The 109224-nt window shown below is 66.1% G+C and carries 116 protein-coding genes, 2 tRNA genes and 1 other RNA gene (1 of these 119 cut by a window edge); 65 read left to right on the top strand and 54 right to left on the bottom strand.

The window, feature by feature from the left end:
- Complete coding sequence (locus tag C449_RS14470) at window positions 1-408, bottom strand: hypothetical protein (RefSeq protein WP_006078782.1); 408 nt, start codon at window positions 406-408, stop codon at window positions 1-3.
- A 124-nt stretch (window positions 409-532) separates the two neighbouring features.
- On the opposite strand from C449_RS14470, the gene C449_RS14475 reads away from it, so the two are divergent.
- Window positions 533-1489, top strand: a complete 957-nt coding sequence (locus tag C449_RS14475; RefSeq protein ID WP_006078783.1) for an oxidoreductase — start codon at window positions 533-535, stop codon at window positions 1487-1489.
- A gap of 51 nt (window positions 1490-1540) precedes the next feature.
- Here the strand turns inward: C449_RS14475 and C449_RS14480 are convergent, their stop codons facing one another.
- Window positions 1541-2716 carry a hypothetical protein gene (locus C449_RS14480; RefSeq protein ID WP_006078784.1) on the bottom strand — a complete coding sequence of 392 codons (1176 nt, stop codon included), beginning with the start codon at window positions 2714-2716 and terminating at the stop codon, window positions 1541-1543.
- A gap of 53 nt (window positions 2717-2769) precedes the next feature.
- The gene (locus C449_RS14485) at window positions 2770-4062 is read right to left on the bottom strand and encodes an MBL fold metallo-hydrolase (RefSeq protein WP_006078785.1); all 1293 of its coding nucleotides are present in this window, start codon (window positions 4060-4062) and stop codon (window positions 2770-2772) included.
- A gap of 176 nt (window positions 4063-4238) precedes the next feature.
- Between C449_RS14485 and coxB the strand changes: the two genes are divergently transcribed.
- From coxB to C449_RS18400, 6 genes are all read left to right on the top strand, one after another.
- Window positions 4239-5051: a cytochrome c oxidase subunit II gene (coxB, locus tag C449_RS14490; RefSeq protein WP_006078786.1), complete on the top strand. Its 813-nt coding sequence runs from the start codon at window positions 4239-4241 to the stop codon at window positions 5049-5051.
- Window positions 5048-7576 carry a cbb3-type cytochrome c oxidase subunit I gene (locus C449_RS14495; RefSeq protein ID WP_006078787.1) on the top strand — a complete coding sequence of 843 codons (2529 nt, stop codon included), beginning with the start codon at window positions 5048-5050 and terminating at the stop codon, window positions 7574-7576. Before coxB ends, C449_RS14495 begins: the two co-directional genes overlap by 4 nt.
- 11 nt (window positions 7577-7587) lie before the next feature.
- Complete coding sequence (locus C449_RS14500; RefSeq protein WP_006078788.1) at window positions 7588-7857, top strand: cytochrome C oxidase subunit IV family protein; 270 nt, start codon at window positions 7588-7590, stop codon at window positions 7855-7857.
- Between the two features lie 2 nt (window positions 7858-7859).
- Window positions 7860-8225: a DUF7577 domain-containing protein gene (locus C449_RS14505; protein ID WP_006078789.1), complete on the top strand. Its 366-nt coding sequence runs from the start codon at window positions 7860-7862 to the stop codon at window positions 8223-8225.
- Window positions 8225-8434 carry a hypothetical protein gene (locus C449_RS14510; RefSeq protein WP_006078790.1) on the top strand — a complete coding sequence of 70 codons (210 nt, stop codon included), beginning with the start codon at window positions 8225-8227 and terminating at the stop codon, window positions 8432-8434. The genes C449_RS14505 and C449_RS14510 overlap by 1 nt, the downstream gene beginning before the upstream one ends.
- Window positions 8435-8498: 64 nt before the next feature.
- Entirely contained in the window at window positions 8499-8675 is a 177-nt protein-coding gene (locus tag C449_RS18400; RefSeq protein ID WP_169316472.1) for a hypothetical protein, read from the top strand.
- 34 nt (window positions 8676-8709) lie between these two features.
- Here C449_RS18400 and C449_RS14515 read toward each other — a convergent pair whose 3' ends face one another.
- The 4 genes from C449_RS14515 to C449_RS18475 all read right to left on the bottom strand — a co-directional run bounded on the left by C449_RS14515 (window position 8710) and on the right by C449_RS18475 (window position 12177).
- On the bottom strand, window positions 8710-9051 hold the full coding sequence (locus C449_RS14515) for a DUF7410 domain-containing protein (protein ID WP_006078791.1): 342 nt from the start codon (window positions 9049-9051) through the stop codon (window positions 8710-8712).
- A complete protein-coding gene (locus C449_RS14520) occupies window positions 9048-10439 on the bottom strand; it encodes a hypothetical protein (RefSeq protein WP_006078792.1) in 1392 nt (463 codons plus the stop codon). The genes C449_RS14515 and C449_RS14520 overlap by 4 nt, the downstream gene beginning before the upstream one ends.
- Window positions 10440-10482: 43 nt before the next feature.
- Window positions 10483-10932 (bottom strand): hypothetical protein, encoded by a 450-nt coding sequence (locus C449_RS14525; protein WP_006078793.1) that lies wholly within the window; start codon window positions 10930-10932, stop codon window positions 10483-10485.
- Window positions 10933-11103: 171 nt separating this feature from the next.
- Window positions 11104-12177, bottom strand: coding sequence for a DUF7537 family lipoprotein (locus C449_RS18475; RefSeq protein WP_006078794.1), 1074 nt, complete (start codon window positions 12175-12177; stop codon window positions 11104-11106).
- A 186-nt stretch (window positions 12178-12363) separates the two neighbouring features.
- Between C449_RS18475 and C449_RS14535 the strand changes: the two genes are divergently transcribed.
- The 4 genes from C449_RS14535 to C449_RS14550 all read left to right on the top strand — a co-directional run bounded on the left by C449_RS14535 (window position 12364) and on the right by C449_RS14550 (window position 14840).
- A complete protein-coding gene (locus C449_RS14535; protein WP_006078795.1) occupies window positions 12364-12774 on the top strand; it encodes a 30S ribosomal protein S6e in 411 nt (136 codons plus the stop codon).
- Between the two features lie 2 nt (window positions 12775-12776).
- Entirely contained in the window at window positions 12777-13217 is a 441-nt protein-coding gene (locus C449_RS14540) for a DUF7112 family protein (RefSeq protein ID WP_006078796.1), read from the top strand.
- Window positions 13218-13285: 68 nt separating this feature from the next.
- Window positions 13286-13753 carry a DUF5807 family protein gene (locus C449_RS14545; RefSeq protein WP_006078797.1) on the top strand — a complete coding sequence of 156 codons (468 nt, stop codon included), beginning with the start codon at window positions 13286-13288 and terminating at the stop codon, window positions 13751-13753.
- Window positions 13754-13775: 22 nt separating this feature from the next.
- Window positions 13776-14840, top strand: coding sequence for a phosphotransferase family protein (locus C449_RS14550; RefSeq protein ID WP_006078798.1), 1065 nt, complete (start codon window positions 13776-13778; stop codon window positions 14838-14840).
- 128 nt (window positions 14841-14968) lie between these two features.
- Here C449_RS14550 and C449_RS17610 read toward each other — a convergent pair whose 3' ends face one another.
- The 4 genes from C449_RS17610 to C449_RS14565 all read right to left on the bottom strand — a co-directional run bounded on the left by C449_RS17610 (window position 14969) and on the right by C449_RS14565 (window position 18710).
- A complete protein-coding gene (locus tag C449_RS17610; RefSeq protein WP_161606461.1) occupies window positions 14969-16624 on the bottom strand; it encodes a DUF2254 family protein in 1656 nt (551 codons plus the stop codon).
- Between the two features lie 39 nt (window positions 16625-16663).
- Window positions 16664-17749: a DHH family phosphoesterase gene (locus C449_RS14555; RefSeq protein WP_006078799.1), complete on the bottom strand. Its 1086-nt coding sequence runs from the start codon at window positions 17747-17749 to the stop codon at window positions 16664-16666.
- 61 nt (window positions 17750-17810) lie between these two features.
- Window positions 17811-18239, bottom strand: coding sequence for a universal stress protein (locus C449_RS14560; RefSeq protein ID WP_006078800.1), 429 nt, complete (start codon window positions 18237-18239; stop codon window positions 17811-17813).
- A 24-nt stretch (window positions 18240-18263) separates the two neighbouring features.
- Entirely contained in the window at window positions 18264-18710 is a 447-nt protein-coding gene (locus tag C449_RS14565) for a universal stress protein (protein ID WP_006078801.1), read from the bottom strand.
- Window positions 18711-18867: 157 nt separating this feature from the next.
- On the opposite strand from C449_RS14565, the gene C449_RS14570 reads away from it, so the two are divergent.
- A complete protein-coding gene (locus C449_RS14570; protein WP_193790598.1) occupies window positions 18868-19383 on the top strand; it encodes a universal stress protein in 516 nt (171 codons plus the stop codon).
- A 61-nt stretch (window positions 19384-19444) separates the two neighbouring features.
- Here C449_RS14570 and C449_RS18140 read toward each other — a convergent pair whose 3' ends face one another.
- The 3 genes from C449_RS18140 to C449_RS14580 form a co-directional block, all read right to left on the bottom strand.
- Window positions 19445-19582, bottom strand: a complete 138-nt coding sequence (locus C449_RS18140) for a hypothetical protein (protein ID WP_161606462.1) — start codon at window positions 19580-19582, stop codon at window positions 19445-19447.
- A 70-nt stretch (window positions 19583-19652) separates the two neighbouring features.
- Window positions 19653-20171 (bottom strand): GNAT family N-acetyltransferase, encoded by a 519-nt coding sequence (locus tag C449_RS14575; RefSeq protein ID WP_006078803.1) that lies wholly within the window; start codon window positions 20169-20171, stop codon window positions 19653-19655.
- A complete protein-coding gene (locus C449_RS14580) occupies window positions 20168-20530 on the bottom strand; it encodes a universal stress protein (RefSeq protein WP_006078804.1) in 363 nt (120 codons plus the stop codon). The genes C449_RS14575 and C449_RS14580 overlap by 4 nt, the downstream gene beginning before the upstream one ends.
- Before the next feature lie 109 nt (window positions 20531-20639).
- Here C449_RS14580 and C449_RS14585 point away from each other — a divergent pair, with 109 nt between their 5' ends.
- Window positions 20640-21509, top strand: a complete 870-nt coding sequence (locus C449_RS14585) for a DUF5806 family protein (protein WP_006078805.1) — start codon at window positions 20640-20642, stop codon at window positions 21507-21509.
- A gap of 4 nt (window positions 21510-21513) precedes the next feature.
- On the opposite strand, the gene C449_RS14590 is transcribed toward C449_RS14585, so the two are convergent.
- On the bottom strand, window positions 21514-21975 hold the full coding sequence (locus C449_RS14590; RefSeq protein WP_006078806.1) for a DUF7529 family protein: 462 nt from the start codon (window positions 21973-21975) through the stop codon (window positions 21514-21516).
- An 82-nt stretch (window positions 21976-22057) separates the two neighbouring features.
- On the opposite strand from C449_RS14590, the gene C449_RS18885 reads away from it, so the two are divergent.
- The 5 genes from C449_RS18885 (at window position 22058) to C449_RS14615 (ending at window position 28911) form a co-directional block, all read left to right on the top strand.
- Entirely contained in the window at window positions 22058-24541 is a 2484-nt protein-coding gene (locus tag C449_RS18885) for a dipeptide ABC transporter ATP-binding protein (protein WP_006078807.1), read from the top strand.
- Window positions 24542-24601: 60 nt separating this feature from the next.
- On the top strand, window positions 24602-26398 hold the full coding sequence (locus C449_RS14600) for an ABC transporter substrate-binding protein (RefSeq protein WP_006078808.1): 1797 nt from the start codon (window positions 24602-24604) through the stop codon (window positions 26396-26398).
- A 118-nt stretch (window positions 26399-26516) separates the two neighbouring features.
- Window positions 26517-27569: an ABC transporter permease gene (locus C449_RS14605; RefSeq protein WP_006078809.1), complete on the top strand. Its 1053-nt coding sequence runs from the start codon at window positions 26517-26519 to the stop codon at window positions 27567-27569.
- A 22-nt stretch (window positions 27570-27591) separates the two neighbouring features.
- Window positions 27592-28563: an ABC transporter permease gene (locus C449_RS14610; RefSeq protein ID WP_006078810.1), complete on the top strand. Its 972-nt coding sequence runs from the start codon at window positions 27592-27594 to the stop codon at window positions 28561-28563.
- Window positions 28564-28566: 3 nt separating this feature from the next.
- Window positions 28567-28911, top strand: a complete 345-nt coding sequence (locus C449_RS14615) for a DUF7268 family protein (protein ID WP_006078811.1) — start codon at window positions 28567-28569, stop codon at window positions 28909-28911.
- Here the strand turns inward: C449_RS14615 and C449_RS14620 are convergent.
- Both C449_RS14620 and C449_RS14625 read right to left on the bottom strand, forming a co-directional pair.
- The gene (locus C449_RS14620) at window positions 28900-30189 is read right to left on the bottom strand and encodes a dihydroorotase (RefSeq protein ID WP_006078812.1); all 1290 of its coding nucleotides are present in this window, start codon (window positions 30187-30189) and stop codon (window positions 28900-28902) included. The genes C449_RS14615 and C449_RS14620 overlap by 12 nt on opposite strands.
- Before the next feature lie 24 nt (window positions 30190-30213).
- A complete protein-coding gene (locus tag C449_RS14625; protein ID WP_006078813.1) occupies window positions 30214-30924 on the bottom strand; it encodes a lipoyl protein ligase domain-containing protein in 711 nt (236 codons plus the stop codon).
- A 52-nt stretch (window positions 30925-30976) separates the two neighbouring features.
- Here C449_RS14625 and C449_RS14630 point away from each other — a divergent pair, with 52 nt between their 5' ends.
- The 3 genes from C449_RS14630 (at window position 30977) to C449_RS18480 (ending at window position 34075) form a co-directional block, all read left to right on the top strand.
- Window positions 30977-31861 (top strand): hypothetical protein, encoded by an 885-nt coding sequence (locus C449_RS14630; protein WP_006078814.1) that lies wholly within the window; start codon window positions 30977-30979, stop codon window positions 31859-31861.
- 270 nt (window positions 31862-32131) lie between these two features.
- Window positions 32132-33268: an NAD(P)/FAD-dependent oxidoreductase gene (locus C449_RS14635; RefSeq protein WP_049914293.1), complete on the top strand. Its 1137-nt coding sequence runs from the start codon at window positions 32132-32134 to the stop codon at window positions 33266-33268.
- 153 nt (window positions 33269-33421) lie between these two features.
- Window positions 33422-34075: a hypothetical protein gene (locus C449_RS18480; protein WP_193790599.1), complete on the top strand. Its 654-nt coding sequence runs from the start codon at window positions 33422-33424 to the stop codon at window positions 34073-34075.
- A 41-nt stretch (window positions 34076-34116) separates the two neighbouring features.
- Here the strand turns inward: C449_RS18480 and C449_RS14645 are convergent, their stop codons facing one another.
- From C449_RS14645 to C449_RS14655, 3 genes are read right to left on the bottom strand one after another with little or no spacing between them, the layout of a single operon-like run.
- Complete coding sequence (locus tag C449_RS14645) at window positions 34117-35199, bottom strand: sugar ABC transporter permease (protein WP_006078817.1); 1083 nt, start codon at window positions 35197-35199, stop codon at window positions 34117-34119.
- The gene (locus tag C449_RS14650; RefSeq protein ID WP_006078818.1) at window positions 35196-36161 is read right to left on the bottom strand and encodes a carbohydrate ABC transporter permease; all 966 of its coding nucleotides are present in this window, start codon (window positions 36159-36161) and stop codon (window positions 35196-35198) included. Before C449_RS14650 ends, C449_RS14645 begins: the two co-directional genes overlap by 4 nt.
- 7 nt (window positions 36162-36168) lie before the next feature.
- Complete coding sequence (locus tag C449_RS14655; protein WP_006078819.1) at window positions 36169-37494, bottom strand: extracellular solute-binding protein; 1326 nt, start codon at window positions 37492-37494, stop codon at window positions 36169-36171.
- A 248-nt stretch (window positions 37495-37742) separates the two neighbouring features.
- Between C449_RS14655 and C449_RS14660 the strand changes: the two genes are divergently transcribed.
- On the top strand, window positions 37743-38879 hold the full coding sequence (locus C449_RS14660; protein ID WP_006078820.1) for an ABC transporter ATP-binding protein: 1137 nt from the start codon (window positions 37743-37745) through the stop codon (window positions 38877-38879).
- Window positions 38880-38905: 26 nt separating this feature from the next.
- Here the strand turns inward: C449_RS14660 and C449_RS14665 are convergent, their stop codons facing one another.
- Entirely contained in the window at window positions 38906-40936 is a 2031-nt protein-coding gene (locus C449_RS14665) for a glycoside hydrolase family 15 protein (protein ID WP_006078821.1), read from the bottom strand.
- Between the two features lie 105 nt (window positions 40937-41041).
- Between C449_RS14665 and C449_RS14670 the strand changes: the two genes are divergently transcribed.
- Window positions 41042-43180 carry an alpha-amylase family glycosyl hydrolase gene (locus C449_RS14670; protein WP_006078822.1) on the top strand — a complete coding sequence of 713 codons (2139 nt, stop codon included), beginning with the start codon at window positions 41042-41044 and terminating at the stop codon, window positions 43178-43180.
- A gap of 74 nt (window positions 43181-43254) precedes the next feature.
- Complete coding sequence (locus C449_RS14675) at window positions 43255-44304, top strand: TrmB family transcriptional regulator (RefSeq protein WP_006078823.1); 1050 nt, start codon at window positions 43255-43257, stop codon at window positions 44302-44304.
- A 28-nt stretch (window positions 44305-44332) separates the two neighbouring features.
- Here C449_RS14675 and C449_RS14680 read toward each other — a convergent pair.
- A tRNA-Arg gene (locus C449_RS14680) sits at window positions 44333-44407 on the bottom strand.
- Between the two features lie 88 nt (window positions 44408-44495).
- Between C449_RS14680 and C449_RS14685 the strand changes: the two genes are divergently transcribed.
- Together C449_RS14685 and C449_RS14690 are read left to right on the top strand one after the other, a co-directional pair.
- Complete coding sequence (locus C449_RS14685; protein ID WP_006078824.1) at window positions 44496-45335, top strand: geranylgeranylglycerol-phosphate geranylgeranyltransferase; 840 nt, start codon at window positions 44496-44498, stop codon at window positions 45333-45335.
- Window positions 45336-45392: 57 nt separating this feature from the next.
- Window positions 45393-45800, top strand: coding sequence for a CoA-binding protein (locus tag C449_RS14690; protein ID WP_006078825.1), 408 nt, complete (start codon window positions 45393-45395; stop codon window positions 45798-45800).
- Window positions 45801-45833: 33 nt separating this feature from the next.
- Here the strand turns inward: C449_RS14690 and C449_RS14695 are convergent, their stop codons facing one another.
- Window positions 45834-46175: a DUF5798 family protein gene (locus C449_RS14695; protein WP_006078826.1), complete on the bottom strand. Its 342-nt coding sequence runs from the start codon at window positions 46173-46175 to the stop codon at window positions 45834-45836.
- 102 nt (window positions 46176-46277) lie between these two features.
- On the opposite strand from C449_RS14695, the gene C449_RS18745 reads away from it, so the two are divergent.
- The 3 genes from C449_RS18745 (at window position 46278) to C449_RS14705 (ending at window position 49244) form a co-directional block, all read left to right on the top strand.
- Window positions 46278-46700 (top strand): DUF7548 family protein, encoded by a 423-nt coding sequence (locus C449_RS18745; RefSeq protein WP_006078827.1) that lies wholly within the window; start codon window positions 46278-46280, stop codon window positions 46698-46700.
- 90 nt (window positions 46701-46790) lie between these two features.
- Window positions 46791-47104: signal recognition particle sRNA (gene ffs / locus C449_RS17615), an RNA gene on the top strand.
- Window positions 47105-47498: 394 nt separating this feature from the next.
- Window positions 47499-49244, top strand: a complete 1746-nt coding sequence (locus C449_RS14705; protein ID WP_006078828.1) for a Rieske (2Fe-2S) protein — start codon at window positions 47499-47501, stop codon at window positions 49242-49244.
- A gap of 642 nt (window positions 49245-49886) precedes the next feature.
- Here C449_RS14705 and C449_RS14715 read toward each other — a convergent pair.
- The 3 genes from C449_RS14715 to dnaK form a co-directional block, all read right to left on the bottom strand.
- Window positions 49887-50474: a VIT1/CCC1 transporter family protein gene (locus C449_RS14715; protein ID WP_006078830.1), complete on the bottom strand. Its 588-nt coding sequence runs from the start codon at window positions 50472-50474 to the stop codon at window positions 49887-49889.
- A complete protein-coding gene (locus C449_RS14720; RefSeq protein WP_006078831.1) occupies window positions 50474-50761 on the bottom strand; it encodes a DUF211 domain-containing protein in 288 nt (95 codons plus the stop codon). Before C449_RS14720 ends, C449_RS14715 begins: the two co-directional genes overlap by 1 nt.
- Before the next feature lie 73 nt (window positions 50762-50834).
- Window positions 50835-52757 (bottom strand): molecular chaperone DnaK, encoded by a 1923-nt coding sequence (gene dnaK / locus C449_RS14725; RefSeq protein WP_006078832.1) that lies wholly within the window; start codon window positions 52755-52757, stop codon window positions 50835-50837.
- Window positions 52758-52985: 228 nt separating this feature from the next.
- Between dnaK and C449_RS14730 the strand changes: the two genes are divergently transcribed.
- Window positions 52986-53687, top strand: coding sequence for a YqjF family protein (locus C449_RS14730; protein WP_006078833.1), 702 nt, complete (start codon window positions 52986-52988; stop codon window positions 53685-53687).
- A 35-nt stretch (window positions 53688-53722) separates the two neighbouring features.
- On the opposite strand, the gene C449_RS14735 is transcribed toward C449_RS14730, so the two are convergent.
- Window positions 53723-54367, bottom strand: coding sequence for a nucleotide exchange factor GrpE (locus C449_RS14735; RefSeq protein WP_006078834.1), 645 nt, complete (start codon window positions 54365-54367; stop codon window positions 53723-53725).
- A gap of 78 nt (window positions 54368-54445) precedes the next feature.
- On the opposite strand from C449_RS14735, the gene C449_RS14740 reads away from it, so the two are divergent.
- Together C449_RS14740 and C449_RS14745 are read left to right on the top strand one after the other, a co-directional pair.
- Window positions 54446-55780 (top strand): DEAD/DEAH box helicase family protein, encoded by a 1335-nt coding sequence (locus C449_RS14740; RefSeq protein WP_006078835.1) that lies wholly within the window; start codon window positions 54446-54448, stop codon window positions 55778-55780.
- A gap of 345 nt (window positions 55781-56125) precedes the next feature.
- Window positions 56126-57715: a DUF790 family protein gene (locus C449_RS14745; RefSeq protein ID WP_006078836.1), complete on the top strand. Its 1590-nt coding sequence runs from the start codon at window positions 56126-56128 to the stop codon at window positions 57713-57715.
- An 81-nt stretch (window positions 57716-57796) separates the two neighbouring features.
- On the opposite strand, the gene C449_RS14750 is transcribed toward C449_RS14745, so the two are convergent.
- Window positions 57797-58591 carry a DUF7847 domain-containing protein gene (locus C449_RS14750; RefSeq protein WP_006078837.1) on the bottom strand — a complete coding sequence of 265 codons (795 nt, stop codon included), beginning with the start codon at window positions 58589-58591 and terminating at the stop codon, window positions 57797-57799.
- Window positions 58592-58711: 120 nt separating this feature from the next.
- On the opposite strand from C449_RS14750, the gene sugE reads away from it, so the two are divergent.
- The gene (sugE, locus tag C449_RS14755; RefSeq protein ID WP_006078838.1) at window positions 58712-59032 is read left to right on the top strand and encodes a quaternary ammonium compound efflux SMR transporter SugE; all 321 of its coding nucleotides are present in this window, start codon (window positions 58712-58714) and stop codon (window positions 59030-59032) included.
- A 39-nt stretch (window positions 59033-59071) separates the two neighbouring features.
- Here the strand turns inward: sugE and C449_RS14760 are convergent, their stop codons facing one another.
- Together C449_RS14760 and C449_RS14765 are read right to left on the bottom strand one after the other, a co-directional pair.
- Window positions 59072-59596: a DUF7122 family protein gene (locus tag C449_RS14760; RefSeq protein ID WP_006078839.1), complete on the bottom strand. Its 525-nt coding sequence runs from the start codon at window positions 59594-59596 to the stop codon at window positions 59072-59074.
- Entirely contained in the window at window positions 59593-60501 is a 909-nt protein-coding gene (locus C449_RS14765; protein ID WP_006078840.1) for an RsmB/NOP family class I SAM-dependent RNA methyltransferase, read from the bottom strand. The genes C449_RS14760 and C449_RS14765 overlap by 4 nt, the downstream gene beginning before the upstream one ends.
- A 172-nt stretch (window positions 60502-60673) precedes the next feature.
- On the opposite strand from C449_RS14765, the gene C449_RS14770 reads away from it, so the two are divergent.
- Window positions 60674-61411 (top strand): proteasome assembly chaperone family protein, encoded by a 738-nt coding sequence (locus tag C449_RS14770; protein WP_006078841.1) that lies wholly within the window; start codon window positions 60674-60676, stop codon window positions 61409-61411.
- Between the two features lie 240 nt (window positions 61412-61651).
- Here C449_RS14770 and C449_RS14775 read toward each other — a convergent pair whose 3' ends face one another.
- Genes C449_RS14775 through C449_RS14785 form a run of 3 tightly spaced genes read right to left on the bottom strand, consistent with a single transcriptional unit; the run spans window position 61652 to window position 63444 of the window.
- Window positions 61652-62326, bottom strand: coding sequence for a YkgJ family cysteine cluster protein (locus tag C449_RS14775; protein ID WP_193790600.1), 675 nt, complete (start codon window positions 62324-62326; stop codon window positions 61652-61654).
- A 32-nt stretch (window positions 62327-62358) separates the two neighbouring features.
- Entirely contained in the window at window positions 62359-63129 is a 771-nt protein-coding gene (locus C449_RS14780) for an MBL fold metallo-hydrolase (protein ID WP_006078843.1), read from the bottom strand.
- Window positions 63130-63171: 42 nt separating this feature from the next.
- Window positions 63172-63444, bottom strand: coding sequence for a MarR family transcriptional regulator (locus C449_RS14785; RefSeq protein ID WP_006078844.1), 273 nt, complete (start codon window positions 63442-63444; stop codon window positions 63172-63174).
- 135 nt (window positions 63445-63579) lie between these two features.
- Between C449_RS14785 and C449_RS14790 the strand changes: the two genes are divergently transcribed.
- From C449_RS14790 to C449_RS14815, 6 genes are all read left to right on the top strand, one after another.
- Entirely contained in the window at window positions 63580-63990 is a 411-nt protein-coding gene (locus tag C449_RS14790; RefSeq protein WP_006078845.1) for a PPOX class F420-dependent oxidoreductase, read from the top strand.
- Window positions 63991-64072: 82 nt separating this feature from the next.
- On the top strand, window positions 64073-64783 hold the full coding sequence (locus tag C449_RS14795) for a class I SAM-dependent methyltransferase (RefSeq protein WP_006078846.1): 711 nt from the start codon (window positions 64073-64075) through the stop codon (window positions 64781-64783).
- Window positions 64784-64871: 88 nt separating this feature from the next.
- Window positions 64872-65732 carry a hypothetical protein gene (locus C449_RS14800; RefSeq protein WP_006078847.1) on the top strand — a complete coding sequence of 287 codons (861 nt, stop codon included), beginning with the start codon at window positions 64872-64874 and terminating at the stop codon, window positions 65730-65732.
- Window positions 65733-65837: 105 nt separating this feature from the next.
- Window positions 65838-66836: a glycosyltransferase family 2 protein gene (locus C449_RS14805; RefSeq protein ID WP_006078848.1), complete on the top strand. Its 999-nt coding sequence runs from the start codon at window positions 65838-65840 to the stop codon at window positions 66834-66836.
- A 164-nt stretch (window positions 66837-67000) separates the two neighbouring features.
- Entirely contained in the window at window positions 67001-68584 is a 1584-nt protein-coding gene (gene thsA, locus C449_RS14810; protein WP_049914296.1) for a thermosome subunit alpha, read from the top strand.
- Between the two features lie 42 nt (window positions 68585-68626).
- Complete coding sequence (locus C449_RS14815; protein WP_006078850.1) at window positions 68627-69229, top strand: methyltransferase domain-containing protein; 603 nt, start codon at window positions 68627-68629, stop codon at window positions 69227-69229.
- 125 nt (window positions 69230-69354) lie between these two features.
- Here C449_RS14815 and C449_RS14820 read toward each other — a convergent pair whose 3' ends face one another.
- The 3 genes from C449_RS14820 to C449_RS14830 are packed head-to-tail and all read right to left on the bottom strand — an operon-like array spanning window position 69355 to window position 71332.
- On the bottom strand, window positions 69355-69963 hold the full coding sequence (locus C449_RS14820; protein WP_006078851.1) for a trimeric intracellular cation channel family protein: 609 nt from the start codon (window positions 69961-69963) through the stop codon (window positions 69355-69357).
- Complete coding sequence (locus C449_RS14825; RefSeq protein ID WP_006078852.1) at window positions 69963-70760, bottom strand: SAM hydrolase/SAM-dependent halogenase family protein; 798 nt, start codon at window positions 70758-70760, stop codon at window positions 69963-69965. Before C449_RS14825 ends, C449_RS14820 begins: the two co-directional genes overlap by 1 nt.
- Window positions 70761-70783: 23 nt before the next feature.
- Window positions 70784-71332 carry a nicotinamide-nucleotide adenylyltransferase gene (locus C449_RS14830; RefSeq protein ID WP_049914298.1) on the bottom strand — a complete coding sequence of 183 codons (549 nt, stop codon included), beginning with the start codon at window positions 71330-71332 and terminating at the stop codon, window positions 70784-70786.
- A 268-nt stretch (window positions 71333-71600) separates the two neighbouring features.
- Between C449_RS14830 and lonB the strand changes: the two genes are divergently transcribed.
- Together lonB and C449_RS14840 are read left to right on the top strand one after the other, a co-directional pair.
- Window positions 71601-73649, top strand: coding sequence for an ATP-dependent protease LonB (gene lonB, locus C449_RS14835; protein ID WP_006078854.1), 2049 nt, complete (start codon window positions 71601-71603; stop codon window positions 73647-73649).
- Window position 73650: 1 nt separating this feature from the next.
- Entirely contained in the window at window positions 73651-74532 is an 882-nt protein-coding gene (locus tag C449_RS14840; protein WP_006078855.1) for a CPBP family intramembrane glutamic endopeptidase, read from the top strand.
- An 11-nt stretch (window positions 74533-74543) separates the two neighbouring features.
- Here C449_RS14840 and C449_RS14845 read toward each other — a convergent pair whose 3' ends face one another.
- Window positions 74544-75005 (bottom strand): MGMT family protein, encoded by a 462-nt coding sequence (locus C449_RS14845; protein ID WP_006078856.1) that lies wholly within the window; start codon window positions 75003-75005, stop codon window positions 74544-74546.
- Between the two features lie 95 nt (window positions 75006-75100).
- On the opposite strand from C449_RS14845, the gene trpC reads away from it, so the two are divergent.
- From trpC to C449_RS14865, 4 genes are all read left to right on the top strand, one after another.
- Window positions 75101-75865, top strand: coding sequence for an indole-3-glycerol phosphate synthase (gene trpC, locus C449_RS14850; RefSeq protein WP_006078857.1), 765 nt, complete (start codon window positions 75101-75103; stop codon window positions 75863-75865).
- Window positions 75866-75960: 95 nt separating this feature from the next.
- Window positions 75961-77199 carry a tryptophan synthase subunit beta gene (gene trpB / locus C449_RS14855; protein WP_241430133.1) on the top strand — a complete coding sequence of 413 codons (1239 nt, stop codon included), beginning with the start codon at window positions 75961-75963 and terminating at the stop codon, window positions 77197-77199.
- Window positions 77199-78038, top strand: coding sequence for a tryptophan synthase subunit alpha (gene trpA / locus C449_RS14860; RefSeq protein ID WP_006078859.1), 840 nt, complete (start codon window positions 77199-77201; stop codon window positions 78036-78038). Before trpB ends, trpA begins: the two co-directional genes overlap by 1 nt.
- A 23-nt stretch (window positions 78039-78061) precedes the next feature.
- Window positions 78062-78856, top strand: coding sequence for a 2-amino-3,7-dideoxy-D-threo-hept-6-ulosonate synthase (locus C449_RS14865; protein ID WP_006078860.1), 795 nt, complete (start codon window positions 78062-78064; stop codon window positions 78854-78856).
- Between the two features lie 19 nt (window positions 78857-78875).
- Here C449_RS14865 and C449_RS14870 read toward each other — a convergent pair whose 3' ends face one another.
- Window positions 78876-79553: an HAD family hydrolase gene (locus C449_RS14870; protein WP_049914299.1), complete on the bottom strand. Its 678-nt coding sequence runs from the start codon at window positions 79551-79553 to the stop codon at window positions 78876-78878.
- 106 nt (window positions 79554-79659) lie between these two features.
- Here C449_RS14870 and C449_RS14875 point away from each other — a divergent pair, with 106 nt between their 5' ends.
- The 3 genes from C449_RS14875 to C449_RS14885 all read left to right on the top strand — a co-directional run bounded on the left by C449_RS14875 (window position 79660) and on the right by C449_RS14885 (window position 83373).
- Window positions 79660-80895, top strand: coding sequence for a 3-dehydroquinate synthase II (locus C449_RS14875; protein ID WP_006078862.1), 1236 nt, complete (start codon window positions 79660-79662; stop codon window positions 80893-80895).
- 30 nt (window positions 80896-80925) lie between these two features.
- Complete coding sequence (locus tag C449_RS14880) at window positions 80926-82206, top strand: RDD family protein (RefSeq protein ID WP_006078863.1); 1281 nt, start codon at window positions 80926-80928, stop codon at window positions 82204-82206.
- A gap of 99 nt (window positions 82207-82305) precedes the next feature.
- Window positions 82306-83373 (top strand): S8 family peptidase, encoded by a 1068-nt coding sequence (locus C449_RS14885; protein WP_006078864.1) that lies wholly within the window; start codon window positions 82306-82308, stop codon window positions 83371-83373.
- Window positions 83374-83394: 21 nt separating this feature from the next.
- Here the strand turns inward: C449_RS14885 and rimI are convergent, their stop codons facing one another.
- Window positions 83395-83865: a ribosomal protein S18-alanine N-acetyltransferase gene (gene rimI, locus C449_RS14890; protein ID WP_006078865.1), complete on the bottom strand. Its 471-nt coding sequence runs from the start codon at window positions 83863-83865 to the stop codon at window positions 83395-83397.
- 185 nt (window positions 83866-84050) lie between these two features.
- Here rimI and C449_RS14895 point away from each other — a divergent pair, with 185 nt between their 5' ends.
- The gene (locus tag C449_RS14895) at window positions 84051-84416 is read left to right on the top strand and encodes a cell division protein SepF (protein WP_006078867.1); all 366 of its coding nucleotides are present in this window, start codon (window positions 84051-84053) and stop codon (window positions 84414-84416) included.
- Between the two features lie 40 nt (window positions 84417-84456).
- On the opposite strand, the gene C449_RS14900 is transcribed toward C449_RS14895, so the two are convergent.
- Together C449_RS14900 and C449_RS14905 are read right to left on the bottom strand one after the other, a co-directional pair.
- Complete coding sequence (locus C449_RS14900; RefSeq protein ID WP_006078869.1) at window positions 84457-84849, bottom strand: DUF5611 family protein; 393 nt, start codon at window positions 84847-84849, stop codon at window positions 84457-84459.
- Window positions 84850-84875: 26 nt separating this feature from the next.
- Entirely contained in the window at window positions 84876-85820 is a 945-nt protein-coding gene (locus C449_RS14905) for a DUF7093 family protein (RefSeq protein ID WP_006078870.1), read from the bottom strand.
- A gap of 153 nt (window positions 85821-85973) precedes the next feature.
- On the opposite strand from C449_RS14905, the gene C449_RS14910 reads away from it, so the two are divergent.
- The 3 genes from C449_RS14910 (at window position 85974) to C449_RS14920 (ending at window position 88333) form a co-directional block, all read left to right on the top strand.
- Window positions 85974-86270 carry a DUF6432 family protein gene (locus C449_RS14910; RefSeq protein ID WP_006078871.1) on the top strand — a complete coding sequence of 99 codons (297 nt, stop codon included), beginning with the start codon at window positions 85974-85976 and terminating at the stop codon, window positions 86268-86270.
- Between the two features lie 36 nt (window positions 86271-86306).
- A complete protein-coding gene (ygfZ, locus tag C449_RS14915) occupies window positions 86307-87446 on the top strand; it encodes a CAF17-like 4Fe-4S cluster assembly/insertion protein YgfZ (protein WP_006078872.1) in 1140 nt (379 codons plus the stop codon).
- A gap of 74 nt (window positions 87447-87520) precedes the next feature.
- Window positions 87521-88333 (top strand): TrmB family transcriptional regulator, encoded by an 813-nt coding sequence (locus C449_RS14920; protein WP_006078873.1) that lies wholly within the window; start codon window positions 87521-87523, stop codon window positions 88331-88333.
- A 17-nt stretch (window positions 88334-88350) separates the two neighbouring features.
- Here the strand turns inward: C449_RS14920 and mptA are convergent, their stop codons facing one another.
- The 3 genes from mptA to C449_RS14935 form a co-directional block, all read right to left on the bottom strand.
- Window positions 88351-89298 carry a GTP cyclohydrolase MptA gene (gene mptA, locus C449_RS14925; RefSeq protein WP_006078874.1) on the bottom strand — a complete coding sequence of 316 codons (948 nt, stop codon included), beginning with the start codon at window positions 89296-89298 and terminating at the stop codon, window positions 88351-88353.
- Window positions 89299-89414: 116 nt separating this feature from the next.
- Window positions 89415-90263: an NAD(+)/NADH kinase gene (locus C449_RS14930; RefSeq protein WP_394295355.1), complete on the bottom strand. Its 849-nt coding sequence runs from the start codon at window positions 90261-90263 to the stop codon at window positions 89415-89417.
- 322 nt (window positions 90264-90585) lie between these two features.
- The gene (locus C449_RS14935) at window positions 90586-91008 is read right to left on the bottom strand and encodes a universal stress protein (RefSeq protein ID WP_006078876.1); all 423 of its coding nucleotides are present in this window, start codon (window positions 91006-91008) and stop codon (window positions 90586-90588) included.
- A 120-nt stretch (window positions 91009-91128) separates the two neighbouring features.
- On the opposite strand from C449_RS14935, the gene C449_RS14940 reads away from it, so the two are divergent.
- From C449_RS14940 to gfo6, 4 genes are all read left to right on the top strand, one after another.
- Window positions 91129-91485 (top strand): DUF7113 family protein, encoded by a 357-nt coding sequence (locus C449_RS14940; RefSeq protein ID WP_006078877.1) that lies wholly within the window; start codon window positions 91129-91131, stop codon window positions 91483-91485.
- Window positions 91486-91583: 98 nt separating this feature from the next.
- Entirely contained in the window at window positions 91584-91709 is a 126-nt protein-coding gene (locus C449_RS14945) for a hypothetical protein (RefSeq protein WP_049914302.1), read from the top strand.
- Between the two features lie 85 nt (window positions 91710-91794).
- Window positions 91795-93423: a 2,3-bisphosphoglycerate-independent phosphoglycerate mutase gene (gene gpmI / locus C449_RS14950; RefSeq protein WP_006078878.1), complete on the top strand. Its 1629-nt coding sequence runs from the start codon at window positions 91795-91797 to the stop codon at window positions 93421-93423.
- Window positions 93424-93447: 24 nt separating this feature from the next.
- Window positions 93448-94515, top strand: a complete 1068-nt coding sequence (gene gfo6 / locus C449_RS14955) for a D-xylose 1-dehydrogenase Gfo6 (RefSeq protein ID WP_006078879.1) — start codon at window positions 93448-93450, stop codon at window positions 94513-94515.
- Between the two features lie 37 nt (window positions 94516-94552).
- On the opposite strand, the gene nadC is transcribed toward gfo6, so the two are convergent.
- The 4 genes from nadC to C449_RS14975 all read right to left on the bottom strand — a co-directional run bounded on the left by nadC (window position 94553) and on the right by C449_RS14975 (window position 99756).
- Window positions 94553-95362 (bottom strand): carboxylating nicotinate-nucleotide diphosphorylase, encoded by an 810-nt coding sequence (nadC, locus tag C449_RS14960; RefSeq protein WP_006078880.1) that lies wholly within the window; start codon window positions 95360-95362, stop codon window positions 94553-94555.
- Window positions 95346-96920: an L-aspartate oxidase gene (locus C449_RS14965; RefSeq protein WP_006078881.1), complete on the bottom strand. Its 1575-nt coding sequence runs from the start codon at window positions 96918-96920 to the stop codon at window positions 95346-95348. Before C449_RS14965 ends, nadC begins: the two co-directional genes overlap by 17 nt.
- A gap of 2 nt (window positions 96921-96922) precedes the next feature.
- A complete protein-coding gene (gene nadA, locus C449_RS14970) occupies window positions 96923-98056 on the bottom strand; it encodes a quinolinate synthase NadA (RefSeq protein WP_006078882.1) in 1134 nt (377 codons plus the stop codon).
- 131 nt (window positions 98057-98187) lie between these two features.
- The gene (locus C449_RS14975; protein WP_006078883.1) at window positions 98188-99756 is read right to left on the bottom strand and encodes an amidohydrolase; all 1569 of its coding nucleotides are present in this window, start codon (window positions 99754-99756) and stop codon (window positions 98188-98190) included.
- A gap of 112 nt (window positions 99757-99868) precedes the next feature.
- Between C449_RS14975 and hmgA the strand changes: the two genes are divergently transcribed.
- Together hmgA and C449_RS14985 are read left to right on the top strand one after the other, a co-directional pair.
- Window positions 99869-101083: a hydroxymethylglutaryl-CoA reductase (NADPH) gene (gene hmgA / locus C449_RS14980; RefSeq protein ID WP_006078884.1), complete on the top strand. Its 1215-nt coding sequence runs from the start codon at window positions 99869-99871 to the stop codon at window positions 101081-101083.
- A 66-nt stretch (window positions 101084-101149) separates the two neighbouring features.
- Window positions 101150-101524, top strand: coding sequence for a hypothetical protein (locus C449_RS14985; protein WP_006078885.1), 375 nt, complete (start codon window positions 101150-101152; stop codon window positions 101522-101524).
- Window positions 101525-101564: 40 nt separating this feature from the next.
- Here C449_RS14985 and C449_RS14990 read toward each other — a convergent pair whose 3' ends face one another.
- Together C449_RS14990 and C449_RS14995 are read right to left on the bottom strand one after the other, a co-directional pair.
- Window positions 101565-101915 (bottom strand): hypothetical protein, encoded by a 351-nt coding sequence (locus C449_RS14990; RefSeq protein ID WP_006078886.1) that lies wholly within the window; start codon window positions 101913-101915, stop codon window positions 101565-101567.
- Window positions 101912-102433: a DUF5817 domain-containing protein gene (locus C449_RS14995; RefSeq protein WP_006078887.1), complete on the bottom strand. Its 522-nt coding sequence runs from the start codon at window positions 102431-102433 to the stop codon at window positions 101912-101914. Before C449_RS14995 ends, C449_RS14990 begins: the two co-directional genes overlap by 4 nt.
- Before the next feature lie 61 nt (window positions 102434-102494).
- Between C449_RS14995 and C449_RS15000 the strand changes: the two genes are divergently transcribed.
- The gene (locus tag C449_RS15000) at window positions 102495-102833 is read left to right on the top strand and encodes a cupin domain-containing protein (RefSeq protein ID WP_006078888.1); all 339 of its coding nucleotides are present in this window, start codon (window positions 102495-102497) and stop codon (window positions 102831-102833) included.
- A gap of 92 nt (window positions 102834-102925) precedes the next feature.
- Here C449_RS15000 and C449_RS15005 read toward each other — a convergent pair whose 3' ends face one another.
- Window positions 102926-103276, bottom strand: a complete 351-nt coding sequence (locus tag C449_RS15005; RefSeq protein WP_006078889.1) for a DUF5789 family protein — start codon at window positions 103274-103276, stop codon at window positions 102926-102928.
- Between the two features lie 477 nt (window positions 103277-103753).
- Window positions 103754-103827 (bottom strand) — tRNA-Tyr (locus C449_RS15010).
- 126 nt (window positions 103828-103953) lie between these two features.
- Here C449_RS15010 and C449_RS15015 point away from each other — a divergent pair.
- The 3 genes from C449_RS15015 (at window position 103954) to ftsZ (ending at window position 106002) form a co-directional block, all read left to right on the top strand.
- Complete coding sequence (locus C449_RS15015; protein ID WP_006078890.1) at window positions 103954-104469, top strand: double zinc ribbon domain-containing protein; 516 nt, start codon at window positions 103954-103956, stop codon at window positions 104467-104469.
- Between the two features lie 205 nt (window positions 104470-104674).
- Window positions 104675-104848, top strand: a complete 174-nt coding sequence (locus C449_RS15020) for a ribbon-helix-helix domain-containing protein (protein WP_006078891.1) — start codon at window positions 104675-104677, stop codon at window positions 104846-104848.
- A 2-nt stretch (window positions 104849-104850) separates the two neighbouring features.
- A complete protein-coding gene (ftsZ, locus tag C449_RS15025) occupies window positions 104851-106002 on the top strand; it encodes a cell division protein FtsZ (RefSeq protein WP_006078892.1) in 1152 nt (383 codons plus the stop codon).
- Window positions 106003-106164: 162 nt separating this feature from the next.
- On the opposite strand, the gene ncsA is transcribed toward ftsZ, so the two are convergent.
- Window positions 106165-107127, bottom strand: a complete 963-nt coding sequence (gene ncsA, locus C449_RS15030) for a tRNA 2-thiolation protein NcsA (protein ID WP_006078893.1) — start codon at window positions 107125-107127, stop codon at window positions 106165-106167.
- A gap of 315 nt (window positions 107128-107442) precedes the next feature.
- Here ncsA and C449_RS15035 point away from each other — a divergent pair, with 315 nt between their 5' ends.
- Window positions 107443-108096, top strand: coding sequence for a DUF7095 family protein (locus tag C449_RS15035; RefSeq protein WP_006078894.1), 654 nt, complete (start codon window positions 107443-107445; stop codon window positions 108094-108096).
- Between the two features lie 77 nt (window positions 108097-108173).
- Complete coding sequence (locus tag C449_RS15040; protein WP_006078895.1) at window positions 108174-108500, top strand: hypothetical protein; 327 nt, start codon at window positions 108174-108176, stop codon at window positions 108498-108500.
- Between the two features lie 25 nt (window positions 108501-108525).
- Here the strand turns inward: C449_RS15040 and C449_RS15045 are convergent, their stop codons facing one another.
- Window positions 108526-109224: the 3' portion of a deoxyribonuclease IV gene (locus C449_RS15045; protein ID WP_006078896.1), read on the bottom strand. Its footprint extends 126 nt past the window's final position; the window shows 699 of its 825 coding nt (coding positions 127-825); the start codon falls outside the window, past its right edge; it ends in the stop codon at window positions 108526-108528.

Consider the following 109224-nt stretch of genomic DNA (forward strand, 5'->3'; position numbering starts at 1 on the left):
CTACCGATCCGCTCGTCGGTCACTCTCGCTGCGCTCGCGCCATTCGCGCTGTTGCCGGCGTTCAGTGACGTGCCGTCGGCCGTCGGCCAGCACGTCCCGCACGCCCGTCTCGAACTCGGCCGCGGGTGTGAGGAACTCGTCCGCGAACGCCTCGACGACCTCGTAGGTCCACCGTCCGTCGACCGCGCCCGCCGGAAGGAGATCGTCGCGGAGGACGTCTGCCCACTCGTCGTGCCCGGACGTGCGAAGTTTCTCGCGTGCGTCGTCCAACCGGTCCATCCCGCGACCGACCTGGTGGTGGAACGCGACGAGATGGCCGTACCCTCGATGGAGGTGTTCGATGCCGAGCTGGAGGTCGTGGAGCGCGGCCCGTTCGGTCCCGTCGAGGTCGGTGGGCTCGTCGTCCATACAACGACGTTGTCGACCACAAGTAAAACTCCTCGGCGTGACGACGTTTCCGACGATTGCACCCGGGTTGGGGTGGGGTCGCCGCAACGCTAACTGCTTTCCGTATCCTCTCCCCACGACCCGCATGGCATTCGACGGCGGCTGGACCGCGGAACGAATGGGGAATCTCGACGGCAAAACGGTGATCGTCACCGGCGCGAACAGCGGCCTCGGTTACGAGGCGGCGCGGGAGTTCGCGACCCACGGCGCGAACGTCGTCCTCGCGTGTCGCAGCGTCGAGCGTGGTGTCGAGGCGGGCGAACGAATCAGGGAGGACGCACCCGAAACCTCGCTTACGGTCATCGAGCTCGATCTCGCGGACCTCGCGTCGGTCGGTCGGTTCGCCGCCGACTTCACCGATACTCACGACGAACTCCACGTGCTCTGCAACAACGCTGGCGTGATGGCGATCCCGAGGAGCGAGACCGTCGACGGGTTCGAGACTCAGTTCGGCGTCAATCATTTGGGGCACTTCGCGCTCACTGGAACCCTCCTCGAACATCTCCACGAGACCGACGGTGAGACCCGTGTCGTGACCCAAAGCAGCGGCCTCCACGAGAACGGCGAGATCGATTTCGACGATCTCCAGGGCGAGGATTCCTACGACGAGTGGGCGGCCTACGGCCAGAGCAAGCTCGCGAACGTCCTCTTCGCCTACGAACTTCACCGTCGACTCCGGAACGCCGGCGTCGACGACGTGACCAGCGTGGCGTGTCACCCCGGCTACGCGGCGACGGACCTCCAGCGCCGCGGCCCCGAGCAGGCAGGCGAGACCCTCCGGCTGTGGGGAATGAAAGCCGCGAACGCCGTGATCGCCCAGGACGCCGCGACGGGCGCGCTGCCCATGCTCTACGCCGCCACCGACCCCGATCTGAGCGGCGGCGAGTACGTCGGCCCCGGCGGCTTCCGAAACATGCGCGGCCACCCCGAAGAACAGCGCTCCAGCGAACGCTCGTACGACGAGGCGACCGCGGCGCGACTCTGGGGTGTTTCGGAGGAACTGACCGGCGTCACCTACGACTTCGACGTCGCGGCGAACTGATCCGGCGTCACCAAGAGAAGCGTTTCAATCCGCGAGCAACCGAACCGGTCCTCATTCGTCGCCGAGTTCGGCGGCGGAGCCGTCGTCCGCGTCGATACCGTCCTCGTCGTCTCCATCGACGAGTCGCCCCTCGACGGTTGCCGCGCCGTCGCCCTCGTTGTCACCGAGTCGGCCGGTGTATTCGTTCCAGAGGTCGTCGTCCAGAAGTTCCCGAATGAGGTGATCGTCAGCGGTCGCGTCGTCGTCCGCCGCCAGCCCGTACAGGAGCCCGAGCCCGCCGCCCAGCGCCGCGCCGGACCGTCCTCCCTCGAAGTCGTCGGATGCGGCCGCCCGGCCCGCACCCATCTCCGCACCACGGAGTACCGACTCGGCGTCCGCCTCGGTGACCCACTGAGCGTACTCCGTGGGTGTGAGTTCCTCGGCGAGGTACGCCGACGCGCCCACCATCGCGCCGACCGACTTGCCGTCGATGTTCCGCGCGCCCGCTCCCGTCGAGGCCCCGGCGTTGGCTCGCCGTGCCATCATCGTCGGGTCCATGTCGTCGAACACGGTGTCCTCGTGGCTGCTGGCGTACGCACCCACCACGCCGCCGCCGAGCACCGCGCCCGAGAGGAGGGCCGCCGTGGAGTAACTCGCCGCGATGGCGGGGTTGGCGACCGTGACGCCGGTGGCCAGTCCCCAGAGTGCGGCCTGTTTCGGATCGGCGTCGCGGACGGTTCGCTTGAGTTCGAGCGCGCCAGCGCCCGCACGGTCGCGTGCGGCACGGACGGCGTCCCGAGTTCGATCTCGTGTCCGGTCCGTATCGACCGACGGGAGCGGGACGTCGCGGTCGAGCGAGGGCACCGATGTCGACCGCGCGTCAGCGGCGAGTTCGCGCGACCGTTCGACACCGGGGAGCACCGGCGGGTCGGCGTTCGTGTCGCCCACTGACGTCCCGTCATCTCCGGTCGCGCGGTCGCGTACGTCGTCGAGCGTCGAGCGGACGCGGCCGAACACGCTGTCGTCGTTCTCGTCGCTCTCGGAGGCTGGAGCGGCCTCCGTCCCGTCGGCCTGGTTCGCCACATCGCGTTCCGTGCGGAGGTCGGCGAGTCGGTCGACGAGCTCGTCGGCATCGCGCGCGCTGGCCACCGCGGCGTCGGCCTCGTCGCGCAGGTGGTCGGGAAGATCGGCGAGCCGTTCCGCGAGCGCCACCTCGGTCTCCTCGTCCGTCGCGTTCGGGTCGTCCATGCCCGCATGGAGGCGACGCTCACGGAAAAGCGTTCGAGCAGCGTGTGCAGCGTCTACACCTCGATGGTGTCGCCGAGATCGGGGGCGACGGCGTCGATCCCCCCGTTGCGTAGCTCCGCGGCGAACGCCTCGCACCGATCGCCGTGGTTGACGAGCACTCGGTTATCGCGGTACGAATCGAGGTAGCCGAACAGCCCTTCTCGGTCGGCGTGTGCCGAGAAATCGTACTGCTCGACCTGCGCGCTCACCGGCATCCGGCGACCGTCGATCTCCGCACTTCCGGTGTCGAGAAGATCGCGGCCCGGCGTCCCCTCGACCTGGTAGCCGGTGAGCGTGATCTTGTTCACCGGGTGGCCAGAGATCGCGGGGATGTACGTCATCGCGGGGCCGCCCGACAGCATTCCGCTGGTGGTGACGATCGCGGTCGATTGCTCGGCGATCCGCTCTCGCTGGCCATCCCGTCCTGTGACGAATCTGGCGTGGCTCGTGGCTCGCTGGAGCGCGTCGGCGTCGCGGACGAAATCGGGGTACTGGCGGAGCATCTTCGTCACCCCCTTGCCCATCCCGTCGACGTAACACGGGATGTCGTACTCTTCGCAGACGAGCAACAGCTCTTGAGTGCGGCCGATCGCGAACGCTGGAATCACCACCGTCCCGCCCTCCCACAGCGTCGTCCGGACGCTTTCGACGAAGCGCTCCTCGACTGCGGCGCGGTCCTCGTGTGCGACGTCCGAGTACGTACTCTCACAGATCACAACGTCCGCCTCCGGACGTGCGGTGGTCGGTGGAACGAGTCGCTGTCCGCCGACGGACCCTTTGCGCTCGTTCGCGTGGTCTTCAGCACTGCCGTCGTTTCGGGGAGTTCCGGTGTGGAAATCCCCCGTGTAGAGCAGCCGTGTCTCGCCGTCATCCACGAGGACGTGCGCGCTGCCGGGGATGTGGCCCGCGTCGAAGAACGTTATCTCGTGGTCGGCGGCAGTGAACGTCTCGCGGTAGCCGTGGTTCTCGGCGACTTCACTGACGCGTTTGAGATCGGTCTCGGTGAACGGACACCGATAGGAGCCGCCGTGGAGTTTGAGCGTGTCCCGCGCGAGGGTCCGAGCGAGCTCGCCGGTCGGCGGCGTCCAGTGGATCGAGGGGCGGGAATCACCCGAAAGTAGTCCGGGCACGGCCCCGGCGTGGTCGAGGTGGCCGTGCGAGACCACCACCGCCTCGGGATCGACCGATCCGACGGGAAAGCCCGGCGGCGTGCCCGATCGCATCCCGTAATCGAGCAAGAGGGATTCGTTGACGAGGACGGCGCTCCGGCCGACCTCGCGAGCGCCACCGAGAAAACGGAGATTCATTGGGAGCACTATCCGTCGAACGGGTTTCGGCCCGTCGGTTCACGGCCGGCCGCCACGTATCGCGATCGACGAGAACGACCCTACCGATCGCCGTCGCTCGCCCTCGATCGCTCCGCTCTCCTCGACACGGATGGTCCATGATACCGACCCCCAATGAATAAGTACTCCCGACGATGATGATCGATGACGGAGTTTCGATGCACCCGATGGTCCCGTTCACGGCGCTCGCGGTACCGCTCCAGAGCGGCATCGTCCCGGACGGCGGTCGAGACGAGATATTCCGGTCGATCTTCGTCGTGTTTCTCGTCCTCGGGACGATCGTCGGGGTCGTCGTCATCGGGTACATGCTCTACAATGGCTACAAGTTCCGTGACCGCGGGGAGCGGGACGGCGACGACGGGATCGACCGTCCCGAACTGGGCGAACTCCCCGAGGGCGGCGGTGGTGGGCGGAAGCTCGCGCTGTCGCTCCTGTTGAGCGCCGCCATCGTGATCTCGCTCATCACGTGGACGTACTTCGCACTCGTGGACGTCGAAACCCGAGCGACTGAGACCGACGACAGCCTCAACGTGCAGGTCGAGGGATACCAGTTCGGCTGGGAGTTCATCTATCCGAACGGCAACTCTTCCGAGACGCTCCGGGTGCCCGCGAACACGACGGTACAGCTCACCGTCACCTCGCGGGACGTCTTCCACAACTTCGGGATTCCAGCGTTCAAGATGAAAACCGACGCTATCCCGGGTCAGACCACCGATACGTGGTTCCAACCCAACGAGACCGGGACGTATCAGGCCCAGTGTTTCGAGCTCTGTGGCGCGGGCCACTCCGCGATGAACGCGAACGTGACCGTCATGGACCCTGCGGCGTACCAGCAGTGGTACGAAAACATCACGCCGAGCAACGCCACGACGGGTAACGCGACAGCAACCAACGCGTCTGCAACGGCGAGCAACGCGACGGCAGCGACCAACGGGACCACAGCAGCATGACCGATCGATCAGAACCGACGCCGGACGGGGGGTACGCGGGGGCGGGCCAAGAGCTCCCGGCGACGACCGACGAGCACGCTACGACGGAATCGCACGGACTGCCGCCGTACGGATCGGTCAAGCGGTGGTTCGTCACCACGAACCACAAGGACGTCGGGATCCTCTACACCGTGACTGCGCTGTTCTTCCTCGTGTTCGGGGGCGTTCTCGCACTCCTGATGCGAGTCCAGCTCTTTTCGCCTGGATCGGGAGTCCTCAGTCCGATGGGGTACAACCAGACCGTCTCGACGCACGGTCTCATCATGGTCTTCTGGTTCCTCTCGCCGTTTGCGTTCGGCTTCGCGAACTACGTCGTTCCGCTCCAAATCGGCGCGAAGGACCTCGCCTTCCCTCGATTGAACGCGCTCAGCTACTGGCTGTACCTCTTTTCGGGACTGTTGCTCGGGGTCTCGTTCTTCCAGGGTGGAACGTTCGCCGGCGGTTGGACGATGTACGCGCCACTGAACATTCCGACCTATACGCCGAGTATCGGGGCGAGCACGGCGATCCTCGCCCTTCTCCTGTTCGTGGTGAGCGTCACCGTCTCCTCGGTGAACTTCCTGACCACGATGCACCGGATGCGCGCCGAGGGGCTGACCCTCCGGCGGCTCCCGCTCTTCACCTGGACCATCCTCCTCACCGTGTGGATGATGCTGTTCGCCTTCGCGGCGCTGCTCGCGGCGCTCGTGATCCTCTCGTCGGACCGGCTTCTCGGGACAACGTACTTCGCCGTCACCAGCCCCGGCGGGTCGATCCTCTGGACCCACTTGTTCTGGTTCTTCGGCCATCCCGAGGTCTACATCGTGTTCTTCCCCGCGCTCGGCGTGATGGCCGAAACGTTCCAGACGTTCACGGGCCGGCGGATCGTCGGCCGGAAGTGGTTCATCGCCGCGATGGTGCTGGTGGCGCTCCAGAGCTTCGTGGTCTGGATGCATCACATGTTCCTGACCTCGATCAACCTCCAGATCAAGACGCTGTTCATGGCCACCACCATCGGCATCTCCCTCCCGTTCGACCTGATGGTGTTCTCGCTGATCTACACCACCATCAAAGGAAAGGTGCGCTTCGCCACTCCCTTCCTGTTCACGTTCGGCTCGCTCATCCTGTTCATCGTCGGCGGGATCACGGGCGTGTTCCTCGGCGCGGTCGTGCTGGACTATCAGTTCCGCGGGACCTACTGGGTGGTCGCCCATTTCCACTACGTGATGGTCGGCGGCGTCACGGCACTCATCGGCGGGCTCTACTACTGGTTCCCGAAGATGACGGGGAAGATGTACGACGAGTTCCTCGGGAAGGTCCACTTCTGGCTGTACTTCATCGGGTTCAACCTGCTCTACTTCCCGATGTTCGTCGCGTGGGAGACCCCGCGTCGGGTGTTCGAGTACCCCGAGGAACTCACGATCTGGCACCAGCTCGCCACGGTCGGTGGGTTCATTCTTGGAGCTTCGTTCCTCGTGATGTTCTACAATCTCACGAAGAGCCTCGTGGATGGCGAGGCCGCCGACGGCAACCCGTGGGCGTACTCCACCACCGCCGAGTGGGCGATCCCGTCGCCGCCGCCGCTCGAGAACTTCCCCGGCGTCCCGAGCTACCGCAGCGGCTCGCTCGACTTCCTCGGCGGTTCACCGGAGGTCGCGGACGGCGGCGAGGTCACCGACGGCGGCACGCTCACGACGCCCGACGCACAGGCACACGAGGCACACGCGGGCGAACCTGAGAGCCACGCGAGCATCTGGCCGTTCGCGATCGGCGTCGGGGCGTTTTTCGTGTTCCTTGGGCTCTCGGGCTTCCAGGAGGGGACCCTCGCACCCGGCTTCGCCGGGGGGACCTATCTCACGTTCGCACTCGTCGGGACCGCGATCACCGGCGTCTCGCTCGTGGCGCTCGGACGCGAACGGTTCCACGCACCGACGGGACCGTTCGGGGAGAGCTGGCCATTTGAGGCGGTCGAGAACACCAAGCTCGGCGTCTGGATCTTCCTCGCCTCCGACATCGTGCTGTTCGGTGCGTTCATCGGCTCGTACGTGTTCGTTCGGATCTCCGCGGGCTGGACCGGGTGGGAGCTCGTGCCGGGTGATTCGATCCCCGGTCTGATGAACACCTACCTGCTCCTCACGAGCAGCTTCACCGTGATCCTCGCGCTGGTCGCCGCCGAAAAGCGGAGTCGATGGGGCGTGGTGACGTGCATCACTACGACGATCCTGCTCGGGATCGGCTTCCTCGTGAACAAGGGGCTCGAATGGAACCACCTCTTCCACGAGGGGATCGCGATCTCCTCGAACGTCCGCACGTCGACGTTCTTCCTCACCACGGGGCTCCACGCCGCCCACGTCATCATCGGGCTGTTGATCGCGGTCTACATGCTCGTGCGGGCGTGGCGGGGGGCGTACTTGGATGACGAGCGCCCCCTCGAGTACTTCGGGCTGTACTGGCACTTCGTGGACATCGTGTGGCTGTTCCTGTTCCCGCTGTTTTACATCCTGTGAGGTGATCACGCATGCCATCAACCAAACTCTACGCCGGGATCTACGTGGTGCTGTTCGCGTTCGCGACCGCCCAGGTCGCGTTCGAGTTCGTGGGGCTGCTCGAAAGCGCGTACTGGCTCGCGTTCGGGGCGATCATCGTGCTCTCGCTGATCAAGGCGCTGTTCGTCGCGGGCTACTACCAACATCTCCGGTACGAGCCGCGATCGATCACGTTCGTCGTGCTCTCGGGGCTCATCACGGCGCTCGTGCTGACGATCGCCGCCTCGTACTCGATCACCTGACCATGAACGTGGCCGTCTGGGGACTCGCGATGCTCGTGGTGCTTCCGCTGTTGCAGCTCCCGCTCATCGTCTATCTCTCGCGGCGCGTCGAGGCCGACGAGGAGTCCCCGCCCCCGGCAGGCTGGGGTGACGGTGTGTATCCACCCGATCCGAACGTCTCGCAGCAAGTCGATGGGGAGTCGTCCGGTGCTTCGACGCCGGACCGATCGCCACCGTCGACGCCGCCCCTGCCGTCCGCATCGCCTGCGCCGTCCACGTTGCCCGAGTCGCCTCCATCGTCCGTCCCGTCGACGATCCGCTGTCGTCGCTGTGACGCCGCAAACGATCCCGAATTCACGTACTGCCACGACTGCGTGGCGAGGCTGTAATGGAGCGATCCGATCTCGGGTACGCGGTGCTGTTCTCGGTCCCGGTCGGCGTTGGCGTGTCGATGGGCGTGCTCAGGATGGCGGGCGGCGGACTCACGAACCCGATCGTCGCGGGTGCGGGCGCGGTGGCGGCACTCGTCCTCTTCGTGTTCGTCGTCGCGATGCTCGCCACCGGATCGCCGGACGAGGAGCGATCATCGGCACGATGAGTCACCGGCCACAAGCCGCCCGTGGAGCCGGTTGGTTTATGATAGCACGGGCCGTCCATCGATCATGCGACGCGAGCCGCTCCTCTTCGGGCTGACCGTTCTCGGGGTCGTCGTGGGGCTGGCCATCCTGCTGACCGCGGAAGCAGTCGGGGCCGGCGAGACGATGATCGTCTTCGGTGGTGTGATCGCACTCGCCGCCGTCGGCGGGCTGACCGGTCTCATCGGGGCGCTCGACGGCTGAAAACCGGAGACGCTCTCTCGCCCCTATCGGCGGATCAGCCCTGTAACCCGAGAACGATCATGTACGCGAGTACGTATCCAGCGTACAGCAGACTGAGTGCGCCGACGACCTTGAGGTGGAACACGAACAGATCGTCGGCCTCCTCGTCCACGGCGGCCTCGTAGGTCGCCTGCTCGCCGTCGGTCCACTCTCCGCGGTGGCTGTCGCCGAGGTGGAGCGTACACGCCCGTTCGGTGCGGAACGGTCGTGAACAGTACGGACACTGCGCCGCGGGTGTCTCCGCGTCCGGGATCGCGGTGTCGGGGGTGGACGTGCTGTCGGGGATCGACGAACTGTCGGGCGTCGGTGAACTGTCGTGAGCGAGTGATTCGGTCATAGATAGGGTGGTGGTGTGTACGGCTGGCCGACGATCCACATGCTGAGAACGGTGTAAAACACCATCACGAGGACGAACGGGTACTGGCTCCGGATCGGCGCGAGCCGTCCGGGGAAGATCGCGAACGAGCGCGCGTGAGCCACCCAGACCGCGAGCATGTGGCCTGCGAGCACGAACACGAGCTGGAGCGTGCCGAACCACGCGGGCAACACCAGAGTCTGGATGGCCGCCGGCGGCGCGAGGGGTTGGGTGGCGACCGCGATCAAGGCGGGTGAGAGGCTGAGGAAGTACCCCAAGAAATGTGAGAGGTGGTAGCCGGCGGCGATCGGCACCAGCGCCGGCGCGAACCAGTCTCGGAGGTAGCGAGCGGTGACGTAGGTGTCCGCCGTCCGGCGCGACCACCGTGCGGCGACCCGATAGACGTAGAGGAAACAGCCAAAGCCAGCGATCGCGGTCCCGAGATACACCGCAAAGGGCGGTACTCCCCACCCGACGACCGCACGGACAGCCGTCGCCCACGCCGGCGTCGCGACGAGGCCGTCGTAGGTAGTGACCCAGAGCAGCGCGACTACGAACGCGGTTTCGTCCGCCCCAGTCGGCCGGCCGTCCGAAAGCGCTCCGCCAGGGAGCACGGCATCGATTCCGTTACTGGTTCGCTGGAGCGGCGCGACCCGGCCGTACCACTGGAAGACACGCGCGATCGGGTCGACGACACCGAACCACGTCTCGCTCCCGTAGACCACCGCACCGGCGACCGTCACGATCGAGTAGATCACGATCACGATCACGAGCGTTCGCGGCTGTTGGGCGAGCGGGCTGACGACTTCGAGCCAGACCAGCCCCACCAGTCCGACGACGCTCGGCCACGCGCCGAGACGATCGGGGTAGCTCCTGATCGGCTGGTTTCCCCGGAGTCGAGAGCCGAGCGCGGCGAGCGTCCGCCACGGGTTCACCGCGGGCCACGTATTTCCAACGAGATAGGTGGTCATCGAATAGCCCGCCCACCAGCCGGCCCAGACCGCCACGATGGCGAGGTTTGCCGCTGCCACTCGCGGGCCGATCCACCCGACCGCCACGATCGCGGCGAGAACGCCGACGCCCAGCCACCGACAACTGCCGACGGCGACGGTCCGGATCGTCGCTCGGGTCGGGAGCTCGGCACGCCAGTCGGTGACGTCACGGATGAACGCGTGGTCGGTCACGAGGCTCGTGAGCAGAAACGAGGCCCCGATGACCCCGCCGCCGGTCGTCACGACCAGCCACGACGGAACGGCGACGGGTTTGAACGTCCCGCTCAGCCCGCCTGCGTGGGCCGCCGCCTCGCCGGCGAGAGTCAGTGTGGCGACGACTGCGACGACGCTCCGAACGACGGCTCGTGACCGTCTCATCCGGTCTCATCGGTTGTGGTGGATGGTTCGTTCCGCATGGCAGTCAGGCCATAACGAGTCGTACGACGATCGCGACGATCAGGAGCATGCCGAGCACCCACAGTCCTGTGCCGGTCGCCTGCGCGCTCTTGATCCCCCGATATCGCGCGGAGTGATAGACGCCCCAGAAGAGATACCCGCCCATCACCGCCGCCGCCACGACCATGAGCGCCACGCCCGCGACCTGGCTGACCGCTGATGGGATCGCTCCGGTGACGAACGCGAGCGCACCGCCGCCGATCCCGAGGACTAATACGAGGAAAGCGACAGTCCAGCCCAGCGGGCTTTGGGCCGCTTCGGTGAGCGTCGTGGCTGCGCCTGTTCCCCCCGTTCCGACGTCTCCTGGGCTCGCGACGGCACTCCGCCACTCCCGACTACGTGCGAGTGCAACGACGAGCGCGACGACGACGAGGCCAGTCAGTACGGTGCTGGCGACGTAGGTGAGTGGTGCCATGTGAGACCGGTACGATACCATGGTCTTCGTTGGCACTCCACTTCATTCTTCGGTCCAACCACGAGTAACTGAACCAGGGTCGACGAACTCGTGGTGTCAGCTGTCGACAGTTGAGCGACTGTTCGGCTTCAGAACCGTTCGAAAATCAGCGCCGCAACGTAACCGGGCCGCTCAGCCCTCGTCGTTTTTCAGTTGTTCGACCCAGCCGGGCTGTTCGACCGAAGTCGAGCCGACGTTCGAGAACTCCAGAGTATCCACCACGGTCACCGGTTCACCCGCGCTGAACGCGTCCGTCGTGCGTTCGGTCTGGAGCCGGTGGACGACGCCGGTCCCGGGATCGATCACGAGCGTCGAACTGAATTCGGTAATCTCCTCGCCCCGGTACAGGGCACCTGTTTCGACACTGTCCGAGCCGTTGGCGACGTACACCGCGAGCTGCTGGCCCTCGCTCGTGACGGTGCCGCTGCGTTCGTAGTCGACCGCACGGACGGTTTCGAGGACGGTGCGGCCGGCGGTGAGACTCTCGGCCAGCGGCCGGCCGAGCTCGTCGGTTTCGTACTCGGGTTCGTCGAACCCGTCCAGGACGTTCTTCTTGTATGCTGTTGCGCCCTCGGCGTAGGTGTACCGGGTGGCCTCCTCGGTCGGCTGCGAGACCTGGTAGGCGGTGTTCGCGTCGAGGTCAACGCGGGCCCCACTGGTGTCGGCTCCCGAATCCTCGCCGGTTCCGCGAATCGTCGAGCTGCTGTTGACGGTGAACGTTCCCGCCGCTTCGAGCCCGCTCTGGTGGGCGCTCGCGATCGAACCAGCCTCCAGCGGCGGTTCGGCTCCGATCGACGGCTCCGGCGTCGCGGTAGGGGTCGGCGTCGGTGTTGCCGTTGGGGTCGCCGTCGGGGTTGGTGTCGGTGTTGCCGTTGGGGTTGGTGTGGGCGTTGGGGTCGCTGTCGGCGTGGGTGTCGCCGTTTGCGTTGCCGTCGGCGTGGATGTTGCCGTTGGAGTCGGTGTCGCCGTTTGCGTTGCCGTCGGCGTGGACGTTGCCGTTTGCGTCGCGGTGGCTGTCGGCGTGGATGTTGCCGTCGGCGTCGCCGAACTGGTTGGGGTTGCGGTGGCGGTTCCGTTGTCGATGGTCGTTCCGTTCGTGACTGCGGAGGTCTCGGTCGAATCCGCCCCGTTGCCCGCCAGCGAGCTACAGCCGGCGAGCAACACGAGTACGGCGACCGCGACCACGAGTACCGTCCGTCGCGTCATTGCTTACTCGCCCCACCCCACGCATAAATATTATTCTGCCGGTTCGCGAAGAGGTTCGGATCGATCGAAGACCGCCGTTCACACGGCTCCTGGTCGCATGCCGCGGCCGATCGGGGGACTCGAACGCGTTTCTCCGGTGTGCGGCTTTCAATACGCTTTTGAGGGGCGACCGGCTTCGCTTCGTACATGGCAGACTTCACCGTTGTCGTGGCCGACCCCGAGGAGGGGGCGGCCCACCAGCGTGCGGTCGAGGGACAGGACGCAAACCGCTTCATCGGCCGCTCGATCGGCGAGGAGGTCGATGGCTCGGCGGTGGGTCTCGACGGCTACACCGTCGAGATCACTGGCGGCTCCGACACCGCCGGCCGACCGATGCGCGAGGACGTCGCGGGATCGGCGCTCACGTCGATTCTCGTCGACGGCGGCACCGGGTACAAGCCGACACGCGAGGGCGAACGCAAGCGTGTCACCGTCCGCGGGCGCGAAGTCGGCGAGGAGACCCGCCAGATCAACGCGAGCATCGCCGACCGCGGCGACCAGTCGGTCGCGGAGCTGCTCGACGACGCCGACGCGGACGACGCGGACGACGACGAGTAGCCGTGCCAGAGCGGATCCCGCACGACCATCCCTCGGTCGAAACGGTGCGGGCGACGCTCGCCCGCCGTGGCCGGAGCTCCCGGCCACGGCTCGCGCTCCCCGACGACGCCGACCGCTTCCCGCTCGATACGATCCGTCTCGTTCTCGATGGAGAGACCTACCACGCACGGGTCGAGTCCGGACTCGACGGCGATCGCGAGATCACCGGCGCGTACGACAACGCCCGGCTCGCACGCGAACGCGACGGCACCGACCGCCTCGACGAGTGGCGGCGGTCTTCGGGTCTCGATCTCGGTCGGAGCGTTGCGGTCGACATCGTGGAGTCCGGATTCCTGTACGGCGTCCGCGAACCCGGCGAGCGTGCGGTCTACGAGGCGACCGAACCGCCTGACGAGGGCCTCGCTGCCATCGCGCAGGATCTCGACGGCGATCCCGACGGCTGACTCGCTGCGCCCCGTTCGACGCGTCCCGATACCCGCCCGCTTTTGCCGCCAGCCCCGATATCGCCCGCATGGACTCCGCACGCACGCAGTTTCTCGCCGGCGATCGTCCCGACGACGTGTTGCTGTTCATCGCGGAATCGGCGGTCTCTGACCTCGGCACGCTGGCCCAACATGGCGAGCAGGTCGAACGCGGTGTCGTCCTGATCCTGGAGGCAGAGCGCGGCCGGAGCGCGTTCGAGGGCGCGACCGGCGTCGACCCGATGACGCTCGCGAGTTCGGCGATGAACTCCGAGGGCGACCTCGATCTCGACGCGTTCGAGGGCGAGTGTCCCGAAGCGGACGCGAACGGTGAGGACAGCGCGGACGAAGCGGACGACGCCGCAACTGAGGAACACGCCCCCAGATTCGTCTTCGGGTTTGCCGAGGAGCGAAACGAGGAGGCTGGCGGGATCTACGCCGAGGGTGACGTGATCCACGCGTACGCGGTCTGTGAGTGTGGAACGGCGTACTCCGACCGGTGGGTGGCGGGCGAGTGATGGCTGGCGTCGATCCCTTGCCGTGAGCGACGAGTCGTCGGCCACCGACGCCGCCATCCACGGGATGGTCGCTTCCCTCCGCCCGGAGTGGACGGTCGATTCGATCCGTCGCAGCGAGCACGGCACCGATCTCGTGGCGTTTCTCGACGTTTCGAAACCCAGTGGACGGTCCGACGCGGTTCTGAAGGCGACGACCGCTGATTTCGTTACACCCGAGATCGCTCGGTCGGAACCACGACTGCTCGATCTCGTCGGCCGCGAGACCACGATTCCCGTCCCGCAGGTGTTCGGGTTTGCCGACTCCCATCCCGAGTATCCGGCTCCGTTCTACGTGATGGAGCGCGTGTCCGGCAGGAACTACGAGGGACGTCCCGCTGATCTCGACGCCGCCGCCCGCGAACGGGTGGTCGCCGAGACCGGCCGGAACCTCGCTCAACTCCACGATCTCGGGACGTTGCCGCGAGTCGGACGGGTCGGCGTCCGCGACGGTGAACTCGCCGTGCTCGACGGCGAACACGGTCGTGTCGAGGACTTCCGTGCGTGGCTCCGCGCCGACATCGAGGAGGGGCTCGACGCGCTCGCGGACGGAACGTACTACCCCGATCTCGCTGTGGAGCCGGAGCGGTTCGTCGATCTCGTGCCCGCGCTCCGCGAGGAACTCGGCGCACGTCTCGCGTCGCTCACGGAACCCGCGCTACCGCGGTACTGCCACTGGGATTACCGGTACGGGAACCTCCTCGTCGATCCGGGCACAGGCGCGACGCGGGCCGTCCTCGACTGGGCGAACCTGCTCGCTGCGGAGCCGGCGTACAACCTCGCAAAGACCGAATCCCATCTACTCGACCCCGGAGCCGCTGACTCCACCGAGCGCGCCGCGACGCTCCGCGAACTGTTCCGCGACGCGTACGCGGCCGAACGCGACGACTGGGCGTTCACGGCCGCGATCGAGGAACGCATCGAGACGTACCGGCTCAAATGTCGCGTGGACGCGATGGCGTGTCTCCCGCTGTGGCTTCAGGACGCCACGCCGGCGGAGCGCGACGAGCGCGAGCGCCAGCACCGTGCGTTCGTCGCGAGGTATCTGTAGTTGCTTCCCATCTCCTCGACTTTCTAGAATATCGGTGTAACATTTCAAAAAGTCTGGAGCAGCACACTCGAATCGGTGAGTTACGTGGACCGATCGCAACACTTGCACCTGTTCTGCTGGCTGGAGGTTTACACAAACCCGCCCGCCCCACCCATGCCACTCTGAAGTTCGAGCCATTCTGAAAATGTGGTGTCGAGGTCCGGAATTGGTTGTGATTTAAAACCTGTGAGGGGCATCTCTGTGGGTTTAGTCATTCCAGGCACATAGTCAATTTGTGTCTTTGGTCTAATACTGCCGTTCTGTATGGAATCAACCACTCCGCTTATCTGATCTCTAATCCCCATCTGAATCGATACTCGATTGAAGCCAGAAAGGACCTCATCGTCCGTTTCCGACTGGAGATACTCGATATACAATATCGTCCCTAACCATAGTTGGAATAATAATTCAAGATTACTATTTCTGAGATCATTTAGACAATTTCTCCATCCTGTAGCGACGTGCGACCAATTGACTACACTCCTTCCCGTCCTGATTTCACTTCGAATTGCTGCTGACGTGATTTCACACATCGCAAAATAACAACCTCGGAGTGTGTTTTCACGTGGATACAACTCATTAAAATCAGCATCTTCTCCACGCTGCCAATCGATATCCTCGTCGTCCGTCCGAGCGGAAGCCTCAGCAGTTGCACTACTGTGGATACTGGGAATACTAAGTATTTGTACCGACGTATATCCTGTATCACGGGCGTGTTGGGCCGACCGATCCATGATTGATTGCGCTGCTCGCCAACCTAGAAGACGGATTCCATGATCTGCTGCTTCCCATTGCGTAGCCTCAGCGGTTTCTGCAAGTAGTTCACGATTGGTGTCAATAATTCTCTTTCTCACACGGTCTTCGAGTTCACTGTATCCGAGACTTTCAACAGGTCTGGACAGACCCTGTGATGAACATTTGACAACGTATTCGTGTTCTCTATTGATTCCGGCTTCTCCGATAGTGTCTAGACATTCGATCACTTCTCTCGCCTGCGTCTTTTGGCTATTTTCCGTTGCACGCTCCACGAGTGTCGGCAATCGGTCCGTGCAAAGATCTTCGATGGACTTCCCGAGCGCTGATTCAGGACCCAGAGACTCCGGATGAGTATATTCCAGTAAATTCCTGATTTTTTCTGAAACCATATTCAACCCTTGACTCACAGTTGGGTTGTCTCGGTCTTCAACAGCGGAATCGATGACTGAGATGAGAAGGTGGTATGGGTCTCTCTTGGTGGAATCCTCTTGAAATAGATGTGCTTGTTGAGTCGTCCACTCTGGTGAAAGTTGATCCTTGATACGACGCAGAATCCCTTCCGGCGTGGATTGGTACAAAATCCGGTCAACAAAGGAATAGAGAACCACCAAGGAGCCTACTGCGAGAGCTCCCGCACCACAGAGATACATTTCGTACACGAAAATATTCTCTCCACTAAAGAGATAGAGACCAAGAATATCTATCCCAATTGAGGTGCCGAATAGAGCAGTTGTGAATCTGTAAGAATCATCCTCACGAAATAGGTTTACAAGTCGTGGGGAAAAGCCAGAGGCAGAGAGTTGAACACCTAGTATGGTTATTGAAAAGACAATTGCGAATATTGCTGCCTGAGCTGAGGCTAAGATTGTGAGGATCTCAATCCCGTTTGCACCAATGCTTTGACCGAAGCGTGCCGCTAGCGCCGTTGAGACGATGAACAACGGCAACACAACGACTACTGTCCGCTGTGGTAGCGAAGCGTCGTCCACTATTTCAAACAGCACCTATCCCCGTTATTAATTTACGGTCTACTGACTCGTCTCTACTCCTTTGTCGGCCAACCGCTCGAACGCCCCGAGAATCACCTGTTTCGTCACTGCGCCGCGGGTCGTCCAGTGGTGGGCGTAATCCAACATGTCGTCGTAGATGTCGGGTTTGCAGCCAGCGGCCTTCGGGTGACCGCCGCCGTTGACCTGCCCCGCGACCTCGTGACACCGCTCGAAGGTCTCGGTGCCGCGGATGCTCGCCGACCCCGAGGGTTTGACCACCACGGCGGCGTCGGTACCCGCCTCCCGCAGCGCTTCGGCGACTTCGTTCTGTGAACACCGGCCGTAGGTCACGCCGACGGTCCACGGCCCGATCTCGTGGGTTTCGGCCCGCTCGACCGCGCGCTCGATCAGCGCCTCCTTCTCGACGCGTTGTTCGGCGAGGTATTCCTCGACCTCGGGGGGGAGGTCCGGGCCGTGCTCGCGGACGATTCCCACGTACTCCTCGGGATCGCTCCAGTACGCGAAGTCCGCGAGATCGTCGCTTCGCGGGTCCTCCCGGAGCCAGAGGTCGTGGTCGCGGGTCACGGTGGCGAGCTCCGCGTAGAGGGGATCGAACTCGTGATCGAGCGCAGCCAGCGTCACGTCGGCCGAGCACTCTTCCTCCGAATCGCCGACGACGAGCTCTGCACCCGCTGTACGGACCCGCTCTGTGGTCTCGTCGGCCCACTGGTGGTGGTCGAACCACTGCACGCTCGCGGCCCGTTCGATCAGGCGCTCGAACTGGCCGGCGATGTAGCGGTATTCGTCGGGACAGAGGTCACAGACGAACACCCGCGCGCCGGGTTCGAGGTGATCGGCCACCCGATCGAGTGTGTCGCTCAGGTCGTGGGGACTCGTCGGCACCAGCGCCCCAGTCCCGAACGCCTCGCGGACGAACGCGACGCAGGCTAGCCCGTCGGCGTCGGGATCGGCGAGCACGACGGTATCGGCCCCCGCGAGCGCCTCGCGCACCTCGCGATCGGCCCGCTCGGCGTCGAACGAGTCGGGATAGAAAAAGCCCTCGCCAGGAAGGATGGATTTCCGAGCGAGGTCGAGGCGGTCGTCGTCGATGAGTCGGTCGTTCATGCCCGTCCCACGCTACCGTGGCCGAAGAACCCCTCGGTCCGCCGGGCGACGGATGTACNCACTATATGGCGTCGAGCTGGCGCACGGTGAGGACGGGGACCGGACAGCTCCGAACGACAGCCTCGGCGACGCTCCCGAGGACGAACCGGTGTTCGCCGTGGCGGCCGCGCGTCCCCGTCGCCACGAGATCGGCGTCGTGCTCGCGGGCGTACGTGCCGATCTCGTTCGCGGGCCGTCCCTCCCGAACCGCGGTCGTCACCGTCCGCCCGCTCGCTTCGCGGATGTCTTCGAGTGCAGTTTCGCCGTCGGCTTCGAGCGCCGTCCGGAGGCGATCGCGGACGTCGTCGGGTGCGGCGGAGACGTCGCTCTCCTCGACGACGTACAGTGCGTGGACTTCGGCCTCGAACCGGCGTGCGAGGTCGAGCGCGACGCTGACCGCCCGCGAGGCGCTCGCCGAGCCGTCGGTCGCGATGACCACGGTGTCGATCATAGGTCGGGTATCCGTCGGCGGGGCTTAAACGGTGGTGACCGTCACCGCACCGTCGAACTCTAGGATCACCGACTGGGTGAGGTCGCCGAACAGCGCTTTTCCCGTCGGCGAGCGCTTCCGGCCGCTGATGAACAGGTGATCGCAGTCGCGCTCGGCAGCGACATCCAGGATAGTCCCCTGTTTGTCACCGAGCGCGCCGACGGCCTCGTACTCGATGTCGAGCCCCTCGAAGACCTCACGGCCGATGTCGGCGGCGAACTGGCGGGCCCCGTCGCGCGCTTGATCGACGCTGTACTCCGTGTCGTAGTTCGGAATGCTCGCGAGCGTGTTTGCTCGGTCGCTGAACTCCTCCTCGGTGGTGACGTGCAGCAGGAGCAGCTCGGCTCCGACGCCGGCGGCGAGTTCGCCGGCCTCTCGAACGAGCTGTTTGGTCTCCTCGGTGCCTTCGACGACGGCGAGCGCGCGCTCCATGCCCCGACCTCGCGTGGCGGGCCGTCCTAAATCCTCCGGTAATTCTTGCGGTCACGCATCCCAGCGGGATCGTGCCCGACGGCCTCCGATGAGCGACGATACCGTCCGATGCGAATCCGAGCCGAGCGCTTTTCAGGTGGGCCTGCGACGCCCGTATATGGACGCTACAGCCGACCACGACGATCGGGACTCGTCGGACGAATCGGTCGACGACGCCCGACCGCACACGAGCGACCCGTTCGACGTGACGACCGTGCTCGTTCCGGTCGACGGCAGCGACGAGGCGATGCACGCCGTCGAGTACGCGGTCTCAGTCGCCGAGCGCTACGGCGCACGGGTCCACGCCCTCTACGTCCTCGATCCGGAGACGGTCCGCCGGAGTGCCCCTGGTGAGCCTGACGACGACGCGATCGCCGCCGCTAGCGAGGGGTTCATGGACGCCGCTCGCGACGTCGCCGCCGACCGCGTCGAACTCACGCACTCCTCTGCGTACGGCTTCTCGCCCACGATGAAATCCCGTCATCCCGGGAGCGTGGTGCTCGACGCCGCCGCCGACGCCGAGGTGGACTTCGTCGTGGTCCCGCGCGAACCCGGCGGCGAGGCCAACGAACTCCTCGGGCGTGCGGCCGAGTACGTCCTCCAGTACGCCACCGAACCCGTCCTCTCGGTCTGAACTGTCGCCACGTCCGTCCTCCGGCGTCCCTCCTTCCTCCCTGCGTTCCGCTATCCGTAGCTCACATCGCTCGGTGGGCAGTCGTCCGCTCGTCCTCGTTGGGATGGGCGACCCGGATATGTCGACGGAGTGCAGCCTTGTCGTCGGAGTCGAGTTCGACGACGGTCTCACAGAACGGGCACTGTTGGTACGGCCCCATGACGACGATACCAGCCGACGGCTATTGAACCCTCGGGATGCTCATCCATACCATACTATCGGTGTCGCGGCTACAGCCTGATCGCCATCTCGATCTCGAAGCTCTCGCTATCGCAGGTTTCGAACCCGACCTTCCGGTAGAGCGCGATCGCGGCCTGGTTCCACCGCTCGACGGTGAGCCAGACACGTTCTGCACCCTCGCGACCGGCGTGGCCGAGCAGCGCCTCCAACAGTCGCGACCCGATCCCCGCCGCTTGGTGGGTGTCGAGTACGAAGATCGCGAGTTCGTGGCACGCGTCGCCGTCGGCCACGAGTGTCGCGTGGCCCACACAGGTGTCACCGTGGTACGCGACCACGTCGTACCCCGACCCGAGGATGGTGTCGAGCCACTCCTCGATCGCCTCCTCGTTCGCCGGCGGGATACCCTGGGCGCGGTCGGCGGGGTCGAACGCGACGTACATCTCCGCGAGCGCGTCGAACTCCTTGTCGTCGTACACCGATACCTCGATCTCGCGGCCGTGGGCGTCGGTGAACGTCTCCGGTGGCCGCTCGAACGGTCCAGCGGGTTCGTCGGGGTACGGTCGACTCATCGGGCGAGCGTCACCGACGTTTCGGCGTTCAACAGAACGAACTCGGTGGTGGAGTCGAGTCGGATCTTCCCCGTCGGCGATCGTTCGCCGCCGTCGACGACGAGGCGATCGAACCCGCCGTCGTCGGCCAGATCGACCAGTCCACCGCCGGCGTGGCCCTCGATCCGGCGGATCGGGGCCTCGATCCCCTCTCCGTCGAGCACCTCGCGCACCCGGCGTTCGATGGTCTCCGGCCGTTCGATCTCGCTCGCGACGATCGCCGCCGTGAGGTCGTCGCCGGTCTCTTTCACCCGCGCGACGGTGCGCTCGAACGCCGCGAACGCGCGCTCGGTCCCGTCGATCCCCACCAGGACGTTCATACCCGGGCCTGGCGGCCTCGGGGCAAAACCGTTGCGCCCGATCACATCCGCGTCGTGTCGCCACGCGCCCGTCGACACGCTTTTTCGCGCCCCGTTCGGACGCTCGACGATGACCGACGACTCTACGTCTCCCGACCGTCCCGAGCGCCCCGACGATGGCGAGCGCACGGACGAGACGCCAGCCGACGACGCTCACGGGTCCGTCACCGATGCAGCCGATAGAACGCCCGCTGACGGATCACCGGCCGACGAATCATCAGTCGACGAGTCGGCGACGACCGAATCGGAATCCGACGAATCGAGAACCGACGAACCAAGAACCGACGAGCCGGCTGACGACGCAACCACGGCTGGTGAGGACACGGAAGCGATCGACTCATCCGTTCCAGCCGATGTTCGGAAGTACGATCGCTTCACCAAAATGGACGGTGCGCGCTACGACCGCGCCAACGAGTTCCTCCGCGATCGGACGTACATCACCGCGCGCGAGTGGGCAATCGCGCGGCTGTGTGCCGATTTTCGTACGGAAACCGGCGTCGAGATGACCAAGATCGGCGAGCATCTCCCCGAGCTGGTCCCCTTCATGACCGATACTTACACTCCACAAGCGGTGAACCAGGCCCGGGCCGCCTTCGAGGAGAAGGTCCGGATGGCCGGTGCGACTTTTCTCTACGGCGCGATGAGCGATTTCTTCACCGCCGAGCAGTTGGACGACGTGATGTACGAGGCGACCGAGGTGGCGAAGTTCCTCTTGGAGGTCGAGGGCGTCGATCTCGCGGTCGAGGACGAGCTGGCGGCCGAAGAGCGGATTTCGAGCACGATGCGCGAGGTCCGTACCCAGAGCGCGGCGCTGCGCCACGACGACCTCACTTGTCCGCACTGTGGAGAGTCGTTCGAACCTGGCGACGCGGCCGACGAGGCGACCGCGGACGACGCCGCAACGGACGAGACCGAGGCCGACCCGAGCCCGTCGGGGTGACGGTTCAGTCCGCGAAGAAGAGGTCGGGGTCCTCGTAGGCGAAGGTTACGGCCTCGTCGTTTGCGAGCGGGCGGATGTGGGTGTACATCCGGCCCTCTTCGTGTGCCTGTCGCGCCATCTCGTCGGCTTTGCTTCGCTCGTAGTAGACCGGACAGCATATCGCCTGCTCGCTCGCCGGATCCTCGAGCACCGCGAGCGCGAACACGATGTCGGACTCGCTGGCGCGGTACACCTCGTAGGAATCGAACGTTCCCTCCTCGGCGACGTCGGCGAGGCGCTCGTACTCGTCGCCGGGCACGAGCACGTCGAGGCCGTAGCGCTCGCCGTCCAACACTGTCACGTCTCCGGGGTGGAGTTCGAGCACGTCCCAGCCCGCCTCGCGGTACTCCGCTGCCGTGGCTTCCATATCGCCCATGACCGCCTCCCAGGGTTCGACGACCCGATCGAACGGGTTGCTCTCGGACATACCCCGTGTCGGGACGGTGAGCACCAAAAGGATTCCTTTCGGTTGCGGCAAATGTATATACCACGGTTCCAAACGGCTCGACGTGACCGATCTACTCTCGATTGCGGGCCTGCGGACCGAGTTCGCCACCGAGCGGGGGACGGTGAAGGCGGTCGACGGGCTCGATCTCACCATCGAACCCGGCGAGACCGTGGGCCTCGTCGGCGAGTCGGGCTCTGGAAAGTCGGTGACGGCGCTGTCGGCGATGGGCCTCGTCGACGATCCCGGTCGTGTGGCCGACGGCACGGTCGAGTTTCACGACCGCGACCTCGCGCGATCGTTCGCCGACGACTACTCGGGGGAGTTCGCGGATCCCGAGGCGGGAACCGTCGACCTGACACGGGCACCGGAAGACGCCATGCGCACCGTACGAGGCGGCGAGATGAGCATGATCTTCCAGGACCCGATGACCTCGCTCAACCCCGCCGTCCCCGTGGGCGAGCAGGTCGCCGAGAGCCTCCGACTCCACCAGTACGGCGGCCGAAAGAAGGACTCGTGGTTCAACGCCGTCCGCGAAACCCTCCCCAAGACGGGCTCGGACATCGACGATGCCATTCTGGAGGACACGATCGAGATGCTCGCGGAGGTCGGTATCCCCGAGCCTGCCGCGCGGGTCGACGAGTACCCCCACGAGTTCTCGGGCGGGATGCGCCAGCGGGTGTTGATCGCCATCGCGCTCGCCTGTCGGCCCCAGCTCCTGATCGCGGACGAGCCGACGACGGCGCTCGACGTCACGATCCAGGCCCAGATCCTCGATCTCATCAACGACCTCCAGGACGAGTACGGGATGTCCGTCCTCTTCATCACCCACGACCTCGGCGTGATCGCCGAGACCGCCGACCGGGTCGCGGTGATGTACGCCGGCGAGATCGTCGAGGAAGGTCCTGTCGAGGAGATCTTCGCCAACCCCTCGCATCCGTACACCTACACGCTACTCGAATCCATCCCCCGCGAGGACACCGACCGGCTGACCCCGATCGAAGGGAACGTCCCCGACCTCGTCGATCTTCCCGATGGATGTCACTTCGCGCCACGGTGTCCGTGGGCCAAGCCCGAGTGTCGTGAGGGAGAGATTCCGTATCTCCAACACGGCCCCGAAGCGGTCGACCACCGCTCGAAATGTGTTCTGGAGAACTTCGATACGAGCGAGTACGGAGACGAAGCGGGTGCGGTGGCCACGAGCGAGTCCGCCCCCACCCAAGGAACGACCGAGGAGCCGCTGCTCGATGTCGACGGTCTCCAGAAACACTTCTCGCAGGCCGACGACCTGCTCGACTCGTGGCTCGCGCGCGAGCAGAAACCGGTCCGTGCGGTGGACGGCGTGGATTTCGAGGTGTACGAGGGAGAGACCCTCGGCCTGGTCGGCGAGTCGGGCTGTGGCAAGTCCACGACCGGCCGGACGCTCCTCCGACTGCTCGAACCCACCGACGGCCGGGTGGTGTTCGCGGGCGAGGAGCTCGGCGGCCTCGACAAGGACGGGCTTCGGGAGAAGCGCCGGGACATGCAGATGATCTTCCAGGACCCGATGAGCAGTCTCGATCCCCGGATGTCGGTGGGTGCGACCATCGCCGAGCCGCTGAAGATCCACGATCTCCCCGAGGCCGATCCCGACGACGACCGCTCGGGGAGAGAGCGACGCCGCGATCGGGTCGAGGAACTCATCGAAGCGGTCGGCCTCGAAATCGGCCAGTACGACCGCTATCCCCACGAACTCTCTGGCGGCCAGCGCCAGCGCGTCGGGATCGCCCGTGCGCTCGCGGTCGACCCCGAGTTCATCGTCTGCGACGAACCCGTCTCGGCGCTCGATGTCTCGGTCCAGGCGCAGATTCTGAACCTCCTCGAAGACCTCCAGGAGGAGTTCGGGCTCACGTTCCTCTTCATCGCCCACGACCTCTCTGTCGTCAGACACATCTGCGATCGGATCGCGGTGATGTACCTCGGCGAGATCGTCGAAGTCGCCGGGACCGAGGAGCTGTTCGCCGACCCCAAACACCCCTACACGCAGGCGCTGCTGTCGGCGATTCCCGAGCCCGACCCGTCGAGTGCGAGCGACCGTGTCACGCTCGAAGGCGACGTTCCGAGTCCGATCGACCCACCCTCCGGCTGTCGCTTCCGGACGCGGTGTCCGTCGGTGATCCCGCCCGACGATATCGACGTCTCTCAGGAAGCCTATCGCGAGGTGATGGACTACCGCGAGCGCGTCGAAAACCACGCGATCTCGGTCGAGTCGATCCGTGCGGAGGCTGACACTCGGGCGGCCGAGGCGGTGGCGACCGATGGCGGCCTCTCCGACGCGAAGCGCACGCTCTGGACACACTTCTTCGAACACGACGACGCGCTCGACACCGAATCGCGCGCGGTGATCGAAACCTCCTTCGAACACGTCGCCGACGACGAGTTCGACGAGGCCGCCCGGGTGCTCCGCGAGCGCTTCGAGAGCGTGTGCGAGCGCCAACACCCCACGCTCCAGAACGAAGCACATCCAGCGGCGTGTCACCTCTACGAGCAACCTGACCGCCAGACGTAGCCCGCGCCGAACGCAATTTTTTCCGGTAGCCTTATTATCTTCCTCTCGTCACTCATGCCCATGTCATCCGATGACGAGAGAAACAGACGATCTTTCCTGAAGGCCGCCGGCGGCGCGGCGGCGGCAACGGCGATCGCGGGCTGTCTCGGTGGTGGCGACGGTGGCAACGGTAGTGGTGGCAACGGCTCCGGCGGGGATACCGGCGGTGGCGGCAACGCGTCGGGCGGCGGTGCCAACGACTCCGCCGGCGGGAACGCGACCGGTGGCGGGAACGAAACCGGTGGAGACGGCAACCAGAGTGCCGGTGGTGGCGGCAGCGGCGGGACGCTCGTCTACGCTCGCGGGAGCCACTCCTCGACGCTCGACTTCCAGAACTCGACCAGCGGCGAGGTCGCGAAGGTCACCGAGCAGATGTACGACTCGCTGATCGGGTTCGTGCCCGGCGAGGCCACCCTCACTGAGGAGCTGGCGACCGACTACAGTCTCGAAGAGCAGGAGGCCACGCTGACGCTTCGGGAGGGCGTGACCTTCCACAACGGCGAGGAGTTCACCGCCGAGGACTTCGTCGCCACGTTCCGGCGCTTCACCGACACCGAGTACCAGTACTACGCGGGCGACGACTACGTGTCGGCGTACGGCCCGTTCACGTTCGGGGACTGGATCGACGAGATCTCGACCGACGGCGACTACAGCATGACGATCTCGCTGACCCAGAAGTACGCCCCCTTCCTCCGAAATCTCGCGATCTTCGCGGCGGCGATCCACTCGAAGGCCGCGATCGAGGACGACAGCATCGACCTCAGTCAACAGGCCGTCGGAACGGGTGCGTTCCAGCTCGAGAACCTGAACGACGGTCAGGGCGTCGTTCGGCTGTCGGCGTACGACGACTACTGGGGCGAAGGCCCGCAGGTGTCGGCAGTGGTCTTCGAGACCATCGGGCAGAACTCCACGCGCGCCCAGTCGCTCACCAGCGGCGAGGTCGACATCGCCGACGGGCTCGGTGCGCAGGCCTCACAGCAGGTCCAGAGCGCTCAGAACGCCGAACTCCGCTCGGTCGAGGGGATCAACACCGGCTACATGGCGTTCAACATGAACCGCGAGGTGTTCCAGAGCAAGCAGGTGCGTCAGGCGATCAGCTACGCCATCGACACCCAGGCGATCGTCGAGAACATCTACGCCGGCTTCGCCTCCCAGGCTGCCCAACCCATCCCGCCGAACGTGCTCGGTCACAACGAGGAGCTCGAACCGTACTCTCGCGACCTCGAACAGGCCCAGTCGCTGCTGGAGGAGGCGGGCTACGGCGACGGTTTCTCCTTCGAACTCGCGACGTTCCAGAACCCGCGGGGGTACAACCCCTCGCCGCTGCCGACCGCTCAAACCGTCAAGTCGAACCTCTCGGAGATCGGGATCGAGGTCACGATCAACCAGCAGTCGTTCGATCCGTTCCTCACGTACACTGCCGAGGGGCGACACGACGCCTGCTTCCTCGGGTGGTACACCGACAACGCCGACCCGGACAACTTCGCGTACGTCCTGCTCCACCCACAGGTCGAGGACAGCAAGCTCACCGAGGGTCAGGACTGGGTCAGCTTCGACACCGAGGGATACAACACTTCGAACCGTTCCGGGTGGGCGAACCGCGAGTACATGGATCTCGTCGAGCAGGGCCAGTCGACGTACGACGAGGCGGCTCGCACCGAAGCGTACACTCAGGCGATGCAGATCGCCCACGACGAGGCACCGTGGGTGTACCTCGACCACGCGAAGGAGCTCCGTGGTGTCGGCAACCGGGTGTCGAACTACACGGTCGCGGCGATCGGCGGCCCCTACCTCAATCTCGTCACACTCGGACAGTAGGCCGCCGCGTCACCCACCGGTCTGCCAGCGCTATGAGCGGTGCTGACCGTCTGAGGATGCCGAAATCGGGGGAATACGAGCGAGCAACTTTTACCTTTGCCGGACAGGGTTCGGCGTAATGGTATCGACGCGGTTCATCGCGAAACGGTTGTTGCTCCTCATCCCGGTGCTGTTCGGGGTCGCAACGCTGGTCTTCGCGATCCTTCAGCTCTCGCCGGGCAACCCGGCGCGCGCGATCGCCGGCCAGCGTGCGTCCGAGGAGTTCGTCAGACAGATCGAGCGCGAACTCGGGCTCAACGATCCGATCTGGGTGCAGTACGGCCGCTTTCTCACCGATGCGGCCCAGTTCGACCTCGGGGACTCGTACACCATCCAGCGCGACACGCCGGTGCGGACGATCCTCGTGAACAAGCTGCCGATCACGCTCGAACTCGCGCTCTACGGCCAGCTCATCGGCATCCTGCTCGGGATCCCCTTCGGGATCATCAGCGCAGTCAAACAGGACACCATCACCGACCACCTCACCCGCGTGGGTGCTCTCTCGGGCATCTCCATTCCGATCTTCTGGAGCGGGCCGCTCGTGATCCTGCTGTTCGCCCAGATCCTCGGGTGGCTCCCGACGAGCGGCCGGATCGACGCCCAGCGGTTCGCGATCGAGCCGATCACCGGGCTCATCACGGTCGACACGTTCATCCAGGGGATCCAGGCCACCATCGCCAGTGGGTTCGCGGTGAGCAACTTCGGGGCCTTCTTCTCGGCGGTCAGTCACATGATCCTGCCCGCAGCGACCATCGGCATCTACTCGATGGCGCTGATCTCGCGGATGATGCGGTCGTCGATGCTCGAAGTCATCAGGCAGGACTACATCCGGACCGCCCGCGCGAAGGGCCAGGGCGCGAAGATCACGCTGATGAAACACGGGCTCCGGAACGCGCTGATTCCGGTGATCACCGTCATCGGCATCCAGTTCGGCTCGCTCCTCGGCGGAGCGGTCCTCACGGAGACCGTCTTCGGCATCGGGGGGATCGGCACGCTCCTAGTGGAAGCGATCAACGTCGGCGACTATCCGGTGGTTCAGGGGACGGTGTTGGTGTTCGCGTTCCTGTTCACGCTCGTGAATCTGGGCGTCGACATCACCTACTCCGCGCTTGATCCGAGGATCCAACAATGAGACAGACATGGAGGGCACGGCGATGAGTACCGAAACGGAGATGGGAAGCGGTCGCACGCGCGGGGTCTTCGATCGACTCCGGGCGTCGCCGTTCCTCTCGGATCTCCTGTCGAACCGGCTCGCGCTCGCCGGTCTCGTCATCGTGTTCGGGATGACGGCGGTTGCGCTCTACGCGCGGCTGTTCCTCGATCTGGAGGCGATCTCGCTCACCCAGTTCGGCCAGAACCCGCCGCGACAGGCTCCTGGGTGGTGGGCGAACCTGTTCGGCAGCGGGGCGACGGCCACGACGGTCGGCTTCCTCGAATACCCGTTCGGCACCGACGGCCAGGCGCGGGACATCTTCCCGCGGGTGCTCTACGGCGCGTGGTACGCCATGCTCTACGGCACGATCACCGTCGCGATCTCGACGGTCGCGGGCGTCGGACTCGGGATCGTCGCCGCGTACTTCGGCGACGTCACCGACAACGTCGTGATGCGGACGATGGACGTGCTGCTCGCGTTCCCGTCGCTCCTGCTCGCGCTCGCGCTGGTCGCCATCTTCCCCGACGACCTGGGACTCTGGCGTGCGGTTGCCGCGCTCACGCTGGTCTACACGCCACGGTTCGCCCGCGTCATTCGCGGCGCGGCGCTCGCGGTGCTCGAAGACGAGTACGTCGACGCGACGGTGGCGCTCGGTGCGACCGATCCCAGGGTCATCGTTCGCCACATCCTGCCGAACTGCCTCGCACCGATCACCGTCCAGAGCACCCTGAACTTCGGGCTCGCGATCATCGACCTCGCCGCGCTGTCCTTCCTTGGGTTCGGTGCGCCGACCGGCACCCCTTCGTGGGGGCTGATGCTTTCCAATGGCGTGGAGCAGGGCCTCCTGACCGGCCAGTGGTGGTGGTCGTTCTTCCCGGGCCTGTTCCTCGCGATCACCGTCCTGGGATTCAATCTCCTCGGTGACGGGATGCGCGACGCCCTGGACCCGCGGATGCGTGAGGCCATCGACTGACCCGTGGCACTCGGTGCGTGGCTCCGCCCGCGGGTCCGACTACTCGCCACGGCGGGCGCGGTCGGATTCGTCGTGGGCGCGCTCGCCCTGTTCGCTCTTGCTACCGTTCGCACTCCGGAGTTCGCCAGCACCCAAATCTTCGCAGTCGGTGCGCTGGTGCTCGGTTTCGCGGTGCTCGGCTGGTCGGGTTCGGTGCTCGCCGGCAACGCCGTCGAAACCCTCCAGAGCCATCTCGATACTGACACCGGCTGGACCGAGCGCGACTCCCGGCGCGCGATGGCTCGTCTCACCGGGTTCGGTGCGGGCGTGATGGTCGGCGTGAGCGTCGCGACGGCGCTACTGCCCTGACCGGACGTTCTCGCCGACCGCCGCGCCGAATCGCTCCTCGTCGCCCTCGTCTCGACGATACACCGTCTCGCCACGCACCATCGTCCATTCCGGGAACACGCCTTCGAACCCATCGAACGGCGTCCACCCGCAGTCCGTCCGCAGTTCGGTTCCCCGGATCTCGCGGGTCGCGTCGGGATCGACGAGGACGAGATCGGCGTCCTTTCCGGCTTCGACTCGGCCCTTCCGCGGGAGGTCGAACACCGCGGCGGGGTTCGCAGCCGTGAGGTCGCGCACTCGTTCGTAGTCGAGCCGGCCCGCGCGCGCCTCCGCAAGTAGCAGCGGCAGCGCGGTCTCGACGCCCGGAACGCCGCTCGGGGCGTCCCAGATCCCGGCGTCTTTCTCCTCGCGAGTGTGGGGCGCGTGATCGGTCGCGATCAGGTCGACCGTCCCATCGGCGACACGCTCGTACACCCCTTTCCGCCGCTCCTCGCTCCGCAGCGGCGGATTCATCCGGCCGAAGGTGCCGAGCTCGTCCAGATCGTCGCGCGAGTGCAGGAGATGGTGCGGGGTCACTTCACAGGTCATCCCCGCCTCGCTCGCGACATCGATGCCCTCCGGCGTGCTCGTGTGGGCGATGTGGAGCTGTGCGCCAGCGTCTTGGCCGACTTCACACGCACGCTCGACCGCCACACGCTCGGCCTCCGGGATTCGGAACGCGCTCCACGCATCGGCGTCGTTACGATCCCTGGCTGACGTGTCGAACCGCGTCGCGTCCTCGGCGTGGACGGTGACAGCCACACCGCGCTCGGTCGCGGCCGTTACGGCGTCGGCGAAGAGGTCGGCGTCGATCCCCATCTCGCCCGTTGAATCCGCGAGGAAGACCTCACCGAGCGCGAACAGAGGTCGATCCAGCAGTTCGCTGGACCGCCAGTCGGATGTGACGCCGCCGTTGATGCCGAAATCCACGATCGAAGCGGCGGCCAGTTCTGACTTCTCGTCGAACGTTTCTCCGTCGACCGTTGGCGGCTGGGTATTCGGCTGGTCCACGACGGTGGTGACGCCGCCGGCTGCCGCCGCCCGGCTCCCGTTCGCCCACGTCTCCTTGTGGGGAAAGCCCGGTTCGCGGAAGTGGACGTGGGCGTCGATCATCCCCGGCAGCAGGAGCTTGCCGGCGGCGTCGAGTTCGGTTTCGTCGGCATCGGCCGATAGTCGACGCTCGACGGCGGCGATCCGCTCGTCCTCGACCCGGACGTCGCGTCGGCGGCCGTCGGCGAGCGTCGCGTTCGCGATGAGCATAGCTGCGCTCGACTGCCCGCGGGCCTAAGCCTCCCGGTCGTCGGCCGGCGTGGTCGTCTCGGTTGCCGCCGATTCGTCGTCGCTATCTCGGCAGCCCGCGACGAGTGCCTGCTCGATCGTGCGGGCGACGATCTTGGGGTCGGCGTCGCCGCCGGCACCCGAGACACTCCCGACCGAGTCTGGATCGAACGCCACGCCGAGGGCGTCGTAGATCGGTTCGAGCACCCCCGCTATCGCCGCGGTGTCGCGGGTCACGACGATCCCCGCGACGAGCGCCGCGTCGCTCCGCACGCGCTGGGCGAGACCCGCGATCTTGCCGTCGGCTTGGAGCGAGTGCGATCCCGGACAGAACGAGTCAGGTGGCTCGCCGTCGTGTGCCTCGACGCCGAGTCGGTCGAACGCGATCTTGAGGTCGGTCGTCGCGCGCGCGTAGCGCCGCTGGATCTCTCGCCCGTCGGCGGGTTCGGCCCGCGCGAACGCCACCGTCGAACCGGTGTACGCGACCGCGCGTCCACCGACCTCGCGCTCGACGGGTGGAAAGTCGTGGTCGGCGGCGATCTCGTGCGCCTGATCGTACCCCTCGGCACGGGCGTCGCGCCGACCGAACGCGACGTGGCGGTGGGGTGTCCACGCGCGTACCGCCGGCTCGCCGGTCGTTGCAGTGTGTGTGACCAGCTTGCGGGTGCGCTCGCGGTCGGTCTCGATGTCGGCCGCTCGCCCCTCGAAGACGCGCATGGTACAGGGAAGGGACGACGGGGCTAAACGCCCGCGCTTCGTCACCTCGTCAATGGCCGTCTCGCTCGGTGCCGACGTCCTCTCGCAGTACCGACGCTTTTCGCTGTACAACTCTCCCTACGTTGCCCACGAACAGGGGCGTGCGATCGATCTCTACCCCGATGCGGGGCTCGGCCCAGCGACCGACGGCGAGCCGTCGATCGCACCGTCGCCGGTCGCGGGCGAGGTTCTCGAAACCCGAACCGTGCGCGCCCCACCAAAATCCCACGCCGAGGCCGACGATCACCTCCTTCTCGTCGATACCGGCGAGCACGTCGCTCGTGTCCTTCACGTCGAGCCGACCGTCTCGCCGGGCGAGTCGATCACCGTCGGTGATCCGCTCGGCCGGCTCGTTCGGGCAGGATTCTTCGCGCCGTGGGTCGACAACCACGTTCACCTCGAATTCCGTCCCCCCGACGCGAACCCGTATCGTGCGAGCGGATCGCTTCCGCTCGCGGTCGACGTCCCGATCGCGGGTCTCGACTGGGACGGAGTCGGCACAGTCGTCGAATCGGGCGACACCTACGCCGTGCTCGATTCTCCTTCTCACCCTGATCCCGGCGAGGGCTTCGTCGGGATCGCGGCCGACGACGGGGCGGTCGTCGACGGTGGTCTGGTCCACTACACGGGTGGCGGCGCGCTCGCCACCGACGACCGCAAACGCGACGGGCCGGTGTCCCTGCTCGGGCGTGCGGTGGGCCACGCGTCCGGTCGCGACGTGGCGTGGAAACCACTCGACGTGCTCGCCAACGGTGAGCGCATCACTGGCCTCTCGCTGTTTTGTGGCCGCGAGGCCGAGTTCGGTGCGAAACTCGTCTGTCCCGACACCGAGTTCGACCGTGGCGAGCACGTCACGGTCGAACTCCGCCCGAGCGACAATCCGATTCGACTTGGCTGATTCGCACATCGCACGGGACGGAATCACGGTTGGCGCACGGCTGCGCGCCGTTCATCGGCGCGCAACTCGCGTGCGAGGGATGACTGAACGAGCAGAGCGAACGGAGTGAGCGGAGCGAGTGAGAGAGTCGGCTGGGGAGGCGTGTGGCCTGCGGTTCTCATTTGCTCCGTGTGAGTAGTGTTGCTGTCCATGCTCCCACAGTCATTCACCATCCAGAATCGACTTCGGTGTTCTCAATGCATTTAACCGACGCGCTCCTATCAGATGCCGATGCGAATCGCCGTCCTCGGAGCCGGCTACGCCGGTCTCACGCTCGCCCGACAGCTCGAAAAGCGCCTCCCCGAGTCGGTCGAGATCGTCGTCGTCAACGACCGCCCCGATCACCTCGTCCAGCACGAACTCCACCGCGTCGTCCGTCGGCCCGGACTCGCCGACGGGATCACGGTCGATCTCGCCGACGTGCTCGATCGTGCGACCCTCCGTGTCGCGCGGGTCACGAACGTCGACCACGAGGCAAGTGTCGCCGAACTCGATGACGGAACCCTCTCGTACGACGTCGGTGCGGTCTGTCTCGGAGCGGAGACGGCGTTTCACGACCTCCCCGGCGTCGAAGAACACGCCACGCCGCTGAAACGCCTGCCAGACGCCGCCCGCATCCGCGAGGAATTCCTGAATCTCGCCGCCGGCGATCGGGTCGTGGTCGGCGGGGCCGGCCTTTCGGGCGTCCAGATCGCGGGCGAACTCGCTGCGCTCGCGCGTGAAGAGGGGATCGACCGCGAGGTCGTGCTGCTCGAACGCCTCGACAGCGTCGCGCCGAACTTCCCGGCGAACTTCCAAGAAGCGGTCCGCGAGGAACTCGAAGCCCGTGATGTCGTCGTCAGAACGAGCGCGGCGGTCGAGCGTGCGACCGACGACGCCATCGAACTCGACACCGACGAACTGCCCTACGGCCAGCTTGTCTGGACCGGCGGCATTCGCGGCCCGGATGCGCTCTCCGGCGAGCGCCCGATCGTGCCCGACACGCTCCGGCTCGGCGGCGACACGTTCGTGCTCGGCGACGCCGCACGAGTCACCGACGCCGACGGCGCGGCGGTGCCGGCGAGCGCCGCGGCCGCCGTCCGCGAGGCACGAAGCGTCGCCGACAGCATCACCGAAATCGCGTTCCACCGGCAGGACGGCGGCGGAAACGACGCGCTGTTCGAGCCACGGCCAGAGCGATTCAGATTCGACGCGCCCGGATGGCTGGTCAGCGTCGGCGACGGTGCAGTGGCCCAGGTCGGGCCGACGGTGTTCCGGGGACCGGCCGCGAAGGCGCTCAAAACGAGCGTCGGGGCGGGCTATCTCTCCTCGGTCGGCGCGATCGAGAACGCAGCCGGACTCGTACGAGAGGAACTCGCTGGCGACTGAGGCCGTCCGGCGTCGGCTCCGTCCACGTCGTGCCTTTCGGTCATCGCCGGCGGACCGATTCGAGACCGTTCTGCCGACCGTTTCGTGCCCGAAACGATGGTCGAACGGAAAACGACCGAGGAAGTTATACCCCGGACGCGACCTGACTGGGGTATGACCGGACGATTCGCCCCCGTTTTGCTGGCAGTCCTCCTCCTACTCGCGGGGTGTTCACAGCTCGCGTCGGCACCGAACGAGCAGCCCGAGAACACGACGGTCGCCGGAACGGACATCCAGAGTGCAACGCCGACCCCGACGACCGTATCGACGGCCTCGTCGACCGCAAACGCCACACCGAACGCGACCACCACGGCGAACACCACCACTGCGGGGCCGATCCAGGGACAGGCTCCGACGAGCACCACGCCGATAGCGACGGCAACCACGACTGCCACTCCGACGGCAGCCCCGACCACCGCGACACCATCGCCGACCGCGACACCATCGCCGACCACGACGCCATCGCTCGAACCTCGCTTCGTCGTCATCATCGGTGGGAGTCCCGACGACAAGGTCACCTACAACTTCTCGGTCACGGGGACGATCGAGCGCCGCGGACAGAGCTACGGCGCACCGATCGACGACGACGGCGTGACCCGTGATCCCGACATCGACATCATCTCACCGAACGGTTCGAGCGTTGCTGGGCGGCTCGGCGGCGGCGGTGACGCCTACCGGATCACTGGCGAGATCACCGAGTTCGAGGCTGCCGACGAGGGAGACATCGAGGTGTACGTCGACGGCGAGCGGATCGAGACTGACGACTGAGACCACAGTCGAGATCGCCTCTACCCGATCCGATCGTGCGCTCACCCCTCCATCCCGCTGAACGAGAGGCCACCCTCGATGTATCGCTGGGCGAACAGATACACCAACATGATCGGCGTCGCGAAGGTGAGCGCGAACGCCGAGAAGCGCGCCCACGGGATCGAGTACTCGCTGATGAGCGAGTACAGCCCGACGGGCAGGGTGTAGTTCTCGGTGCCGAGCAGCGTCTGTGCGACCACGAACTCCGTCCAGCCGGTGAGGAACGTGAAGATGAACACCGTGGCGAGTCCCGCAGTCGACAGCGGGAGAATGACCTCGGTGACGACGCGCCACGGCGGCGCACCGTCGACGACGGCCGCCTCTTCGTACGAGACGGGGATACCGTCCATGTACGTCTTCAGCAGCCACGTGTTGAACGGGACCGCGGTCGCTGCGTAGTAGACCGCGAGCGCGAGTTTGCTGTCGTTGATCCCGAACTGTACGTACACGGCGTACAGTCCGATCAGCAGCGCGACGCCGAGTCCACCGCCGACCTGTGTCATCAGGACGTACACGAACAGCACCTTCCGCCGCAGAACGAACTCCCGGCGTGAGAGCGCGTACGCCGCCGGCACCACCAGACACATCGCGATGATCACGGTCGGAACCGCAACCGTGAGGCTGTTCCAGAGGAACCGCTTGAACTCCGAGGGGTTCTCGACGCCGTACTGCGAGACGTCGAGCATGACGATCTCCGGCGTGTCGAGAACGATGGCGAGATCGGACAACGGGACGTTCAGCGAGACCGTGTACGCCGGCACGACGAGATCGCCGATAACCCAGAGAAACGGCTGCACCGTCGGATTCTCCGGGAGAAGCTGTAGCCCGCCCGACGAGTAAATCGAGCCGCCGGTGCTAGAGAGTGCAGCCGTCAGGATCCAGTAGACCGGAAACAGGAGCGCGAGCACTACCACGAGAGCCCCGAGAGTTGCCCCGACCGTCTTCAGCGGCTCGGTGGGCGAAAGCTCGCCACGTCTGACGCTGTTTGCCGTGTAAACTCCCTCTCGGACGGCTCTGACGGGTTTGAGAGCGAGTGTCCGGATGTCCCCTCGCAACCGTCGGACGACGTTGCTGACGAGGCTCATTGCTCCGCCACCCCGTCAGCGAGCCGGCCGCGTTTGACGTTCAGCCACATGAACGCGCCGATGAACGCCACCGCGATGAGACTGACAGCCGCACCGTACCCGTACTCCGCGAACGAGAGCGCCTCCCGGTAGCCGTAGACCACGATGAGTTCGTTCGCCCGACCGGGACCGCCCTGATTGAACACGAACGGGATGAGAAACTGCTGAAACGACGCCGCGGCGGTCAGGATCGAAGCGAACAGCACGGGCCGCTTGATCGACGGCAGCGTGACGTGCAGGAGGCGCGAGACGAATCCCGCGCCGTCGACTTTCGCCGCTTCGTGTAGCTCCTCGGGCACGTCCTGTAACGCGCTGACGGTGATGATAACCATGAACGGGTACGCGAGCCACATCTCCGTGACGTTGTACGCGAAAAAGGCAGCCCACCGTTCGGAGAGCCACGCGATCGTCCCGAACCCGAGGGTGGAGAGGACCTGGTTCGCGAGCCCGAACTCGGCCGAACTGAAGATACCGCGCCACACGGTGACGGTGAAGATAGCCGGCAACCCCATCGGGAGGATGATGAACGACCGCATCACCCGTTTGCCGCGCACGCGGTCGCTGGTCACGACCAAGGCGATACCGAGGCTCAACCCGATCTTCAGCGCGACGCTCGTGGCGACGAACAGCCACGTCACCCCGAAGGAGTTCCAGAACGTCGGATCGGTGAGGACGCCCACGTAGTTTTCGAGGCCGACGAACGTCGCCTCCCCGAAGGTGAGGACCGAAGCGGTCCCCTCGCCGGCGAACAGGCTCGCCGGATCGGCGTTCGTCAGGGAAATTCCCACGAGATACGCCACCGGAAACAGCATGAACGCCGCGAAGACGAAGAGTCCGGGGAGGACGAACAGCAGGGAGACGTCCCGCTTGTCGAGAAACGGGATCGTCTCGATCCGACGCGCGACGCGCGAGACCGTACTCATCCAGCGACTACTCCCAGTTGTTCCGGATAGTCTTCGCGGCGGCGTCGAGGGCGGCCTGTGGTGCGGCGTCCCCGTTGAACGCCTTGATGAGGGCGGTCTCCATCGCCGGCCAGACCTTGTTCATCTTCGGACGGGTCGGCATTGGCGTGCCTCCCTTGACGGCCTCGGAGAAGGGCTTCACTTCGCTCGGGAGGTCGTCGCTGCCGACGAGGCTCGATAGTACTGGAATGGTTCCCTGCTCTTTGGCGAGCTGCAGCATCTGGTCCTCGTTCGTGACGTACCATTCGACGAAGTTCCGCGCGGCCTCGGTGGCGGGGTCGTCGTTCTCCATGCCCTTCGCGAAGTACCACATCGTGATGCCGGTGTAGGGGTTCGGCTCGCCGCCGTCGGGTTTCGGCAGCGTCGTGACTTCGTAGTTCACGCCTTTCTCGTTGAGCGTCGCGAGATACCACGGGCCATTGATGGCGAACGCTGCGTTGCCCGCGGCGAAGGCGGCCGCCTGTGGCTCGTACTTCGGATCGTTCGGCATGTACGGTTTGAGCTTGTCGAGTGCGAATTCGAGACCACGGACGGTCTCCTGCTTGTTGACCCCGAGCATCGGGTCTTTCTCCGGGTCGAAGTAGTAGCCGCCGAACGCCTGGAGCCACGCGCTGGTGAAGTACGGGTCGAACGGGTAGCTTAGCCCGTACTGGTCGTTCCCCGGATCGTGGTGCTCCTTCATCGTCGAAACCATCTCCGCCATCGTCTTCGGCGCTTCGTCGACGACGTCGGTGTTGTAGATCAGCGTCACCGTCTCCGCCGCGTGCGGGAGCCCGACGACGTTGCCCTCGAACTGCACCGCTCCTGCGGCCGCGCTCGTGAACGTGTCGAGGTTCACCTCCAACTGATCGCTCCCGTCGACGATGAACCCGCGCTGGAAGTAGTCACCGACCCAGTCGTGCGCCCACTCGAAGGTCTTCGGTCCCTGTCCCGCGGGGATCGCGCTCGTCGTCTTCTTCTCCATGTCGGAGATGTCCGCCCCTTCGATCGTGTGCTCCGACTGGGCGTTGAACGCCTTGATCGCTTCCTTGCGCGCCGGCTGCTCCGGTTTCGGGAGCGAGTACCACGCTTTTGCCGACCCCGCCGGTCCAGTCGATCCGCTTTCGTTGCCTGCCGTCCCGTCAGCGGAGCCGTTGGCGTCGTTCCCGGACGAAGCGTTCCCGCCCGATTGGGCGTCGCCGTTTCCGGAACCCCCACCGGAGCCCTGTTCTTGGGCGCTGATACAGCCCGCGATCGCCAGCAGGGCGCTCGTTCCGCCGATGTGTTTCAGCAGCGTTCTGCGATCCGTTGACATGGTGAACGTTGGATGAAAGAGTCGTTCATAACTTAACCTCTTCGAAACCATACGAACGATTGTCACGATAACTCTGGAGAGAACTCCCGTGTTCATGCGTCACTACGACCGACGAAGTCGGGACCGAGTCGCACGAGGCAAACCGAGAAACGCCCGGCAACGTCCACGTAGACTTGCTACGAAATATCACCTCACAAATTCTCGATTTGGGGGAAGAACTATGAACGCTCGCCCGTAGTCCTCAGCGGATGGCAACTGTCACGCTCGACACTCTCAGAAAGGAGTTCGACAGCGGACGGCTCGTGGCGGTCGACGACGTCTCTCTGGAGGTAGCGGACGGCGAGTTCGTCACGGTCGTCGGGCCGTCGGGCTGTGGGAAATCCACGACGCTCCGCATGATCGCTGGGTTGGAAGGGCCAACGTCGGGACGGGTGCTGATCGGTGGCGAGGACGTCACCGACGTCAACGCGCGCCACCGCGACGTCGCGATGGTGTTCCAGAACTACGCGCTGTATCCCCACAAAACCGTCCGACAGAACATGGCGTTCGGGCTCCGGATGAGCACCGATCTCGGGAGCGACGAGCGCAACGCCAAAGTCGACGAGACGGCGGCGATGATGGGTATCGAAGAGCTGCTCGACGACAGGCCCAACGAACTCTCCGGCGGACAGAAACAGCGCGTCGCGCTCGGTCGCGCCATCGTGCGCGAGCCGGACGTGTTCCTGTTCGACGAGCCGCTTTCCAATCTCGACGCGAAGCTCCGGACGAGCATGCGGACCGAGATCCAACGCCTCCAGGACGAGCTGGGAACGACGGCGATCTACGTCACTCACGACCAGGAAGAGGCGATGACGATGGGCGACCGACTCGCCATCATGAACGACGGCGTCCTCCAGCAGACCGGCACGCCGACGGATGTATACACAACCCCGAACAGCGAGTTCGTCGGCGGGTTCGTTGGCTCGCCCTCGATGAACGTCCTCGATGTCACCGTCGAGACCGCTGCCGACGGCGTCAGGCTCGTGAACGGGGATCGTTTCGAGTATGAACTAGCTGGCGAGCGTGGCGAGCGCGTCGCCGCAGCCGACGTGACGACCGCACGACTCGGGATTCGCCCCGAAAACGTTCGTGTCACCGGTGGTCGAGAGGGAACCGAGACGGGCGTCGAAGTCGTCGAACCGGTCGGAAGCGACAACTACCTCTATCTCGATCTCGGGCCGGAGTTCATCGCTCGGGTCGACTCCGATGTCGAACCCGAGACGGGCGACGTCATTCGTGTGACCTTCGATCCCAAAGACGTCCATCTCTTCGACGCGACGAACGGCGATTCACTGCTGGGGACGGACGCCGACGAGTCGACGGTCGCGGCGACGGCGTCGTCCTGACGACGTGGGTTTTCTGACGACGTGGGTCAGTCGTTCGCGACGACCGCGTGTGGTTCGAGCATGGCGTGCTCGTCGAGCAGAGCGATCGTCCCCAGCCGCAGCGCGTGCGACCACCCCAGCGGCGTCGCGCTGTCGGGCGTACCGTCGTCGAACACCTGCTCCGGCAGCGAGCCGTCGTCGCGGGCGAGCGGGCCGTCGGGCAGGACGAGTCCGAGCAGGTCACGTGCCGTAGCGGCCAGCTCCTCGGTGCGTTCGTCGTCGCGCTCGGCGAGTATCGCGGCGAGCGACCCGGCAGCGTACGCCCCCCACGCCGTCGAGACCGTCCAGATCTTCTCGTGTGTCTGTTCGCGCCGTCGCCAGTCGTCGCCGGCGTACCGAACGAGCCCGGCGACCGTGCTACCGTCGGGATCGTGTCGAAGTTCGTCGACGACTGTCGTGACGTGTGATACGAGCCGATCGAGACGCCCGTCGTCGATGTCGCCGACACGGGCGTACTCGCGGTGGGCGCTGACGAGTGCGAACGTCGCCGAATCACACCGTTCGTCGAGGTCGCCGGCGTCGTCGTGATCCGGCCCATATTCACGGAGTGCGAAGATCCCACGTTCTGCGACCCAGAGATCGTCCAGGCCGGTGTAGACCGTCGCAGCCTGTTCGGCTGCTCGGTCGGCCAGTGTGTTGTCGGCCGCGGCGACCGCCGAATACGCTTCGAGAACGGTGGCTGCGGTGTGAGTGAACCGTCCGGTCATGTCCTCCCACGCGTTCTCGCCGGCGACCGGTCGGCCGTCGGCGGCGAGGTCGTCGTCGAGCGCGTCGAGTGCACGGCACAGCACGTCGTGGTGGACGTCTCCATCACCGTGCGCCGCCAGATAGGCCACGACGCTCGCCGTCTGATCGGCTTGATAGTTCTCGCGCTTGTCCGTCTCCAGCCGACCGTTGGCCCAGCCCGGCGCGAGCGTACCATCGAACGCCCAGACGCGGTGGGGCCACGTCCCGTCGTCACGCTGTGTCGCGGTGTAGGCCGCCGCGCTGCGAGCGTGCCAGTCGTCGAGCCCGAGGTCGAGCTGTCGATCGGCGTCGAGGAGGAACGACGCAGTTTCGGCGTCGTCGCGGAACCACGAGTAGCCGTACCCTCCCGAATGGGCGTAGTACGGGTCGAACTCTGGGCCAGCGATCCGGAGGCCCGACTGCCCGGTGAGCGACGAGAGCACTCGGAGGTCCATCCCGATCGCGTCGGCGTGAGGATGGTCGATAGCGGGGGTTGGGACGGTTCGTCGCGCGGCCGCCCGTTCGAGCGTGGCGGCGTCGTGGTCCGTTGCGGCCGTTCGAACCGCGTCGAGAGCGGTCTCACGTGGCTGGTCCGTGCGTCTCGTCAGTAGCGTCGTCACTGTCGCCGCCCCGTTCTCGACCGGAATCACACAGCAGACGTCGCCACCCAGTGCATCCTCCCCCGAGTTGTGGCCTTCGTCCTCTCGGGGATACGTGGACGGTGTCTCGTCGAGAAGGGCTGCAAACCCGTCGAACCCGGAGCCACGGACCGTCTCGAATCCGGTGGCACTCGCGAGATAGTCGGTTTCCGCGGTGTGGTACAGCTCGATCGCATCACCGTGGTGGAGCTGGCCGATGCGTGTATCACGCCCGTCCGGAGCGAACCCGACGCCGGCAACCACGTCGAGTGACTCCTCTGCCGCACTCACGTCGATGTGGGTGACGTGAATCTCGTCGAGCGTGAGGTCGTACTGCGTTACCACTCCGTGATCGGTCTCGTGAGCGGTGACGACGAGTCCGGTGTCGCCGTTGTAGCGCTGGGTACTGCGCCGGGCGTCGAACCACGTCGGCTCGGCCTCGTCAGTCGGTCGGACGCCGAACCGAGAACGAACGATCCCGGTCAGTCCCACGAGCGGATAGCTGTGATCCCGTATCGACCCGTCCTCGTCGACGTGAACGAGTCGCCCACCGGACCCGGAGAAGCGCCCGGTCGTCGTCCGTCGCTCGCCCGGAAACCGGGTGGCGTCGCCCCGGTGACGTTTGTAATCGTTCAGCGCGTCGCGGAGTTGCATCGGCCCGAACGTCTCACCCGTGGCGTAATAACCTTGGTGCAATTGTAGTTCAAACTTCTCCGGCGATCGAAACGGTCAAACCCTTCGGTGGCGAGCCGTGTGAGTATGCACCACCCCGGACCACCGCGGTTTCTCCACGTCGGCGAGTCGGTCGAGCTGGCACCGCGCAACCCCGATCCGTCGGCGGAGTTCGCGTGGCGGCTTCTCGACCAGCCGGCCGAGAGCAGCGTGACGATCGGCGATGGGGCGGTCGTCCACCTCGCACCGGACGTCCCCGGCATCTACCGCGTCGAACTCGATGCGCCCGACGGCGTTCACACCCAGACGGTGCGTGCATTCCCCGACCCCTGCCGCGAGGCACGCTTCAGCGTGACTGCCGCCGACGTGGATGGCGACCTCGACGGCGTCGACCACGCTGCCGTGATCGGGCAGTTCAACGATTTCACGATGGGGACGCACCGAGCCGAGCGCACCGGTGAGGGTGATCGTGCCGACGCGGACGATCGTTCCGGTGAGCACGTTCGTGCCAGCGGGAACGCGGGCGGCGAATGGACTCTCGATGTGGCGCTTCCACCCGGAACGCACGAGGCAATCTTCGCCTTCGGCGACGAGTTCGACCCGCACGCGACGAGCGAGGTCACGGTCGAGGGTGCCGGCCGGCCACGTGTTCGCCTCGACGGACGGCGTGAAGACGACGAGATCGTCGTGACCGCGACGGCCGACGCCGCTCCCGACGGGAGCGTACCGAGCGTCGAGTACCATCTCGACGACCGGGACGCCCTCACGCGCGACGCGGTCACTGTCGACGACGAGACGTTGCGAGCCCCCGTCGACGCGCTCCCGGAGCTATCGCGCGTCCACGCCGTCGCCGTTGCCGAGCGACACAGCATCGCCGACACGCTGACGATCCGCGCCGAGCAGGTCGGCGAACGGACCCGGACCGTCTCCGTTGACCGTCCCGCCGACCCGCCAGGGTGGGTTCGCGACGCGACCGTCTACGAGATCTTCGTTCGGGCGTTCGCTGGCGACACCGTCGACACCACGTTCGCGGAAATCGAACGGCGGGTTCCCTATCTCGCATCGCTCGGGATCGATGCCGTCTGGCTCACGCCGGTCTGTGCGAGTCCCACCCGCCACGGCTACCACATCACCGATCTGTTCGACACCGCCGCGGATCTCGGCACCCGTGCGGAGTTCGTATCGCTGGTCGATCGGCTCCACGACGCTGGCATCAGGGTGCTCTTCGATCTCGTGATCAATCACACCTCCCGTGACCATCCGGCGTTTCAGCTCCACCGAGCCGGCGTCCCCGAGTACGCCGATCACTACGAACGGGTTCCGGCCGCCCAGGACACGACGGGCGTCGACTGGGCCGGCGACGACGCGCCCGGCCACTACTTCACGTGGTCGAGGATTCCGAACCTGAACTACGACTCCCTCGCCGTCCGCGAGTGGATGCTCGACGTCGTCGACGAGTGGGCCCCGCTGGTCGACGGGTTTCGGTGTGACGTGGCGTGGGGCGTCTCGCACGGCTTCTGGAAGGAAGTCCGCGAGCGCCTGAAAGCACGCGACGAGACGTTCCTCCTGCTCGACGAGACTGTTCCGCGAGACGCCGCCTTCCGGGAGAACGAGTTCGACGTCCACTACGATACCGATCTGTACGCTACGCTCCGCGATATCGGCACCGGTGACGTACCGGCGAACAGTCTGTTCGACGCGCTCGACGATTCGCGCCGCCACGGCTATCCCGACGAAGCGCTCCACATGCGCTACGTCGAGAACCACGACGAGGACCGCTACGCGGCCGACTGTGACGACGGCAGCCTGCGACCCGCCGCAGCCGCGACGTTCACACTCCCCGGCGTCCCCATGATCTACTACGGCCAGGAGCGCGGCGTTCCCACGGATCGCGGCACGATGCGCTGGCACGACGGCGACGCCGATCTGACCGAGTTCCATCGGCGGCTCGTCACGCTCCGCAACGAACACCCGGCACTCCGTGCCCCCGGCGTCGAGTCCGTTGCATGCGACGTCTACACCGGCGATCCCGACCACGTCGTCGCCTACGAACGCGGCACCGCGGACGAGCGGCTGATCGTCGTGCTGAACTTCGGCTCCGACCCGGCGGTCGTGACGCCCGATCGAGACGTCGACCACACCGATCAGTTCGGCGAATCCGTGTGGACCGAGGACGGTATCCGGGTCGACGACATCGCCGTTCTGACAACCAGCAACCAAGAATGACGAGAGTTCCCAACCCGGCGGCGACGTCCGTCACCACCGGATACTGTAAGTATCAGCCGCTGTGAGCGAACGCCATGAACGACCCCTCGATCGAGCAGCTGTTACAGCAGTTCGGTCTGTCGGACAAGGAGATCGACACGTATCTGGCGATTCTGGAACAGGGTGAAGCGAAGGCGAGCGTCATCGCCGACGAGGCGGACGTCTCCAAACGTCACGTCTACAGCGTCGCGGAGACGCTCGCTGATCGGGGGTTCGTCGAGGTCAACGATCACGTCGTGCCGACGACGATCCGGGCACACCCGCCCGAGAGCGTCGTGGATACCCTCGCCGACGGTCTCGAAAAGATGGAACCGGCGCTCGAATCGCGATTCTCGCAGGCGGCTCCTCGTTCGGAGAGCTTCGAGGTCGTCAAATCGCGCGTCACCGTACTCAAGCGCGTCGCCGAACTCCTCGGCCGTGCGGAAGGGGAAGTGATGCTCGCGATCCCACACCGACTGCTCGACGACATCGCCACGGAGCTTCGGGACGCGATCGAGCGCGACGTGCTCGTCGTACTCCTCGTCACGGGAGCGGATCCCGACGACGATCTCGCCCTCGATGGACTGGCTTCGGTCGCCCGCGTGTGGGGACAACCGACGCCGACGATCCTCACCGTCGACCGGGAACTGGGGCTCGTTGCACCGCCCGAAATGCTTTCACGGGCAAACAACGCCGCGCAGGCGATCGTCTTTGCGCAGGAACAGCTCGGCCCGGTCATCGTGGGCTCGTTTCTCGGGAACTACTTCCCGATGGCGACCGAGAGATACGCGACCGAGCCGGAACCACTACCGACGACGTATCACGACTTCCGTCACGCGGTCTTGCAGGCGGCACTCCACATCCGCACCGGTTCTGCGGTCCACGCACGCGTTACCGGCCGCCCCCTCCACGGCGAGGACGGCCCGGCCGAACTCGATGGTGTGGTGGTGGACGTCCGCCAATCACTGCTCGAACCCACGAACAGCTCGTTCCCCGTCGAAAACACGCTCATCATCGAAACCGACCACGGAACGTACAACGCCGGCGGACAAGGGGCGTTCGTCGAGGACTTCGAGGCGTCGACGGTGGAACTCAAGCTTGTCTGATGGCTCTATAACTCGTGAGAACTCGGGATGGGCGCTGCAGGATTTGAACCCGCGACAATTTGGTCCGAAGCCAAACACTCTGTCCAAACTGAGCTAAGCGCCCTCGAAAACCGGTACAGGCGAGTCGCAGTTAAACCCCGCGATCGACGCGTTCCGCGCCCTTTATTCGCCAGCCCCCGGGAGTCGCAGGTATGACCGGCGAGCGCGCCCGTGGCTTGCTCGAACTCACGCGCCCGATCAACGCGGTCGCCGCGGGCGCGCTGACGTTCATCGGTGCGTTCGTCGTCGGCGGGCTGGATCGTCCCGCGATGGTGGCCGCGGCGGTGGGCGCGACCGTCCTCGCCGTCGGCGCGGGCAACACGATGAACGACTACTTCGACCGCGAGATCGACCGGATCAACCAGCCCGATCGGGCGATCCCGCGCGGTGCGGTCACGCCACGCGAGGCACTCGTCTCCAGTCTCGCCCTGTTCGCCGGCGCAGTCGCACTCGCGCTCGTTCTCCCCCTGCTCGCGCTCGCAATTGCGGTCGTAAACCTTCTCGCGCTCGTCGCCTACACGGAGGTTTTCAAGGGACTGCCGGGCGTCGGTAACGCTGTCGTCGGGTATCTCGGTGGCAGCACGTTCCTGTTCGGCGCAGCGGCGGTCGGACGGGTCACGGCTGCGGTCGTCGTGCTGTTCGCACTGGCGGCGCTCTCGACCGTGGCCCGCGAGATCGTGAAGGACGTCGAGGACGTCGCCGGTGATCGCGAAGAGGGGTTGAACACGCTTCCGATCGCCGTCGGCGAGCGCACTGCGCTCTGGCTCGCGGTCGGGTTGCTCGCTGTCGCGCTGGTCGCCAGCCCGTTGCCGTACGTCCAGGAGACCTTCGGCTGGCCGTATCTCGTCGTGGTCGCGCTCGCGGATCTCGCCATGGGCTACGCCGCAGTCGAGAGTTTCACCGACCCGACTGCCGGCCAGGAGCATCTGAGCTACGCGATGTTCCTCGCTGCCGCCGCGTTCGTCGTTGGCCGGGTCGCGGTCGCACTCTGAGCCGGCCACGACTGCGTCGGCGGTGCGTTTTTGTCCGCGGATCGCCTCCGAACAGGTATGCCGGTGACTGACGACGACGAACTCCGCGAAATCCTGGATCTTGAGACGGTGGCCGTCGTCGGGTGTTCGTCCACACCGGGCAAGGACGCCCACGAGATCCCGCGCTACCTCCGCGAGCATGGCTACGAGGTCGTTCCAGTGAACCCCTACGCCGACGAAATCTTCGGCCGCGAGGCCGCCGACTCGCTCGCCGATGTCGACGAGGCAATCGACATCGTGGACGTGTTCCGCCCGAGCGACGAGGTGAGTGGGATCGTCGACGCGGCGCTCGACCGCGACGATGCACCCGTCATCTGGACCCAGCTCGGTATCCGCGATCCGGAAGCGACCGATCGGGCCGAGGACGCCGGACGGCAGGTCGTCGAGGACAAATGTATGAAAGTCGAACACCAGCGGCTCTGTTGACGCGTCTCCTCCGGGGGCGTCGGGTCTTCCGTCTTATTGGCCGGCTTCGGCAGTGCCGTCCGTACCGGTCCCATCCGTGCTGGTACTCTCCTCGCTCGCGGCGTCCGCGTCGGCTGCGTGATCGGGCTCGGCCTCCCTGATCGTCGCTTCGGCGACTCGTTCGTCGACGTCGATTCCCTGCTCCTCGGCGAGCGCGTCGAGGATCGCCCGTTGTTCGTCGAGGTCGCGTTCGATGCGCTCGACGCGGTTACTCGTGGCCTCGACGTGGGTCTTGACTTCGTTGACCTGTGTTCTGAGTTCGTCGACTTTCGTGTACAGCTTTTCGGCCATCTCGGTCACCGTCTGGAGCTTTTTGGCCGTGGTTCCGAGTCCCATATCCGGTCACTTGGGGCGGAGCTACGTGGCTTTTGTGCTCGACAGCGGTCGCGGAGGACCGTCGAACGCGGCGATTAAGACGACGCCGTTCGGAGTCGTGGTATGGACGGTACGCGGTCCGCCCCGCTGGTCGGCATCGTTGGCTGCCTCGCCGTGCTCGCCGCACTCGTCGCCCCCTATCTCGTCGCTGACGCCGGGGCGGTCGGCGTCTACTACAATGCTGGCACCGGGCCGACCCCACTCGTTATCGGGCTCTTCGCCGCCGTCACGATCATCGTCCTCGCTGCGGGGCGCGCGGACCGAACCGACCCCGCGACCGCCGCCGGTGTCGCCCTCGTCTTCGGGGTCTGTATCGNGCGGGCCTGGCGGATGAAGGGCGAGGCCACGAGCGTAGCGAGTGGCCGAGGGCTTCGGCGGTGCTGTGCGGTTGCGGTGGCGATGTGGTTGGCAATCGACTGCACCGCGAGCGAACGCAGTGAGCGAGCGGGCCAAGGACCGACCATAGGGAGGGACGCAGGTTTTTGATCCACATTTTGCCAGCGAGCGAGCGGTAGCGAGCGAAGCGCGGCAAAAGGTGGGTCCGAAAAGTCCTTATGGGCGAGCAGGCAATGATAAAATCGGACTAGGCCGGGCAGTTAGGCCCTGCTCGTTACCCGCGATACGGTCTTCAGCGGGGGCCGAACCCCGGGTGCGTCCGTGCCGACCGGCACGGGCCCCGCAAGCCAACGTAGAAGCCTCGTCCGTCGGGGGCGGCGGTCCGCGGCACCTCGTCCGCAGGGACGACTCGCCGCGGTTAACCGGCGGCAGTCCGTCAGGCGCGGAAGCGAGCAGCGGACCGCCGGACAGCCGTCGCTCGCCGGGTCGCGGGGTGGAGGCGGCGCGCGGGTCTCCCCGTGCCGGAACGCCGGGCAACCCCGGACCGTCCGATCTACCACTTTTGCTACGCTCAGTCGCATCGCTGTCTTCTCACGGCCTACGGCCGTTCGAACGGTCAGCGCCGCTCGACGCTCGCTCACTGCATTCGCTCGTGGTACTATCACGTGCCGGCCGCCCCGCAACCGCTCTTGCAACCGCGCCGTCGAAGCCCTCGCCCGTTTCGCTCGCTCGCCTTTCATCCACCAGGAGAGCATAATTCTTCCGAATCTGCGGTCGCGGTGCGACCGCAGACACAGACCGCACAGCAACCACACCGCCGCCGCACCGCGGCGGCCACACCGCCAACACCCAACCGCGACCCACCGAGCACTGACCTGATGTGGTCAGATGCGTTACAAAACTTCGTTTCAGCGAATCGTTTTGTGGGTGTGCCAGCAACACACGCACATGGCGGTCGAAGACACGGAGTACGTCCAGGTCGCATCGCTGTCGGACCTCGAAGACGAGGGCCGACAGGTCGTGAGCAGCGACGGCCGACCGATCGCACTCTTTCACCACGAGGGCGAGGTCTACGCCGTCGACAACCGGTGTCCGCACATGGGATTTCCGCTCACCCGCGGCACCGTCGAGGACGGCATTCTCACCTGTCACTGGCACCACGCACGCTTCGAACTGGAGGAAGGCGATACGTTCGACCTCTTCGCCGACGATGTCCAGACCTTTCCGACCGAGATCAAGGAGGGCGAGGTGTATCTCGACCCCGATCCCGAGCCCGACGTGCCGCCCACAACTCGACGACGCAACCGGCTCGCCGACGGCCTTCAGGAGAACATCTCGCTCGTGATGGCGAAATCCGTCATCGGTCTCGACGAGGAGGGAGAGGGGTTCTACACGCCGCTCGAAACCGCCATCAACTTCGGCACCAGATATCGCGCGATGGGATGGGGTCGCGGCCTCACCACGCTCGGCTGCATGGCGAACCTCCACGGCCACGTCGGCGGGCGGGACAAGCGCCGTGCGATGTTCATGGGCGTCCGCGAGGTCGCCGACGACTCCGTCGGTGAACCACCCCGCTTCCAGCAGTACGCCTTCGACAATCAGGACCTCTCGAAATCGCGCCTCAAATCGTGGTTCCGGAACACCTGCGAGGTGCGCGACACCGACGGCGCGGAGCGGTGTCTGCTCACCGCGATCGACTCTCTCCCGCCTGAAGACATCGCGGAGATCGTTTTCGCCGCCGCGACCGATCACCGGTACATGAACGCGGGCCACACGCTGGATTTCATCAACACCGCGTTCGAGACGACGAAGCATCTCGGATGGGAGGAGCACGCTGACGCCGCGCTCGCCTCGACGGTCGCCCAGATCACCGACGCCACCCGCTCGGAGGAACTCTCGTCGTGGCGACAGCCCGTCGACATCGCCAGCTTGTGTGCTGACGCGAACGACCTCCTGCCCGACCTCGTGACCGCGGGCGAAGGGAAAGAATGGGAACGACCCGAGGGGTTCGTGGAGACGCTGCTCTCGGAAGACGCGGAGGCAATCATCGACGCGCTGACCGACGCGATCAAGGGGGGTGCGACGACGAGCCAGCTCGCGGACGCGGTCGCGCGCGCCGCCACGCGACGGGTGCTGTGGTTCGCCACGAACAACGAGTTCAACGACTGGAACACTGTCCATCACACGTTCACCTACGCGAACGCGGTCCACCGCGCGACCCGAAAGACCGACGCCACCGAGCTCTACCGGGCGTGCTTCGACGGTGCGATGAGCGTCTACCTCGATCGATTCCTCAACTCACCGCGCGCGCCGGTGCCCGATCCCGGTAGTTCGGACCGCGATCCCGCCGACGTCCGCGCAGACCTGCTTGACGCGTTCGACGAACAGGGCCAGGTCAACCAGGCGGCGACGCTCGTGAGCGAACACTTCGACGCCGACGGCGATCCCGACGATCTCAAGCGCACGCTCGGGCGGGGACTGCTCCGCGAGGACGCGAACTTCCACACCCTCCAGAACGTGGAGGGCGCGTTCGGCCGGTTCGAGGTCGTCGACGACGAGGCCGAGCAGCGAACGGCGCTGATGGCGTGTGCGCGCTACATGGCTGCGCACTTCCCGACGCGGCGCTCGGCCGAGCAGACGTTCTCGATCGCGACCAGGCTCCACCGCGGCGAGCGCCTTCACGAGGTGGAGTAGGCGGAGACTTCTCGGACAGTCAAGACACTCCTAGTGAACGAGCCGCGAACAACACGAACATGACGAGGAGAGCACCGCCGATCAGCGCGGCGAGACAGACCCACCACCATCGAAACCGGTACAGCTGTTGTTCCGTGTCAGTTTCGAGAGGTTCCGGCGAGTCGGGTATCCACCGCCAGACGGCATAACCAGGGAAGACGACGAACGCGCCCGCAAGCGCGGCACTCGCTTCGCCCACCCATCCGGGGAACGACAGCGCGACCAGCCCCCAGGTTCCGTCGACGACGATGCCGTTACGCCGGTTTCCGACTGCTTAGAAATTTCGTCGTCGGTGTCGAACACCCAAAAGCGAGTCGCGATTCCACTGCGGCGAGTGTCTCCACGAAATAAGAGGGACACACCAGCAGTCGGGAGCCCGGCCACCGTCAGCCACAGCGGCGCGTGGGAGGGCGTCGAAGACGCCCGACTCGCGCGAGGGATGACTGAGCGAGCGTAGCGAGCGAAGGAATCGGTTGGGGAGGGTGTGGCCTGCGGTCTCTCATTTGTGTCGTGATTCGTCCGCGACGAGTCGGCTGTCGATGCCATGCTTCGCGATGCGGTTTCGACCGCATTCGACCGTTTGTCGGAACGGACTTCCGATCGTTACCCAGGCAAAAAGACGTTGAGTACGGCGACGACGACGCCGGCGAGCCCCATCCGGATGCCGGCGACGTACCACCGCTGGCGCGAGATCGAGGCCATGTACGCCCCGAAGGCGAACAACACGCCGACGGCGATACCGACCGAGACCAGCGTCGCCTGAAACAGCGTGAACACCGCCCCTTCGAACAGGAACGGAGTGAGCGGCACCACGAGCCCGAGCAGCGGGCCGAGGCCGCTCATGAGCGCGTTGACGACCTGGTTGCTCATCTTGTCGCGTTCGACCTGCGTATCGCTCAGATCGGTGAGCATCGCGTCCTCGACGTCTTGAATCTCGGCGCGCATCTCGGCGCGCTCGATCTCCCAGACGCTCCACACGCCAGAGGTAGTGAGACCGACGGCAGCCCCGAGCCCGAGGCTGATGACGGTGAGTCCGTCGTCGATCCCCGAGAGATACGCGCCGACCGTGACACCGACCCCGGTGAGCGCGCCATCGAACCCGTTCGAGACGAAGTACCGCCGTGCGATCGGCCCGATCATGTCGGTCCCGATCCGATCCAGCAGCGACTCCGAACCCGAATCCGCGCTCATCAGTCCTGGGGTGTCGACATCTCATCGACGATACGGTCCCCGCAGGCGACCTGGTCGACCGAGTGGACCGTTGCGCCAGTGTCCTCGATCACCCCGGTCACGGTGTCGTAATCGATGTCCTCGCCTTCAATAGTGAACTTGATGTTGCGAACCTCCTCGTCCATTTCGATGAGAATAGCGTTCACGCCGTCGACGCCGTCGGTTTCGGCGATCTCTTGGGCGATAGAGAGCATCGTCGGCTCGTGCGGCTTGAGAACGTCGAGGACGAGTTGGCGAATCGTGGCCATACGCTCACAATACGGGACCGCTATGATAAGGGTGTACTGGTGGAGCTAGGCCCTCGTGCAAGAAGGCTCTGGGTTACGAGGACGAGTCCTTGTCTTCGTCGTCCACATCCTCGAAGTCGGCGTCGACGTACTCCTCGTCGTCGCCGTCGGCCGCACCGTCGCCGCCCATATCACCCATGCCGCCAGGGCCGCCCGCCGCCCCGCCGGGACCGGCACCCGCACCGCCGGCTCCGCCCGCAGCCTGCTGGGCGGCCTGCTGTTGCTGGTACATCTGCTTGCCGATCTCCTGGAGCTCGGTCGAGAGCTCCTCGGTGGCATCCTGTAGCTCCTCGGTCGTGGCGTCCTCGTCTTCGAGCACGGCCTCGACATCACTGATGGAGTCCTCGATGTCGGCCCGGAGGTCGTCGTCGACCTCCTCCTCGTTCTCTTCGAGGAGCGAGTTCGCACGCTGGACCGCGCTCTCGGCCTCGTTGCGGGCCTCGATGCGCTCACGGCGCTGTTCGTCCTCTTCGGCGTACTCTTCTGCCTCTTCCTGCATCCGGTCGATCTCGTCGTCCGAGAGACCCGCGCCGCCCTCGATCGTGATGTCCTCCTTGTTGCCCGAGCCCTGGTCCTCGGCCTCGACGTTCACGATGCCGTTCTCGTCGATGTTGAACGTCACCTCGATCTGGGGCGTCCCCGCAGGAGCGGGCGGGATGCCCGAGAGCTGGAACTCGCCCAGTAGCTCGTTCTCGTTGGCGATCTCGCGCTCGCCCTGGAAGACTCGGACCTGAACCTGGGTCTGGTTCGCCGCCGCGGTGGTGAAGATCTTCGACTCCTCCGTGGGAATCGTAGTGTTCTTCTCGATCAGACGCTCGAACAGCCCACCCTTGACCTCGATCCCGAGGCTCAGGGGAGTGACGTCGAGCAGCACGATGTCGTCGACGTCCCCGGAGAGCACGCCACCCTGGATCGCCGCACCGAGCGCGACGGCCTCGTCGGGGTTGACGTTCTTCTGAGGGTCCTGGCCAGCGAGCTCGGATACCTGATCTTGGACCTGCGGCATCCGGGTCGAACCGCCAACCAGAATCACCTCGTCGATATCGTCGGCGTCGTACCCAGCGTCTTCGAGTGCCTGCTCGGTCGGCTCGACAGTTCTCTCGATGAGGTCCGACGTGAGGGACTCGAACTTCGCGCGGGTGAGATCCTCTTCGAGGTGGACCGGCCCGGAGTCGGTCGCGGTGATGAACGGGAGGTTGATCGTGGTCTCCTTGCGGTTCGAGAGTTCGATCTTGGCCTCCTCGGCCGCGTCCTTCAGCCGCTGGAGGGCCTGACGGTCCTCTCGGAGATCGAACCCGTGCTCGGACTCGAATTCTTCGGCGAGCCAGTCGACGATGGCGTCGTCCCAGTCGTCCCCGCCGAGATCGTTGTCACCGTTCGTGGCGACGACCTCGTACACCCCGCCGCCGAGATCGAGCACCGAGACGTCGAACGTCCCGCCGCCGAGGTCGTACACCATCACGGTCTGGTCGGACTCGTCGTCGAGGCCGTACGCCATCGACGCCGCGGTCGGCTCGTTGATGATGCGCTCGACCTCGAAGCCCGCGATCTCGCCGGCGTCCTTCGTCGCCTGGCGCTGGCTGTCCGAGAAGTACGCCGGCACCGTGATCACCGCTTTCTCGATCTCCTCCCCGAGGTACTCCTCGGCGTCGCGCTTGATCTTGCCGAGGATCAGCGCCGAGATCTCTTCCGGAGTATAGTCCTCGCCGTCGATCTCGACGGTGTGATCCTCTCCCATGTAGCGTTTGATCGATTCGACGGTCCGATCGGGGTTCTGGATCGCCTGGTTCTTCGCCGGTTTGCCGACGAGTCGTTCGTCGTCGTCGAAGGCCACCACCGAGGGTGTGGTGCGATCGCCCTCGCCATTCACGATGATCTCGGGATCGCCACCCTCCATCACCGCAAAGGCGCTGTTCGTCGTGCCGAGATCGATACCGAGGATCTTGTTGCTCGCCATTGTTGGGTACGCGTATCGCTTTCGGCGGGTTAAAAGTTGCTAAGATACGTCACCAGCTGCGTCTCGTGGATCGTACTCCCCGGTTGCGGTTTCGTGGCTCGCGAGCCGTGATCGCCACCGACCTATATTCCGACCGCAATACGACCGCTCGGCCGGCGATCATCCGAACGCGTTCTCGGCTCGTGTCCACGGCGAAACACACGAGCCCTCGTGGCCCCTTCCACAGCCATGGTCGTCGCCCTCGCGATGGACTGGCAGGAGCTCCTCTTCGCCAACTGGCCCGTCGATCCCGATATCGTCGATGCGCACCTGCCAGACGCGCTCGACGTCGACACCTACGACGGCAACGCCTGGCTTTCGGTGGTTCCGTTTACGAACGCGGCCGTCCGCCCGCGCGGGCTCCCCACCCGGCTCGGCGTCGACCTCCCCGAACTCAACCTCCGAACCTACGTCACCTGCGAGGACACACCCAGTGTCTACTTCTTCAGCCTCGACGCCGAGGGCGTGCTGGGCGTGCTCGGCGCACGTCTCTTTCACCACCTGCCGTACTACTACGCCCGGATGACCCACCGCCGGAGCGAGGGCGGTGCGAGTCGGTTCGAGAGTCGTCGGCTCCATCCCGGCGCGCGACCGGTAGAGTTCGCCGCCACCTACGAACTCGCCAGCGAGCGGCTCGATCCGGAACCGGACTCCCTCGCAACCTTCCTGACCGAACGCTATCGCTTCCATACCGAGGCTCCCGACGGGACGGTCCGATACTCGACGATCGACCACGATCCGTGGCCGCTGTACCCTGCGAACGTCCGGATCGATGAAAACACGCTTTTCCGGGCGAACGGGTTCGCCGACCCGACGGGTGAGCCGGTTCACTACTACAGTCCTGGCGTCGAGATCACTGCCTCGGCGAGCAAGCGACTGGAGAAACAGTAATCTGGAGGGTGGCCCCGACGAGTGGCCGACGATCCCTACTCGCTGACGGTGATCTGGGCCGGCCGGAGCACCTTCTCACCCATCTCGTAGCCCGGCCGGAAGACCTCCGCGACGGTGTCTTCGGGTTGATCGCTCTCGATGCGCATCATGACCTCGTGGCGCTGGGGGTCGACTTCGCTACCGGGATCGGGCTCGATGGTCGCGAGGTTCTCCTCGCCGAGCACCCGGTCGAACTCCGCGAGCGTGCTCTCGACGCCCGGCCGGATGTCGGCGTCGTCGTCCTGTGAGAGTGCGCGGGCGAGGTTGTCCCGAACGTCGAGCAGGCGTTCGACGAGGTCCTCGGTCGCGCGCTCTTCGAGTTCGTCCTGCTGGCGCTGGGTGCGCTGTTTGTAGTTCTGGAAATCGGCCTGTTTGCGCTTGAGCTTGGATTCGAGCTCGTCGATCTCGCCGGCGCGCTCTTCGAGCTCACGTTCGGCCGCCGCCGCACGCTCGCGGAGGGCGGCGATCTCGCGGGCGAGCTCCTCGTTCGAGGTGTCTTCGACGCGGGCTTCGAGCTCCTCGCCGACCGCTCCCGCCGCCGCGCCCTCGGTCGCCGACTCCGATGACGGACCCGTCTCGGACGTCGACTCGTCCGCCGCGCTCTCGCTCGGCTCGGTCGCGTCGGCTGCGTCGTCGGTCATGGTCGAAACCAGCCGACACGCGGGTAAAAGGATTCAGAAATCACCCAGCGTTAAGCGCTCGGAACCCCGAGCAGCGGTGTGGCCGTCACGCTCGCGTTCGAGGACGGGACCGTTCGGATCGAGGGGAGCGTCCCCGATCTCCCGTTCGTCGAACCCGACCCGCGCTCGAAGACCGCCCGTGCGCCCGCTGTTCGCTACGCCGCGCTCCGTGAGGCACTCGACGAGTGTGGCGTCACCTTCGACGACCGCGTGCTCGCCGACCCCTCGATCGACGTGCGCTCGGCGTACGAACTCCGGGAGTACCAACAGGAAGCGCTCGACGCGTGGCGCGCGAACGACGACCGAGGCTGTCTCGAACTCCCGACTGGAAGTGGGAAAACGGTGATCGGGCTCGCGGCGATCGAGGCGCTCGACACCGCAGCGCTCGTGGTCGTGCCGACGATCGACCTGCTCGAACAGTGGCGACGCGAGTGTGAAACCGAGTTCGACGTGGAAGTCGGGCAGTTGGGCGGCGGCGAACAGCGCGTCGAAGCGCTCACCATCGCGACGTACGACTCGGCGTATCTCCGGGCCGACGACATCGGCGATCGGTTCGGACTGGTGATCTTCGACGAGGTCCACCACCTCGGCGGCGAGGGGTATCGCGAGATCGCGCGTCTGCTCGCCGTGCCCGCCAGGCTCGGGCTGACCGCGACGTTCGAGCGGCCCGACGGCGCACACGAGATCGTCGAAGACCTCTGCGGCCCGCTCGTCTACCGGATCGCCCCCGACGATCTGGCGGGGGAGCACCTCGCGGCTTACGACATCAAGCGACTCGCAGTCGAACTCACCGACGAGGAGCGAGCCGCATACGACGACCACCGCGAGACGTTCACGAACTACCTCGCCACCTCGAACCTCGACATGCGGAGCGGGAGCGACTACCGGAAGCTCGTGATGCGCTCGGGCAACGATCCTCAGGCGCGTGAGGCGCTGCTCGCCAACCAGCGTGCCCGCGAGGTGATGATGAACGCCGACGCCAAGGTCGCAACGCTCGCCGACCTCCTCGATCACCATCGGGAGGACAGGGTGATCGTCTTCACCGCGCACAACGATCTCGTGTACCGACTCTCCGAGCGCTTCCTCCTGCCGGCGATCACCCACCAGACGGGGGCGGCCGAACGACGGGAGATCCTCGCGAAGTTCCGCGAGGGGACCTACTCCCGGGTCGTCGCTGCGAACGTACTCGACGAGGGCGTGGACGTGCCGGCCGCGAACGTCGCGGTCGTGCTCTCGGGGAGTGGCTCGACACGGGAGTTCACCCAGCGGCTCGGACGGATCCTGCGACCCACCGAGGACGGGGGACGAGCACTGCTCTACGAAGTCGTCACCGAGGAAACCGCCGAGGAGCGGGTGGCCGAACGGCGACGGTGACATTCGCACCGTTCGGACGTCAATCGGTGTGCAGCAAAACGGTTGCTTTGGCTGTCGCTGTCGTGAGCACCGCTGCGATGCCGACACAAATGAGAACCGCAAGCCACGGACCTTCCCAACTGACTCCCTCGTTCCGTTCGCTCCGCTCACTCCACTCGGTCATCCACCGTCAGAGCTTCGCTCTGACGAGCCTGCACTCGCTGCGCTTGTGCAGACCTCGCACGAGGCGCGCGTCTTCGATGCACTCCCGCGCGCCACCGGCACCGCTGTCAAGAGTGAACCGCTTCTCGGCCGATAGTCGGGTAGTGCGGTGCGATTTTTATACGCCGAGCCGCCACTTCTGGTGTGCTCACGAAGGACCTCCTCCGGGTGTCACGCGCGGGCGGCGGCTACCACCCGCAGTTCACGACCCGGGAGGACCGCCCGCTCGCGGCGCGGGTCATTGGGGTCTATCAGGGCCACGTCGGCGAGCCCAGGCACGAACTCGACGACGCGCTCGAAACCCTCGAACGCGATGCCGACGACTTCAAACTCGTTCGCGGGTTCGCGAAACTGCTTGACCGGGAGGCTACCTTCGAGACACGGGCGGCAATCGAGCCCGAGCGCGCGCGGCGTGCGACGTTTGCGGCCGCGGAGTCCGTCGGGGTCGTCACCACGGCCGAACGCGATCGGGCACTCGTGGCGGCCGCCGACCGACTCGATACCACGTCCGAGATCATCGAGGGCTCACTGTACGCCGATCTCGATGAGCGCGAGGTGCTCGCGGCGTTCGATTCGCCGTGGGATCCCAAGGAACTCTGCGCACAGTACGATCTCTCACTCGCCCAAACAGTGCTGTTCGACGCGACCAAACTCCGTGTGCGGAGTGCGGACCCGAAGGCACTCGTCTCGGCGGTCAAGCGCCTCCGATTGCTGTACGAGATCCGGAACACCGACCCGGACGACGGCGGATCCGACCGCTCCGCTCACCTCTCGGATCGCGAGGTGATCGTCACCGGCCCCGACAGCCTGTTCCGGCGAACGCGACGGTACGGCACGCGGTTCGCCCGGTTGCTCCGCACGATCACGAAGGCGGGCGAGTGGGAGCTCACGGCGACCATCGACGACCGTGGAACCGAGCGCGAGCTCCGGCTCACTCACGAGGACCTCCGGGTGCCTGGCACCGAGCCGGTCGTCGAGATCGAGTACGACAGCGCCGTGGAGGCCGACTTCGCCGCGCGATTCGAATCGCTCGATCTCGACTGGGACTTGGTGCGCGAGCCCGAACCGCTCGCGACCGGTTCGCGGGTGATGATCCCCGACTTCGCGTTCGACTGGAAACATGAGGTTCCCGACATCGCCGACGGCGACTCGGGAGCAGGGAAGACTGTGTCTTCCCGCGCGTTCCGGGTCTTCTTCGAGATCATGGGCTTCTGGACGCCCGAGTACGTCGAGAAGAAGCTCGACCAGATTGATGGGTTGGAGAACGTCGAGCTGCTCGTAGCGGTCGACGAGTCGCTCGGCGTCGGGGAAGACCTCGAAGCCCGCGACGCCCGCGCAATCCCGTACTCGGGAACCGTGCGACTCGCGGACGTCCGCGACGCGCTTCGACAGTACGAAGACCGATTGAACGCGGACCAGGCGGCGGCATTGCCCGACGAGCTGGTTCCCGAGGCCGACGTGGTCGCGCTCGCCGCACTCGCGGCCGACCACGGCGTGAGCGAGACGGCGATCGAGAACAAGGCGTTCCCCGATCACGAGCGCGTCGGACGGACGCTCGTTCGCCCCGCCGTGCTCGATACGCTCGCCGACGACATCGAGCCCGGAATCGAACTCTCGGCGGTCGAGGAACGCCTCGCCGCACACAGTATCGAGGACACGAGTGCGATGCTATCACAGCTCGGCTACCGCGTCGAGTGGGAGGGGTTGAGCGGCGGCGTCGTCCGGGAGAAATGACGGAACCCGACGGCGAGCATCAGCGCGATGGCGTTGCCGAGGCCGGAGCCTCGGTGGACGATCGCCCGTCGGCGAGCGACGCTACGTGACGGCGGGCCGAATCTGCCGGTAGAACGCCACCCCGTACGTCATCGAGAACGCCCCAACAACGCCGGAGAGTACGACGAATACGGCCACAGCCACGATTGCCGCGCCTGGTGAAAGGGCTGGGAGACCGTCGGTGGGCGTTGGATTCTGCAGCAGCGCGAACAGCGCCCCGAACGCACCGAAGACGCCGCCGATGAGCGAGAGGACGAGCGTATAGCCGAGCGTGCTGAGTTTGTGTCCCCGAACCGCTCCGACGCTTCGCTTAAACCCGTCGACAGCACCCACGTCATCGAGCACGATGGCTTGTCCGAAAAACTGGATGAAGAAGAAAAGCAGGAAGTACAGCAGAAAGGCCACCAGTGCGACGCCAGCAATGGCGAGGAACGCGACTCCGCCGAGCGCGTCGCCGGCGGAGACGACAGCGACACCGCCGACTGTGGTGACGATGAGCAGCGCGACGACGTACAGGATCGCCACTCCCATCAGGATGAGAAACGCCCCGAACAGCGAGACGTAGTTCGCCTTCCCGGCGCTCACGAACGTCCCGAGGCTCGTTTTCCCTTCGACTGCCTCGTTTCCCATCCCGATGATGCCGCCGAAAAAGAACGGGTAGAGCAGCACGAAGAGCAGCGAGAGAAGCCCGGTGGCGACCACGAGGGTGGTGGAGTTGGCGGACTGAGCGAGCAGCTGTGGTACCTGGACGAGCCCGAGCACCAACGCAACAACGATCAGAATCGGATTCCGTGCGACCGCGGTAACCGTCTGTCGGCCTGCCGACATCGCACCCATGGTAGCACCTCATGAAGGAATACAATAAATATTTTATTCCCAATATTAATATTGTGCACTAAGACGAGATGCTTCGCCGCACATCGCAGATCCTATCATCGATCCCGGTGGAGTGGCGACATGAACCCGTGGCTCCTGCTCGTCGTCGCCGGTGTGTTCGAGATCGGCTGGGCCATCGGTCTCGAATACTCCGAGGGCTTCACCGAACTCCTCCCGAGCATCGCGACCGTCGTCGCGCTCGTCGTCAGCATGCTGTTGCTGGCGCGGGCGGTCCAGTCGCTCCCGATCGGGACGGCCTACGCGGTCTGGACCGGCATCGGTGCGGTCGGGGCGGCGACGCTCGGCGTCGTACTGTTCGACGAACCGGTCAGCATCGCTCGTGTGGGGTTCATCTCGTGTATCGTCCTCGGCGTCGTCGGGCTGAACTTCACCACCCACTAATCGTCCACGGCGCGCTCACGGCTCGTCCGTATCGACCTCTCAGAGCTCTCGACGACGCCCCTTCGGGATCTGCGATCGGAGCTCGCCGTGGAGGTAGAGTCCGACACCGAGCGGTTCGCGCGCGCCCGCGAGATCGTGGGCAACGATCAGATAGCCCCAGTCGCCGTCCCACTCGATCTCTTGATCCTCGCCCGCGACGAACCGCCGCGCCGCCTCCCGCGAGAGGGTGAGCACGTTCCGACTCGCGTGGCGACCGAAGCGCTGGACCGCGTCGGTGGTGGGTTTCCAGTGCTCCTGGCGCGTTCGGAGAAAGGTGATCCCGAGGCTCTCGATCGCGATCGGCGAATCGATCTCCCCGCGAAACGCCCAGAGTTTTCGTGAGCCCTTCTCCCAGAACGTGTAGTCGGCGAAGACGGTGGAGTCGATGCCGTATCGCTCGTCCCAGAATTCGAGTACTGCCTCGCGGGTCGCCCGGCCCGCGATCTCGCGCTCGGCGGCGGTGGCGGGCAGGCGAGCGAATTGGGTGCCATCGTTTTCAGCGAGCCCGTCGCTCGGCTCGCTCATCCGCCGACCTCCAGTTTCGCACAGAAAAAGCCACCCGTGTCGTTCAGGTGCGGGTAGATCCGCTTGGCCCGCTCCACGCTCGGATCGAAGCGCTCGCCCTCCCACTCGGTGATACCGGGACGGCTGTCGAGCGCACAGTTGAAATCGACGAGCCGGCAGTTTTCGCTATCGAGAACGCCATCGAGCACGGCCTCGTTCTCTTCGGGGGCGAACGTACACGTCGAGTAGACGACCGCTCCGCCCGACCGGGTGGCCTGGATCGCCCGTCGGAGGATCGCTTCCTGGGTGCTCGCGATCTCGTCGAGATAGCCGACCGACCACTGATCGAGCGCATCAGGGTTCTTTCGGATCGTTCCCTCGCACGAACACGGCACGTCACACAGTGAGCGGTCGAACGCGTCGAAATCGAACGGCGCGAGCGAGTAGTTTCGAGCGTCGCGGTTCGTCACCGCCATCGAGGTCACGCCGAGACGCTCGGCGTTGAACCGCAGCGCCGACAGTCGGCCGAGATTTCTGTCGTTGGCGACCACGAGGCCGGCGTCGTCGGCGCGCGCCGCGAGCTGGGTGGCCTTCCCACCGGGGGCGGCGCAGGCGGCCCAGACGCGCTCGCCAGGCTCGGGATCACAGACGCGGGCGGGCAGCGCCGACACTTCCTCCTGGCCGTGGAACCAGCCGTGAAACGCTCCCCACGTCCGTCCCGGATGATCGGTATCGAGGCGGAGGAGTCTGGGATGCCACTCACACGGTTCGTAGTCGATCCCCTCTTCCTCGAGGGCGGTGCGAGCGCGCTCGGGTGTCGCCTTGATCCCGTTGACTCGGACGACCGACGGCAGCGGCCGTTCGCAGGCCGCTCGGAACGCCCCGAAATCGTCGATCAGCGGCTCGTATCGGGAGAGCACATCCATTGGATGACGATCGTCGTCGGTTCGCTTGTCGATTTCGGAGTGTGCGTCGGTCGGCCATCGGAGCAGCGACGGTGACCGCATCCCACGGAACGGGACGGTCCCGACAGTTCCGAACAGAATGCCGACCGGCAGGATGGTCGGAAGTTAAGTCGACTCAGTGAAAAGAGTACGCATGGCACGCATCGATGTCGTCGTCGACGACGTGTCCCTCGACGCGCCGACGCTCGTCGAGGGGTTGCCCGGGGTCGGTCTGGTCGGGAAGATCGTGGCCGATCATCTCGTCAGCACGTTCGAGATGGACTACTACGCGGGCGTTCACTGCGAGGGCGTCCCGCAGGCGGCGGTCTATCGTGGCGAGCGCTCGTCGCTCCGACCGCCCGTCCGCCTCCACGCCGACGAGGAGCGCGATCTACTGGTACTCCAGAGCGACGTCCCGGTGTCGCCCGCGGAGGCGACCGAGTTCGCAGCCTGCATCACGGGCTGGCTCGACGCGAACGACGTCACGCCACTGTATCTCAGTGGTCTCCCGGATCAGTCCGAAAAGGTGCCCGAGGTCTACGGCGTCTCGACTGGCGGGGGTGAGCGCCTGCTCGACGACGCCGGTATCGTGCCACCCGCGGAGGGTGGTCTCGTCAGCGGCCCGACCGGCGCGCTGCTGTATCACGCCGGCCGGAACGACCTCGACAGCGTGGGACTGATCGCCGAAACCAATCCTCAGTTCCCCGACCCCGAGGCCGCCCGGGCGGTGATCGACGGCGGCGTCGAACCCATCGTCGGTATCGAGGTCGACACCGACGCGCTCGTCGATCAGGCCGAGGAAATTCAGGACGCCCGCGAACGACTCGCAAAGCAGATGCAACAGGCCGACGACGAGAGTTCCCAGGCCGAGCCGCTCCGGATGTTCCAGTAGTACCTTTTTACTGCGGGGGGTGCGCTCCCTCGCTACGCTCGGTCGCCCACTCCCGCTTGCAAAAATCTACGCTAAAAACACCCGCTCACTCACTTCGTTCGCTCGCGGTAGGTGTACTGGCACTCTCCGCGACCGCAACCGCACAGCACCGCCCGAGCCCTCGCTCCCGTTGGTCGCTCGCCCTCGATCCGCCAGGACCGCCACCGCAGCCGCGCCGCATTCGCACCGCGGCCGCAACCACTACCGCTCGACCGGGTCGCCGTCGGGTCGCTTCGCGCCCTCGGAGTCGTGGACGACCACCTCGCCGGGTCCGGGATCGGCGGGCTCGTAGTTTTCTCGGACGCCGATCGCCTCTTCGAGTTCGCGCACCGAGCGGCGTTTGAGCGCGGCAGCCAACTCTTCGGCGTCCTCGCGGTCGATGTCGCGGCCGAGCCCCTCGCACTCGTGAGCGCGGACCTGCCCGACCCGATCGACCGCCTCACCCATCGGCTGACTCGACCCCTCCAAAGCGACGCTGAACGGGTACGTCCGACAGATCAGCGGCCGGTCGTCGTGGGCGGTACACGCCCCCGTTCCGTCGTCGGCCTCGGCGTAGAACGTGCAGTCGCCACAGCCCGTCGTTTGAAGCGCCCACTCGAAGGTCTCCCCTTCAGGGCCTTCGGGGACGTCGGTCAAGCCATAGGGCATCGGCCTGGCGACGTCCCGCCAGTCATATTCACCCTGCTCTTCGAGCGCCCGTACCTCGTCGGGGAAGACCGTCGCAGTATGCTCCTCGTCTTCTCCGGCATCGGTCTCGGCGGCCTTACAGCACGCACCGCAGCGCGTACACTCGAACCCGATCGACTCGATCGCGTCGGCCAACTCCGCGACATCGAGTTCGCGCGCCCGGTCGAGTTCGGATTCGAGGCTCACGATCCCGTTTCGCTCCCGCGCCGCAAAAGCGCTTCTCAGGCGTTCGCCCGCGCGCCGTCCCACCCCACCCGCTTCTCGACGGCGAGTTTTTCGAGATGGGCCTCGACCGTCGCTTCCGCAAGCTCGCGCACCCCCGAGATGTCCTTCTCGTAGGCGGCGTCGGTGATCTCTGCGACCGTCTTCGCACCCTCCTGCACCGCCCGCAACACCGCTTTCTCCCGGTCGAGGCGGTGGGTGAGCAGCCGTTCCAAAACTGCCCGCGGCTCGTCGATCACCGGCCCGTGGCCCGGATACAACCGCTCGGGATCGCGGGTGTGGAGCCGTCGGAGTGCGGTGAGATACCCGCGCATGTCGCCCTCGCCCGATCCCACGACCACGCTTCCCGATGCGATCGCGAGATCACCGACGAGAACTCCGTCGTCGAACCCGAGTGCGACGTGATCGGGGGCGTGGCCCGGCGTCGATGCCACTCGCACTGCCCCCGCATCGGTCTCGACTGTGGCTCCGTCACGAACCGTGTCGTCGGGAACGACCCCAGTCGCGCGCTCGAAACGGTCCTCGTAACCAGCCCGCGCGAGAACGGTAGCTCCGCCATCCGCGTACGCGGCGACGCCACCGACGTGATCGGGATGGGCGTGGGTGACGAGAACAGTATCGACCTGCCGTCCATCGAGCGCGGTGTCGAGTTCGGACGTCGCAGCCGCCGGATCGACCAACACGGCGCGGTCGCTACCGAGTACGTAGGCGTTCGTCGTACCACCGGGTGCGGTAGTGTCGACCGGAACCGGAATCCGTTCGGGCTCCATACTGGCCGCCGGTCGCGATGGGGGAAAAGCCGCTCGTCCGCGCTACGTGTTGAGGAAGTAGACCTGCTTGCGCGCGTCGTGGAAGCTGTACCGCGAGCCGACGAGTTCGACGTCCTCCAACCTGTTGAGCGCGTAGCGCACAGTCCTATCGGGGAGCAGCGATTCGTCGGCGAGCTGGCCCTGCGAGAGCGGCGCATCGGATTCGAGGACCTTGGCGACGAGCTTCGCGCTCGGGGGGAGTTCGCGCAAACGATCACGGTACTCGGTCTTCGACAGCGCGCCGTCGGCTTGTGCGTGGTCCGTCGTGGCACTCATACCTGCCCCTCCAGCGAGGGAACTGGTAAAACTTCCCCATATATGCGCATGTATAATACGGCCACATGAGTTTGTACATACATCCTTATATCAAGTCGGCACAACCGCTTTGATGGAGTCGGTCGAAGCCGACGTATGGCGTCGATTCCGGAGTCGTTCCACGATCTGTTCGAGCGCGAGACGTTCGCCCACTTCACTACGATGATGCCCGACGGCACGCCGCAGGCGACACCGGTCTGGGTGGATTACGACCTCGACGCCGACCGCGTGCTGGTCAACACGGCGCGGGGCCGACAGAAAGAGCAGAACGTCAACCGGAACCCGAAGGTCGGGCTCTCGATGGTCGATCCCGACGACCCCTACCGGTTCGTCTCAGTGCGTGGAGAAGTCGACGAACTCACCGAGGACGGTGCGGTCGAGCACATCCACCAGCTCGCCCGCCGGTACATGGACGTCGAGGAGTATCCTGGCCTCGAAGACGAGGAGGGTGCGCGCGTCCAGATCCGGATCCGGCCCGACGACGTCGTCGCCGGCGGAGCTGACTGAGGGGACGGCGACGAGCCGAGAGAGGGGGCCGTCGAGCGCATCCAGTACGGTTTTATCCCCGGGCGGGCGAACATCGGACAGCGTGAAGGGACAGGAGTGGTACCAGGCCGACGAGATCGCCGAGACTTACGAGTCGAAGCGGTTCTCCGACGGCGGCCGGCTGATCGACGAACGCGAGAAGCGAGCCGTGCTCTCGGCGGTCGGCCCGGTCGAGGGCAAGCGAATGCTCGAGATCGCCTGCGGTACGGGGAGGTTCACCACGATGCTCGCCGAGCGCGGCGCGGACATCGTCGGCCTCGACATCTCGCCGGCGATGCTCCAAGAGGGGCGGAAGAAGGCCCGTGCGGCGGGCGTCGCCGACCACCTCGAGTTCATGCGCGGCGACGCCGCTCGGCTCCCTTTCCCCGACGATCACTTCGAAACCGTCATCGCGATGCGATTTTTCCATCTCGCCGACACCCCGGCCTCCTTCCTCGCGGAGATGCAGCGGGTCGCGCGCGATCAGGTGGTCTTCGACACGTTCCGACGGTTCAGCACCCGGAGCATCTACAACTGGCTCCTTCCGATGGGATCGCGGCTTTATTCCCGAATGGAGGTCGAACAGCTGCTCGACGGCGCTGGCCTCCGACTCGCCGACGAGGAACACGACTTCTTCCTCCCGTATGGTCTGTATCGGAAGCTCCCCGATCGGCTGGCGGGTCGCCTTCGTGAGGTCGATACTGCCGTCATGGAGTCGCCGATCGGTGACCACGTGGCGTCGGTGTCGTACTGGGATACTCGGCTGAAGGGGTAGTGTCGCGGCGTTCGTGAGTCGTGCCGCTCGTCGTTCCCGATATAGTACTGGCGACACACCTATACGATCGGCGTCGGGTCAAAGGGCTATGCGTCGGCGAACGTATCTCGTGGCGGTGTCTATCGGCACGTTCGGATTCTCGGGGTGTTCGAGTCTCGCCGGTAATGGAGCCTCGGCCGAGAACGACGGAACCCCGACCGATGTCGTCGAAACGCTCGAACCGACCGAAACGGGCGCGGCGGGCGGAACGGACGTGTCTGGGACCGGAACCACGACCAGAACTACCGTCGGGACGAACGCTACGAACGACACCGACGGCAGAACCACCGGAAATACTGCGATTGCCGGTGGCAACGACAGCGCCGGCGATCGAAACGTCGTTCCGTTGCACGGGAGCGACGATCCGGTGACGGTCGCGAACGGTGAGGGTCCACGAGACGAACTGTTCGGACTGACCGAGGGTCCCGTCACGGCCGCGTTCAGCCACGAGGGCGAATCGAACTTCATCGTGAGGCTGGTCCCGACCGACGGCGACCTCGCCGGGAGCGTCACGCTCGCGAACACGATCGGGGAAGTGGAGGGGAGCCAGGTGGTACATGTCGGCACGGTCGGGGCTTATAGCCTCGATGTCACCGCCGCAGACGACTGGGAACTCACGCTGAATCAGCCCACCGACCCCGAACCCGAGTCGCTACCGATCGATGCGGACGGGGAGAGACTCGGCTACGTCGGACCGTATGCGTTCGACGGTGCGACGACGTTCGCGGGATCGCACGACGGCGATGGTCCCTTCGTCGTCTCCCCGATCGCGGTCGGCGACTCACCCATCACGACGTCGATCTTCAACGAACTCGGCTCGTTCGAGGGTGAGAGCACCGGAACGCTTCCCGGCCCCGCCTATCTGAACGTCCGAGCGACTGGGGAGTGGACACTGTCGACGACGGAGTGACGGCTGGATATTCTCTCCCATCCCCGATGTCGCGATCGATCCGAACGGCGCGAACGCGACGCTGAACACGGGCATTTTTATACAGAGATCGTCTATCGGTTGTTCATGCAGCTCTCGGTGGTCGTGCCGACGCTCAACGGCCGGACCCAGCTCGTGGCGTGTCTCGACGCGCTCGCCACGGCCGCTCCCGAGAGCGAGGTCGTCGTCGTGAACGGCCCCTCGGCCGACGGCACCACCGGGATGGTCAGGGAGCGCGACGACGTCGACGTGCTCGTGGAAGTCGCCGACCGCAACCTCAACGTCGCCCGGAACGCGGGCATCGAGCACGCTTCGGGCGAGTGGATCGCGATCGTCGGCCACGACAGAACCGTCGAGCCGGGCTGGGACGACGCCGTCGCGGCGGGACTCGACCCTGGTGCGGCACGCGCGGGCGCACACGTTTTCGCTGAAGGATATCCCATGCCCGGCGGCCGCGATCGGGTGGGGGCGGTCACCGGCCCTACCGGGGCGGACGGCGAACGGCGCGATGGTCCGGAATCACGGATCATCGCCGGACGTGAGGTGACGTACGTCGACGGCCGAAACGTCGCGTTCTCGCGTGCAGCGCTCGACGCGCTCGACGGGTTCGACGAGTACCTCCGAACCGGCGGCGCGCGCGATCTCGCCCATCGGCTCGCCGCGAACGGGTACGCAGTGGACTGGCAGGACGGAATGTGCGTCCAGGACGCGGCCGCCGTCGGTCCCACGAGGCCGGGGACTTCCGGCAGTCCGGTGATCTCCGACGGCGGCCGGACCGAGCGTGACTGGTACTGGAAGTATCGGGCGCTCGCCTACCGACTCGTCAAAAATTATGGAGTTCGGCCGACGACCGCGCGCCGGCTCGCGAGCCACGCCGTGAGCGACGCGCTCTCGGGGTTCGCCGGGGTCGTCCGAGGCGACGGTGCTCCGACATCGTGGTTCGCCAACGGACGCGACGTGCTCACCGGGTCGGGCCGTGGCGACGCTGCCGGCCTCCTCGCGCGGTGGCGCGACCGCGGTCGGCGAAACCCCAACGGGATCTCCTCGCGGTCGGACCGAGCGGTCGCGGTCTACGATCGGCGCTGAACCGGCGTTCGGCGTGATCCGTTTCCATTCCCTGAGTGGCTACGTGGATCAGATACTGTTGGGTATGATGTGCCACACCACCCTGCTCACGTCCGGCGTTTTCTCGCCACTCAGTAGGAAGTTTTATATAGAACCGCAAACGACCCGTTGGTGAGGAATCCATCATGGCACAGCAACAGCGCATGGGTGGACAGCCGATGTTCATCCTGAGCGAGGACACGGAGCGGACACGCGGCCAGGACGCACAGAGCTCGAACATCGCCGCCGGCAAGGCGGTCTCGGAGGCTGTACGAACGACGCTCGGTCCCCGAGGGATGGACAAGATGCTCGTTTCCGATGCGGGCGACGTCGTCATCACCAACGACGGCGCGACCATCCTCGGCGAGATGGACATCGAGCACCCGGCGGCACAGATGATCACGGAGGTCGCCGAGACTCAGGAGGAAGAGGTCGGCGACGGCACGACGACCGCCGCCGTTCTGGCCGGTCAGCTTCTCGCCAAGGCCGAAACGCTGCTCGACGACGACGTTCACCCGACGACGATCGTCGAGGGGTACCACGAGGCAGCCCAGCTGGCCCACGAGGCCGTCGACGAGCAGGTGCTCGCCGGCGACGACCTCGACGACGACCGACTCCGCGGGGTCGCCCGCACCTCGATGACCGGCAAGGGCACCGGCGACGTGGGTGCGGAAGCGCTCGCCGAAACGGTCGTCGAGGCCATCCGACAGGTCGAGGGTGACGACGGCGTCGCGCGCGACGAGATCTCGATTCGAACGCAGACCGGTTCGAGTTCGAGCGCCACCGAGCTCGTCGAGGGCGTCATCAGCGAGGAGGAGCCGGTCCGCGAGGACATGCCGAAAAGCGTCGAGAACGCCTCGATCGCGGTACTCGATGTCGAGTTCGACATCCGGGAGGCGAACGTCGATGCGGAGTACGACGTCTCGAGCGTCGATCAGCTGAACGCCGCGATCGACGCGGAGGAGAGCCAGTTCGAGCAGTACGCCGACGCACTCGCCGACCTCGACGTCGACGTCGCGTTCGTCACCGAGGACATCGAGGACCGTGCAGCGGCGTACCTCGCCGAGGAAGGCATCCTCGCGTTCGAGGGCGTCGACGACGACGAGGCACGCTCGATCGTCCGGGCCACGGGCGCGAGCCGCGTCGGTGCGATCGAGGACCTCGAAGCGAGCGACCTCGGTGAAGCCGAGCAGGTCCGCGTCGAGTCGTTCGGCGAGGACGAGCTCGCGTTCGTCGAAGGTGGTGCGGCCGCCGAGGCCGTCACGGTGTTCGCTCGCGGCGGCACCGACCACGTCACCGACGAACTCGAACGCGCGCTCCACGACGCGCTCGACGTCGCGACCGCCGCGCTCGATTCGGGCGGTGTGGTGCCCGGTGGCGGCGCGAGCGAGATCGCCATCGCGGCCCACGTCCGCGACCAGACCGCGAGCATCGAGGGCCGTCGCCAACTCGCCGTCGAGGCGTTCGCCGACGCAGTCGATGTCCTGCCCCGCACGCTCGCGGAGAACACCGGGATGGACCCGATCGACGCGCTCGTCGACCTCCGGAGCCGCCACGACAGTGAGGGTCGTGCGGGCCTCATCAGCGAGGGTCAGACTGGCCGGGCCGACGACCCCGTTGAGGCCGGCGTGTTCGATCCCGCCGCGGTCAAACACGAGGCGATCGAGAGTGCCACCGAGGCCGCGACGATGATCGCCCGGATCGACGACGTCATCTCCGCCGACAACTGAAGCACTAACAACCGTTATTTTTCCGCCGGACGACGATCGAGCGTGGAGTACGACGAACTGCAGGAGCGGTACGGCTGCGAGACGTTCTATTGGGGGACCGAGGCGAACGAGTTCGCCCACACGACTGCGGAGTACGCCTCCGACGGCGGAACGATCGTCGATGTCGGTGCAGGTGAGGGACGCGACGCGGTGTTCTTCGCCGAGCGAGGGTTCGACGTGCTGGCAATCGATGTCGCACCGAACGGGCTCGAAAAGGCCGAACGACTCGCCGACGAGCGCGGTGTCGAGATCCGCACCCGCGTCGAGGACGTCAACACGCTCGAACTCGACGGACCGGTCGACGTGGTCTATTCCATCGGGACACTCCAGTACCTCCGTCGAGGTGCGCGCGCGGAGCGCTTCGCCCACCTCCAGCGACGAACTCGATCGGGCGGGCTCCACGCGATGTTCGCGTTCGTCGATCACCCCGACGTTCCGCCCGCGCCGGACTGGGGCGAGAACGAGTATCACTACGAGCCGGACGAACTCGACTCGTACTACGCCGACTGGGAGTGTCTCGACAGCGACGCGTTCGTCTTCGAGGACGACTCCGGTGGCGAACCGCACCGCCACGCCGCGGAGCAAGTGCTCTACCGCAAACCCTGACCGATCGAGGGATCATCAGCCAGCGGACAGCCGCGACGAGCGGTTGTAAACATCGGTATCCGTGGCCTCGGTGACGGCCGGCGTTCCCGCTGCCATCGCGTTCGCGGCGGTCGCCTGAAACGGACTCAGATCGTCGGCAGATGCCAGTCGTACCGGAGCGCGACCAGTCTGAGGACGAAGACGAACGCCGCACAGCCGAGGGTCGCCTGGCCGGCGGCGACGCCGACCGCGGTCGCGAGCCAGAACGCCCCGCCGCCGAGCACTGCAGGCGTCGCGTAGAAGTCCTCGTGGAGCACCGCCGGGACTCGCCCCAGGAGGACGTCGGCGATGCTCCCGCCGCCGACGCCGGTGAGCGTCGCGAGCACCACCACCCCGAACGGCGAGAGCCCGGCGTCGGTCCCGACGAGCGCGCCAGTGGCCGCAAAGGCCGCCAGGCCGATAGCGTCGGGTAGCTGAACCGCCGTGTGGTTCCGGAGCCGGCCGCCCATCGCCCGTGCGAGCACGACACCGATTCCGACCCCGGCGAGTGCGACGCTCACGTCCGAGGTCGTCCGGAGTGCAACGGGAACGCGGCCGGCGAGCACGTCTCGGAGGATGCCGCCGCCGAGTGCGGTCAGCATGCCGAGAACCCCGACGCCGAACAGGTCGAGGTCGGCGTCCGCACCCTTGAGCGCGCCCACGACCGCGAACGCCACCAGCCCGATCGCGTTCATCGCGTCGAACGCACTGATCATCACTCGAACGCCAACTCGATCGGATCACCGACTCCGACGCCGAACGTCTCGTCGCCCCGCCCCCGATTCGCGGCGAGTTCGACGTTGCCGTGACTGCCGACGGTGACGAGGCGCTCGCCGGCCGCGACGTGTGCGTACGACCGCGCGACCGGCACGCGCTCGCCGTCGACATCGATCCGTTCGCCGAACCGTCCGTCTAGCACCGCGCCCGGGACGTTCGTGATGGCGTTGCCGAACCCATCGACGACGAGTATCTCGCCCGTGGCGTCACCGCTCCCGACGGCTGGCTCCGGGAATCGGAGGTCCTCGTAGCCGTCGGTGGGCACGAACTCGTCGCACGCTGCGAGATGACCCACACCCGCCTCGTGGGCGAGCGCGGCTGCCGGCGCGAACACGTCCCGGCCGTGGAAGGTTGCACTCTCGGGATCGTCGACGACGATTTCGAACGGTTCGATACCCGCGCTCGATTCGTCGTCGTCCGGCGCTCCCCCGTGACGGTCTGCAAGCTGCCTGGCAACGGGAGCCAGCACGCCGTTGTCCGGTCCCACGAGGACGTGCTCGCCCGCCCGGATCGCGAGCGCCGCTCGGTCGGTGCCGACGCCGGGATCGACCACCACGAGGTGGGTAGCGGGCGGGAAGTACGGAAGCACCTCCCGGAGCCAGAACGCGGTCGTCCGGACGTCCTGGCGGGGGAAGTCGTGGGCGATGTCGACGAGCCGGGCGTCGGTGTGCGCACAGAGGACGCCCTTCATCGCGGCGGGGTACGGTGAGCCGAAGTCGGAGGTGAGTGTGATCATGTGGGATAGCCGTTCGGCGTTCCTCACTCGGGGTCGGCCGTGGTGTCGGCGCGGTAGGAGTCCGCGCCGTCGGTCTCGCTCACGCGCTGAATGCGTTCGATCCCGTCGATCTCCTCGACCACGTCGACGACGGCGTCGGGGACGAGCGCCTCCCAGCCGTCGTCGGCGATCATCCGCTCTCTGATTTCGGTCCCCTCCAATCGCTCGCGGTCGAACATCGGCGACTGGCGCACCTCGACGCCGGCCTCGGTGAACAGCTGCACCACCAACGGATTGTTCGAGTACGCGATCTCGAACGTCGGTGACATGCTTTGGACGTGGCTGACCCAGACCGCGTTTCGGTCGAGATCCTCGATCGGCACGGGATAGATCACGAGGTCGGCGTCCTCGAGCGCCTTGGTGAGCATCATGATGCGCTCGCCGGCGGTGAAGGGATCGTGACGAGTGTGGGAGTCGTCGGCGCTGCCGATCCCGAGCACGAGCTCATCGACCTCGCCCGCGATCCGCTCGACCATCCGATGGTGGCCGTCGTGGTATGGCTGGAACCGGCCGATGTAGAAGCCGCGGAGCATGTGATCGGCCAGAACGTCGCTGCGCATAAATTCCCGCTTTCGGGTCGCTGCTCGCCGATTCCTTGCTGGCTGCTGGTCGAGCGGTTCCGATGGGTACCACCGTAGTCGGTTCGGGGAAGGATTTATAAGACGATCCGGCCGTTCACGACGAACTTCCCACTGCGCAGACGGCTGCTCGACCCTGTATTCCGGTCGTGTGGCCAATCCGTCCGAGGGGAGAAAGTATATCAGTAAACGCGCCCTCTATTTCTCTGTTAGAGACAGTCTCATGAGTAACGACACGGACACCGACGACGCGTTCCCGACCGAGCACGACCCGGATCCAGACCCGGGATCGAACTCGGAGCCGGGAGACGACGAGAGCATTCCCCTGGGGGAGGAGCTCGGTAGCGACGTCGAGATCGAGGCCGAGATCGACGAGGACGCCGAGGACGGTCTGCTCGGCGGCCTCACAATCGAGAGCACGGCGGACATCGAGATTCCCGACCGGCTCGTCGATCAGGTCATCGGGCAGGATCACGCCCGCGACGTGGTGATGAAAGCCGCGAAGCAGCGCCGCCACGTCATGATGATCGGGACGCCGGGCACGGGCAAATCGATGCTGGCGAAGGCGATGAGCCAGCTCCTCCCGAAGGAGGACCTCCAAGACGTACTGGTCTACCACAACCCCGACGACGGGAACGAACCGAAGGTCCGCACAGTACCTGGAGGGAAGGGCCAACAGATCATCGAGGCCCACAAGGAGGAGGCCCAAAAGCGCAACCAGATGCGCCAGTTCCTGATGTGGATCATCATCGCCATCGTGCTCGGGTACTCCTTCCTGATCGCGGGTCAGATCCTGCTCGGTGGGGTGCTCGCCGTCCTGATCTACCTCGCGTTCAAGTACAGCTCCCGGAGCACGGACGCGATGATCCCGAACCTCCTGATCGACTCCTCGGACACCCAGACCGCGCCGTTCAAGGACGCGACCGGCGCGCACGCCGGTGCGCTGCTCGGCGATGTCCGCCACGACCCGTTCCAGTCGGGTGGGATGGAGACGCCGAGTCACGACCGCGTCGAGTCCGGTGCGATCCACGAGGCCAACAAGGGCGTGCTGTTCATCGACGAGATCAACACGCTCGATATCCGGTCCCAGCAGAAGCTGATGACCGCGATCCAGGAGGGCGAGTTCTCGATCACGGGTCAGAGCGAACGCTCCTCGGGCGCGATGGTCCAGACCGAACCCGTGCCGACGGACTTCATCATGATCGCGGCCGGGAACTTGGACGCGATGGAGAACATGCACCCGGCGCTCCGCAACCGGGTCAAGGGGTACGGCTATGAGGTGTACATGGACGACACCATCGAGGACGACCCCGAGATGCGCCGGAAGTACGCCCGGTTCGTGGCCCAGGAGGTCGACAAGGACGGTCGGCTCCCCCACTTCACGCGCGAAGCGCTGGAGGAGATGATCCTCGAAGCCCGCCGGCGTGCGGGCCGGAAGGGCCACCTCACGCTCGAAATGCGCTCGCTCGGCGGTCTCGTGCGGGTCGCGGGGGACATCGCCCGCGCTGAGGACAAGGAGTTCACCGAGCGCGAGGACGTGCTCCAGGCAAAGCGCCGGTCGCGCTCGATCGAACAGCAGCTCGCCGACAACTACATCGAGCGCCGGAAGGACTACGAGCTCTCGGTCTCGCAGGGCGACGTCGTCGGCCGCGTCAACGGGCTCGCGGTCATGGGCGATGACTCCGGGATCGTGCTGCCGGTGATGGCCGAAGTGACGCCATCGCAGGGTCCCGGCGGCGTGATCGCCACCGGGAAGCTCCAGGAGATCGCCGAAGAGGCGGTCCAGAACGTCTCGGCGATCATCAAGAAGTTCTCGGACGAGAACATCTCCGAGAAGGACATCCACATCCAGTTCGTCCAGACTGGCCAGCAGGGTGTCGATGGCGACTCGGCCTCCATCACGGTGGCCGCAGCCGTCATCAGCGCGCTCGAGAACGCCCCGGTCAAACAGAACGTCGCGATGACCGGCTCGCTCTCGGTCCGTGGTGACGTCCTCCCGGTCGGTGGGGTGACCCACAAGATCGAGGCGGCGGCGAAGACCGGCTACGACAAGGTCATTATCCCGAAGGCGAACGAACAGGACGTGATGATCGAGGACGAGTACGAGGACATGATCGAGATCGTCCCGGTCAGCCACATCAGCGAAGTGCTCGAAGTCGCCCTCGCCGGCGAGGGCGAGGCCGACGGGCTGGTCGATCGCTTGAAATCGATCACGGGCCAGGCGCTCGAACGCCAGGTCGGCCAGGGCACCGGCAGCCCGAGCCCGCAGTAACGTGGCCCGGTGGGCGGTCTTCGCCGGCCTGACCGCCCTCGTTCTCTTCGTTTTACTCGCGCTCGCGCGCGCTTCCCAATCGACTATCGACGACACTTCTTCGGCGGTCGACGACGCCTCGGCGGTTGACGACACCATCTCGACAGTCGGCGATGGATCGCCGACTACCGAGCCCGTTCCCTCTCGTCGTGACGAGGACGTTCCACCCGACAGTCCGTTGGATCACGACGACAGGGACCCGATCGAACAGCCATCGGCGGGACCAGACAGAACACGTCGGTCACCGTCGTTTTCGACCGGCGCGCTGCTCGCGAACGTCGCACTCTCACAGGGACTGTTCGCGGTCGTCTTGGTTGGTGGGGCGTGGTACGCCCGAATCCCGCCCACCGCACTCGGGGTGCGTACCGCACCGTTGAGCACCGGACTACCGGCGCTCGGGATCGGGATCGTCGTGGGGATCGGGCTCTACCTCGTCAACGAGCTCGGGACGCTCGGCGCGAACGCGGTGGGGATCGAGACGCCCGACGCGCTCCGCGAATCGCTCGCCCCGGACTCGCGGGCGGGCTGGATCGTCCTCCTCGGCGTGGTGCTGCCGACCATCGCGATCTTCGAGGAACTCCTCTTCCGGGCGGCGCTGATCGGCGCACTTTCGGCCGGGTTCGGACTCTCGCCGTGGCTGCTCGCCGTGCTTTCGTCGGTCGCGTTCGCGCTCGGCCACGGCGCACAGGGTACGATCGGGATGGTCGCGACCGGGGGGCTGGGATTCGTGCTCGCGGGCGCGTTCGTGCTGACTGGCAGTCTCCTCGTCGTGGTGGTCGCTCACTACCTCGTCAACGCACTGGAGTTCGCCGTCCACGAGAGTCTGGGCGTCGAGTGGTCGTAGGACCGGATTCTCTACAACCCTTCCAGCGACCGCAACCGCTGTTCGACTTTCGGCGGAGCGGCGCTCGGGCCGTCGCGAACGCGATGGTCGGGGATCACGAGCGGCACGGGGTTCCCGTCGAGTGCCGCCCGCACGCGGTCGCGGTCGTCCTCGTCGTCGGCGTCGAAATCGGCAATGCGGCGGGTGAGGCGCTCGACAGTGACCTGGCTACCGTAGGGAATTTCCCGGACGGCTTCGAGCACCGCCCGCTGGTCGGTGGGAACGGTCAGCGCTACTTCGACGTCCTCAAAGTCGTCCTCGACACCCTCCAGATAGTCGAAGATCCGATCGAGGAGGTCGTGATCGGACGCTGCCTCGCTCGCGAGGCTGCCCGGAAAGGAGATCGAAACCACGCGTCCGCTCGCGATCCCGACCTGGACACACCGGTCGAGATACGACGACTCACGGGCGTAAATGCCGGCTTCCTCAGTCATGAGAGTGATTGAGCGCTGTCGTCCTTCAACATTCGGCTACCGTGCGCCCGCGCGACGCAAGCCTTATGTACAGAACAGTCCTTTGATGTACAACTATGAACGCGAGCGAGGGGGTCGCCCCCGCGATCGAGTCGATCCTCGCCGCCGCCCGCGAGCGCGGGGGCGGGGACGAACGAGTGTCCGTCGACGCACGCTCGTTGCCCGCAGCGCTTTCGACGGCCGAAGCCGATGGACGAGTTCCGATCATCGCGGAGGTCAAACCCACGAGCCCGACGACCGACGGCCGGCGCGACGCGGACCCGGTCGAACTCGCCACGGCGATGGTGGACGGCGGCGCGGCGGCGATTTCGGTACTGACCGAACCCGATCATTTCGGGGGATCGCCCGATGCGCTCCGCGCGGTCCGAGCAGCTGTCGATGTCCCGGTACTCCGAAAGGATTTCGTGCTCGATGAGTCCCAGCTCGACACGGTGGAAGCGGACGCCGTGCTCCTGATCGCGCGCTTTCTCGACGACCTCGACGGGATGATCGCGGCGGCGCGCGAGCGCGGGTTTCACCCGCTGGTCGAGGTCCACACCGCGGGGGAGCTCGATCGCGCGCTCGCGGCGGACGCTGATCTCGTGGGCGTGAACAACCGCGATCTCGCGCGGCTCGACGTGGACCTCTCGACGTTCGAGCGAGTCAGTTCGGCGGCTCCGGATGACGTCACGCTGATCGCCGAAAGCGGTATCGGGAGTTCCGAAGACGCCAGGCGGATGCGCGAAGCGGGCGCGGACGGGCTTCTGATTGGGAGCGCGATCATGGACGGCGACATCGCGGCGAACACACGCCGACTCACGACAGCGGAGGTGGAGGCGTGAGCGACGCGGGTGCCGGTGCGGGTATCGGCACGGAGGGCCGGAATACGGACGGGAAGTTCGGCGAGTACGGTGGTCAGTACGTGCCGGAGGCGCTGATGCCCGCGATCGAGGAGTTGACCGACGCCTACGAGCGGTACGTCCTCGACAACGAGGACGGGTTCGTGGACGAGTTCCGCGACCGCCTCCGCGACTTCGGCGGGCGGCCGACGCCGCTCCAGCGTGCCGAGCGGCTGAGCGAGCGTTACGACACCGAGGTGTATCTCAAGCGCGAGGACCTGCTCCACGGCGGCGCGCACAAGCTGAACAACGCGCTCGGCCAGGTCCTGCTCGCAAAGTACATGGGCAAGGAGCGGGTGGTCGCCGAGACCGGCGCGGGCCAGCACGGCACTGCGACCGCGATGGCCGCCGCCCATCTCGATATGCCTTGCGAGGTCTACATGGGCGAGACCGACATCAACCGCCAGCGACCCAACGTGTTCCGGATGCGGTTGAACGGTGCGGACGTCACCCCGGTCACGGCGGGCCGCGGGACGCTGAAGGAGGCCATCAACGAGACGATGCGTGACTGGGCGACGACTGTCGAAACCACCCACTACGTGCTCGGGAGCGTCGTCGGCCCCCATCCGTTCCCCGCGATGGTCCGCGATTTTCAGGCCGTGATCTCTGAGGAGGCCAGACGACAGATCCGCGAGCAAACCGACGGACTCCCCGACAGCGTCCTCGCGTGTGCGGGCGGCGGCTCGAACACGATGGGTGCGTTCGCGGCCTTTCTTGACGACGAAGACGTGTCGCTTCACGCGGTCGAGGCGGGCGGCTCGTCGCTCACGGTCGACGAAGAACGCGGTGTCGCACCCAACTCAGCGTCGCTTTCGACAGGAGGAGAGGGCGTGCTCCATGGCGCGCGCACCCGACTCCTTCAGGACGACGACGGCCAGATCCTCGAATCCCACTCGGTTTCGGCGGGGCTCGACTACGCGGGGGTCGGCCCTGAGCTCGCTCACCTCGTCGAGTCCGGGCGCGTCCGGGCAGTCAACGTCGACGACGACGCCGCGCTTGCGGCGTTCCATCGGCTCTCCAACATGGAAGGAATCATCCCGGCGCTCGAAAGCGCCCACGCGCTGGCGTATCTGGAGCGCGTGGCCGGGCTGGACGGCCCGGCCACGGAGGGATCGAGCGGGAAACCGCGAGACGAAGCGCACGACGACCTCGGCGACACAGTAATCGTGAACGTCTCCGGGCGGGGCGACAAGGACCTCGAAACGGTGATCGAGGAGACCGACCGACGGGAGATCGAGGAAGCGCCCGAGATGGACGTCTTCACGGAGGGGCTCTGATGGACGCCATCGAATCGGCCTTTGCGGACGGCCCGGCGTTCGTGCCGTACCTTGCGGCGGGCGATCCCGACTACGACGCGTCGCTCGAATACGTCAAGGCGCTCGCGCGCGGCGGGGCCGACGTGATCGAGCTCGGCCTCCCCTTCTCCGAGCCCGTCGCGGAGGGACCGACGATCCAGGCGGCGGTCAACCGCTCGCTCGACGCCGGGATGACCCCCGATCGCTTCTTCGCGTTCGTCGAGGAGCTCGATGTGGACGTGCCGCTGGTCTGTATGACCTACTACAATCTGATCTACCGGTACGGTGACGACGATGCGGAGCGCCCGCGAGCGTTCGTCGAACGCGCCGCCAAGGCTGGGATCGAGGGGTTCGTGGTGCCCGACCTGCCGGCTGAGGAAGCCGACCCGCTCCGGGAAGCGTGCGACGAGTTCGACTGCGATCTCGTGTTCATCGTCGCGCCCACGACACAGGGTGAGCGCCTCGATCGGATCATGTCGCGGGTCTCGGGGTACGTCTACGTCCAAGCGCGTCTCGGCGTCACTGGCGCGAAGGCGAACGTTTCGGAGCAGACGGGGCAGAGCCTCGACCGGCTCGCAGAGTGGGACGTACCGAAGGCGGTCGGGTTCGGGATTTCATCGGGCGAGCAGGCGGGCGAGGTGGTCGCGGCGGGCGCGGACGGCGTCATCGTCGGGAGCGCACTCGTCGACATAGTGGCCGAGGGTCACGAGGCGGACGAGGACGCTGCGACCGTGGCCGACCGACTCGAAGCGAAGGCCCGAGAACTCAAAGACGGGGCGGTCGCAGGCGCGCAACGCACGCCGCGACCGGAACGAACATAACCGCCGTGCGACCGAATACCAGTATGACAGCCGGCACGCAAGCACGACTCGATCGCATCGGCACAGACGGCCGCTATCTCACGGTGCCGATGGACCACGGCATCACGATCGGAGCCGTCGACGGTCTGAAAGAGATCGAGGACACCATCGACGCCGTGACGCGCGGCGGCGCGGACGCAGTCCTGACACAGAAGGGCATCGCACCGCGAGTCCATCCCAACAAAAACGGCGCGGGCTACGTGGTCCACTGCAACGCCTCGACCACGGTCGGCCCCGACACCAACGACAAACGGATGACCGCGACCGTCGAGGAGGCGATCCGGGCGGGTGCGGACGCGGTCTCGATGCACGTCAACGTCGGCAGCGACTCGGAACCGAACCAGATCGAGGACCTCGCGGAGCTGTCCAAACGCGCCGGTGAGCTCGGGATTCCGGTGCTTGCGATGACCTACGCTCGCGGACCCGGCGTCGACGAGGCCGACCCCGAACGCCTCGGCCACGCGGTTCGGCTGGGCGAGGAGTTAGGGGCCGACGTGGTGAAGACCGGCTATTCGGGGGATGCGGAGAGCTTCGAACACGTCGTCGAGTCGACCAGACTCCCAGTGGTGATCGCTGGTGGCGAACCCGAGGGCGATCACGCGACGCTCGCGAACGTCCGCGGGGCGATGGACGCGGGCGCGGTCGGCGTCTCGATGGGACGGACGATCTTCCAGCACGACGATCCCGAGGCGATCACGAGCGCGGTTTCGGGCGTCGTCCACGACGATCTCCCGGCCGACGAGGCGCTCGACCGAGCGGGTCTGGCGGTTGAGGCCTGATCTTCCGACGGATTGGTTTTCAGAGCACGTCGCCGAGGTCGTGGAGGCTGTCGAAGACGTGGTGGGGGTCGTGGCCGTCGTGATCGCCGCCGTCGCCTTCGACTGGGAACCACGCCGCCTGGAGGCCGGCGGCCCGCGCGCCAGCCACGTCGTGTCGCAGCGAGTTCCCGACGTACAGCGTCCGCTCTGGGTCGGCGTCGAGGGCGGTTGTCGCTCGCTCGAACGGCTCGGTGGCGGGTTTTGGAGGGGTCATCTCACCCGCGTAGACGTGGATCTCGAAGGCGTCGTGGATGTCGAGCGCGTCGAGCTTTTGTCGCTGAGTCGCCCGCCCGCCGTTCGTGATCAGGCCGACGCGGCCGTGTTCGCGGGCCCGCTCCAGCGCTGTCTGCGCGCCGGGTCGAAAGGAGACGTCGGTGTGGTCGGTCGCGTCGTCGTACGCCTGTGCGAGCACGTCCGGACTATCCGTCGCGCCGTCGTGGCGCTCGCCCGCGGCCCGGAAGGTCTTCGTCAGGAAGTCGATGTCGTCGTCGGCATCGTCGACGTCGTCGGCGGCGGCCCAGAGTTGGGTGGGGTCACAGAACTGCTCGACGCCTGCGTCGTCGAACGCCGTTGCGAGCACGGCGTCGGGATTTTGGTTGTAGGTCAGCAGCGTTCCATCGAGATCGAAACAAACCGTCGAAATCGGGGGTGTCGTCACTGCCGGCCGTTGGCGAGCGGCGGCGATAAGCGTTCGGCCGCACAGCGTCCGGGTTTCCGTTGGCGGTTTCGCCACGTTCAAGCCGCCCCGCACCGAGCGCCACGCTATGACACGTTCCGTCTGGCTCAAGGCCGACGACGCGGTTGGCGACTGGGAGAGTCGAAAGAAACGGATCACCGCGGGGCTCGAAGCCGGCGTCGACTGGGTCCTCGTCGACGAGGACGACGTCCCGCGCGTGCGCAATCTCGGCGCGGTGTCGATCGCCGCCTTCCGGAACGGAGGGATCGACGTCGTCGACACCGCGGACGACGGACCGGATGCGGTCGCCGTCGGCAAAGACGGCGAGGGCGACGGTACCGCCGACCTTCCACCCGATCTCTCGGGATCGGCGGACCTCTCGGCGCTCCGACGGGGCGACGCCGACACCGCCTACGTCCGGGTGTTCAACCAGGATTACGAGTCCTTCGCCGAGACCGCGGCCGAGGCCGCCGATCACACCCTCGTGGTGAGCGAGGATTGGACCATCATCCCGCTCGAAAACCTGATCGCGCGGATCGGCGACGAGACCGAACTCGTGGCGGGCGTCGAGACCGCCGAGGAGGCCCGCACCGCGTTCGAGACGCTCGAAACCGGGGCCGACGGCGTGCTTCTCGACAGCGATGATCCCGACGAGATCCGAAAGACTGTCGAGATCAGAGACGAGGCCGAGCGCGAGCAGCTCGATCTCCAGTGGGCGACGATCACCGCCATCGAGCGCGTCGGTTCCGCCGATCGGGTCTGTGTCGACACCGGGTCGCTGATGGAGAGCGACGAGGGGATGCTCGTGGGCTCGATGAGCCGCGGGCTCTTTTTCGTCCACGCCGAGACCGCCGAGTCGCCGTACGTCGCCTCCCGCCCGTTCCGGGTGAACGCGGGCGCAGTCCACGCCTACGCCCGGACACCCGGCGGCGGGACGAAGTACCTCGCCGAACTGGGTAGCGGCGACGAGGTGCAGGTGGTCGACACCGACGGTCGAGCGCGCGAGGCGGTCGTCGGACGGGCGAAGATCGAGCGCCGACCGATGTTCCGGATCGAGGCCGCAGTCGGCGGCGACACCGAGGCTGGTGGTGCGGACGATTCCGGTGAGGTTGACGAGGCCGAGTCGTCCGACGACGATGATTCCCCGCTCGAAGGAGATCGGATCGAGACGCTGCTCCAGAACGCAGAAACCATCAAGGTCGCCACCCGCGACGGGCCGCGAGCGGTGACCGACCTCGAAGCCGGCGACGAGGTGCGGGTCCACTACGAGGACACCGCTCGGCACTTCGGCGAGGCGGTCGACGAGCGGATCGTCGAGAAATGAACAGCGTGAACGGCATCGCTCGCCCGTCACATGACCGATAGCGTCGCGCTGCGGCTGTTCGGTGTCATCCACGTCGATCGGCTCGGAAAGGTGACTGCCGAACTCGACGAGTACGCCGCGGATGTCGACGCGCTGTTCATCGAGTATCCCGAGACGGACCCGGACTGGCGGACGTACGGCCGCTGTCTGCTGAAGACACCGGCGTTTTTCTTTGGTCTCATCCTCAACAGCCTCCTCCAGATGCCCCTGTTCGTACTCCTCAATCGAGGCATGAGTCCGCTACTCAGCACCGGGATGAACGCTGCACGACGCCTGAGCGACGACCGCGACGTACCGATCCACCGCATCGATGCGCATCCGCTGTTCACTGCGGCCGACGCTCCGTGGCCGTGGATCATCGTCAACTGGGGGCTTCTCGTCGGTCTCGGCGCGCTCTGGCCGCGATCGCTGTTGACGACGGTCGGCACGCTGCTTGCGGCGTGGCTGGTGACCAGCCTTCCGGCTCGTTATACTCCCTCCCTCGGCGCGCTCTTCGGAACGGTGGTGCCGTGGTCCGCGGTGGCGATCGGACTCTGGTACGGGTTCCTCTCGCTTCCTTACCTCGTCGTGTTCTTCGTCGCGTTCGTGCTGCACGTCGGACGAACGCTCATGAGCCGGAACCGACACATGCTGGAGCGAATTGAGGAGATTTCGGCCGAACACGGCTACGAGCACGCCTGTCTGATCACCGGCAAGGCCCATCTGAGTGGTCTCACCCGGCTGGCCGACGATACCAGCGTGTCGATCGCCCGATCCAGAGCGAGCAAGTGGCTCCGACACTCCGACGACGAACGCACCGATCCCGAACCGACGACGGACGACGGCGGCGTGTTCGTCCACCCTGACCCGCGCGAACCGATCAATCCCCGAACCACGTCTCCACGGACTGCGGCGGGACTGATCGATCTCGTCTGTGTTGCGATTCTCTTCTTCCCGATGGCGGTCGTGGGTGGTGTCGTCTCCGGACTCGTCACCGGAGATGTGACGACCACTGGACTGCTTGTCGGGGCATTCTCAACCCCGATACTGTACGGATTCACCCTCGAAGCAGCGTTCGGCCGAACGCTTGGGAAGAAACTCGCCGGCTTGGTCGTTGTGACCGCTGACGGATCGCGGTGCTCGGCGCGAAGCGCCGCGGTGCGAAACCTTCTCCGGATTCTCGACTTCCCCCTGTTCTATCTCGTCGGATTCGGTGTGATGGCGCTCACTAAACAGCGCCAGCGTCTCGGGGATTTGGTCGCTGGAACCGTTGTTGCGAAGACGGATTCGTGACACAGAGCGCTCCACGCCGACGTTCCCGTCTCGTGATTTCTCCTCGCGATCCGGAACAACGTTAAGACGGTACGACCGAAAGAACGAGCGGTGGGAACAATGAACGAACGCATCGTCTTTGCACGCGAACCCGCCGAGTTCCTCGAAGAGAAAGACTGCGACGTCGTCGAGACGTACCACTTCGGTGATGTCGGCAGCGCGGCGCTCGTCGAATGTGAAACCGAACACGAGTCGGCCATCGTCGACGACGACCGGGTGCTCGCGATCGAGGCGAACTACGAAGTCGAGCCCCACATCGAGCCCACGCACGTGAGCGAGGAGCGCGACACGGTGGCCACGATCGAAGACGTTCGGCGACTCCACGACGTTCCCGAGGACGACGCCACCGGCGAGGGCCTCACCGTGGTGGCGATGGATTCGGGTATCGATCCCGACCACCCGGTGTTCGAGAGCGTCGCCATCCAGCAGGTCGACGTCACGGGATCGGGGACGGGCGATGCGGTCGGTCACGGTACTGCCGTGCTGGGGCAGGTCACACGGCTCGCCCCCGAAGCGGACCTGATCGCACTCCGGATCTTCGGCGAGGAGGGCCGGACGAAAAACAACGTCATCATGCGCGCCTACGAGTGGCTCCACGACAACACCGACGCGTACGACGTCGTGAACATGTCGTGGGGCTCGCAGGAGACGTCGCAGGCGATCAACCGCGTCCATAACGGCCTCGTCGAGAAAGGGGTCAGAGATGTGGTGTCGGCTGGCAACTCCGGCGAAAAATCGGGTAGCCCCGCGACCGCCGAGCGCGCGTTCTCGGTCGCGGCCTGCACCGAGGACGGGGCGATCGCGGAGTTCTCTTCCTACAACCCCGATCGCGACAATCCCGACGTGGCCGCCATCGGCAAGGACAACCGACTCGCCCAGGCGTCGGGGACGACGATGGGGACGGATCTCGACGGCCCGTGGGTGAAATCGTCGGGCACCTCGTTTTCGGCTCCCGAGGTGGCCGGAATGGTGACGAAGTACCTCGACACCAGCGGATCGACACCGCCCGAGACGATCATGCGCGACTTCGAGGCGGCGGCGCGAAACATTCCCGACCAGCCGCGCGACGGAGCCGGCCTCGCCGACTACACGGCTGCCGTGGAGCAGAGCTCCGGCGACGAGCGCTGACCGCCAGCAGCACCGATGTAGTCACCCGTCGAGATCCCGAACCAGCACGAGGGCGTCCTCGCCGTCGGCGTAGTAGCCCGGTGAAGTCGTGCGGTGGGTGAAGCCGAACCGGCGGTAGAGCCCGAGCGCGGGCTCGTTGCTCTCGCGGACTTCGAGCCTGACCGACCCCGCCTTCTGCTCGCGCATGGCGTCGATCGCGCGAGCGAGCAGGGTCGCGCCGATGCCCTGCCCCCGGGCGAACGGAGCCACCGCGATGTCCTTGACGTGGCCGATCGGTCGGCCGCTTTTCGGCGTCGTGTCGGCGAGCACGTACCCCACCACCTCGCCGGAATCGGCCACCAGAAATCCCGGTTCGCCGAGGAACCGCTCGAACGCACGGTACGGCCACGGCTGCGGAAACGAGGCTTTCTCGATCCGGAACACCGCCAGCAGATCGGCCCGAGCGGCCTCGCGGGTCCGCACGGATCGGTCGTCCGTGGCCGTGGTGGTCACGATCGGGGTAGGGCTGGTGGACACTTATACTGCCGGAGAACTGCCCCGTGATCGACCTTACTGTCGGTGGAGTCGTCCCGAGTCGGCGGAATCGACCCGCGTCGGCGGATCGTTGTGGGGCTCACCAAAGACGGGTGTGACACTGCGTCGTAAGAGATATACCGCCGACGGCCGCGGTAGCGGGCATGGGTCTGATGGACAACCTTCTCGGGAGTCGCGAGCCGCGGCGCGGGACCGGCGGCGGCGAGTACGTCGAACTCGACGCCGACGACGTCGAGGGGTCGGTCGGCGAGACGGCGACCACGGTGCATATCGCCAGTATCGACAGCCAGCGTGACGTCATCGACATCAAAAACGCCATTTACGACGGCGACATCGTGATTGCCGACATCACTCGTCACTCCACCACCGACCAGACGATGGAGCGCATCACTCAGGACCTCCAGGAGATCACCCGCGAGGTCGGCGGCGACATCGTCCAGAAGGCCGACGACCAACTCATCATCACGCCCGGAACGATCGGCATCTCTCGCACGAAACTCGGCCACTGACTTCGTCTCACCGCTCTTTCGTCACCCGTCTTCGCCGCGCTCAGACGTTGTCGGGTGTGTCCGCATCGTCCTCGACGGTGCGCTTCATCGACTCGCGGCGGCTCTTGGCGTCGCGGCCGGTGGCTTCGAGCAGGAACTCGTTTTTCGCGTCGACCGCGTCGGCGGCCGCGTCGGCGTTGCCCTCGGCGATCACGTCCTCGGCCGGACGTTCCTCGAAGTCGACCGCGAGGGTGTCTTTCTTGCTACCGTAGGAGACCGCGCCCGCGACGACCCGCTCGAACACCGGGTTCTCGGGGTCCTCGACGACGTGGAGATCGCTGCCGTTGTGCTCCTCGGTCGCCGTGATCGGACCGAAGTACTCCTCGACGGTGCCTGCCATATCGGGGATCCGTTCGTCGAGATGCTCGCCGCGCCGCATCTTGTACTCACGCATGAACGGCCCGTTTGCGAGCGGCGGGGTTATCCCTTTCGCGTCCCGCGCGCGAGATACCCCGTCCGACACTCCGGACAGCTGTCACCCGCCCGCAGCGGCGAGTCGACGACCGCGGCGGTGAACCCACACTGCCGGCACGCGAACGTCTCTCCCGGTTCGACCGTCCCAGGTGAGCCGTTCGTTCCGGTAGTACCTTCTTTCGCGCGCGTTTCAGCCCCCTCCGGCGTCCACTCCTCGGAGAGCGGCTGTGTCTCCGATTCAGAGTCGTTGCCAGCCGTGGAGTCAGCTGTGTCGCCGATGGGTGTGAGCGACTCCGTCCCGTTCCCCGTCCGTCCCGTCGATCCCGCCGATTCGGCGCTCGGGTCCCCGGGCCATTCGCCGGGTGCGCGGCCCGGCTCGTCGGCAGGGTCGTCAGTCTGCGACGCCTTGACGGTCGGAATCTCGCCCTCGGAACTCGTCGCAGCGGTGTCCGTGGCGGTGTCGGATTCACGTTCGGTCGCTGGCGCGGTTGCGGTGGCGTCGGATTCGTGTTCAGTCGCGGTGGCGTCGGACTCGTTGTCGGTCGCGGTAGTGTCGCTCGCTGGCTCGGTCGCCGATAGCGTCTCGGCGTCAGTTCCCGATATTTCGTCGAGCGAGACCGCCGTGTCCCCAGTGGAACTCGTCGCGTCTTCGGGTGGACTCTCGCCGTCGAGCGTGCCGTCCTCGATCGTGATCGAGCCAGTCCCGTCGGCCGCCACGTTCTCCTCGGCGGTCGCCGCGACCACGCGGCCATCCCCGTCGCGGACCACGCCGGCCTCGGGTTCGAGCGCCGTGATCTCGGTGTTCGCCGAGACGGTCCGCTCGTGACCGCAGTGTCGACACGTCTGGACCCGCTTTGCCGTCCTGACGACCTCCGCTCCCCGTTCGTCGCGCTCGCGCTCGACGCCGGTCTCACCGTAGTCGTGCCCGAGCACCGAACAGCGAAGCCCCATTGACACGCCATTGCGGCCCTGTGTGACATAAAGACTCCCCTTCGGGCGAACGAATCGGATGGAGGGTGTGACGAAATCGGGACGATCACGGTGCGGACGCACCACCCGATCGAGGGGATAAGGGTAAGGCGAGTCCGGTCGAACGCCCTGTACATGAAGGTAAAGCGGGAGTTCCGGGACCGCGACGACACGGAGGTGGCCGTCCTCGACGCGCTGGTCGACCGTCAGGACGGCATGACCGTGTTCGAACTCCGCTCGCACGTCGCGGTCGGCATCGACGACCTGGAGGACGCGCTCGCCGCGCTCAAAGCCGACGGCTTGATCGAGGCCGACGACGACGGCGGCGAGCGCACGCTGATCAAACCCGACGACCGGGTGGTGCCCGAGCCCGGCGAGGAAGACGTCGAAGAGTCGTTTTTCGATCATCTTCGCGACCGACTCGGCCTATAGCACGACTTATCCCCGCCCGGGACCGACGATACGGAAATGACGCTCGTCGCCGGCGTCCACGAGTCTCACGGCGCGACGTTTGCCGATCGTGGCGGCGTCCGTGTCGCCGCCGAGTACGGTCGTCCCGACCGCGCCGCGCGCGCCGTCCGGAACGTCGTCGGCGTGATCGAGATGGGCTACGGCGTCGTCACCGTCACCGGCGACGACCGGGTCGAGTTCGTCGACAACGCCGTCTCGAACCGCGTTCCCCACGAGGACGGTGCGGGCTGTTATGCACTCCTGTGTGATCCCCAAGGACGGATCGAGACCGATCTCTACATTTACAACGCCGGCGAGCGCCTGCTGCTGTTCACCCCACCCGAGCGCGCCGCCCCCGTCGCCGACGACTGGAGCGAGAAAACGTTCATCCAGGACGTCGAGATTTCGGTCGCGACGAGCGAGTTCGGCGTGTTCGGTGTCCACGGCGCGAAGGCCACCGAGAAGATCGCGAGCGTTCTCAATGGCGCGAGCACGCCCGAGGCACACCTCCAGTTCGTGCGCGGCACGATGGGCGACGACGGCGTGACGGTGATCCGTGGCGACGGCCTCGCTGGCGAGGAAGGGTACGAGGTGATCTGTACGGCCGATCGCGCCGAATCGGTGTTCGACACCCTCATCAACAACGGGCTGAACGCCGCACCCTTCGGCTATCGAACGTGGGACGCGCTCACGCTCGAAGCCGGGACGCCGCTCTACCACACCGAACTCGAAGGGCAGATTCCGAACGTGCTCGGGCTCCGGAACGCGCTCGACTTCGAGAAGGGGTGTTACGTCGGTCAAGAGGTCGTCTCGCGCGTCGAGAACCGCGGCCAGCCGAGCCGTCGGCTGGTCGGACTCCGGTCCGAGTCGCTGCCCGAAGCGGGCGCGACGGTGCGTGCCGCGGGCGAATCGATCGGTGAAGTGACCCGCGCGGCCGAGAGCCCGATGCTCGAAGAACCGATCGCGCTCGCGCTGGTCGCGTTCGACGCCCCGACCGACGATCTCGCGATCGAAGTCAGCAAGGCGTCGGACGACGCCTCGGACAGCCGGACGCAGTCCGGCGACGATGGTGAGATACACGACGCCACACGGGAGTCGCTGCCGTTCGTCGACGGTAGTGACCGATCGGCACGACTTCCCGACTACGGCGAGGACTGAACCGACGGGAAGATTGGATCAGCGAGAACGTAAACTGACGGTGGGTTTATGCGCGAGCGGTCACGGATGGTGGTATGGCGAGTCTCAGGGATCTCGGTCTCTCGGAGTACGAGGCGCGGGTCTACCGGGCGTTGCTCGATACCGGGCCGACGACCGCGAAGGAGCTCTCGCGCGCGAGCGAGGTCCCGATGGGCCGGATCTACGACGTGCTGGCGAGCATCGAAACGCATGGCCTGGTACGCGCTCAGACCGCGAGCCGGCCGAAGAAGTACGTCGCGGTCGAGCCCGACACCGCGCTCTCGCGATTGCTGGAGGACCGCCGGCGCGAACTCGACGCCAAGGCCGACCAGTACGAGGAGATCGTCGACGACCTGATCGGCGAGCTCGACGCAACCGATCAGTCCACCGAGACGTTCTGGACGGCGGCGGTCGGTCCTGCCGACACCGCGGATCTCCTCGTCGAACGACTCGCGACCGCCGACGAGAGCGTCGTCATGGTGGCCTCGGCGCTCTCCCGGCAGTTCGACGTCGATTCGGTCGGTGATCGAGTGACTGCGGAACTCGATGCGGCGGTCGAACGTGGCGTCGAGGTCTCGCTGCTGATGCGCCCGGATCTCGTGTCGGCGCTGCCCGAGACCGTCGGCGAGCGCTATCTCGACCGACTCGCGCCGAACGAGCGCTTCGCCACCCGGACCAGCGAGGCCGTCGAGCGCACCTTCACGGTGATCGACGGTGTCGAGACCTGTATCGAGGTCCCCCACCCGCTCGACAGTAGCGAGTCGTTCGCGATGATCGATTTCCAAGACCCGGCGTTCGCGACGGAAATCTTAGAGGAGTTTACGCCACGGTGGGAACAGGCTGAACCGCTCGCGCTTGGGGACGAATAGAAGCGGCGAAAGCGAACTCAGTCGTCGGCCGGGACGTCCGTGCCGTCGAGTTCCTCGCGGAGCGTGCGCACCTCGGCGACCCGTTCGGCGTGAGCGTTGTGCTGGTGGATCGACTCGTCGTTCGACTGTTTCATCGTCACCACTGCGTCGTCGGGGAGGTCGGGGAACTCCCGAACCACGCCCTCGGCCATGTCGCGGACGCAGTCCTCGACGAACTTCGCGTTCGCGTGGGCGTGCTCAGTCATGTAGTCCTCGTCGGGACGCTTCGCGAGGTTGTATATCCGCGCACTCATCGAATCGCGCGCGACGTCGATCAGGTCCGAGAGATCGGCCTCGGGTGCACCGTCGCTTTCGACCCTAAGCGTTGCGTGGCCGCGCTGAGAGTGGCCTGCCTGGGGCACGCGGTCGAGGAACTCCTCGGTCGTCTCTTCGTCGACGCCGAGATCCGCGAGGGTCTCGCGGGCGCGCGAGTTCGACATCCCCTGCGAGCACGGACAGACCGTCATCCCCGTCACGCGGGTGCCGATCTCTGCGGTGGTGCCCTCCTCGGTCGCACAGGCTCCGGCGATGATGGTCGCGGTGCCCTGGGTCGGCCGGTCGGTCGCGGGGGTCCGCTCGCGGGTGACGAGTTCGGCCTCCATCTCGACGGTGGCCTCGGTGGTGTACTCGTGTTTTTCGAGCAGACGCTCGGCGGCGTCGCCGCAGACGTCCTCGACCCGGTAGGCCGGCTCCGCGACCGCAGCCTCGAGGGTCTCGTCGACGACCTCCATGTTCCGACTCATGTCCGCGCCCTTGCGCCACGAGGGGAGGTCGACGAACACTTCGAACTCCGCCATCAGGACGATCGGGCGATCGTCGGGCCGATCGAGTTCGACGAGCTTCTCGACCCCGGTGACGCCGACCTGGTTGAGGCCGACGGTGACGTCGGGCTGGGCGGCCTGGACGTCCGGTAGCTGCTGACTCATTGGATCAGTGTTGGTGGTGGCGCTGGTTACGTTTTGCGAAAGCCGCAAACCGTTTCGTGCTTTCGCAACCATCGGTCCGCCGATTGGCGGGGTGGACGGCCGTGGTCACGCCGCGATTAGTCGAGCTTGTCGAGCGCGCTGAAGAATTCGAGCGGTGGGCCCGCGATCCGCAGTGGCTCCGGGGCGCGGTCGATGGTGACTTCGGCGGGCGGTTCGATCGTCTCGCGGGTTCGGCCGTCACCCACGACGACCGCCTCGGGCGCGTTCGTCACGCGGACGACGATCTCGTCGGCGTCGACGACCAACGGGGGCATCGTTTCGTCTGCACACATTTCGGTGACGACGAGGGCGTCGACAGTGGGATGGATCAGTGGGCCGCCCTCGCTCAGATTGTACGCGGTCGAACCAGTTGGAGTAGCGACGAGCACACCGTCGGCGTGTCCGTCGAGGTACGACGCACCGTCGACCTCGACCGCGACATCGGCCCCGCCGCCGGGTCCGCGCCGGCCCTGAACCACGATCTCGTTGAGCGCGGGCGGCAGCGTCTCGCCGTCGTTGGTCGCGCGGAGCCGCGGGACGGCGCGTGTGCGGGGCTGGCCCTTGGTTGCGATTCGTTCGACCTCGCGCTCGACTGTCGCCACCGCTTCCTCAGGTGGGGTGGCGTTCAGGAAGCCGACTTCGCCGAGATTGACGCCCATCACGGGGGCTTCGTCAGCACCGCGTGCAGCGAAGAGGAGGGTGCCGTCACCGCCGATCGAGACCACGAGATCGCACTCGCTCATCCGGTCGACCGGGTGGCCGGCGTGATCGAGCGCGTCGGCGGTCGCCTCGTCGAGCCAGATCCTGTCTCTTATACACATCTCNTATGGCGAAACGCGTGTTGGTGCCGATCGACGGCTCGGACGGAGCGTGGGACGCGCTGGAGCACGCCGTCGCGGAACATCCGGACGCACATCACCTTTCACTTACTCCCGCCGGGCAAAAACCGCGTGGTCCGCGGGCTGTGCGGCGGCGGTGGCGGGGCGGTAGCGGGGCGGTGCCTGGCGGATGAAGGGCGAGGTGCGCGAACGGGGAGCGAAGCGACCCGTGAGTAGCGAACGGAGTGAGCGCGTGCCGAGGGCTTCGGCGGTGTTGTGCGGTTGCGGAGAGCGTGGCGTCCGGCGAGCGAAGCAAGCGCGGTTCACCGCGAGCGACCGCAGGGAGCGAGCGGGTGTTTTTAGTCCAGGTTTTTGCGAACTCCCTTGCGAGCGCAGCGAGCAACGGGGGTGAAGTAAAAAAGTGGGTGTTTCAGCGAACGACCGTCACCGGCACCGGCGAGCGCCGAACGGTGGTCTCGGCGACGCTGCCGAGCAAGATGCGGGAGACACCTTCGCGGCCGTGGCTCCCCATCACGATGGCGTCGATCGGCTGTTCGTCGGCGAACTCCACGATCGCCCGAGAGGGGCGACCGACCACGATCTCGCTGTCGAACGCACGACCGCCGAGACGATCGGCGGCGACGTTGAACAGTTCCTCGGCCCGCCGCTCGGCGGTCTCGTACCACTCCTCGGCGTACCCGACGTCGCCGACCTGGCCGCCCGCGCCCGCCCCGACCGGGTTGATGACGTACAGCAGCGTGAGATGTGCGTCCGGATGTTCCGCGACGGCGTGCTCCAGCGCGTCCCACGCTCCGTCCGAGCCGTCGATCGGCACCAACACGCGTTTCGCCATGTGTGAAAGTACCACACCGACCGAGTTAAATCCACGGCTTGTTGCCGCCGAGGGTATCGACCACCGCCGACTGCCGCCGACGAACACCGAGGTTTTGACCGCTCGGCACCGACGACGAGTATGCTTCTGATCTACGGGCGGGCTGGCGGAACCGATCTGACCGGGACGCTCTACGAGCGTGGTGAGGACGCTCCCTCCTTCAGCGGTGCGCCCGACGAGGACGCTCCCTACGTCTGGGTCTGTGACTCCTTTTACGAGGTCGAGAGCGGTGGCCAGCGCCAGCGCGTCGACGGTGAAACGGTGAACGTCGCCTTCGAGTCCCCGGTGGCTCACGGGTTCGAAACCCGCGAGCGCGCAGTCGACGGGGCACGCGAGCATCTCCGAACCCAGTTCGCCCGGATCGGCGTGTCCGAGGACGATGTCGAGATCGAGGTCGTCGAGCGCGACCCCGATACCTACGACGGATCGGTCCCCTGAATCCGGTGACATCGACACGGTTGCCCTTCTCCCACGACCGCGACACGCCCGGCGCTCGAAAGCCAGTCGACTATCCGGCTTCGGGTACTGTCGACTGCATGGTTAAAACCAGTACGCTGGTGATCGCGATCGGCATCGTCATGTTGTTTCTCCCTGAGCCGATCACGTCGGTTCTCGGGCTCGTCGTGATCGCCGTCGGCGTCGGCCTTCGACTGTTCGGCTGATTCGGTGTCGAAACCGCCCGTCCAACGAACCACCGGACGGCTGGGAGTGCGAAGGATAGTTACCCACCGACGATGAGTGGCGTGTATGCGAGCGGCGCTCGTCGTGCTCGACGGCTGGGGGATCGGCGACCACGATCGGCTCGACGCGGTCCGGGCGGCCGACACGCCCACGATGGACCGCCTCGCTGATCAGGGAGCGACGGGCACTCTCGACACCTCGGGGCGGTCGGTCGGCCTCCCCGACGGACAGATGGGCAACAGCGAAGTCGGCCATCTCACCATCGGCGCAGGGAGAGTGATCGATCAGAGCTACACCCGGATCACGCGCGCCATCGAGGCGGGCGATCTCCTGAAAAACGACGCTATCGCGTCGGCGTTCGCTCACGCCGAGTCGAACGGCGGTCGGGTCCACTTCATGGGTTTGGTGAGCGACGGTGGCGTTCACTCCGATCAGCGTCACCTTCACGCGCTGATCGCAGCCGCCGCCGACCGCGGCGTCGACGCGGTCACCCACGCGTTCACCGACGGTCGAGACACACCTCCCAAGAGCGGCGCGGGTTACCTCGCCGATCTCGAAGCCGCGGTCGATGAGCACGGTACCGGCAACGTGGTCACCGTCACCGGCCGGTACTACGCGATGGACCGGGATCGAAACTGGGAGCGCACCCGCCGAGCCTACGACGCGATCGTCGAGCGTGACGCCGACCACACGGCCGGGACAGCGGTCGAAGCGGTCGAGGAGTCGTACGACCGCGGCGAGACCGACGAGTTCGTCGAGCCGACGCTGGTCGACGGCGAGGCGCAACGCACTCCGGAGATCGAACGGTGGAGTCGTGAGCAGGGCGGCCCGGCGCTCACCGACGGCGATAGCGTCGTCTTCTTCAACTTCCGGGCGGACCGCGCGCGCCAACTCGTCCGGATGCTCACTAACACTCGCCGCGAGTGGGAGTTCGACCTCGACCAGCCCGCGATCGAACTGGTAACGATGACCGAGTACGACGAGACCTTCGATTTTCCCGTGGCGTTCGCGCCCCACGAACCCGAAGACAGCCTCGGTGAGACTCTCGCTGCCAACGGCCTGACTCAGCTCCGGATCGCCGAGTCCGAGAAGTACCCCCACGTCACCTACTTCCTCAACGGCGGACGCGAGGTGGAGTTCGAGGGCGAAATCCGAGAGATCGTCGACAGCCCGGACGTGCCGACTTACGATCAGCGACCCGAGATGAGCGCCGAAGCGATGACCGACACGGCCATCGGAGTGATCGAGACGGACGATCCCGATGTGATGGTTCTCAACTACGCGAACCCTGACATGGTGGGTCACACCGGCGACTTCGACGCGGCGGTCGCGGCGGTCGAAGCCGTCGACACCCAGCTGGCGCGTCTCGTCGCGGCCTGTCACCGGGCAGGGGCGCACGTACTGGTGACCGCCGATCACGGCAACGCAGACGACATGGGCACGCCGGACGACCCGGACACGGCCCACACGCTGAATCCGGTCCCCGTGGTCTATCTCGCACCCGGTGGGTCCGACGACCCTGCGGTAGCGAACGGCAACGCTGCGGCCGGGAGCACCGATGGTGGGAAGCGAATTCGCGACGGCGGCACGCTCGCCGACCTCGCCCCGACGGTGCTCACGCTCTGCGGGGTCGTGGTGCCCGATGCGATGACCGGCGAATCGCTGCTCGTCGAGACCGGTCGCCGAACGCATTAGCCGCCGGGAACCGTAGCGGAAGCTATGGCGAATCTCGATGGTTACTTCGCGGCGTTCACACAGCGCGACTGGCAGACGATCGACGAGGGGAGCGTTCGGATCGCCGTGATCGGCCTCGGTGGGTTCGCCCGCGAGCGCGCCCTACCCGCGATCCGCGACGCGGAGTTCTGTGAGACCACGGTACTGGTGAGTGGGTCACCCGAAACGGCAGGGAATCTCGCCGAAACGTTCGGCGTCGGGCAGGTGCTCGACTACGAGGCGTTCCACGACGGAGAAGAAAGCGACGCGTACGACGCGGTCTACGTCGCGACCCCGCCGGCGTTCCACGAGGAGTACGCGACGACCGCCGCCGAGCGCGGCAAACACGTCCTCTGCGAAAAGCCGCTCGCTGCGGATCTCGCGGCGGCCGAGCGGATCGTCGACGCCTGCGCCGACGCTGGCGTGGTGTGTATGACTGCCTACCGGCTCCGTACCGAACCGGCGGTCAGGCGGATGCGCGAGCTGATCGCCGACGGCGCGATCGGCGAGCCGGTCCAGGTCCATGGTGGGTTCTCCGCGAGGCTGCTCGACGAGATGAGTCCCGACACGTGGCGGCTCGACCCCCATGTCGCGGGTGGCGGCGCGCTGATGGATCTCGGGGTGTACCCGCTCAATACCACCCGTTTCCTGCTCGACGCCGATCCCGTGTCGGTCGTAGCCGAAACCACATCCGGCGAAGCCCCGTTCGATCGCGTCGACGAGCATGTCGTCTTCCAACTTTCCTTCCCGGGTGGTGTGACCGCCTCGTGTACGGCGAGCTTCGACGCCCATCCCGATAGCCGGCTCCAGATCCTCGGCACCGACGGCCAGGTGCTCATCACCGATCCCTTCGGCGGTGACGTCTCCCAAGAGATCGTGGTCGAGCGCGGCGACACCCACACCCGCTACGCCGGCCCCTCGGTCGACGAGGTCCGTGAGGAGTTCGATTACTTCGCCCACTGCGTGCTCACCGGCGAGGACTGTGAGACCGATGGCGAAGACGGACTCACCGACCTCCGGATCATCGAGGCGGCCTACGAATCTGCCGAGACCGGCGAGCGCATCGAACTGTAGCCGGCCGGCAGCCGCCGAGAGACGCGACGGGACTCCCTCAGCCAGTGCGAAAGGAGTAATCGAGCGCTGGAGCCGAATGAGTGAGTGCCCCCAACGAAATCACGTCGACCCCGGTGGCGGCGTACGCCGGCACGGTGTCGAGCGTGATCCCGCCGCTGGCCTCCGCGAGCACGCCCGCAGGCAGCCCCTCGACGCCCTCTTCGACCGCTGCGGGCGCGAGATTGTCGAACAGCACGATGTCCGCACCAGCTTCGGCAGCTCGCCGACCGTCCGCTGGGCGTTCGACCTCGACTTCGATCTTTGTGGCGAAAGAGGCGCGCTTGCGGAAGTGCGAGACGGCGTCTTCGAGGCCCATCTCGGCGACGTGGTTGTCCTTCACCATCACCATGTGCGAGAGGTCGAGCCGGTGGGAGTCGCCGCCGCCCGCGACGATCGCGCGTTTCTCGACGCCACGGAGGCCGGGCGTGGTCTTGCGTGTGCCCGCGATCCGCACCGTATCAGTCACCTCGCGGGCGGCGTCGACGGCCTCCCGCGTGCGGGTTGCGACGCCGGAGGCGTGGCCTGCGATGTTGACCGCGACGCGCTCGCCACGGAGCACCGCGCGTGCCGCACCGTCGACGGTCAGAACTGCCTCGCCCGACTCGACCCGATCACCCGAATCGACGTGCGTCTCGACCGCGACCCCGAGGTGCTCGAACACCGCGACGGCGGCCTCCAGCCCGGCCACGACGCCCGATTCTTTGGCGACCAGTCGTCCCGTCGTCTCACCCGGCACGTCGTTGGTCACGTCGTGGTGGCCGAGGTCCTCGCGGAGCCACCGCTCGACCTGGCTACGGGCGACCGGCATGGGCCTCGTTCTCCTCGTCGGCGTCGGTCGTATCGGCGCTCTCGCCGACGAGGCGGTGACAGCCGCGCGACTCGGCGTTCTCGCTCGCTGCCCGAACGATCAGGAGTCCCGTCACGGTCGCGGCCCGGAGTTCGTAGAGGTCCCGCGAGGTACGCGTCCGGACGTAGGCGTCGACCTCGCCCTTCAGTCGCCGAATCGCCGCGCCCGCACGCCGGAGGCCGTCGGGAGTCCGGGCGAGCCCGACGTACTCGTCCATCACTCGCCGGAGTCGGTCGAACTTTTCCGCGGCGAACGCCTCGGGGAGCGCGGGATCGCTGTCGCGGAGGTCGGGAGCCTCGACCACTACGGGATCGGCCCCATCCGCGGCAGTGGCCTGGCCCGCGCGCAGGCCCCACACGAGCCCTTCGAGCAGGCTGGTCGAGGCGAGGCGGTTCGCACCGTGGACCCCCGTCCGAGAGCACTCCCCGACTGCGAACAGCTGATCGAGGCTCGTCCGGCCACGCGAGTCGACGTCGACCCCACCACAGACGAAGTGCTCGGCGGGAGACACCGGAATCCCCGCCTCAACATCAACTCCGCGTTCTTCGCACTTCGCGGCGAGGTCCGGGAACTCAGACTCGAAGTCGAGCGGCGAGACGTCGAGCACCACATCGCCGGTCCGCTTGCGCTCGCTCGCCACGGCGCGGGCGACCACGTCCCGCGGCGCAAGTTCGGCGTCAGGGTGATATTCCGGCATGAATCGTTCCTTGTCGTCGTTGCGAAGAAGCGCACCCTCGCCTCTGACAGCCTCACTAAGGAGGAATGGTTCATCTCCAGCGTACGCGGTCGGATGGAACTGGACGTACTCCATATCCGTGACGTCGGCTCCGGCGAGCGCTGCCATCGCGATCCCGTCGCCGGTCGCACCCTCCGGGTTGGTCGAACGATCGTAGAGCGCACCGATCCCACCGGTGGCGAGCACGGTCGCCCCTGCGTGGATCGGTTCGATCTCCCCGTCGGACTCACAGAGCGCGCCGTGGACCCGGCCCTCGCGGGTGAGGAGTTCGAGCGCCGCGGTGTCCTCGCGGATCGCCACGTTCGGATGGTCGTCGAGATGTGAGAGGAACGGGCCGAGGACGTGGCGGCCGGTGCTCGCGTTGACGTGGAGGATCCGTCGCTCGCCGTGGGCGGCCTCGTGGCCGTACGCAAACCCGTCGTCCCCATGGGTGTCGAACGGCACGTCGAGCGTCTCGACGAGCACGTCCTCGACGGCGTCGTTCGCGTTCTCGACGAGCACATCGACCGCGTCGGGATCCGCTGCGCCGTCGCTCGCCGCGATGACGTCGCGCTTGAACCCCTCGGCGTCGGCCCGGGAGACCGCGACACCGCCCTGTGCCCACCAGCTTGTCGCGTCCTCCGGGCGCTCGGCCTTCGTCACGAGCAACACCTCTTGGCCTGCTCGCGCGGCCGCGAGCGCCGCCGCACAGCCCGCGACGCCGCTGCCGATCACCATCGTCTCGGCCGTCGTTTCGTCTGTCTCGTCCGCCGTCTCGCTGTCGTTTGCTTCGGTGCCAGGCACGGTCAGATCTCCAGCATCCTGTCGAGCGCCACGCCGGCGAGCTCCTTCTCTTCAGGACTGACCTCGATCACGTTGCGTTCGCGGCCCTCGACCAGCTCTTCGAGCACCCACGTCAGGTAGTTGGGGTCGATCTGGCGCATCGCGTTGCAGTCCATGCACGCGTCGCCACACAGTGGGAGGACCTCGACTTCGGGATGCCACCGCGCGAGGTGGTTGGCGAGGTGGATTTCCGTCCCGATCGCCCACGTCTCGCCCGGCTCGGCCTCGGCCACCGTATCGGTGATCGTGCTGGTCGAGCCCACCACGTCCGCAGCCTCGACAACCTCGCGGCGGCACTCGGGGTGGACGACGACGTTCGCGTCGGGATGGTCCTCGCGGACCTGCTCGACGTGGCTCTCCCGAAAGCGCTCGTGGACTTGGCAGTACCCCTCCCAGAGCACGATGTCGGCCTCTGCGACCTCGCTCGCGTCCTTGCCCTCGGGGTCCCACGGGTCCCAGACGGCCGTGTTGTCTTCCATTCCCAGTCGATGGGCAGTGTTCTCGCCGAGGTGTTTGTCGGGGAGGAACAGCACCTTGTCGCCGCGCTCGAAGGCGTACTCGAAGGCCTTGTGGGCGTTCGAGGACGTGCAGACAAGTCCGCCCTGCTCGGCACAGAAGGCCTTCAGGTCGGCGTATGAGTTCATGTAGGTTACGGGGACGATGTTCTCGTCGGGCGCGGCGTCGGTGATCTCCGCCCACGCGGCGTCGACCTGGAGAGCTTCGGCCATCCCTGCCATCGGGCAGGAGGCTTCCATCGAGGGGAGGATCACCGTTTGGGAGTCGTCGGTGATGATGTCGGCCGATTCGGCCATGAACGTCACCCCACAGAACACGACGTGATCGGCGTCAGCCTCGGCGGCGCGCTTCGAGAGAGCGTAGGAGTCACCGATGAAGTCGGCGTGTGCGACGATCTCCTCGCGCTGGTAGTTGTGCCCGAGCACGAGGACATCGTCACCGAGTTCGTCGAGCGCCCGCTCGATGCGCTCCGTGCGCTCGGATTCGTCCAACTTCCGGTATCGTGGCGGAAGCTGTTCCAGGTTGTCGTACTTGAACAGGCTGAGGTCGGTTTCGAGGTCCGTCGTTTCCAGTTCTGGCATGTGTTTCGATACTCCGGTAGCACTGGCCAACAGTGGCCTTCGTTGAAAACGTTTTGTCTTCAAACCGTAGCTGCCGGAACCACGAGCTATCGATTTCGATGATAGGAGAATCCGATCGCTCCGAGTCGCAATCAGCGTGCGTCGTGGACGATCTCGCCGTCGACGATCGTCGCTGCGACGTCGATGTCTTCGACCTCGCCTGGCTGATCCCACGGCGAGCGGTCGAGTGCGACGAGGTCGGCGCGCTTGCCTGGTTCGATCGTTCCTAACCGATCCTCGTCGAAGCCGGCGTACGCCGCGCCGTGGGTGTACGCCCGGAGTGCGTCGGTCACGGGGAGTCGTTGGGCGTCGACGGGGGCGTTCACGGCGTGGTGGACGCCCAACAGCGGATCGAGCGGCATGCAGTCGCTGCCGAAGGCGAGTCGAACCCCGGCGTCGTGAAGCTCTCTGAGCGGGTTCGAGCGCCGCCGGCGGTTGTCACCGAGCTTGGTGTCGTAGAGCCCCCCTTCGTCCGCCCACTTCAGGAAGTTCGGCTGGACCGACGCCACGATCCCGGTGTCCGCAAAACGGTCGATAGCTCCATTGAAGGGGAGTTCGGCGTGCTCGATCCGGTGACGCGCGCTGCCGGGATCGTCGGTCGCCGCGTAGGTGTCGAGCACTTCGTCGACCGCCCTGTCGCCAATAGCGTGGGCCGTCACCTGAAAGCCAGCGTCGTCGGCGCGCTCGACGAGTTCGTGGAGTTCGGCTGGCGGAACGACCCACTGGCCCGTGGTCTTGCCGTCCGCATCCCCGCCGCTGGCGTCGGCGTATGGCTCGGTCAGCTTCGCGGTCCGTGCGCCGATGCTCCCGTCGGTGAAGGTCTTGATCGCGCCCGTCCGCACGAACTCGCTGCCGTGGTTGGTCGCGAGGCCCGTCTCGATCGTGGCGTCGAGATGATCGCTCCAGTAGTTGATCCGGACTCTGAGCGTGATTTCTCCCGCGGAATCGAGGTCGCGGTAGACGCGGGGCGCGTGAGAGCCCCGAACCATGTCGTGGACGCCGGTGACGCCGAGTTCGTTGGCGTATTCTTGGGCGGCGAGGAGGAGATCACGGGTTGCGGCGCGGCCTGGCGCGGTCGCTGCTCGAACCGGACCGAGCGCGTCCTCGACGAGCACCCCGGTAGGGTCGCCGTTCTCCGTCCGAACGTCTCCCTGGGGGAGTCTATCGCCGAGGCGATCGAGCGTGACGCCGTTCACGCTCGCGGTGTGCATGTCCTCGCGGAACGCGACCACCGGCCGTGTCTCGCTCACCCGATCGAGATCCGTCCGATCGAGGTAGCGCGACTCGTCCCACGCGCTCTCGTCGTAGCCGAAGCCCAGTATCCACCCGCGGTTCTCTTCATCGCTATCGAGTTCGTCGGCGCGCTCGCCGAGTGCCTCGATTGCCTCGTCGGGCGAGGTGGCGTCGGCGAGGTCGGCGTGGACGAGGCGCTTGCCGAGTTCCTCCATGTGCGTGTGGGCGTCGATGAATCCCGGGAGGAGGACGTGGCCGTCGAGATCGATCGTCCGAGTGTCGACGCCCGCGAGGAAGTCGATCTCGTAGGCCGACCCCACACGGACGATCTCGCCGTCGCGGACGGCAATCGCCTCGGCGGTCTCGTCGGGATCTGTGAGCGTGTGGACCTCACCATTCGTGAGCACCAGGTCCGCAGCGTCGGTCATGGCGTCGAATATGCTGGGGTAGCGATAAAACTGCGGTCATCGGCGACCGCACATGGCCGCCGCAACAGCGCGGGAGGACAACGCTTAGGCAGCGGCCACCCCCTGTCGAGATATGAGCGACGCCACGGACCTCGCCGAGCGCGTTCGATCGGGCGACCTCGCGCTCCACGACCTCGACGATCACGCCGATCCCGCGACGGCGACCGAAGCTCGACGCTTGGTCGTCGCACGCGAGACAGACACCGACCTCGACGGGGTGGGAGCAACTGCCCTCGATCCCGCTGACGCCGTTGGAACGGCCGTCGAGAACATGATCGGTGCAATCGAGATCCCGCTCGGCGTCGCCGGGCCCCTTCCCGTGGCGGGCGGCGCGACCGACGACGAGCACTACCTCCCGATCGCGACCACCGAAGGAGCGCTGGTCGCTTCGGTCAATCGGGGCTGTTCGATTCTCCGCGCGGCGGACGGCGCGAACGCCCGGGTCACGAAACGATCGATGACCCGCGCGCCGGTGTTCCGTGTGGCCGATGTCGTCGAGGCCGAGGCGGTCGTCTCGTGGGTGCGCGAGAACCGTGACGCCCTCCGGAACGCTGCCGAAGAAACCACGAGCCACGGCGAACTCACCGAGGTGACGCCCTACGTCGTGGGCGACTCGGTGTTCCTCCGCTTCGGCTACGACACCAAGGACGCGATGGGGATGAACATGGCGACCATCGCCACCCGAGCGGCCTCCGAGGTGGTCGAAGAGCAGACTACCGCCGACCTCGTGGCACTGTCGGGCAACCTCTGTACCGACAAGAAGCCTGCCGCGATCAACGCCGTGGAGGGCAGAGGCAGAAGCGTCGTCGCCGATGTGACGATCCCGAACGAAGTGGTCGAGGATCGACTCCACGCCACGTCCGACGCGATCGCCGAGGTCAACACTCGGAAGAACCTCGTCGGGTCGGCGAAAGCGGGTAGTTTGGGATTCAATGCCCACGCCGCGAACGTGGTGGCAGGCGTCTTCCTCGCCACCGGTCAGGACGCCGCCCAGGTGGTCGAGGGGGCAAACGCGATCACGACCGTCGAAGCCAGGGAAGACGAACTCTACGCCAGCGTCTCGCTCGCGAGCCTCGAAGTGGGGACCGTCGGCGGCGGGACGAAACTGCCCACCCAGTCGGCAGCGCTCTCGCTGCTCGGTGTCCTCGGGGGTGGCGATCCGCCTGGCGCGAACGCCGACCGCCTCGCGGAGGTGATCGCCGCGGGCGCGCTCGCGGGCGAACTCTCGCTGCTCGGCGCGCTCGCCTCGCGGAACCTGTCGAGCGCTCACGAGGAGCTCGGGCGGTGAGTACCGATCGGCGCTGCCGTCACCGGAGACCGGTGCCGACATAACCCACGAACGAGTAGACGAGCCATGTCCGAGATCGAGCGTATCCATGCCGAGCCGGACCTCGTTGTGACGGCGCTCCAGCAGAAGTTCCTCGAACCCGATCCCGTCGGCGAGCCCGTGATCCGGGTCGCACCCGACGGCGAGGCGGAGCTGTTCGTCCACGAGGACGGGTTCGAACAGCCTGCTGAGGGCGTCGATCTCCATCCCGAACGGTTCGTCGGCGACGGGATCGATCTCCCCGCCCCCGACGCCGACCTCGACGATGAAGCGATCGAGACCCTCGGCGAGCGTCTCGGCTCGGAGGTTCGACCGGCGCTGAAGAACGAAGTCGATCTCAATGCCGACCGCGACGAGGCCGAACGCATCGTCCCGGTCGACTACGACTCCAACGACCCGTAGATCGGGCTCGCAGTTCATCCAGCGTCGATCGGTACGATTTCTACCGGGACACCTGACTCACGAGAAACGCACAGCCGCCGGCGAGTACCGCGACGCCAGCGACCAACACCGTGCCGCTGCCAAGCGCGGTCGCGCCGACCAGCAGTCCGAAGCCGCCCGCGCCGACCGCGTGAGCGAGCCCGATCAGCCGCCGACCGCGCCGGAGGTACACCGCCGCACCGAGCCCGAACCCGATCGTCAACACCGCGCCGGAGAGGACGAACGGCGGAGTCGGGGTCCCGAGAACCGGAATCGGGTCGACGACGGGCTCGAGGAGGAAGAGCAGGCCGGCGAGCCCGACCAACGCGCCGACCGCGAGCGGCGCTGGATCGACGTCGCGTTCGCCCGTCACAGGAGTCGGTACACGCCGTCGTTCCGGCTCGCTTCACCCTGTCGGACGAGTCGATCGAGCGTGCGTTCGGCGAACTCGGCGGACACGTCGCGCGCGGTCGCGTACGCGATGACGTCTTCCTCGGTCGGCCGCTTGAGTTCGTCGACGGCGTTTCGAACCGTGTCGAGCCGGCTCGCGCTCCCCGCGTTCGTCCCGCTCGTCGCACCCTCGCCCGCTTCGGTGACTGCCTCGGCGTCGACGCCCGATTCTCGGAGGTACGCCGTCTCGTCCATCCGTTCGCTCTCGGCGCGGGTTTCGAGAGTCGTGAACGAGTCGAGATCGTCGGGTGCGTGATCGCTCCGGTCGGCGAGCAGCGCGGTACGGGCTTCACGCGCGGCGTCGGCGGCGTCGGTCTCGGCGAACTTCGTGAGCCGCTCGTACCGATGGCGCGCACCACACGAGGGGCAGGTCGTGGTCTCGGGACGGCTCTCGACCACCCACAGCGCGCTGCACTCGCCGCAGCCGACCACCGCGTACATATTCGTTTCTCGGGTCCGCGATCGGTTGAACCTTTAGGTACACCGGCCGTATGGCATCTCTATGGATACTGTTGCGACGGCCGATCGCGAAACCATCGAGGCGGTCGAGGGCGTTTCGGTCACGGTGCTCGCGAGCGGCGAGGCGATGAACGTCCAGGCGTTCACGATCGAGCCAGGCGCGACCGTCCCGTCACACAGCCACCACCACGAACAGGCAGGCTACCTGTTCGCGGGCCACGCGACGTTCGTCCTCGACGACGAGGAACACGAAGTCGGCCCAGAGGGGTCGTACGCCATCCCCGCCGACGAGGCGCACGCGGTCGAGAACCGTGGCGACGAGACCATTCACGGCGTCGAGTGTTTCAGCCCGCCCAGACCGCGCCCCGACTGGATGGACTGAGCTCGGGAGCGAATCATGGGGCTGTCGGTGATGGCAGCTGTCGGACTCGATCACCTGTTGTCGATCGATCGACGGCGGGCCGACTGGCTCCGTTATACGGTGTCTGACTCCTCGGCCTCGTCGAGCGCCGCGAGATCTCGCTCGTCGTTGTACTCGTTGGGTCCACCCGCCTCACCCGAGAGTTCGTCGTAGAGCGACTCCCGAACCTCTTCGGGCGTGTCGTACTCGTCGTCGAGCCGGTCGAAAACGCTGCCCATCGACTCGGTCTCGTTCGGGAGATCGAGCGGCTGGTCGGCGTACTCGGTGGCGAGCTCCTCGCTTCTGACGGGGTACTTCCGGTCGCGAACGTCGGTCTCGACCTCGTCGAGGATGTTCTCGACGTGTTCGGCACGTTCGTGCTGGCGATCGCGTGCGCGCTCGTCGGTTCGATCGTCGCTCGGCATACGCTCCGTAAGACGCGCGAAGGAAAAAACGTACCACCGTCGTGTGCAACCCTTGGTGGGCGCGCGGAGGGTGCAGAGCACGCGATCCGCGCGAGCGAAGGAATCGGCTGGAGAGGGAGTAGTCCTGCAGTTGCGGCGCGGGAAAGTAGCAATTGTACCGCGAACGAGCGAAGCGAGTGAGCGGGCCGACGACTGACCATCGTTCTCGTGAGCTAGAGGCGAACGAGAGCACGGAAGAGCTTCGCTCTTCCGGAGGGAAGAAGGAGGCTTTTGGCCCAGATTTTGCCAGCGAGTGAGCGACCGTAGGGAGCGAACGAGCGCAGCAAAAGGTGGGAACGTCCGCCCTCCCCGATTTGAACTCCGGAAGACGGTCGCGCTCGCTTCGCTCGCGCGCTGCGACTTCCGTGCTCAAATCGTGTCGGTTGGATTTTCGGTCCTCATCGCGCTCGCTCCGCTCGCTGATTCGGACACGGAAAATCCGCCCTCCCCGATTTGAACGGGGGACAAGCCGATCTACAGTCGGCTGCTCTACCAGTCTGAGCTAAGGGCGGACATGCCGACTAATCCGACTGTCGGACTTAAGAATTGCCATCCCGCCCGCCGTCCGACACGCACCACCCTACCGTCCGACACCCGGGAAGATTCAAGTGGTCCCGTGTCGTTCGGTCGCACGACGGATGAGCAAAATCACGTTCCGCGCCGACGACGAGCTCATCGACGAGCTCGAGTCGCTCGACGCCTCGAAGAGCGAGGCGATGCGCGAGGCGCTCCGGGCATACCTCGAGAGCGCGCGGGACGCGGACCCCGACAGCCTCGACGATCTCGTCAGACAGCGCGTCGACGCGATCGTCGACGAACGCCTCGGCGCGTTTACGCCGTCGGAGCCACAGGACATCAACGTAAACATCGCTCTCGAAGGCGCGTCCGACGCATCCGCATCCACCGACGCGCCGGCGCGTAAGACGGAGACGGCCGAAGCGGAAACGGACGTGCAAACGGGCTCTGACGCGCGTAAAACATGTGCCCAATGTGGCGAAGAAGTCGGTTCAGAACACGTTTACTGTCCGAACTGTGGGGAGAAGGCGACCCGCCGGGTGTTCTGTGACTGCGGCGACGAGCTCCGCTCGGACTGGGTGTTCTGCCCGAGCTGTGGCCGACGAACCCCCGCTGCGGACGTTCTCGATGGTGCGTAAACGTTCACACAGCCTCCAAAACGCCGTTTACGCGGCGATCCGGACGTTCGTCTTACGCTGGCCGGAAGTTTTATTACATCTGGGCTGATTGCATACGCCTGCGTAAGACGGCCGTCTTACACCGACGCCGATCGATGCCGACGGTGTCCACGTCGTGCGGTTTCGGCGTGTAAGACGCGCGGTCGCCTAAACGGAGGACCCACCCATGGAGCGTGTGACACTACGGATCCCGAAACAGCAGATCGCGGAGGTCGAACAGATGGTCGAACACGGCGAGTACCCGAATCGTAGCGAGGCGATCCGGGCGGCGGTCAGGGAGATGGTCGCCGAGGAGGGTCGGGACGAACCCCCGACCAAGCGGCCGTTCGCGAGGGCCTGACAATGCAGGACATCGTGGAATCGGCGCTCGAAAACGCGGAGAAAGAGCAACGGCAACGCGACGAGTCCGATCTCGACGAGTTCGGCGACCCCCGGATCGTGGTGGTCGGCTGTGGCGGTGCGGGCAACAACACCGTCAACCGGCTCCACAACATTGAGGTCGAGGGTGCCGAGACCATCGCGATCAACACCGACAAGCAGCATCTCCAAATGATCCGGGCCGACACCCGGATCCTCGTCGGCAAATCGCTCACCCAGGGGCTCGGTGCGGGCGGCGACCCCGAGATGGGCGAGCGCGCGACCGAGATGGCCCAGTCCACGATCCGCGAGGTGCTCTCCGGCGCGGACCTCGTGTTCGTCACCGCGGGGATGGGCGGCGGCACCGGCACCGGAGCCGCGCCCGTGGTCTCGAAGATCGCGAGCGACGAGGGCGCGATCGTGGTCGGGATGGTCTCGACACCGTTCAACGTCGAGCGCGCGCGAACAGTGAAGGCCGAGGAGGGGCTCGAAGAGCTCCGCAACGAGGCCGACTCGATCATCGTGCTCGACAACAACCGCCTGCTCGATTACGTTCCGAACCTCCCGGTCGGCAAGGCGTTCTCGGTGATGGATCAGCTCATCGCGGAGACGGTGAAGGGGATCGCCGAGACGATCACCCAGCCCTCGCTGATCAACCTCGACTACGCCGACATGACCGCGATCATGAATCAGGGTGGTGTGGCGGTCATGCTGGTCGGCGAGACCCAGGACAAGAACAAAACCGAGGAGGTCGTGAAGGACGCGATGAGCCATCCGCTCCTCGACGTCGATTACCGGGGAGCGTCCGGCGGCTTGGTCCACATCACCGGCGGCCCCGACCTCACTCTGAAGGAGGCCGAGGCGATCGCCGAGCGCATCACCGACCGGCTCGAACCTAGCGCGAACGTCATCTGGGGCTCGCGCATCCGCGAGGAGTACAAGGGCAAGGTCCGAGTGATGGCGATCATGACCGGCGTCCAGAGCGCTCAAGTCCTCGGTCCCGACGCCCAACAGCAGGCTGATCGGTCGCGCGAGGCGCTCGCAGCCGAATCGTTCGACACGAGCTACGCCGAGAGCGACGGCGGCCGCGACGTGCCGGACCACGACACCAACGACGATCTCGACGTCATCCGCTGAGCTGCGCTTCGGCCCTCCATCCACACGGTCCGTTACTATCGAAAACAGATATATAATTCTACTGTCTGTATCTATCGCGTTTCCTGATGGCGTTTTCAGACAAATATATCGCAGTGGATGTACTGATACGACTGGCTACAACCTCGCGTAGTACACCGATGATTACGCCGCGTGAACGGCCTCGGTGAGCTGGCACGTCCGACAGATCTCGCGCGTGGTGGTGCCGCCGCAGCGTTCACACTCGCCGAGGTCCGGACCATCGCCGCGGTAGGCTTCGGCGGCGAGTTTGGCGAACTCCTCGTAGCCCGCCATGATCGAGTGGCGCGTGCCGGGATGGCGTTCTTCGAGATCGAACAGGAGTTGCTGAATCTCGCCGCGGTAGGCCTCGCTGGAGTGAGGACACTCCGCCATGTGAACCGGAAGGTCGGCGAGGTGGGCGTAGAGCGCGACCTCCTTCTCGGGGACGTCTCTGAGGGGTTTCGCTCGGGGAACGAACTCCGTGGACTCGGACCGTTCGGGGAAGGGGCCGAGGCTCGCATCGAAGTGTTTCGCCATCTGGGCGACGTCGCCTTCGAGGAAGTTCATCATCGCGGTCTGGGCCTCGTCGTCGAGGTTGTGGCCCGTCAGGAGCTTGTCGGCACCGTACGCCTCGGCGTACTCGGCGAGCAGTTCGCGCCGGAAGACTCCACAGTACGCGCAGGCGGCCATGTTCTCGGGGTCCTTCTCGACCACGCGATCCATTTCGAGATCGAACTCGTCGGCGTAGGTGACGACCTCGTGGGAAATCTCCTGTTCGTCGGCGAACGCGCTCGCGGCGTCGAGACTCTCGTCGCGGTAGCCCTTGATCCCCTCGTGGATCGTGAGTGCAACCAGCTCGATCCGTGGATCTTCGGCGAACGTGTCGGCGAGGATCGATCCGAGCACGACGCTGTCCTTCCCGCCCGAGAGACCGAGCAGCCACGTCTCGGGGTTTTGGGGGGTGGCGTCGTCACCGATGAGGCCGTCCTCGCGGATTCGTCGACGGACTCGCTTCTCGACCGACGCACGGAGATGGTGCTCGCAGAGATGCGCGCCCGAGTACGCCGCGTGCAGCACCGCCTCGCGGTCGCACTTGGTGCAGTCCATGTCTCGACTGGGGTACTCCGGCGTTTGACGGTTTCGCCTTCAGCGAGCAGCGCGAGAGGCCAACCACGGTGAGTCGATCCACAGCAGTGGTATGGAGATCGATCACGAATGGTGGAGCGAACACCGCGAATACCGATACAAATGAGAGACCGCAGGCCACACCCTCCCCAACCGATTCACTCGCTTCGCTCGTTCATCCCTCGCACGAGTCGCGTGCCTCCGGCACGCTCCCGCGCGCCATCCACCCCGTGGAAATCCGGAACTGCAAATCCAAGTCCGGAAACCGTTTTCCATCGCGGGCGGCTACCCTCTCCAATGACCGAGTTCGCCCGCGCCGAGGCCGTCGACCGGATCGAGCGCCTCGTCGAGACGGTCGCGACCGAGACGATGCCCGTCCCGATTCGCGAGATCTGGGTGTACGGCGACCTCGTGCTCGGGCTCGATCCCGTCGAGCGCCTCGACATCTATCTCACGAAAGACCTACTCTTTCACGGCGACGACGAACGAGAGGCGGAGTTCCGCGACTCGCACGGCGTCGAGGGGATCGGCAAGACGGTGAGCGCCGAGTGGGCCGACGAACACCCCGAGTTCATCCGTGCGAACCCGAACGGGTACGCCGCCCCCGAGAAGTGTCTCGCGGCCCACCTCGTCGGGGAGAGCGAGCCGATTCACCTCGAAGTCTGCAACGCGAGTTTCGAGGACAACGTGACCCAGCGACTGAAGGGCGCGATGGCGCGCGAGAACTACGAACAGGTCCTCGATCCCCGGGGAGCCTGTCTCTGGCTCGACGGCCAGCGCTCGACGGACGCCTTCGAAAAACTCCGCAACGGCGAGTTCGTCTTTCCCACCCTCGCCGAGGCGCTCTCGATGATCGGGATGGGTGGTGACGAAGCCGACCGCGCGGCCGACGCGGTGCGGGACTACCGCGAGCGCCAGGCGGGCGCGACCGTTCGCGGCGACGTGGTCTGACACTCGATCGCCGGTCTCGATCGACCGCCGCGCGCCGACGGAAACGACTATTGTGACAGGCGTGATCTATCGATCCTATGCGCGATCGCACGATGACGCGACGACGGGTAGTAACGCTCTCGGGAACTGCGGCGGCGCTCGGTCTCGCGGGCTGTTCGGAGATCGGTCTCGGCGGCGGCGAAGACGGTGAAGGTGGCGGCGACGGTGAGGGCGGAGAGGGTGGCGACGGTGGGGGCGGCGAAGGAGGGGAGGGCGGTGGAGACGGCGAAGATGGAGGAGGACAGGAAGGCGACGGCGGCGAGGGCGGCCAGAACGGTGGCGAAAACGGCGGCGAAGGTGGAGAAGATGGGGAAGACGGTGGTGGTGGAGAAGACGGTGAGGGTGGCGGCGACGAAGACGGCTGACGAGGCCGACGCCCAACGGCTAACCTTACTCCCCGCGCAGTTCTCGGACGCGGTCGACGTTCCACGCGAAGCCGCGGCCGTCCTCGGTCGGTGTTTCGAGGACGAACGGCACCTCGCCGAGCGAAGCGTGGTTGACGATCGCGTCCATGCCGTCGTCGCCGATCTCGCCCTCGCCGATGTGGGCGTGTTCGTCCTTGTTGGTACCACAGGCGTGCTTCGAGTCGTTGAGGTGGATGCAGTGGAGGGTGTCGAGGCCCACTCGCTCGTCGAACTCTCCGAGCACGTCGTCGACCCCCTCGGGTGTCGAGAGATCGTAGCCGGCGGCGAAGGCGTGGGCCGTGTCGAGACAGGTGCCGAGGTCGGTGTCGGCGCGATCGAGGACGCCCGCGAGGTGGGCAAACTCGCCGCCGAGTTTGGTCCCGCTGCCGGCGTCGCTCTCGATCAGGAGAGTGACGTCCGCGGGGATGTCGAGTTCGTCGACCGCGCTCGCGGCGTTGTCGAGGCCGGTCTCGACCCCTGCACCGGTGTGCGCGCCGAGGTGGACGTTGACGAACTCGATTCCCAAGCGATGGGCGGCGTCGCACTCGGCCTGGAGGCTTTGGATCGACTTCTCGCGGAGATCGTCCTTCGGCGTAGCGAGGTTGACGAGATACGAGGCGTGGATCACCCACGGACCGAGGTCGGCACCCGACTCGCGGAACGCGGCTGCCTCGTCGTCTCCGAT

Origin of the sequence: Halococcus saccharolyticus DSM 5350 (assembly GCF_000336915.1) — an archaeon.
Taxonomy (GTDB): Archaea; Halobacteriota; Halobacteria; order Halobacteriales; family Halococcaceae; genus Halococcus; species Halococcus saccharolyticus.

Excerpts from the sequence above, each read along its gene's own strand:
- C449_RS14470 (WP_006078782.1), bottom strand. The coding sequence starts at position 408 with ATGGACGACGAGCCCACCGACCTCGACGGGACCGAACGGGCCGCGCTC.
- C449_RS14475 (WP_006078783.1), top strand. The coding sequence starts at position 533 with ATGGCATTCGACGGCGGCTGGACCGCGGAACGAATGGGGAATCTCGAC.
- C449_RS14480 (WP_006078784.1), bottom strand. The coding sequence starts at position 2,716 with ATGGACGACCCGAACGCGACGGACGAGGAGACCGAGGTGGCGCTCGCG.
- C449_RS14485 (WP_006078785.1), bottom strand. The coding sequence starts at position 4,062 with ATGAATCTCCGTTTTCTCGGTGGCGCTCGCGAGGTCGGCCGGAGCGCC.
- coxB (WP_006078786.1), top strand. The coding sequence starts at position 4,239 with ATGATCGATGACGGAGTTTCGATGCACCCGATGGTCCCGTTCACGGCG.
- C449_RS14495 (WP_006078787.1), top strand. The coding sequence starts at position 5,048 with ATGACCGATCGATCAGAACCGACGCCGGACGGGGGGTACGCGGGGGCG.
- C449_RS14500 (WP_006078788.1), top strand. The coding sequence starts at position 7,588 with ATGCCATCAACCAAACTCTACGCCGGGATCTACGTGGTGCTGTTCGCG.
- C449_RS14505 (WP_006078789.1), top strand. The coding sequence starts at position 7,860 with ATGAACGTGGCCGTCTGGGGACTCGCGATGCTCGTGGTGCTTCCGCTG.
- C449_RS14510 (WP_006078790.1), top strand. The coding sequence starts at position 8,225 with ATGGAGCGATCCGATCTCGGGTACGCGGTGCTGTTCTCGGTCCCGGTC.
- C449_RS18400 (WP_169316472.1), top strand. The coding sequence starts at position 8,499 with ATGCGACGCGAGCCGCTCCTCTTCGGGCTGACCGTTCTCGGGGTCGTC.
- C449_RS14515 (WP_006078791.1), bottom strand. The coding sequence starts at position 9,051 with ATGACCGAATCACTCGCTCACGACAGTTCACCGACGCCCGACAGTTCG.
- C449_RS14520 (WP_006078792.1), bottom strand. The coding sequence starts at position 10,439 with ATGAGACGGTCACGAGCCGTCGTTCGGAGCGTCGTCGCAGTCGTCGCC.
- C449_RS14525 (WP_006078793.1), bottom strand. The coding sequence starts at position 10,932 with ATGGCACCACTCACCTACGTCGCCAGCACCGTACTGACTGGCCTCGTC.
- C449_RS18475 (WP_006078794.1), bottom strand. The coding sequence starts at position 12,177 with ATGACGCGACGGACGGTACTCGTGGTCGCGGTCGCCGTACTCGTGTTG.
- C449_RS14535 (WP_006078795.1), top strand. The coding sequence starts at position 12,364 with ATGGCAGACTTCACCGTTGTCGTGGCCGACCCCGAGGAGGGGGCGGCC.
- C449_RS14545 (WP_006078797.1), top strand. The coding sequence starts at position 13,286 with ATGGACTCCGCACGCACGCAGTTTCTCGCCGGCGATCGTCCCGACGAC.
- C449_RS14555 (WP_006078799.1), bottom strand. The coding sequence starts at position 17,749 with ATGAACGACCGACTCATCGACGACGACCGCCTCGACCTCGCTCGGAAA.
- C449_RS14560 (WP_006078800.1), bottom strand. The coding sequence starts at position 18,239 with ATGATCGACACCGTGGTCATCGCGACCGACGGCTCGGCGAGCGCCTCG.
- C449_RS14565 (WP_006078801.1), bottom strand. The coding sequence starts at position 18,710 with ATGGAGCGCGCGCTCGCCGTCGTCGAAGGCACCGAGGAGACCAAACAG.
- C449_RS14570 (WP_193790598.1), top strand. The coding sequence starts at position 18,868 with ATGGACGCTACAGCCGACCACGACGATCGGGACTCGTCGGACGAATCG.
- C449_RS18140 (WP_161606462.1), bottom strand. The coding sequence starts at position 19,582 with ATGGGGCCGTACCAACAGTGCCCGTTCTGTGAGACCGTCGTCGAACTC.
- C449_RS14575 (WP_006078803.1), bottom strand. The coding sequence starts at position 20,171 with ATGAGTCGACCGTACCCCGACGAACCCGCTGGACCGTTCGAGCGGCCA.
- C449_RS14580 (WP_006078804.1), bottom strand. The coding sequence starts at position 20,530 with ATGAACGTCCTGGTGGGGATCGACGGGACCGAGCGCGCGTTCGCGGCG.
- C449_RS14585 (WP_006078805.1), top strand. The coding sequence starts at position 20,640 with ATGACCGACGACTCTACGTCTCCCGACCGTCCCGAGCGCCCCGACGAT.
- C449_RS14590 (WP_006078806.1), bottom strand. The coding sequence starts at position 21,975 with ATGTCCGAGAGCAACCCGTTCGATCGGGTCGTCGAACCCTGGGAGGCG.
- C449_RS14600 (WP_006078808.1), top strand. The coding sequence starts at position 24,602 with ATGTCATCCGATGACGAGAGAAACAGACGATCTTTCCTGAAGGCCGCC.
- C449_RS14605 (WP_006078809.1), top strand. The coding sequence starts at position 26,517 with ATGGTATCGACGCGGTTCATCGCGAAACGGTTGTTGCTCCTCATCCCG.
- C449_RS14610 (WP_006078810.1), top strand. The coding sequence starts at position 27,592 with ATGAGTACCGAAACGGAGATGGGAAGCGGTCGCACGCGCGGGGTCTTC.
- C449_RS14620 (WP_006078812.1), bottom strand. The coding sequence starts at position 30,189 with ATGCTCATCGCGAACGCGACGCTCGCCGACGGCCGCCGACGCGACGTC.
- C449_RS14625 (WP_006078813.1), bottom strand. The coding sequence starts at position 30,924 with ATGCGCGTCTTCGAGGGGCGAGCGGCCGACATCGAGACCGACCGCGAG.
- C449_RS14630 (WP_006078814.1), top strand. The coding sequence starts at position 30,977 with ATGGCCGTCTCGCTCGGTGCCGACGTCCTCTCGCAGTACCGACGCTTT.
- C449_RS14635 (WP_049914293.1), top strand. The coding sequence starts at position 32,132 with ATGCGAATCGCCGTCCTCGGAGCCGGCTACGCCGGTCTCACGCTCGCC.
- C449_RS18480 (WP_193790599.1), top strand. The coding sequence starts at position 33,422 with ATGACCGGACGATTCGCCCCCGTTTTGCTGGCAGTCCTCCTCCTACTC.
- C449_RS14645 (WP_006078817.1), bottom strand. The coding sequence starts at position 35,199 with ATGAGCCTCGTCAGCAACGTCGTCCGACGGTTGCGAGGGGACATCCGG.
- C449_RS14650 (WP_006078818.1), bottom strand. The coding sequence starts at position 36,161 with ATGAGTACGGTCTCGCGCGTCGCGCGTCGGATCGAGACGATCCCGTTT.
- C449_RS14655 (WP_006078819.1), bottom strand. The coding sequence starts at position 37,494 with ATGTCAACGGATCGCAGAACGCTGCTGAAACACATCGGCGGAACGAGC.
- C449_RS14660 (WP_006078820.1), top strand. The coding sequence starts at position 37,743 with ATGGCAACTGTCACGCTCGACACTCTCAGAAAGGAGTTCGACAGCGGA.
- C449_RS14665 (WP_006078821.1), bottom strand. The coding sequence starts at position 40,936 with ATGCAACTCCGCGACGCGCTGAACGATTACAAACGTCACCGGGGCGAC.
- C449_RS14670 (WP_006078822.1), top strand. The coding sequence starts at position 41,042 with ATGCACCACCCCGGACCACCGCGGTTTCTCCACGTCGGCGAGTCGGTC.
- C449_RS14675 (WP_006078823.1), top strand. The coding sequence starts at position 43,255 with ATGAACGACCCCTCGATCGAGCAGCTGTTACAGCAGTTCGGTCTGTCG.
- C449_RS14685 (WP_006078824.1), top strand. The coding sequence starts at position 44,496 with ATGACCGGCGAGCGCGCCCGTGGCTTGCTCGAACTCACGCGCCCGATC.
- C449_RS14690 (WP_006078825.1), top strand. The coding sequence starts at position 45,393 with ATGCCGGTGACTGACGACGACGAACTCCGCGAAATCCTGGATCTTGAG.
- C449_RS14695 (WP_006078826.1), bottom strand. The coding sequence starts at position 46,175 with ATGGGACTCGGAACCACGGCCAAAAAGCTCCAGACGGTGACCGAGATG.
- C449_RS14705 (WP_006078828.1), top strand. The coding sequence starts at position 47,499 with ATGGCGGTCGAAGACACGGAGTACGTCCAGGTCGCATCGCTGTCGGAC.
- C449_RS14715 (WP_006078830.1), bottom strand. The coding sequence starts at position 50,474 with ATGAGCGCGGATTCGGGTTCGGAGTCGCTGCTGGATCGGATCGGGACC.
- C449_RS14720 (WP_006078831.1), bottom strand. The coding sequence starts at position 50,761 with ATGGCCACGATTCGCCAACTCGTCCTCGACGTTCTCAAGCCGCACGAG.
- dnaK (WP_006078832.1), bottom strand. The coding sequence starts at position 52,757 with ATGGCGAGCAACAAGATCCTCGGTATCGATCTCGGCACGACGAACAGC.
- C449_RS14730 (WP_006078833.1), top strand. The coding sequence starts at position 52,986 with ATGGTCGTCGCCCTCGCGATGGACTGGCAGGAGCTCCTCTTCGCCAAC.
- C449_RS14735 (WP_006078834.1), bottom strand. The coding sequence starts at position 54,367 with ATGACCGACGACGCAGCCGACGCGACCGAGCCGAGCGAGAGCGCGGCG.
- C449_RS14750 (WP_006078837.1), bottom strand. The coding sequence starts at position 58,591 with ATGGGTGCGATGTCGGCAGGCCGACAGACGGTTACCGCGGTCGCACGG.
- sugE (WP_006078838.1), top strand. The coding sequence starts at position 58,712 with ATGAACCCGTGGCTCCTGCTCGTCGTCGCCGGTGTGTTCGAGATCGGC.
- C449_RS14760 (WP_006078839.1), bottom strand. The coding sequence starts at position 59,596 with ATGAGCGAGCCGAGCGACGGGCTCGCTGAAAACGATGGCACCCAATTC.
- C449_RS14765 (WP_006078840.1), bottom strand. The coding sequence starts at position 60,501 with ATGGATGTGCTCTCCCGATACGAGCCGCTGATCGACGATTTCGGGGCG.
- C449_RS14770 (WP_006078841.1), top strand. The coding sequence starts at position 60,674 with ATGGCACGCATCGATGTCGTCGTCGACGACGTGTCCCTCGACGCGCCG.
- C449_RS14780 (WP_006078843.1), bottom strand. The coding sequence starts at position 63,129 with ATGGAGCCCGAACGGATTCCGGTTCCGGTCGACACTACCGCACCCGGT.
- C449_RS14785 (WP_006078844.1), bottom strand. The coding sequence starts at position 63,444 with ATGAGTGCCACGACGGACCACGCACAAGCCGACGGCGCGCTGTCGAAG.
- C449_RS14790 (WP_006078845.1), top strand. The coding sequence starts at position 63,580 with ATGGCGTCGATTCCGGAGTCGTTCCACGATCTGTTCGAGCGCGAGACG.
- C449_RS14800 (WP_006078847.1), top strand. The coding sequence starts at position 64,872 with ATGCGTCGGCGAACGTATCTCGTGGCGGTGTCTATCGGCACGTTCGGA.
- C449_RS14805 (WP_006078848.1), top strand. The coding sequence starts at position 65,838 with ATGCAGCTCTCGGTGGTCGTGCCGACGCTCAACGGCCGGACCCAGCTC.
- thsA (WP_049914296.1), top strand. The coding sequence starts at position 67,001 with ATGGCACAGCAACAGCGCATGGGTGGACAGCCGATGTTCATCCTGAGC.
- C449_RS14820 (WP_006078851.1), bottom strand. The coding sequence starts at position 69,963 with ATGATCAGTGCGTTCGACGCGATGAACGCGATCGGGCTGGTGGCGTTC.
- C449_RS14825 (WP_006078852.1), bottom strand. The coding sequence starts at position 70,760 with ATGATCACACTCACCTCCGACTTCGGCTCACCGTACCCCGCCGCGATG.
- C449_RS14830 (WP_049914298.1), bottom strand. The coding sequence starts at position 71,332 with ATGCTCCGCGGCTTCTACATCGGCCGGTTCCAGCCATACCACGACGGC.
- lonB (WP_006078854.1), top strand. The coding sequence starts at position 71,601 with ATGAGTAACGACACGGACACCGACGACGCGTTCCCGACCGAGCACGAC.
- C449_RS14845 (WP_006078856.1), bottom strand. The coding sequence starts at position 75,005 with ATGACTGAGGAAGCCGGCATTTACGCCCGTGAGTCGTCGTATCTCGAC.
- trpC (WP_006078857.1), top strand. The coding sequence starts at position 75,101 with ATGAACGCGAGCGAGGGGGTCGCCCCCGCGATCGAGTCGATCCTCGCC.
- trpB (WP_241430133.1), top strand. The coding sequence starts at position 75,961 with ATGCCCGCGATCGAGGAGTTGACCGACGCCTACGAGCGGTACGTCCTC.
- trpA (WP_006078859.1), top strand. The coding sequence starts at position 77,199 with ATGGACGCCATCGAATCGGCCTTTGCGGACGGCCCGGCGTTCGTGCCG.
- C449_RS14865 (WP_006078860.1), top strand. The coding sequence starts at position 78,062 with ATGACAGCCGGCACGCAAGCACGACTCGATCGCATCGGCACAGACGGC.
- C449_RS14875 (WP_006078862.1), top strand. The coding sequence starts at position 79,660 with ATGACACGTTCCGTCTGGCTCAAGGCCGACGACGCGGTTGGCGACTGG.
- C449_RS14880 (WP_006078863.1), top strand. The coding sequence starts at position 80,926 with ATGACCGATAGCGTCGCGCTGCGGCTGTTCGGTGTCATCCACGTCGAT.
- C449_RS14885 (WP_006078864.1), top strand. The coding sequence starts at position 82,306 with ATGAACGAACGCATCGTCTTTGCACGCGAACCCGCCGAGTTCCTCGAA.
- C449_RS14895 (WP_006078867.1), top strand. The coding sequence starts at position 84,051 with ATGGGTCTGATGGACAACCTTCTCGGGAGTCGCGAGCCGCGGCGCGGG.
- C449_RS14900 (WP_006078869.1), bottom strand. The coding sequence starts at position 84,849 with ATGCGTGAGTACAAGATGCGGCGCGGCGAGCATCTCGACGAACGGATC.
- C449_RS14905 (WP_006078870.1), bottom strand. The coding sequence starts at position 85,820 with ATGGGGCTTCGCTGTTCGGTGCTCGGGCACGACTACGGTGAGACCGGC.
- C449_RS14910 (WP_006078871.1), top strand. The coding sequence starts at position 85,974 with ATGAAGGTAAAGCGGGAGTTCCGGGACCGCGACGACACGGAGGTGGCC.
- ygfZ (WP_006078872.1), top strand. The coding sequence starts at position 86,307 with ATGACGCTCGTCGCCGGCGTCCACGAGTCTCACGGCGCGACGTTTGCC.
- C449_RS14920 (WP_006078873.1), top strand. The coding sequence starts at position 87,521 with ATGGCGAGTCTCAGGGATCTCGGTCTCTCGGAGTACGAGGCGCGGGTC.
- mptA (WP_006078874.1), bottom strand. The coding sequence starts at position 89,298 with ATGAGTCAGCAGCTACCGGACGTCCAGGCCGCCCAGCCCGACGTCACC.
- C449_RS14935 (WP_006078876.1), bottom strand. The coding sequence starts at position 91,008 with ATGGCGAAACGCGTGTTGGTGCCGATCGACGGCTCGGACGGAGCGTGG.
- C449_RS14940 (WP_006078877.1), top strand. The coding sequence starts at position 91,129 with ATGCTTCTGATCTACGGGCGGGCTGGCGGAACCGATCTGACCGGGACG.
- C449_RS14945 (WP_049914302.1), top strand. The coding sequence starts at position 91,584 with ATGGTTAAAACCAGTACGCTGGTGATCGCGATCGGCATCGTCATGTTG.
- gpmI (WP_006078878.1), top strand. The coding sequence starts at position 91,795 with ATGCGAGCGGCGCTCGTCGTGCTCGACGGCTGGGGGATCGGCGACCAC.
- gfo6 (WP_006078879.1), top strand. The coding sequence starts at position 93,448 with ATGGCGAATCTCGATGGTTACTTCGCGGCGTTCACACAGCGCGACTGG.
- nadC (WP_006078880.1), bottom strand. The coding sequence starts at position 95,362 with ATGCCGGTCGCCCGTAGCCAGGTCGAGCGGTGGCTCCGCGAGGACCTC.
- nadA (WP_006078882.1), bottom strand. The coding sequence starts at position 98,056 with ATGCCAGAACTGGAAACGACGGACCTCGAAACCGACCTCAGCCTGTTC.
- C449_RS14975 (WP_006078883.1), bottom strand. The coding sequence starts at position 99,756 with ATGACCGACGCTGCGGACCTGGTGCTCACGAATGGTGAGGTCCACACG.
- hmgA (WP_006078884.1), top strand. The coding sequence starts at position 99,869 with ATGAGCGACGCCACGGACCTCGCCGAGCGCGTTCGATCGGGCGACCTC.
- C449_RS14985 (WP_006078885.1), top strand. The coding sequence starts at position 101,150 with ATGTCCGAGATCGAGCGTATCCATGCCGAGCCGGACCTCGTTGTGACG.
- C449_RS14995 (WP_006078887.1), bottom strand. The coding sequence starts at position 102,433 with ATGTACGCGGTGGTCGGCTGCGGCGAGTGCAGCGCGCTGTGGGTGGTC.
- C449_RS15000 (WP_006078888.1), top strand. The coding sequence starts at position 102,495 with ATGGATACTGTTGCGACGGCCGATCGCGAAACCATCGAGGCGGTCGAG.
- C449_RS15005 (WP_006078889.1), bottom strand. The coding sequence starts at position 103,276 with ATGCCGAGCGACGATCGAACCGACGAGCGCGCACGCGATCGCCAGCAC.
- C449_RS15015 (WP_006078890.1), top strand. The coding sequence starts at position 103,954 with ATGAGCAAAATCACGTTCCGCGCCGACGACGAGCTCATCGACGAGCTC.
- C449_RS15020 (WP_006078891.1), top strand. The coding sequence starts at position 104,675 with ATGGAGCGTGTGACACTACGGATCCCGAAACAGCAGATCGCGGAGGTC.
- ftsZ (WP_006078892.1), top strand. The coding sequence starts at position 104,851 with ATGCAGGACATCGTGGAATCGGCGCTCGAAAACGCGGAGAAAGAGCAA.
- ncsA (WP_006078893.1), bottom strand. The coding sequence starts at position 107,127 with ATGGACTGCACCAAGTGCGACCGCGAGGCGGTGCTGCACGCGGCGTAC.
- C449_RS15035 (WP_006078894.1), top strand. The coding sequence starts at position 107,443 with ATGACCGAGTTCGCCCGCGCCGAGGCCGTCGACCGGATCGAGCGCCTC.
- C449_RS15040 (WP_006078895.1), top strand. The coding sequence starts at position 108,174 with ATGCGCGATCGCACGATGACGCGACGACGGGTAGTAACGCTCTCGGGA.